This is a genomic window from Streptomyces sp. NPDC047917 (genome assembly GCF_043204345.1).
GTDB lineage: Bacteria > Actinomycetota > Actinomycetes > Streptomycetales > Streptomycetaceae > Streptomyces > Streptomyces sanglieri.
In genome coordinates this window covers 230413-316698 of sequence record NZ_JBIDCA010000001.1, presented here as the reverse complement: position 1 = coordinate 316698, position 86286 = coordinate 230413, and the positions used below count along the sequence as shown (strand labels likewise).

The following is an 86286-nucleotide window of genomic DNA, read 5'->3' as shown; positions in this document are numbered from 1 at the left end:
CGCGCCGCCGCGCGCGGGGGGGGGTGTGTGTGCTTCTCCGCCCCCCTGGGCGGGTTCGCCTGGTTCTTCTCGGGGGGGGCGGGTTGGGGCGGGGGGGGGGGGGGGGTGGGGGGGGGGGCCCCCCCCCCCCGCCCCGCCCTTTGCTCTTTCTCGGTGTCGGCTTCATTCCTGGGTGGATACGATGCGTTCTGGTATGGCACATCCGGCTTGACCGCCTCGGCAGGGAGGGTCATGCGATCAGTGAGCCGCAGCCGGCTGATGACAGTCGGGCTGGGCCTGGGGGCGGTCGGCGGGTTCGTCGGCAGCCTGCTCCTCGAACGGAGTGCACTGACCGTCGTACGCGATGCGGCGGGCGAAGGAAGCGAGGAACAGCCTTCATGGGGCGTCGGCTCGTACCGCTCACACTGGACAACCTTTCCGATCTCCCCAGACGATGCCGTGCCTGTGTCTTCTGGGAGCTTGATCCGGTCAGTGGGGAAGCTGCGGTAAAGGCGGGGACGCCCGGACTGGAGAAGGAGGCCTGGATCTCGGCCGTTCTCCTGGAGTGGGGGTCGTGCGGCCGGGTCGTCTATGTCGACGATGTGCCGGTGGGCTATGTGCTCTACGCCCCGCCCGCCTATGTGCCGCGTTCGACCGCGTTCCCCACCAGCCCCGTCTCCTCCGACGCCGTACAGCTGATTACTGCCTGGATCATGCCGGGCTACCAAGGGCAGGGGCTGGGCCGAGTGATGGTGCAGACCGTCGCCAAGGATCTGCTGCGCCGGGGATTCAAGGCGATCGAGGCGTTCGGTGACGCCCGGTGGAAGGAGCCGGCCTGTGTGCTTCCCGCAGATCATCTGCTGGCGGTCGGCTTCAAGACCGTACGGCCGCATCCTGTCCATCCGAGGCTGAGACTGGAACTGCGTACGACGCTGTCCTGGAAGGAAGACGTTGAGCTGGCACTGGACCGGCTGCTGGGCGCGGTGCAGAAGGAGCCGGCACTCAGGCCGCTGTGATCCGGGATCGCGGGACGCTCGGGGAACCATGACGATCCGAGAGCCCTTGGCAACGTGAAACGGGTCCATCCCCCGAGGGACGGACCCGTTTCACGTGAAACATCGGCGTGCGGTGTGCCTAGCCAAGGAAGGCCTCAAGGTCGCGGACGATCGCGGCCTTCGGCTTGGCGCCGACGATGGTCTTCGCGACCTCGCCGCCCTGGTAGACGTTCAGGGTCGGGATGGACATGACGCCGTACTTGGCGGCCGTGCCCGGGTTCTCGTCGATGTTGAGCTTGACGACCTCGATCTGGTCGCCGTGCTCGGCGGCGATGGCCTCCAGGGACGGGGCGATCTGGCGGCACGGACCGCACCAGGCTGCCCAGAAGTCCACCAGTACGGGCTTCTCGCTCTTCAGGACGACCTCGTCGAAGGAGTCGTCGGTCACGTTCTTCAGGGCGCCGGCCACGGCGGCCTCCTTAACTTCTTGGGGTGTGTGGGGTGAGAGTCGTGAGTCAGACGGTGGCCGCAGCGGCCTTCTCGTCATCGGCGAGTGCGGCCAGGAAGCGCTCCGCGTCGAGAGCGGCCGAGCAGCCCGTGCCGGCGGCCGTGATGGCCTGCCGGTAGGTGTGGTCGACGACGTCACCGGCACCGAAGACACCGGTCAGGTTGGTCCGGGTCGAGGGGGCGTCGACCTTGAGGTAGCCCTCTTCGTCGAGGTCGAGCTGGCCCTTGAAGAGCTCGGTGCGCGGGTCGTGGCCCACCGCGATGAACAGGCCGGTTACCGCGAGCTCGGACGTCTCGCCGGTCTTGGTGTTCCGCAGGGTCAGACCGGACAGCTTCTGCTCGCCGTGTACTCCGGCAACCTCGCTGTCCCAGGCGAACTTGATCTTCGGGTCGGCGAAGGCCCGCTCCTGCATGGCCTTGGAGGCACGCAGCGTGTCCCGGCGGTGGACGATGGTGACCGACTTGGCGAAGCGGGAAAGGAAGGTCGCCTCCTCCATCGCGGTGTCGCCACCGCCGACCACGGCGATGTCCTGGTCCTTGAAGAAGAAGCCGTCGCAGGTGGCGCACCAGGAGACGCCGCGTCCGGAAAGGGCGTCCTCGTTGGGCAGGCCGAGCTTGCGGTGCTGGGAGCCGGTCGTCACGATGACGGCCTTGGCGCGGTGCACCGTACCGGCCGTGTCCGTGACCGTCTTGATGTCTCCGGTGAGGTCCACGGAGACGACGTCGTCAGGGACGAGTTCGGCGCCGAAGCGCTCGGCCTGGGCGCGCATGTTGTCCATGAGCTCGGGGCCCATGATCCCGTCCTGGAAGCCCGGGAAGTTCTCCACGTCGGTGGTGTTCATCAGCGCGCCACCGGCGGTGACGGCGCCCTCGAACACCAGCGGCTTCAGCGAGGCGCGTGCGGTGTAAAGGGCGGCCGTGTAGCCCGCAGGGCCGGAGCCGATGATGATCACATTACGGACGTCGCTCACGGGTTTCTTCCTCGTCTCTGCAGACTGCCTACTGTCCACGCCTACTGGGGCCGGTTCAACGACTCTCACCCCACCCAACGGATCCTACGGGGCATGCATTCCCCGACGTGCCGAGGCAAGCTTCCGGGGGATTCTCAGTGGCGCGGGTAGGTACGGGTCAGCAGGAGTTCACCCTTGCCCGCGGGCTCCGCCTGGACGCAGGCCGCATCGACGACGTACGCCTGCACCTGTGCAGCATCGGACGGGTGCGGGAGAACGACGAGGAAGACATTCGTGCCTTCGTAGGTGCCCTCCTCCACGGCGAGGGCGGCAGTATCACGTCCGGTGCCCTGCTCCACGCAGGGCGGGACGGGCACGGTGGGCGCGCGCAGCGGAGTCTGGGGCGAATCAGATCCGGCGGAAGCGGACTTGGGCGTCGAATGCGCCCCGGTGGACGGAGACTGCTCCTCGGCCCCCACACCGTCCGCCGACTTCGACGGCTTCGAGCTGGTGCTCAGAAGAAGCGCGTGTACCCGGCCCTCAAGTGTGGACTCCGAGAACGCCCCTCCACCGCTCTCCTCGGCGCTGGAACTACGGTCCGCTGCCTTGAGGCTCCCGGAGTTCTCGGACGACTGGAGGTTCTGCAGCAGGAAGACGCTCAGGCCGACCACGGCCGCGCCGAAAGCGGCCCCGAGCACGGCTGTGCGACGGCGGCGTCGGAGCGGCCGGCGGCCGGGTCCGGTGGCCGCCCGGGGGCGTCCTGCGGGACGGTCCGAGGGGTTGGGTTCCGGGTTCGGCTTCTCCGCTGCGGGCGGCTCTGTTTCACGTGAAACATGCAGCGAGTCGGATGGCGGCGTGGCGTCGAGAGCCGCTTCAGCGGCGAGTGCGACGTCGATGCGGTCCACGATGTCGTCCGGCATGTGCTGCGGCATCGGCACGGTGCCGAGCAGTTCGCGGATCTCCATGAGAGAGGCATGGACCTCACCGCAGAGTTCGCAGCCGTCCACATGGTCGCGTACCTCTGCTGCCCGTGATGGTGGGAGCAGTTCCTCCGTCAGGTCGGAGATCTCCGTGACATCCGGATGCTGGGTCGTGTCGGCCGTTGACGTCATGTGCGCCCACCTCCGCCCTTCACTGAAGCGGGATCGCTTGTGGTGGCCGCATCTCTCGGCCCCGATGCCGGTGGGACGGATGTATGCGGCGTCCGGTTCCTTGTGGCCGACTCGTCGGCCCCCGCGACCTCGCTGCGCAGATGAGTGAGCAGCGGCGCCAGCCGGGCCCGCCCCCGAGCGCAGCGGCTCTTCACGGTGCCTGTCGGTACATCGAGGATGCGTGCTGCCTCGGCCACGGGGTAGCCCTGCATGTCCACGAGGACGAGCGCGGCCCGCTGCTCGGCAGGCAGTGTGGCGAGCGCGGCGAGGAGTTCGCGGTGCAGGTCCTGACGCTCGGCCGGTGCTTCCGCGGATTCGTGCGGTTCCAGGAGCTGCTCGAACCGTTCGGTGTCATTGATCGGCGCGGTCCTGCGGCTGGCAGCCTTGCGGACCCGGTCGAGGCAAGCGTTGACCGTGATGCGGTGCAGCCAGGTGGTGACAGCGGACTGACCACGGAAGGTGTGGGCTGCTCGGAAGGCGGAGACAAGGGCGTCCTGGACGGCGTCTGCGGCTTCCTCGCGGTCCCCCAGGGTCCGTATCGCCACGGCCCACAGCCGGTCGCGGTGGCGCCGTACGAGCTCACCGAAAGCGTCCGGTTCACCGGCCACATGGCGAGCGAGGAGTTCTGAGTCGCTAGAGTCGGGTTCTAAGGATTCAGCAACCACGCGATACCCCTAAATGCCTAAAAGTAGCCTTGCCCTCGGGCTTTCGCGGAGTGGGTCGTCCAAGGCTTGAGCAGGAACGCGGTAAGTGCCCCTGATCGGAAAACTCCCTGGTCAGGTGGGCACGGCCAAGTAACCCCCCGGTGGCGGGTGTTGTCGGGCGGCTGCCGGGACGAGGGGACGCCGTGGCCGAGGGCCTTGAGCCGACGGACGAGGTCGCGGCTCTTGTGACCCGGGTCGAGGTTGTAGGTGTGGAAGTCGGTGCCGATATCGAGGCTGAACAATACCAATGACTGCCGGCAGGCACGTTCTCGCCGGAGCCGACGGCCCGGGTGGTCGCCGAGTGCGGCCGTTCTGGCCCGCGCACTCGGCTGCTGACGCCGCAGGCGGTGGTCTGTTTCGCGCTGGCGATGTGACTGTTCGCGGCTCCGGCGGTGGTGAGGTGCCGCCGGAGCGCGGTGTTCTTGTCCCGCAGTTTGTCAGCAGGAAATGTGGGAGCGGATCCCGGGCAGAGGTCGTCCCGGATGTACCGGCGGTCGCCTACCCGCACCGCGTCGGGCAGGGCCCGGCAGGCTGCCTTGCCGTAGGCCCTTGAGCCGACGCGGTGGACGACCTCGACGCCGGGAAGAAGATCGTCGGCAGGAAGCGGGGGCATCCTCACCGACACGATCGGCTTCGTGGAGAACGCGCGGCATCGGTGAAAGGGGGCGAGTGCGATGACTCGCGAGCCGGTGGTCAGCCCATGAATTTAACTTCGGTGATGGATTGTTTGTAGCCGGCTCCGCTGTAGCGATCGGCAGCCGACTTCGGCATGTCGGTAAGCCATACGAGTACGAACCGGGTCTTTACCGGCTTCTTCGTCTGCAGTTTCGCTTCTGTGCCGACCGTCTCGGTCGTTGCGATTTTCGTCATCGACGACAGAGGCGTTGACGAGTTGAGTGAGTCGGTCGCGTAGAGCGAGGCGGTGGTGTGATCGCCACCGAATTGCAGGCCTACGGAGGCTGACGAAATGGACTGAGCGGAATCGAGTTCATACACGATGCCGACGCCCTCTTTGAAGGGAGCCAGCTTGGGGCCGCCTATGAAGCTCTTGGACCGCCAGTACGTAGAGCTGTCGCCGTCGTACGTCAGGTGGACGTCGTCGGGATGCTGTGCTTTTCCATCCGGGAAATACTCGACCGCGTCCTTGACCGTGAGCAGTTGGCCCGTGGGCTCCTTCTTGCCGGCGTCACCGTTTTTCGGGTCGGTCTGCGTGCTGCCGGGGTCACTCGATTCGTTGTTGAGCAGTGTCTCGGCCAGTTGCCAGCTACCGAGGCCCAGGGCTGCGATCAGCAATGCGGAAACGGCCCATTTGAGGGCCTTGCCGGTGCGGCTCTGGAGCGGCGCCGGGGGTACGACCATCACGGGCTTGGCCACGGGTGCGCCGGGACGGGCGGGCGGGCGCCCGTAGGAACCCTGCTGATAGGTCGTGCGCTGATACTCGGGCGGCGCCGTGAAGGCGGGCTCCGGAGGACGGATGCGGGGCATCGCGGCAACGGCTCTGGCCAGCTCGTCCGGCGTCGTGCACGGCTGCTCCTGCCGGGAGGCAGTCGCGCCGTCATTGGCGAGGGCGCGCATGGCGAGCTCGGAAAGGCCGCGGTGGACGCCCGCGCGCACCTGATCGGGGGCGATCAGCCCCACACCCTTGGGCAGCCCGGCCAGGCCGTACGCGTCGCTCTCGTACGGCCAGCGCTGGGTCAGAGCGGCGTACAGCAGAGCGCCGATGGCCTCGGTGTCCGCACGCTGGGGGCTGTCGGCGGTGATGCCCCGCAGGGCGGCGTTCACCGCGAGGCCGCGGATCCGGTACTGCCCGGTCGAGCTCCGCAGCACCGCCCCCGGGGTGAGCCTCAGATGCGCGAGGCCCTCCCGGTGGGCCGCCGCCATGGCCTGGGAGACCTGGCTGACGAGCTGGTACGCGTCGTGCGCTTCCATCGGCCCCGAGGCCAGCAGGGAGGTGAGCTCGGTGGCGTCGGGGAGCCATTCGTGGACGACGTAGACGAGGTCGTCCTCCTCCACCGCGTCGAGGACCTGCACGAAGCGCGGGTCACCGAGCAGCGCGGAGGAGCGGGCCGCGGCCAGCACGGAGCGGGCACGCGGGTGGTCGGCCGGAAGGAGATGGACGCCTACCGCGCGGCGCAGCTTCTCGTCGACGGCGCGCCAGCTGCTGAAGCCGTCCAGACGGGTGACGCACTCCTCCAGCCGGTAGCGTCTGGCAAGTTTGTGCCCACTGTGCAGGTCAGGGGTCGGCAGGGTGACCTCGGAACCGATGCGTTCACCATCCGTGTCCTGCGGCTTCTCGCCCTTGGTGTCCTGAGCTTCTGCCGTCCCGTCGGTCGTGGCCTCGTCCGCCTTGGCGGTCAGCGGCTCATCGCCGCTGTTGTCGGCCACGTCGACGGCAGCCGTGCTACGTTCCGCCACCGTCGTTCCTGCCTCCCCATCCGTTGCGCGATGCCAGCCAGCTCTGCACAGTCACGCCAATTGTGCCCACACTCCGGCGCTATGCACGACACGCAAGGGGTGGTGATGGTTGTGCGGTGGTTGATTCTCAGCGACCGAGTCGTCCTCGGACCATGCCGACCATGCCGTTGATCTCCTCGATCCGCATCCGCTTGGCGGCGACGAAAAAGACGCCGAGCAGTACGGCTCCGCCGCAGATCAGAGCGGCGAGCGAGCCGAAGGCACCCTCGCCGAGACCCAGGAGAACGGCAAAGCCCACACCGCCGCCGAGTACCGCTGCCGGGGTCGCGGCCAGGCACAGCCGGGCGTACGTACGCACGACGTGGGAGCCGTCCAGATCCCCGCCCAGGCGGTTGCGCAGCCGCCGCCAGGCGATGCCCACGCCGACGGCGTAGGCGAGCCCGTACGAGGCGGCCATCCCGACCACGGCCCACCGGGCGGGCAGAACCACGTAGCAGAGGGCCGAGGCGGCCGCGTTGACCGCGGCGACGATGACCGTGTTGTAGAAGGGCGTGCGGGTGTCCTCGTACGCGTAGAAGCCGCGCAGCACGACGTACTGAACGGAGTACGGGATCAGACCGAGTGCGAAGGCCATGAGGATGAAGCCCATGGAGCGGGCGGCCTCGGTGCCGGCGGAGGCGTACAGCAGGGTGCACATCGGCAGTCCGAGGGCGAGGAAGGCGAAGGCCACCGGCACGATCGCGACAGCCGAGTTCCGCAACCCCTGGGAGATGTCGTCACGGACGGCGCCCGGGTCGTCGTCGTGGGCGGCGCGGGAGATGCGCGGCAGCAGGGCCGCCATGACGGAAACGGTGATGATCGCCTGCGGCATGCCCCAGATGAGCTGGGCGTTGGAGTAGGCGAGGAAGCCGGTGCCGTCCTTGCCGGACAGCTTGCCCGCCGATGTCGCGAGCTGAGTGACGACAATCACACCTGCCTGGTTGGCGAGGACGAACAGGACGGTCCACTTGGCCAGCTTGACCGTCTTGCCGAGCCCGTGTCCCTTCCAGTCGAAGCGCGGCCGGAAACGGAACCCGGCCTCGCGCAGGTACGGGACCATCGCCAGGGCCTGGACGACGAGACCGAGCAGCGTGCCGATACCGAGCAGCCGGACGCCTTCCGGCGGAATGGTCTGGACGCCCATCTGGGACTCGGCGGACGTTCCGTAGACCCAGATGAACATGCCGAACGTGAAGATCATGACGATGTTGTTGAGGACCGGGGTCCACATCATCGCGCCGAACTTTCCGCGGGCGTTGAGGATCTGGCCCATGACGACATGCACGCCCATGAAGAAGATGGTCGGCAGGCAGTACCGGGCGAAGGTCACGGCGACGCTGTTGGCGGCCGCGTCATTGGCGATCGTCGGCGACATCATGTGGATCAGCCACGGAGAGGCGAAGACCGCGAGTGCGACGATCACGCCGAGTGCGACCATGACGAGCGTGAGGAGCCGGTTGGCGTAGGCCTCGCCGCCGTCCTCGTCGTCCTTCATGGATCGGACGAGCTGAGGAACGAAGACCGAGTTCAGGCCGCCGCCCACGGTGAGGATGTAGATCATCGTGGGCAGGGTGTACGCGATGGTGAAGCTGTCGCCGAGCAGCGCCGCACCGAGCGCGGCGGTCATGACGAGGGTGCGCACGAAGCCGGTGAGGCGGGACACGAGCGTGCCGGCCGCCATCAGCGCGCTGGACTTCAGTATTCCGGCGGCCCGGCCGCCGGACTTGGGCGGGGCGGGCGCCGGGGCGGGCTCGGGCTCCGCGGGGACGGGGGCCGACCCTGCCGGGCCCTCCTGGTCCCGGAAGAGGTGGGCGAAGGCGTCCGGCTGCTCGTCGTCCCGGGACGCCTGGCTGACGAGGTCGTCCACCCCGACGAACTGGGTGGTCGCCGGATCGTCGCCGTACGGCAGGTGCCGCGATGGACCACCGGGCTCGGGCGGCGGAGTCTGCGCCCAGATACGCGGATCCGGCGGGTACTGGGCCGCGGGCGGCTGCTGGTAGAGGGGCTGGGGCTGCTGGTAGGTGCCCGGAGACGGCGGCGGGTGCGCGGCCCGGTCGTACAGCGCCTCGGTCACCGGGTCCTGGACGGACAGGTCCTGGGCTCGGTAGGGATCGTGGTCGTAGGCGTCCTGCAGGTACGGATCGGGCATCGGCGGGACCTGGCCAGGTCCCGGGGGCCCGCCGGAAGACCCGGCTCCGCCCGCACCCTGACCGCGGTCACCGTCGTACGGCGCGTTCATCGAAACCCCACCTCATCGTCCCCGGCCGACCGGCCACGACAGACATCGCTCAACGTTCCACTTTCTCACCCGAGTCCGACGGCTCCCCGCTTTCCGGACCGGTGTCCGGAGTCGGGTCACTCGGCTGCTCGGGTTCGCCGCCGTCTTCGCCGGTCGGGCCGCCCGCGCCGCCCGCGTTGGCACGCTTGCGATGGGTGTACATCCTGATGCCCGCGAGAACCAGGAGCAGCAGGCCGCCGGCGATGACCAGCAGTACGGTCGGGGTGAGCTCGGAGACCTTCACGGTGAAGGTCATCGCTCCGCCGTACGGTGTGCCGTCCTCGGTGTAGAGCTGCGCCGTCATCTGCACCTGGCCGTTGACGTTGGCAGCCGCGTCGAACTTCACGGACTGGCTGTGGCCGGCACCGATCCGGATCGGCTGCTCCGCCACGGCCCCGCCGTCGTTCAGCTTGAGGCGGGTCGCATTCTCCGACTTCAGCCGGAGAACGAGATGGTCCACGCCCTGCAGCAGCCTGTTCTGCACGGTCACCGGGATCGTGGCACTGCGGCCGGACAGGGTGACGTCCGACTTCGAGATGAGCTGGACCTCGCCGACGAGGTCCTGCAGATAGCCGCGGACCGAGTCCCGGTACTGCTGGGCCTCCAGCGGCCTGCCGCGCCATGACGTCGACATGGAACGGTTGAGCGCGTTGCCGAAGGGGGTCACCACCCGCTCGGGGCGGGCGAGGATGACCTGGAAGCTGTTCAGCGACACCTGGGTGGACTTGATGTCCTGGAAGGCCTGGGTGGGCAGCTCCTGGCTGCGGAGCTTCCTCGGGTACTGGGAGGCCCCCGGGACGCTGGTCGTCGCGTCCGCGTCGGGCTTCGCCCCGGCCGCGTCCACCAGTCCGAGGGGCTGTGTCCAGCGCCCGTCGTCGAGTCCGTGCAGGGCGCGGGCCATCGACTGGGCCTGGGCCACGGTGGGCATCCGCTGCGGTGCGACGACGATGCTCCGCTCGGTGTCCGTGTCCTGTTCGGTCAGGGCGAGCGTCAGGGCGAGGAACTTCTGCACGGCGAGGGTGGACTTCCCCGCCTTCGACATGTCGCCCTGGAAGGCCGTGGAGAGCCGGGCATCGGCGACGACCGCGGTGGTTCCGCCGCCGATCGGCCGGGCAGCGGTCGGTGTGTACGTCAGTCCACCGGTCTCCTGGAGGCTGTCGCTGCGGGCGATCACCTTGTGGGCCCCGGCCGAGGTGGCGACATCGACGACCGACGGGTCGATCGCCCCGTCGACGGGCCACGCGAAGTCGGTCGACGGCTTCACATGGAGGATCGTCTGTACCGTCGTCCCGGCCACTTCGGTGGCGGTCTGAAGGTGGCTGAGGGTGCCGGAGACGTTCTTGCCCCGGTGTGCGATGGACGCCAGGTCGGGGTCGGCGAACGGCAGCGCGACGACCTTCCCGTCCGTCACCGCGGCTTCGAGCGCGGTGAGCCACTGTTTGGCGACGGCCTGGTTCTTGCCCGCGACAGTGGTGTCGCCGGACTTGACGCGGTAGTTCCCCGCCATCGCGTCGACACTGGCCAGCAGGTCCGGGTCGATCACCCAGGTCACGGGCAGTCGGCTGCCCAGCGATACCAGCTGTTCGAGCCGTCCGCCCGGAGCCAGCTCGGCGGCCAGGTCGTCATCCGCGAACACGGGCGTCTGCTGATCGTCGGTGCCCGTCTCGGCGGTGACATGGGCCGGCGCGATGAGCGGCCAGAGGTAGGTGACCTTCGTCCGGGAGTCGCGCTCCTCCTCCTGCCAGGGCAGGAAGGTGCGCTCGATGCCCAGCACCTGGTCGTACTGGACCCGGGAGGTCTGTCCCGTCAGCGAGACGCCGAGCTGGTAGACGCCGTCGTCGCCGAGCTCCAGCTTGCCGACCGGGACGGAGAGCGTGAAGTCCTGGCTGATCCCGGAGGGCAGCTTCGCGAACTTCACCGTGTACTTGCCGCCGATCGGAGCGGGGTCGCTGCCGAGCACATACCCGGTGCGCCTGGCGGCGGTGTCGATCTCCGTCCTGCTGTCGAGCTTCGGGCCCACCCGCAGGTCGACCACGGCCTGCGTGATCGCTTCCTTGCCCCGGTTGGTCACGGTGCCCGAGACGGTCAGGGTGTCCCCCTTGACCGGCGCGCTCGGAGCCAGGGTGTTCAGGGCCACGTCCACGGTTTCGGACCCGGTGGGCGCCTTGCCGGTCCCGCCGGCCTGCGCCGCAGGTGCGGCCGGACCGGCCAGCAGCGCCGCGACGAGCGGCGCCCCGATGATCAGGGCGGCTGTGCGCCGCAGCCACCGGCGGGCAGGAGAGGGACCGATCCCCTGGATGTCTGCCGCCTCGGCCACGCGCTACCCGTCCCTCGTCGTCGTCAGCTGGTGTCGATGGTTGTCGGTTCTTGCGTCCACGCATGGTAACGATCTGCGCGGGTGCCAAGTGCTGGGGAGTTCGCTACATGATCGGAAGAGTCTTGCAGGGCGGGCCGAAACCAGGGCGACCGGGCCGGTCCGGGCACGTACCCTTTTCTGTTGTGTCGAACGCCAATGAAGACAGCTCCCGTGCCCTGACCCAGGTGCAGCACCGCGCAGTCAGCGAACTGCTGCGGGTGTCCCCGGTCGCCGACGACCTCGCTCGCCGTTTCCAGGACGCCGGGTTCAGTCTCGCGCTGGTCGGAGGTTCGGTCCGGGACGCACTTCTCGGCAGGCTCGGGAACGACCTGGACTTCACGACCGACGCCCGTCCCGAGGCCGTACTGAAGATCGTCCGGCCGTGGGCGGACTCGGTGTGGGAGGTCGGGATCGCCTTCGGCACGGTGGGCGCACAGAAGGACGGCTACCAGATCGAGGTCACCACCTACAGGTCGGAGGCGTACGACAGGACCTCGCGGAAACCCGAGGTGTCCTACGGCGACTCCATCGAGGAAGACCTGGTCCGTCGTGACTTCACGGTCAACGCGATGGCCGTCGCGCTTCCGCAGAAGGAGTTCGTCGACCCGCACGGAGGCCTGGAAGACCTGGCGGAGCGCGTTCTGCGCACCCCCGGAACGCCCGAGGAATCCTTCTCGGACGATCCGCTGCGGATGCTGCGCGCCGCACGCTTCGCGGCCCAGCTGGACTTCGACGTCGCTCCCGACGTGGTCGCCGCGATGACGGAGATGGCCGGGCGCATCGAGATCGTCTCCGCCGAGCGGGTCAGGGAGGAGCTCAACAAGCTGCTGCTCTCCACGCACCCCCGCAAGGGCCTGGCGCTGCTCGTCGACACGGGACTGGCGCAGCAGGTGCTGCCGGAGCTCCCCGCACTGCGGCTGGAAAGTGACGAGCATCACCGTCACAAGGATGTCTACGAGCATTCGCTGACTGTTCTGGAGCAGGCCATCGATCTGGAGCAGAACGGCCCGGATCTGGTCCTGCGCCTCGCCGCGCTCCTCCACGACATCGGGAAGCCGAGGACGCGACGCTTCGAGAAGGACGGGCGCGTCTCGTTCCATCACCATGAAGTGGTGGGGGCGAAGATGGTCAAGAAGCGGATGACCGAGCTCAAGTACTCCAACGACATGGTCAAGGACGTCTCGAAGCTGGTGGAGCTGCATCTGCGCTTCCACGGATACGGCGACGGGGAGTGGACGGACTCCGCGGTCCGTCGCTATGTGCGGGACGCCGGCCCCCTGCTGGAGCGGCTGCACAAGCTGACCCGCTCGGACTGCACCACGCGGAACAAGCGCAAGGCCGCCGCCCTCTCGCGGACCTATGACGGGCTGGAGGAGCGCATCGCGCAGTTGCAGGAGCAGGAGGAGCTGGATGCCATCCGCCCCGACCTGGACGGCAACGAGATCATGAAGACCCTGGGTGTCGGCCCCGGGCCGGTGATCGGCAAGGCGTACGCGTTCCTGCTGGAGCTGCGCCTGGAGCACGGCCCGATGGAGCATGACGCGGCTGTCGAGAAGCTCAAGGAGTGGTGGGCCGCTCAGGGCTGAGCCCGATCCTGCGGAAGCGCCGGCCATGTTTCACGTGAAACATGGCCGGCCTCCGGTGCCGCACTCCGACAGGCCGAGGGGTCGTTGTTTCACGTGAAACAACGACCCCTCGCTGACGCTAGACAGCTTCTCCGACGCGGCTCCACCGGAACATCAGCACCGCGACGATCGTGTAGAGGGCGGCCACCCCGACCACGACCACGGTCGATCGCCCGTCAGGGGGCAGCATCAGGGCGGCGACTGCGGCGGCTCCCACGAAGGCGACGTTGAACAGCACGTCGTAGAGGGAGAACACCCGGCCGCGGAAGGAGTCCTCCACCGAGGTCTGCACCACCGTGTCGGTCGCGATCTTCGCCCCCTGCGTGGCCAGCCCGAGGACGAACGCCGCGACCAGCATGGGGGCGGGGACGAACCACAGCCCAAGTGCGGGTTCGAGGACGGCTGCCCCTGCCGCGCACACCGTCAGCCATCGCAGTCGGCCGAGCCGGCCCGTGGCCCAGGGCGTCAGTACGGCCGCCGTGAAGAATCCCGCACCGGAGACCCCCACGGCCAGCCCCAGAAGCGCCAGGCCTTCGGATTCGCTGTCGGTCCAGGCGTACCGGCACAGCATCAGCACCATGACGGTCAGCGCTCCGTAGCAGAAGCGCATCACGGTCATGGCGGCCAGCGCCCGGGTGGCCTGCTTCCGCTGTGCCAGATGGCGCAACCCGTCGTACAGGCCCCGCGCGGTGGCGGTCAGGGCTTCCCGCAGCCCGGTCCGGTGTCCGTCCCGGTCCGGTCCGAGGAGCCCTGTGGCAAGAGACAGGGAAGCCAGCGCCGACGTGAGGTAGAGCACCGCCCCCAGCAGCACCACCACGGCATCGGAGTCCGCGACCAGCAGTCTCACGGCGAAGGCGAGGCCACCGCCCGCCGTGGCCGCGAGCGTCCCGGCGGTCGGCGAGATCGAGTTGGCCAGCACCAGCCGGTCGCTGTCGACGACGCGCGGCAGCGCGGCCGAGAGCCCGGCCAGTACGAAGCGGTTGACCGCGGTGACGCACAGCGCCGAGGCGTAGAAGAGCCAGTCGGGTGCGGAGCCGAGGATGAGGAGCGCCGTGCAGCAGGCGAGCGCGGCACGCAGCAGGTTTCCGTACACAAAGACCTGACGGCGCGGCCAGCGGTCCAGCAGGACACCGGCGAAGGGGCCGATGAGCGAGTACGGCAGCAGCAGTACCGCCATAGCGGAGGCGATGGCACCCGCCGAAGCCTGCTTCTCCGGCGAGAAGACGACATGAGCCGCCAGCGCCACCTGGAAGACACCGTCGGCCGACTGGGAGAGGAGTCGTACGGCCAGCAGACGACGGAAGTTCCGAAGGCGCAGAAGAACGCGCAGATCACCCACGACGGCCATGTGATCAAGAGTCACATACGTTGAGGGTCCCCGGGCAGATGCCCGGGGACCCTCAACAGCACGGAACGGGATGAGCGTTGCCGCTCGGCACCCGGCCGTGTGGACGTGCCGTGTCCGGCTGCGTCAGTTGGAGACCTCGCCGCGGATGAACTTCTCGACGTTCTCGCGGGCCTCGTCGTCGAAGTACTGGACCGGCGGGGACTTCATGAAGTAGGACGACGCGGAGAGGATCGGACCACCGATGCCGCGGTCCTGGGCGATCTTCGCGGCGCGGACGGCGTCGATGATGACACCGGCGGAGTTCGGGGAGTCCCAGACCTCCAGCTTGTACTCCAGGTTCAGCGGAACGTCACCGAAGGCACGGCCCTCAAGGCGCACATAGGCCCACTTGCGGTCGTCCAGCCAGGCCACGTAGTCCGACGGGCCGATGTGGACGTTGTCCGCACCGAGCTCGCGGTCCCGGATCTGGGAGGTGACGGCCTGAGTCTTGGAGATCTTCTTGGACTCCAGACGCTCACGCTCAAGCATGTTCTTGAAGTCCATGTTGCCGCCGACGTTCAGCTGCATCGTGCGGTCCAGGATGACACCCCGGTCCTCGAAGAGCTTCGCCATCACGCGGTGCGTGATGGTGGCGCCGACCTGCGACTTGATGTCGTCGCCGACGATCGGGACACCGGCCTCGGTGAACTTGTCCGCCCACTCCTTGGTGCCGGCGATGAAGACCGGGAGAGCGTTGACGAACGCGACCTTGGCGTCGATGGCGCACTGCGCGTAGAACTTCGCAGCGACCTCGGAGCCGACGGGCAGGTAGCAGACGAGGACGTCGACCTTGCGGTCCTTGAGGACCTGGACGATGTCGACCGGGGCCTCGGTCGACTCCTCGATGGTCTGGCGGTAGTACTTGCCGAGACCGTCGTGGGTGTGGCCGCGCTGGACGGTGACGCCGGCGTTCGGCACGTCGCAGAGCTTGATGGTGTTGTTCTCGCTGGCACCGATGGCGTCAGCGAGGTCGAGACCGACCTTCTTCGCGTCGACGTCGAAGGCGGCGACGAACTCGACGTCCCGCACGTGGTAGTCGCCGAACTGGACGTGCATCAGACCGGGCACCTTGCCGGCCGGATCGGCGTCCTTGTAGTACTCGACGCCCTGGACCAGCGAGGCGGCGCAGTTGCCCACGCCGACGATGGCTACGCGAACCGAACCCATTCCGGTTGCTCCCTGTGTGTTTTGGATGTTCCCGATGAAGGCCCCGCGGATCTGCGGGGACCTCACTTTGCGGTGTCGTCGGACGGATCCGGCGGGGTGTCACCCCGGCGCCGGGGCAGGCCGTCCGTCTCTCCTGCGGTGTTCTGCTGAGCTTCGCTCCCGGGCGAGGATCGTCGCTGATCCCGTCCCGACCGCTCGCTCTCGATGAGCTCGTTCAGCCAGCGCACTTCGCGCTCCACGGACTCCATGCCGTGTCGCTGCAGCTCAAGTGTGTAGTCGTCGAGGCGCTCACGGGTGCGGGCCAGCGAGGCCCGCATCTTCTCCAGCCGCTCCTCCAGCCGGCTGCGCCGGCCTTCCAGCACCCGCATCCGCACCTCGTGCTCCGTCTGCCCGAAGAAGGCGAAGCGGGCTGCGAAGTGCTCGTCCTCCCAGGAGTCGGGGCCGGTGTGCGAGAGCAGCTCCTCGAAGTGCTCCTTACCTTCCGCCGTCAGCCGGTAGACGATCTTGGCGCGGCGCCCGGCCAGTGAGGAGGCGGGGGCGACCGCACGGCCGGTGGTGGGCGGCTGGGCGACCGGGGCCGCCCCCGGCTCCTCGATCAACCAGCCGTTGGCGACCAGCGTCTTGAGGCAGGGATAGAGGGTGCCGTAACTGAAGGCGCGGAAGATCCCCAACGAGGTGTTGAGACGTTTGCGCAGCTCGTAGCCGTGCATCGGGGACTCACGGAGCAGGCCGAGAACGGCGAATTCGAGGATGCCGGAGCGTCTGCTCAACTTCGCCTCCTCCGTCTCCGCGTGGGTCCGAGTGCTCCTGCTGGAGCCCGGTGCCGGGCCGATGTACCGAGCTGATGTATCGACTCGATACATCACGACGATAGATCGGTCGCCGCGATGCGACAAGAGGGGCCATCGTGAACGGCGTCACATCGTGAATTCGTAGGCACCGACTTGCGTTGTTTGGGGTGAAGTTCGGCGCTAGGAGGGTTTTGACCGTGCGTAGTCTGTGCGGCATGCAGACCACCGGGAACCGCGTGACGCACCCGCGCGTCAGTCTTCGCGGACCAGCCGGACGCATGACGGACGAGCCCGTCGCAAGGCTTGTCCGTAATTCGGGGGGACCGGATCTCAACTGCCGCTTCCAGGCGCTCTCGCCTGCCCGAGGAGTAGTCGTTCGATGAGCGAGCACCGTCGCAAAACGCCGGAACCACAAGGTGGTGGGCGTGCAGCGGCCAGACGAGCCGCCCAGCAGTCCTCAGGACGCCGCGCCGCCCCGTCACGTGGAGTAACTTCCGAGTCACCTTCCGGTTCGCACGGCGGTGACAGCCCGTACGGCGGCCGCGCCGAGGCCAGACGTGCCGCCCAGCGGGGCGGCGGGAGCCGTCGCGCCGAGGGTGGCGGAGCGGGCCGCGGGGGCGGGGGCCGTCGCCGCGGTGGCGGCGACGGCGGGCACGAAGGACCGGGTCGCGGGCGGGGCCGGGGCTCCCAGCGCCCTGCCAAGAAACGCTTCATCGACTACCCGCGCGCCGGCAAGTACGGCTTCCGGCGCTGGGTCCCGTCGTGGAAGCTGGTCTCCAGCCTCTGCATCGGCTTCCTCGGCCTGCTCATGGGCGTCGCCGGTATCGCGTACGCGATGGTCGAGAAGCCCAAGGTGAACGAAGCCGCGGAGGCGCAGAACAACGTCTACCTCTGGGACGACGGCACGCAGATGATCGCCACGGGCGGTGCGGTCAACCGCCAGATCATCGACTTCGAGCAGATTCCCGAAGCGATGCGTAACGCCGTCATCTCGGCCGAGAACAAGTCCTTCGACCATGACCGGGGCATCGACCCCATGGGTATCGCGCGAGCCCTGTTCAACATGGCGACAGGAGGCGAGACGCAGGGTGGTTCGACGATCACCCAGCAGTACGTGAAGAACTCGCGTCTGTCCCAGGAGCAGACCCTGAGCCGGAAGTTCCAGGAACTCTTCATCACGCTCAAGGTCAGCAACGACATGAAGAAGAACGAGATCATGGCGGGCTACCTCAACGTCTCGTACTACGGGCGAGGCGCTTCGGGGATCCAGGCTGCGGCCCGTACGTACTACGGCAAGGACGCCGTCGACCTGGACCCGAGCGAGTGCGCGTTCCTGGCCACGCTGCTCAAGGGCGCGTCCTACTACGACCCGGCGGGTGCCACCGACGTCGACCCCGTGCAGGCGACGGAGAAGCTGAACACCGAACGGGCCAAGAAGCGCTGGAAGTGGATCCTCGACGAAGAGGTGAAGGACAAGCGCCTCTCACCGACGGAGCGCGCCAAGTACACCGAGTTCCCGATGCCCGATCCGCCGAAGAAGAACGCCCAGCTGGCGGGCCAGACCGGATACCTGGTCGAACTCGCCAGGCAGTACTTCCTCAGCAACAACGACCAGGGCATCACGGCGGAGAAGCTGGCCCTGGGTGGCTACCAGATCCGCACCACCTTCAACAAGAAGAAGGTCAAGGAGCTCAACTCCGCGGTCAAGAAGGTCTACGACAGCAAGATCAAGCCGAAGGAACGTCCGAAGACGGACACCCACGTCCAGTTCGGCGGCGGCTCGGTCGATCCCAAGACCGGGGCCATCGTGGCGATCTACGGCGGCCAGGACGCGACCAAGCACTTCACCAACAACGCCAACCCCACCGGTGCCCAGGTCGGTTCGACCTTCAAGCCGTTCGTGCTGGCGGCGGCGATGGAGTACGGCAAGCGGAACCCGGCGCTCTCGGAGGACCAGGGCCTGTCCGAGCGTACGAAGGTGTCACCGCTCAGCATCTACAACGCCGACGACAAGCTGAAGATCAAGAAGTACAACGGCGAGGTCTGGACCGACGAGAACGGCAAGGAGTGGCTGCAGGCCAACGACGGCCATGAGTCGAAGGGCAACATCACCCTTCGCGAGGCGATGCAGTGGTCCGCCAACTCCCCGTACGTGCAGCTCGGCATGGACGTCGGCACCGACAAGGTGAAGGACATCGCCATAGCCGCGGGGCTCAAGGACGACGAACAGATGGCGGACTCGCACGTGCCGTCGTTCTCCATCGGTACGTCCTCGCCCAGCGCGATCCGGATGGCCGGCGCGTACGCTACCTTCGCGGCCAGCGGCCAGCAGCGTGAGCCCTTCTCGGTCTCCGAGGCGAAGTACGACGGCAAGACCGTCTACCGGCACAAGGATGTCGCCAAGCGCGCCTTCGACGCCGCGATCGCCGACAACGTCACCGACGTCCTGAAGAACGTCGTCGAAAAGGGCACCGGTACTCCCGCGCAGATTCCCGGCCGGGACGTGGCGGGCAAGACGGGTACGACGGACGACAACAAGTCGGCCTGGTTCGTCGGCTACACGCCGCAGCTGTCCACGGCCATCAGCATGTACCGGCTCGACGACGACGCGACCAACAAGGACCGTAAGTTCGAGAAGATGTACGGCACGGGTGGCGAGCGGACGATCCACGGTGCGTCGTTCCCCGCCCAGATCTGGCACGACTACATGGTGGGCGCGCTGAAGGGGAAGCCGGTCCTGAGTTTCCCGGAGCCCGGCCCGATCGGTGACAAGGTCTACGGCGGTGGTGCGCAGAGCCCCACGCCGACGCCCACGGCGCCGGACACCCCCTCGCCGTCCATGACGGTGAGCGAGTCGCCCTCGGAGACTCTGCCCCCGCCGTCGCCGGACCCCACCCAGACCTGCGGCACGTGGGACTGGGACTGCCAGCACAACAACGGCGGGACCAACGCCGGTGCGAACGGCGGAGACACCGGTGGTGGCCCCGATCCGTCGACGACCCCCGATCCGCCGACCGGCGGGAACGGGAACGGCAACGGGAACGGCGGCGGGAACGGTAACGGCGGAAACGGCGGGAACGGCGACGGCGGATTCTTCGGCGGGCCGGCCGGATAGCGCCCGCGCGGCCTTTGGGCCGACCCGGTCATGAGGGCCGCCGCACCACACGGTGCGGCGGCCCTCGTCGTTTCCTCAGCGCCGTACGGCAGGATGAGCGGCATGCCAAGCGCAGAAGACACGAGTGTGCAGCAGCACGAGGAACAGTCGGTCGTACGGCCCACGCATCAGGACGAGGTCGCCGCGGCCGGCAGTGAGCTGATCGGCGGGCGGTCGGGGCGCTGGACGCGGCTCGGCAGCACGGCCCTCACGCCGGTGGGTGCCATCGCGCTGGTGGCCCTCGGGATGTTCGCGCTGGGCATGGTGCAGAAGCTGCCCTGCTACAACTGGGCCTGGTTCAGGGGCGCGGGCTCGCAGTACACGCATGCCTGCTACTCGGACATTCCGCACCTTTTTGCCGCCCGTGGATTCTCCGACGGCCTGGTGCCGTACTTCGACCGGCTGCCCGGCGACATGCAGTTCCTGGAGTACCCCGTCCTGACGGGTGTGTTCATGCAGGTCGCCGCCTGGCTGACGCCGGGCGGATCCATCCAGCACCAGGAGCAGATGTACTGGATGGTCAACGCGGGCATGCTGATGATCTGCGCCGTGATCATCGCCGTCTGTGTCGCCCGTACGCACCGGCTCCGCCCCTGGGACGGGCTGCTGGTCGCCCTCGCGCCGGCCTTCGCGCTCACCGCGACGATCAACTGGGACCTGCTGGCCGTCGCGCTGACGGCCGCGGCGATGCTCATGTGGTCCCGGGGGCGGACGCTGGCGTTCGGCGTCCTCATCGGGCTCGCCACGGCCGCCAAGCTCTATCCCGTGTTCCTGCTGGGGCCGGTGTTCGTCCTGTGCTGGCGGGCGGGCAAGTGGCGGGAGTTCGGCAGGGCGACGCTCGGGGCGGCGGTGTCGTGGCTGGTGGTGAATCTGCCGGTGATGGCCTTCGCGCCCGAGGGGTGGAAGAAGTTCTACACGTTCAGCGAGGAGCGGGGCATCGACTTCGGCTCCTTCTGGCTGATCATCACCCAGCGCACCGGTGAGAGCATCGAGGTCCCGACCGTCAACACGGTCTCGACGCTGACGACGGTCCTGCTGTGCGCGGCGATCGGCGCGCTCACCCTGATGGCACCGCGCAGGCCGCGCTTCGCGCAGCTCGCCTTCCTCGTCGTCGCGGCGTTCATCCTCGTCAACAAGGTCTACTCGCCGCAGTACGTGCTGTGGCTGATCCCCCTGGCCGTACTGGCCCGGCCGCGCTGGCGCGACTTCCTGATCTGGCAGGCGTGCGAGGTCATGTACTTCCTGGGGATCTGGATGTACCTCGCGTACACGACGAGCGGGGACAAGCACCAGGGGCTGCCCACCGAGGGGTACCAGCTGGCGATCGTCCTGCATCTGCTCGGCACGCTGTACCTCTGCGCCGTGGTCGTGCGGGACGTCCTCAAGCCGGAGCGGGACGTCGTACGGCGCGACGGGTCGGACGATCCGTCCGGCGGGGTGCTCGACGGGGCCCCGGATGTGTTCGTGCTGGGGCGGGCGGCGCATCCGGAGCGGCATGCCCACCCGGCGGTGGAAGGACCGCGGGTGGAATGGGGAGCGGCGAGCGGACCGGTCGCAGACTGAAGCCGGGCCCCTCCCGGTGGGAGGGGCCCGGCTCAGGGCCGGCCGTACCGGCCGGTCAGCGGTCGTACTACCGGTCGACGAGGCGGTCGAACTGGGTGGTCGTGTGGCGCAGATGGGCGACCAGCTCGTCGCCGACCTTCGGCTCCTGGGCGTCCGACGGGACGAACAGGATCGACACCTGCATGTGCGGCGGCTCGGCGAACCAGCGCTGCTTGCCCGCCCAGACGAATGGCGACAGGTTGCGGTTGACGGTGGCCAGGCCCGCGCGGGCGACTCCCTTGGCCCGCGGCATCACGCCGTGCAGGGCCTTCGGGGCCTCCAGGCCCACGCCGTGCGACGTACCGCCGGCGACGACGACCAGCCAGCCGTCCGAGGCGGCCTTCTGCTGGCGGTAGCCGAAGCGATCGCCCTTGGCCACACGGGTGACGTCCAGGACGGCACCCCGGTACTCCGTCGCCTCGTGGTCGCCGAGCCAGAGCCGGGTGCCGATGCGGGCGCGGAAACGGGTCTGCGGGAACTGCTGCTGGAGCCGGCCCAGCTCCTCGGCGCGCAGATGGCTGACGAACATGGTGTGCAACGGCAGCCGGGCCGCGCGCAGCCGGTCCATCCAGCCGATGACCTCCTCGACCGCGTCGGAGCCGTCCGTGCGGTCCAGCGGCAGGTGCAGGGCGAAGCCTTCGAGCCGTACGTCCTCGATGGCGGCGTGCAGCTGTCCGAGCTCCTCCTCCTTGACGCCGTGGCGCTTCATCGAGCTCATGCACTCGATGACGACCCGCGCGCCCACCAGGGCGTGCACGCCGTCCACGGAGGAAACCGACCGGATCACACGGTCGGGCAGCGGCACCGGCTCCTCGCCCCGGCGGAACGGGGTGAGGACCAGAAGATCGCCGCTGAACCAGTCCTTGATGCGGGCCGCCTCGTAGGTGGTCCCGACGGCGAGCATGTCGGAGCCGAAGCGGATTGCCTCGTCGGCCAGCCGCTCGTGGCCGAAGCCGTATCCATTGCCCTTGCAGACCGGCACGAGGCCGGGGAACTGGTCGAGGACGGATTTCTGGTGCGCCCGCCAGCGCGCGGTGTCGACGTAGAGGGAGAGCGCCATGGCCGGTCCGGAACCCTTCTGGTGGCTGCTGTGTGGGAGGTGTGTGTAGCCGAAGCCCCCATTGAAACCAATGAAGCCGGTTTCGTCAGCGGGGCGACGCGTAACAGACGACGCGTGACAGTGGTGCGACGCGCGCGGTGCGACGCGGGTCAGCGGCGCGACATGTAGATGTCGAGCGCCTTGTGCAGCAGCTTGTTGAGCGGGAAGTCCCACTCGCCGAGGTACTCGGCCGCCTGGCCGCCGGTGCCCACCTTGAACTGGATCAGACCGAAGAGGTGGTCGGTCTCGTCCAGCGAGTCGGAGATCCCGCGCAGGTCGTAGACGGTGGCGCCCATGGCGTACGCGTCGCGCAGCATCCGCCACTGCATCGCGTTCGAGGGCCGGACCTCGCGCTTGTGGTTGGCGGAGGCGCCGTAGGAGTACCAGACGTGCCCGCCGACGATCAGCATGGTCGCGGCCGCGACGTTCTCGCCCTCGTGCCGGGCGAAGTACAGCCGCATCCGGTTCGGGTCCTCGTTGTTGAGGGCCGTCCACATGCGCTGGAAGTAGCCCAGCGGACGCGGCCGGAAGTGGTCGCGCTCCGCCGTGATCTCGTAGAGACGCTGCCACTCGGCGAGGTCGGCGTAGCTGCCCTGCACGACCTCGACGCCGGCCTTCTCGGCCTTCTTGATGTTGCGTCGCCACAGCTGGTTGAAGCCCTTGTGGACGTCTTCGAGCGACCGGTTGGCCAGCGGCACCTGGAAGACGTAGCGGGGCTGTACGTCACCGAATCCGGCGCCGCCGTCCTCGCCCTGCTGCCAGCCCATCTTCCGCAGCCGGTCCGCCACTTCGAAGGCACGCGGCTCGATGTGGGTGGCCTCGACGTCGCGCAGGCGCTTCACTTCCGGGTCCTGGATGCCCGACTTGATGGCGGCCGCGTCCCAGCGGCGGATGATGACGGGCGGGCCCATCTTCACGGAGAAGGCGCCCTGCTGCTTGAGGTGCGCCAGCATCGGCCGCAGCCAGTCGTCCAGATTGGGGGCGTACCAGTTGATGACCGGGCCCTCGGGCAGATAGGCGAGGTACCGCTTGATCTTCGGCAGCTGCCGGTAGAGCACCAGGCCGGCGCCGACGAGCTGTCCGTTCCCGTCGAACCAGCCGAGGCTCTCCGAGCGCCACTCGGCCTTCACATCTGCCCATGCCGGGACCTGCATGTGACTCGCCGCGGGCAGATTCTGGATGTATGCCAGATGCTGCTCTCGGCTGATGGTCCTCAGGGTCAGGCTCATGCGGGGCGCTCCTCGGCAGGTGTGTCCCCATCGGTCAGGGGCTCCGGCTCTCGCGCCGAAGCCTACTGTGGCCGACGAGTACGCCGTCTGGCCCTATGGCCTTGCCGCTCCGCCGCCGTCGCGACCCGGGGTGCCGGGTCCTTTCCTACGGGGAACGGCGCGGAGACCCCGTGAGGTTCCCGCGCCGTTCCGCTTGTCCGGTTGTGACTGCTGTGTCTGTCGCGATTCAGCCCACCAAGCCGCCGAAGAGGCCGCCGTGGGCCATGCCCAGGAAGAAGCCGATCGCGGCCGCGCCCATGCCGATGATCAGCGGGAACCGTTCACGGGTGGTCACCGAGACGTACTGCCCGTACGCACCCGTGAGGATCCCGATGAGTCCGGCCCACGAACTGATCAGATGCAGGTTGTGGAACATCGCCGTCACGAAGGCGAGCACACCGAGGATCAGCGTCACCGCCACCAGGGTCTCCTGGAGCGGATGGGTCTTGCCGTCCGTGGCGAGTAGGGAAACGGGGGGACGGGGTCGTATTGCCTGTGCCATGGAGTACCTCCTGGCCGAATGGGGCGCGTGGTGGCGCCGCTCACACCGATGTGTCCAGATTGCGTCTCCTGACCACCGGATTTCAACCGGAAGCCGTCGAGCGGGTACTCTGTACGGTCTGCACCGGTGTCTGCCCAGGCCAGCACGGCAGCCCCTCTCCATGGAGGGCGTTGTCAGTGGCGGCTGTTTTACTCGGAGACACCGATGCTCACGCATCACGACCCTCCTGCCACGGAACGACCGTGGCCGCTGAGTCCAAAGGAGGTGGGTTCCACATGCGTCACTACGAGGTGATGGTCATCCTCGACCCCGATCTCGAGGAGCGCGCTGTCTCCCCGCTGATCGAGAACTTCCTCTCCGTCGTCCGTGAGGGCAACGGAAAGGTCGAGAAGGTCGACACCTGGGGCCGTCGTCGTCTCGCTTACGAGATCAAGAAGAAGCCCGAGGGCATCTACTCGGTCATCGACCTGCAGGCCGAGCCTGCGGTCGTCAAGGAGCTCGACCGCCAGATGAACCTGAACGAGTCGGTCCTCCGGACCAAGGTCCTCCGTCCCGAGTCCCACTGAGCATCTAGCTCAGTGGTCATCGGGTTCGAGTAGCAGCAAGCAGCCAGAAGCAATCCCCGCCGAGAGGTTCACCCATGGCAGGCGAGACCGTCATCACGGTCGTCGGCAATCTCGTCGACGACCCCGAGCTGCGCTTCACCCCGTCCGGTGCGGCGGTCGCGAAGTTCCGTGTCGCGTCCACTCCCCGCATCTTCGACCGGCAGACCAATGAGTGGAAGGACGGCGAAGGCCTGTTCCTCACCTGCTCGGTCTGGCGGCAGGCGGCGGAGAACGTCGCCGAGTCGCTCCAGCGAGGCATGCGCGTTGTCGTGCAGGGCCGGCTGAAGCAGCGGTCGTACGAGGACCGCGAGGGCGTCAAGCGCACGGTCTACGAGCTGGATGTCGAGGAAGTCGGCCCCAGCCTGAAGAACGCCACGGCCAAGGTCACCAAGACCACCGGTCGTGGTGGTCAGGGCGGCCAGGGTGGATACGGCGGTGGCCAGCAGGGCGGCGGCAACTGGGGCGGCGGTCCCGGTGGCGGTGGCCAGCAGGGTGGCGGCGGCGCTCCCGCCGACGACCCGTGGGCCACTGGCGCGCCGTCCGGCGGTCAGCAGGGCGGGGGCCAGCAGGGCGGCGGAGGCGGCTGGGGCGGAAGCTCCGGCGGTTCCGGCGGCTCTGGCGGCGGCTACTCGGACGAGCCTCCCTTCTAGGGCAGCTCGTACCCCCACTTCTTGATCACACAGGAGAAACACCATGGCGAAGCCGCCTGTGCGCAAGCCTAAGAAGAAGGTCTGCGCGTTCTGCAAGGACAAGACCCAGTACGTGGACTACAAGGACACGAACATGCTGCGGAAGTTCATTTCCGACCGCGGCAAGATCCGTGCCCGCCGCGTCACCGGCAACTGCACGCAGCACCAGCGTGACGTCGCCACGGCAGTCAAGAACAGCCGTGAGATGGCGCTGCTGCCCTACACGTCCACCGCGCGATAAGGGAAGGGTGACCGAATCATGAAGATCATCCTCACCCACGAGGTCTCCGGCCTCGGTGCTGCGGGCGACGTCGTCGACGTCAAGGACGGGTACGCCCGTAACTACCTGGTTCCGCGTGGCTTCGCCATCCGCTGGACCAAGGGTGGCGAGAAGGACGTGGCGCAGATCCGCCGCGCCCGCAAGATCCACGAGATCGCCACGATCGAGCAGGCCAACGAGATCAAGACCAAGCTCGAGGCCGTGAAGGTCCGTCTGGCCGTTCGCTCCGGCGACGCCGGCCGTCTCTTCGGCTCCGTGACCCCGGCCGACATCGCCTCGGCGATCAAGGCCGCCGGTGGCCCCGACGTCGACAAGCGTCGCGTCGAGCTCGGCTCGCCGATCAAGACGCTCGGCGGACACCAGGTGTCCGTGCGTCTGCACCCCGAGGTCGCTGCGAACCTCGGCGTCGAGGTCGTTGCTGCCTAAGGGCACAGCTCACCTGAGCAGTTGAAGGGCCGCACCCCGCGGGGTGCGGCCCTTCTCCATGGGCTTCGTCGTAGGTTGCGCCGTGTCTTCCGGCGGCTCTGAGCTTCTTTCGGCGGCGCCGAGCGGCGGTGAGTGGTGTCGACCGGCCCCTCGGTTCCCCTGTTTCACGTGAAACAGGAACGCGGCTGGTGGCTCAGCGGGTGGCCCCGGTGACTATCCACTTGCCGGAGCGGGTGCGCAGCCAGAGCGTCACCAAGCGGACGGTCATCATCAGGGCCATCGCCCACCACAGCGTCGTCAGGCCGCCACCGATCACCGGCACCAGCAGGGCGACCGGGGCGAAGACCGCGAGCGTGACGAGCATGGCCCAGGCCAGGTACCGCCCATCGCCTGCGCCCATCAGTACTCCGTCCAGGACGAATACCACTCCTGCGATCGGCTGGGACAGTGCCACCACCAGCAGAGCCGGGAGCAGGGTGTCCTGTACGGCCTGGTCGCTGGTGAACAAGGGCACGAACAGCGGTCGGGCGAGGACGATCAGTGCTCCGAACACCACCCCGGAGACGATGCCCCACTGGACCATACGACGGCATGCCTCGCGCGCGCCCTCGGCATCGTCGGCCCCCAGGTAGCGGCCGATGATCGCCTGACCGGCGATGGCGATGGCATCGAGAGCGAAAGCCATCAGGCTCCAGAGCGAGAGGATGATCTGGTGCGCGGCGATTTCGGTGTCGCCGAGGCGGGCGGCAACGGCCGTGGCAATCATCAGTACCGCGCGGAGCGACAGCGTACGGACCAGCAGTGGCACACCGGCCCGGGCGCTGGTCCTGATACCTGCGGCATCGGGACGCAGTGAGGCGCCGTGCCGCCTGGCTCCCCGTACCACCACGATCAGATAGGCGACGGCCATCGAGACCTGTGCGATCACGGTGCCCCAGGCCGATCCGGCGATCCCGAGGCCGGCGCCGTAGACCAGTCCCGCGTTGAGGGCTCCGTTGGCGGCGAAGCCTCCGATGGCGACGTAGAGCGGGGTCCTGGTGTCCTGCAGGCCGCGGAGAACACCGGTCGCTGCCAGCACCACGAGCATCGCCGGGATACCGAGGCTGGAGATCCGCAGATAGGTGATCGCGTAGGGGGCGGCCGTGTCGGAGGCGCCGAAGACATCCACAAGCCAGGGGGCCGTGGGGAGGGTGACGGCGATGACGGCGATGCCCAGCAGGATCGCCAGCCAGATGCCGTCCATGCCCTGCCGGATCGCGGAGGCCAGATCGCCCGCTCCGACCCGCCGTGCCACTGCCGCGGTGGTGGCATAGGCAAGGAAGACGAAGATGCTGACAGCGGTGGTCAGCAGAGCGGCGGCGACGGCCAGGCCGGCCAGTTGCGGCGTACCGAGATGGCCGACGATGGCGCTGTCGACCATGACGAAGAGCGGCTCGGCGACGAGTGCGCCGAAGGCGGGTACGGCGAGCGAGATGATCTCGCGGTCGTGCCGTCGACGACTGGGTGGCGGGGGCGCCGGGGCCTGGATCATGGGGGCCAATCTAATCTTCCACAGGTAATAGATGCAATGGCTTATTAGCCCTTACATTTGCCTGCGCTCGGCGTTCTCTCGTGGGTCGTTTGTCGTGATCTTGTGCTGACTCGGAAAGTTTTTCTCCCCCACAGGCCGTGGATGGGGAAAGGCCAGGTCAGCGCGGTGATGATGTGGGTGTTATGAGTTTGTCCACAGTGCTGTCCCCCGCTCCGTGCACAGGATCCGCAGAGTTCTCCACAGCATCTGGTCGGTCGTCCACATGCCCTGTGGATAACCAGATTGGCTGACGGTGCCGAGCGGCCTACCGTGGACCGGCGCCCGCACCCCGTTCCGGACCCGGAACCACTCAGAACTCGACTCCCCAGAACCGGAGTCGGGCGTCTTGTTTGTCGGTGCTGTGCCGTAAGAAAGAGTGGCATGGCGAGGTCCGCGGAGCGGACGGGAGGAGGTGGCCCGGTGAGCATTCCCGAGCCTTTGGACGACCCCTGGGCCGAGGCCGGTCCCAGCGACCGTCTGCCCGTTTCCCGGCAGCGCCGCGGTGAGGGCAGGGACCGCGGCGAGCAGCACGAACGCGGCAGGGAGAGCGGCGGCTGGGAGGGCGGATCACCCGGTTTCGAGCGGGTTCCGCCCCAGGACCTCGATGCCGAGCAGTCGGTCCTCGGCGGCATGCTCCTGTCCAAGGACGCCATCGCCGATGTCGTGGAGATCATCAAGGGCCACGACTTCTACCGCCCCGCGCACGAGACCGTCTACCAGGCGATCCTCGACCTCTACGCCAAGGGCGAGCCTGCCGACCCGATCACGGTGGCGGCCGAACTGGTCAAACGCGGCGAGATCACCAAGGTGGGCGGGGCGCCGTATCTGCACACCCTGGTCCAGTCCGTACCGACCGCGGCCAACGCCTCGTACTACGCGGAGATCGTCCATGAGCGGGCGGTCCTGCGGCGGCTCGTCGAGGCCGGCACGAAGATCACGCAGATGGGATACGCGGCGGACGGCGATGTCGACGACATCGTGAACTCGGCGCAGGCCGAGATCTACGCGGTCACCGAGCAGCGCACCAGCGAGGACTACCTGCCGCTCGGCGACATCATGGAGGGCGCGCTCGACGAGATCGAGGCGATCGGTTCGCGCAGCGGTGAGATGACCGGGGTGCCGACCGGCTTCACCGACCTCGATGCCCTGACGAACGGCCTGCACCCGGGCCAGATGGTCGTCATCGCCGCCCGCCCCGCCATGGGTAAGTCCACACTGGCTCTCGACTTCGCGCGGGCCTGTTCGATCAAGAGCAATCTGCCCAGCGTGATCTTCTCCCTCGAAATGGGACGCAACGAGATCGCGATGCGTCTGCTCTCCGCCGAGGCCCGGGTGGCCCTGCACCACATGCGCTCCGGCACCATGACGGACGAGGACTGGACGCGGCTGGCCCGCCGGATGCCCGATGTCTCGGCCGCCCCGCTCTACATCGACGACTCACCGAACCTCTCGATGATGGAGATCCGGGCGAAGTGCCGGCGTCTCAAGCAGCGCAACGACCTCAAGCTCGTGGTCATCGACTATCTGCAGCTGATGCAGTCCGGTGGCTCAAAGCGAGCCGAGAGCCGCCAGCAGGAAGTCTCGGACATGTCCCGAAACCTCAAGCTGCTGGCCAAGGAGCTTCAGCTTCCGGTCATCGCGCTCTCTCAGCTGAACCGTGGTCCCGAGCAACGCACGGACAAGAAGCCGATGGTCTCCGACCTGCGTGAATCCGGGTCCATCGAGCAGGACGCCGACATGGTGATCCTGCTGCACCGCGAGGACGCGTACGAGAAGGAGTCCCCCCGCGCCGGCGAGGCCGACCTGATCGTGGCCAAGCACCGAAACGGTCCGACGGCAACGATCACGGTGGCCTTCCAGGGCCACTACTCGCGCTTCGTGGACATGGCGCAGACCTGATCGGTGCTTGCTACAGGTCTCCGGATCCCGTGGCCACTTTCCATCGGCGACGGCCGCTGCGTGGCCAACAGGACACGGTGGTACCAGGGAGCAGCAGCACTGCTCGGTCACGGGCCCTGCCCCGACGCCACGTGCTTACCGGACTGCTGGCCGCGCTGGTGGTGTCCAGTCTGGTTGCGGCGTTGGCCACCTCCTACTGGGTGCTCCTCCTCGCGCGGCTGCTGACCGCGCTCGCCCAGGCGCTGTTCTGGGCCGTGATGGGGCCCGTCGCGGTGGGCCTGTTCGCGTCCGAGGTCCGTGGACGTGTGGTCGGAGCGCTGTCCGTCGCCGGTTCGCTCGCCCTCGTGCTCGGCGTTCCCGGCGGGACCTGGCTGGGCCGACACAACGGCTGGCCGTTGTGTCGCCCTGCAGGCGGCGCTGGGACTCGTCTCTCTGATGACGATCGCCGTCCTGCTGCCGACCTCGCGGCTGGAGGAAGAGCCTGCCGCCTACGGGATCAGTCCCGACGCCCGCCGGTTCGGGATCGTGCTGGCGGCCGGCACCTTGTCCGCCGCCGGGGCATTCGCCGGCTACACCTACATCGTGAAGTTCCTGGGCGACGTGAGCGGGTTCTCCCCGAGCGCGGTCAGCGCCCTGTTCGTGGTTTTCGGTGTGTCGTGTCTCGCCGGGGTGAGCATCACCGGGGTGCTGCTGGACCGCTTTCCGCAGGCGACGCTGACCACCGCCGTGGTGACGCAGGCGGTGGGCATGCTCGGTCTCTCCACGGTCGGCAGCGATCCAGTGGCTGCGGTGGTGTTCCTGGTGATGACGGGTGGTGCACTCGGGCCGGTGTTCATGACCACCCAGAACGCGATGCTGCATTGCGCGCCGGGCCGCACGGATCTCGCACTCGCGGCCAACTCCGGTCTCTACAACGCCGGCATCGCGGCGGGCGCCGCGCTCGGCGGACTGATCCTGCCACTGGCCGACGTGCGGGGCACCTTCCTCGTCGGCGGGCTGCTGACCGCCGCGGCCTGCGTTGTGCTGCTCGGCGGCCAGCTGCTGCGTTCGGGACTGGAGTCCGTCGAGCAGATCCACCGCCAGTAGGCGTCCGGTAGCTTTCCGTCTGTCGAGAAAGTGACACGCACCGTGGGCGTCCGGCCATTCGCCGGCCGGGGGCGGGGGACATGGGCGTCCTCGATGCCACAGGGGCGATCGGCGATGCCGGGTTTGCTTCGTGCTCAGCCGGAACAGCGTTCGTCGCCACGGTCCGCACCGCGCTCACCGGCAAGTACGCCGACATGGCCGGACTGCCCAGGAGCGTCCTCGGCCTCGCCGCCGGACCTCCTGCCGCCGGTGGGTGGCAGCAGGTCCGCGGGCGGGTGTCCCACCAGGGCGCGAACCGCTGTTCCGACCTGGTCAGGGCCTCGGCCGACGCCCAAAAGGCTCCTGAACCGCCTGATGACCTGGAGCAGGGGTATGTCGTTGGTCGGGTGTGAGGTGTGCCCGGCCGTCCGGGCTGCCGTCGAAGCAGGAAGGAACACCGTGCCCGTCGCCCGCACAGTCCCTCTCCACCGGGTAAATGCCCCGGTGCCGGGGCCACCCCGGCTCATCGAACTACCGAACGGCACCCCGGTCTGGCTCGTCACCCGGTACGACGACGTGCACCAGGTCCTCTCCGATCCCCGCTTCGAACGCGCACCGGTCCATGCCCCCGATACGCCTCCGATCGTCGACAGCCCCAGCCTGCTGGACAGCCGCGACTCCATCGGACGGCAGGACGGCGACGCGCATCTGCGCCTCCGGCGTGCTGTTGGCCGGGCCTTCACTCCGCGCGCGGTCGAGCACATGCGGCCGTGGGTGGCCGGCGTCGTCGACCAGCTCCTCGACGGCCTCGTCGTACAGGGGCCGCCCGCCGACCTCGTCACCGACTACGCCCTGCCCCTGCCCTGCAGGGTCATCCACCGTCTGCTGGCCGTGGACGACGTTCCCATCGAGCAGCTGTTCCACTGGGCCGAACACGCCTTTGCCGGAGCGACCGCGACGCCGGAAGAGGGTGACCGCGCCCGGTGCGAACTGACCGACTTCACCACCGCGCTGATCGCCGAACGGCGCAAAGATCCCGGCGACGACCTGGTCAGCTCGGTCGTCCGCGCCACCGACCATGAGGGCGGTATTTCCGAGGCCACGCTGGTCAACCTGATCTCCACCATGATCGTCGGCGGTCACGACACCACCATGACCATGCTCAGCAACTCTCTGCTCTACCTGCTGACCGAGCAGGACAAGGCCTGGGCACGACTCGGCTCCGACGAACAGGCCGCCGAGGTACTCACCGAGCGGCTGCTCCACCTGATCCCTCTCGGCGACCGCGAGGAACGTCCCGGTCATGTCCTCGCCGCCACCACGGACATCCTGCTCGGCGGCGTGATGATCCGCACCGGCGATTTCGTCACGACCGACCATGTCGCCGCCAACCGCGACCCGGCGGCCTTCCCGGGCGACCCTCACGACCACGACAATCTGTTCACCCCCTTGCCGAAGCCCTCCCTCGCCTTCGGCGCGGGCCGCCACTACTGCCTGGGCACCTGGCTCGCCCGCGCCGAACTCCAGCTCGCCCTCCACCGCCTCGCCACCCGTCTGCCCTCCCTGCGCCTCACCATCACCGCCGACGACCTCGTATGGCGGCACGGCACCGTCACACGCAGCCCCCTCCACCTGCCCGCGACCTGGTGACGGCGACCGATGAGGTTTCCCGCAACGATGCAGCGGCCTCGTCCGTACGGTGAATGCGATGACCGCTGCCGGTGCAGGGACCACCGTCGCTTCCTCGGGCAGGGGCAGCACCTGCCCACTACGGGCCACGGGAACTCGGGCGACCACAGATCTCATGTAGGCCGCGAACCATGAGCGGCCGCCCTCGGGTGCAGGCCGGTGGCTTCGGCCTGCACCCGAGGAAATGACCCGCACTCCGAGACGAACCCGCCATGACATTTCGTGAGGAAGCTTCAAGAACCACAGGTCAGAGCGATCGTCCTGGACGCGGATCGCGAGTTTCCGCAGCCTGCCCAGGGCTCCGGGCGGAGTCCCGGGGAAATGGGCTCGCCTCCATCTGGTTCTGCGGGTAGTTGTTTGAGCATGACCTACTCAGTCGAACAGTTGCTTCCGGCGACGCAGCGTGCCCTGCTGCATCGCATCGCCACCGCTCAGTCGGAGGGCCGGACACCCTCGCTCGTAGCCGCGGTGCGGAGGCAGGGGCAGATCGTCTGGAGCGGTGCCCGCAGTTGTGTGGACGGGCACGCCCCGGACGGCGACACGCAGTTCAGGATCGGCTCCCTGACCAAGACCTTCACCTCGGTGCTGGTGCTGCGCCTGCGTGACGAGGGGCTGCTGGACCTGGAGGATCCGCTGGAGAAGCATCTGCCGGGCACCGGAGTCGGCGATGTGACGATCCACCAACTGCTGGGGCACAGTGCGGGACTCGGTGCCGAGTCGCCCGCGCCCTGGTGGGAGCGGACCCCGGGCACACTGCGGCCCGAGTTGGCCGACGTGCTCGGCGCGCAGACGCGGATGCACAGTCCCGGGCACCGTCACCACTACTCGAACCCCGGCTACACGCTGCTGGGCGCACTAGTCGAGAAGGTGCGCGGGGTGAGCTGGGCGGAGGCGCTCCGGAACGAGATCCTGGAACCGCTCGGCATGCACCGCACCGGCCCCCAGGCGCAGGCACCACACGCGGGCGGCTGGGCCGTGCATCCCTGGGCCGATGTCATGCTGCCCGAGCCGGCCGAGGATCTCGGACTGATGGCCCCGGCAGGTCAGCTCTGGTCCACGACCGATGACCTCCTGCGCTTCGCGTCCTTCCTGGCCGAGGGTGACGACCGGGTGCTCCGGGCCGCCTCCGTGGAGCAGATGCGTGAACCGTCCGCGCCGGGTGAGCCCGGTGACTGGCAGTTCAATTACGGTCTGGGCCTCCAGGTGGTACGGAGCGGCGACCGCACGCTGATCGGCCACACAGGCTCGCTGCCCGGATTCCTGGCCGCCCTGTGGGTCAGCGTCGAGGACGATGTGGCGGCCGTCGTACTCACCAACACGACGGCGGGACTGATGGTCGGTGGTGTCGCAGCCGACCTCGTGGACATCGTGGCCGAGGCCGAGCCCCGCATTCCGGAGCCCTGGCGCCTGCTGCCGGAGGTGGATGCCGAACTGCTCGCGCTGACCGGTCCCTGGTACTGGGGCACGCGTGCGAATGTTCTGCGGATTGCCCCGGACGGTGGGCTGGAGCTTGGCCCCCTGCAAGGCGCCGGCCGAGGTGCCCGGTTCACCGCTCGGCCGGATGGCACCTGGACCGGTCTCGACGGCTACTACGCGGGGGAGACGCTGCGCGTGGTCCGTAACAGCGACGGCAGCGTGAACCACCTGGACCTGGGGTCCTTCGTCTTCACGCGGGAGCCGTACGACCCGGCGGCAGCCGTTCCTGGTGGCGTGGACGAGGGCGGCTGGCGGGGTCTGTGAGATCGGGCTTCGTGTTTCACGTGAAACGGTGGAGCGCGGGTCGACCCAGGCCATCAACTCCCGTTCCAGCGCGGTACGGAAGCGTGGAGTGACCAGGTACTGACCCACCCATTGCGAATGCCGGGATGCTTCCGCCCCGATCGCGGCAGGAGCATCCCGGCCGATGTCCGACAGCCTGATGAAGAAGGCGTTTCGCATGAAGACTCGCCGGGTCGGCGAGACATCCCCGTAGAGAGCCGCGTCGGCCACGAAGACCGGGGAGGTCCGCACGGACGCCCCCGGATTCGGGCTGCGGTCAGAGGGCGAGCTTGAAGCCCACATGGCTGGCGGTGAAGCCGAGCCGCTCGTAGAAGCGATGGGCATCGGTCCGGGTCACATCGGACGTCAGCTGCACCAACTGGCAGCCCTGGCGACGGGATTCGTCCACGGCCCACTCGATCAGCAGGGTGCCGAGGCCGCTGCCGCGCTCGTCGGCGTGGATGCGTACGCCCTCGATGACCGAGCGGGTCGAGCCGCGCCTGGAGAGCCCGGGAATCACCGTCAGTTGCAGAGTGCCGACGACGCGGCCCTCGCGCACGGCAACCATCAGGTGCTGGTTCGGGTCGTCCGCCAGGCGCTGGAACGCGGTGTGGTACGGGGTGAGATCGTCCGGCGACTCACGCCGGGCGCCCAGCGGATCGTCGGCGAGCATGGCAACGATCACCGGGATGTCGGTGAGGGCGGCAGGGCGTATCTCCAGATCACTCATGATCCGCAGGTTACGCAGACCGGCCGGGCGGCGCGCGGGTCAGGCCCGACCGGGCGGGTCCGAGGCCGGGCGGCTCACACGACCGGCACAGGGACCTTCAGCGCTTCGACGGCCTCGACCAGCGGGGCCAGTTCGGGGCTCTTCGCGGCTTCGTCCAGCGCGGCACGCAGCGCGCTGTCGTTGGTCGGCCGGGCTTCGTGGAGCAGGGTCAGGCCGGCCTCGGTGACATCGGTGTAGATGCCGCGGCGATCGGTGTCGCAGAGATACCGCGTCAGCAGTCCGCGGTCCTCAAGGCGGGTGACCAGGCGAGTGGTGGCGCTCTGGCTGAGCACGACCGCGTCCGCGACCTGCTTCATCTGGAGATGCCCACCGGGACCATTGTGCTGCCTGCTCAGAACGCCGAGCAGGGAGTACTCCCGCACGCTGAGTCCGTGCCCGGACTGCAGTGCCCGCTCGATACGGGCCTCGATCTTTCCGTGGAGCAAGGAGAGAGCGCACCAGCCCTGGGAGAGGGCGGTGGGTGCGGGGTCTGTCGCTGTCATGAGGTCTTTCCTCCGTGTCGGAGTCGCTTGCCTCCAGGATAGGCGACTGCCGCAATAGTCAGCACTTGCAATTAAACGGCGCCTGCAATTATTGTGTACGTCCATAAGGTGCAGGCGCAATCTTCAGGGAAGGTGAAACCCATGCCGCTGGCGCTTCTGGCCCTCGCCATCGGGGCTTTCGGTATCGGGACCACCGAGTTCGTGATCATGGGGTTGCTCCCAGAGGTGGCCGCGGACTTCCAGGTCTCGATCCCCACCGCGGGATTCCTCGTCACGGGATACGCCCTCGGCGTCGTCCTCGGTGCCCCGCTGATGACGGCCCTCGGTACCCGGATCACCCGCAAACGCATGCTGGTACTGCTCATGGGGCTGTTCGTCGTGGGCAACGTCGTCTCCGCGGTCGCCCCGGTCTTCGGTGTGATGCTCGTCGGCCGGGTGATCGCCTCGCTCGCCCACGGTGCCTTCTTCGGCATCGGAACGGTCGTCGCGGCGGACCTGGTCGCTCCCCGGAAGAGGGCCGGCGCGATCGCCATGATGTTCACCGGCCTCACCGTGGCCAATGTCGTCGGCGTACCGCTGGGCACCTACATCGGGCAGAGCGTCGGCTGGCGCACCACGTTCTTCGTCGTCGCCGCGATCGGCGTCGTCGGACTTCTCGGTGTTGCCAGGCTCGTCCCCGAACAGCCGCGGAACGAAGCCGTGCGGCTCCGCGACGAACTGGCCGCGTTCCGCAACGTGCAGGTCCTGCTCGCCATGGGGATGACCGTGCTGGGCTTCGGCGGAGTCTTCGCCGCGATCACCTACATCACTCCGATGATGACCGAGGTCGCCGGCTACTCCACGTCGTCCGTCACCTGGCTGCTGGTCCTTCTCGGACTGGGCATGGTGGGCGGCAATCTGATCGGCGGGAAGTTCGCCGACCGCCGTCTGATGCCCCTGCTGTACGTGTCGCTGGGCGCCCTCGCCGTGGTTCTTGCCCTGTTCACCCTGACCGCGCACAACAAGATCACCGCAGCGGTGACCATCGTGCTGATCGGTGGCCTGGGCTTCGCGACCGTACCGCCGTTGCAGAAGAGGGTGCTGGACCAGGCGGCAGGTGCCCCGACCCTTGCCTCCGCGGCCAACATCGGCGCCTTCAACCTCGGCAACGCGCTCTCGGCGTGGCTCGGTGGCATCGTCATCGCGGCCGGCCTCGGCTACACCGCGCCCAACTGGGTCGGCGCAGCACTGGCTGTCTCCGCCCTGGCCCTCGCGATCGTCTCCGGCGCGCTGGAACGCCGCACGGCCACGCCCAGCCGGCTCGTCGCCAGGCACAGCCCCGAGCCGGTCCTGACCTCCGTGTCCCGGAACTGACCTCGCTCCCAGAGCGACACGCAGCGCCTCGCCTCACCGCACCGCACAGAACCGCACCGGGCGCACCGCACCGCGCAGAACCCCACTGCGCAGAACCCCACCGCACAGAGCTTCGTCGCACCACAGCGCACCAAGGAGTCACCCCATGAGCACCACCACTGCCGCCGTACTCTGCCCACCGCTCTCGACCGGCCGTCGCTCTTCATCGCCGGTGGCGTTCCGGTGCACCGCGGTGGCCGCCTCATAGGCGCCATCGGTGTCGGCGGAGGCGCCCCCGACCAGGATCACGTCTTCGCGACGGCCGCAGTACGGTCGCTCGCCTGAAGTGCTCGCGTCGGCGGTCAGCCCATCGCCACGGTCAGCGGGGCGTAGCGACGGGTCCAGTCACCGGGCAGGTCCGAGGCTCCACGGGACATCACCGCGGTCGTGGAGCCGGATCGCAGGCCGCATTCCTCGAACCAGTCGAGCAGTTCGGTATGGCGTGCGTCGATGTCCGCGCGCAGCGGCCGATCCGTCGCCTCCGCGAGCGAGGAGACGAGTGCCCGGGCCGTGGCGGTGTCGCGCGCGACCAGAGGGCCGACCGCATACGTCCGGTCGCTCGGCCAGGCGGCCGCGTAGCCGATGAGACGTCCTGCGTCCTGCGCCACGCGGATGTGGTCGGCGAACGCGGGCAGCCGGGCGAGGACATGGGTCCGGTCGGCGCCGAAGACATCCGCGTCCAGCCGGACCATGGCCTGCAGGTCCTCCGCCGTGGCCGGGCGGACGGTCGCGGCCGGGGGCCTGCCGTCGGCCGGCCGGAAGAAGCCGGTGACCCGTTGGGCGTGACCCACGACCGAGAAGCCGAGCTGTTCGTAGAGCGGCTGCCCCGCGGTTGTCGCGTAGAGACTGAGCGGAGTGTCCCCGGCCTCGGCGAGCACACGGTGCATCAGCTGCCGTGCGACTCCCTGCCGTGCATAGCGCTCCGCGACGAGCACCATGCCGATGGCGGCCAGCCGGGGGCCGTAGGAGGTCACCACGCAGCCGGCCATCAGGCCCTTGCCCTCGGGGTCGTCCACGCCGTAGCCGGCTCCGGCCGCGAGGAGCAGGCCCCATCTGTGCTCATCGCGTGGCCAGCCACGGTCTTCGCTGAGATCGGCGCAGGCGACCAGGTCGCCCGGGGTGAGGCGCCGGACCGGCAGTTCGGTGATCGGAAGGGGCAGTGAGCTGGACATGAAGGTCAGGCTGTACGACCCGATGTTCGCTCGTCCACCCCTTTACCGACTCCGGACGAACGACGCAGCCGACGGCCACGCCGGGTCGGCCCCCAGGGTTTCAGTACCGATATCGCGGTGACGAAGAGGTACGTCGCCGTCGCCACCGACGGTGCGACCACCAGATCGATATCGACGGCCCCCCGTGCCGCGGCTTCGTCGATGCCGGGCCGCAGGGAGAAGATGGACAGCGCCACGGTGATCAGGGTGAGCCAGAACTTCGTCAAGACCCACCGGTGCCTGGCCAGCCCCCACGGCGTGCGGAGCGCCAGGACGAGGCCGCTGATCAGTGAGAACAGGGCGATCGGCACGATCAGCCAGTCCCCGAAGATCTTCATGGCGCGGGTGGCGGCCTGCGCGGTGGAGGGGTCCCCGGTGGAGAAGGCCGCGATTCCGAGCGTAAGCAGTCCGACGGTCAGTCCCAGCCAGCTCACGGATACCGCGACATGCGCCACCAGGAGGCTTCGGCGGGCGGAGCGTTTGAGTGGTTTCACGTGAAACACGGTGCCGGGAGCGAGGCGATCGGGCGTCTGACGGCGGGAGTAATCGCGCGTACTAGCCTCGGCGTACGGCACGCGCTCCTCTGCGGGCTTCCCTGCCGGGCGAGTTTCTGTTCTGCCCGGTGCTGATGCGCTCATGGGCGCCAGTCATCGGTTCACGACCCGCCCGTGTCCGTCGCAAGGCATGCTGGGCCGGGGAATCGGGGACGGTGGCCGTACGACGGCCGTCAGCGGGGCCAGACCGCGTTCGCGGGCAAAGGGGACCACGGGCCGTGCTGGTGCGTAAGGCGACCACGAGACGTACGAGGCGAGGCACAGTATGGATGCTCCGGCCACCGGGTGGACCGAAGACGGAACGGGCAGATCCGCCGACGCGATCCTGATCCATCGCACCCTGACCGAGATCTCGCCCGTCGCGGACCAGGCGACCTCGTACTTCTACGCGCTGCTCTTCGTGCGTCACCCGGAGCTGAGGGAGCTGTTCCCGGTCGCGATGGACGTCCAGCGCGACCGGCTCCTCCGGGCGATTCTCACTGCGGCAGATCGGCTGGACGATCCGCGGGCACTGGCCGAGTACCTCGGCGGACTGGGGCGGGGCCATCGCAAGTACGGCACACGGCCCGTGCACTATCCCGCGGTGGGGGAGGCGCTCATGGGCGCACTGAGCCGCTACGCGACCACCACCTGGGACGGGGAGACAGAAGCTGCGTGGGTGCGCGCCTACACCGCGATATCGCAGATCATGATCGACGCAGCCGCCGAGGACGAACAGTGGTCTCCTGCCTGGTGGCACGCGGAGATCGTGTCCCACGATCTCCGGACCCGGGACATAGCGGTGCTCACGCTCCGCCCCGACCAGGCCTACCCCTTTCTCGCCGGCCAGTACACGGCCGTCGAGACCCCGTGGTGGCCCCGGAACTGGCGGCACTACTCCTTCGCCTCAGCGCCCCGCCCCGACGGCCTGCTCACCTTCCACATCAAGGCGGTTCCGGCCGGCTGGGTCTCCAACGCCCTGGTGCACCGGGCCCGGCCAGGGGACATCCTGCGCCTCGGCCCTCCCACGGGCTCGATGACGGTCGACCACTCCACCCACAACGGTCTGCTCTGCCTGGGCGGAGGCACAGGCATCGCACCGATCAAGGCGCTCGTCGAGGACGTCGCGGAGCACGGCGACCGGCGCCCGGTGGAGGTCTTCTACGGGGCACGCAGCGATCACGACCTGTACGACATCGACACGATGATGCGGCTCCAGAGCACCTATCCCTGGCTCGCGGTCCGGCCGGTGGTCTCCACGGGCCGGGGAACGGGAGGAGGCCTGAGAGGACTGCTGCCCGAAGCGGTGCGGGAGTGCGGCCCGTGGCCCGAGTACGAGGCCTATCTCTCGGGCCCGCCCGGCATGATCCGCAGCGGGGTGGACGCGCTCCGGGGCATTGGAATGCCTGCCGAGCGCATCCGGCACGATTTCTTCGACGGACTGGCCACGACCGGCCCCGCCTGACCACGGCGCAGGCCACCACGGCGCAGGCGGCCACCACCACGGCAGAGGCGATCACCCCGGAACCGCGGCCGCCACCGCAGCCCCGGACCGCCACCGGCCCCGGACGACCAGCTCGGGACCACCGGCCCCGGACCACCAGCGACGGTCAGCCCAGATCGGGCGCGTGCATCGCGCGTACGCCCTCGATATTGCCGTCCAGATAGTGCCGCAGCGACAGTGGTACGAGGTGGACGGCGGCGATTCCCATCCGGCTGAACGGCACCCGCACGACGTCGTACTCCCCACAGGGATCGTCGATCTCCGGGCCGTGCCGCCGGGACAGGTCCATCGAATCCAGCCGGCAGACGAAGAAGTGCTGGACCTTCACGCCCTTCACCCCGCCGCCCTCGATGTGCTCCACGGTGTCCACGAAGCAGGGCACCACATCGGTGATCTTGGCGCCGAGTTCCTCGTCCAGTTCGCGGTGCAGGGCTTCGACGACGGTCGCGTCCTCGGGTTCGACCCCGCCGCCGGGCGTGAGCCAGTAGGGATCCACTCCGGGCTTGGTGCGCTTGATGAGGATCAGGTCATTGCCGTCGAGCAGGATGGCGCGTGCGGTGCGCTTGACCACGGGACGTTCGGTCATGGCAAGAGAGTGGCCCGCAGAACCGGTTCTGAAACACCGGACCGGTGCTGGGCGGCCCCGCGCTCACCAGTCGGCGGCAGCACGCAGCAGCCACTCGTGCGCCCGCGCGATGTGGGGCAGCGCGAGTGTGCCGGCGCGCACCGCCAGGAAGTAGGTGCGCAGCGGCGGAACCGGAGGATCGAGGAGGGCCACTACCTCGCCCCGCTCCAGCGCCCTCTCGCACAGATAGCGTGGCAGCACGGCGAGTCCGGCGCCCGCCGCGGTGCACTCCAGGACCGCCCGGAGATCGGGCACGACGACCGTTCCCGAGAGTGCGGGCCGGCTCTCGAAGACGGCGGCCCAGTAGCGGGAGACGAGCGGCAGGCTCTCATGGACCTCCACGACCGGCAGCTGCTCCAGCACCACGGGCCCTTTGTGCCGCAGCGCCCCTGGGCCGAGGCGCCCGGCCCAGCGTGGCGCGGCGACCAGTACATGCTCCTCGTCGCAGAGCGCGGTCGCGGCAAGCAGACCACCGCGCGGACGGGCCGTCGCGATGGCCAGGTCGTGGTGTCCGGCGGCCAGCCCCTCCAGCGCCTCCTCGGCACTGGTGAAGAAGGAGCTGCGCAGGGCCAGGCCCTGCGCGACGAGCGGGGTGAGCGCGGGCAGGGCGCGCATCGATGTGAACTCGGGCGGTCCGGCCAGATGCAGCGTCCGTACGCCCGACTCCTCGTCGAGCTCCGCCTCGGCGATCTCGATCAGCGCGTCCAGATGGGGCGCCGCCCGGTGCGCGAGTTCGTCGCCGGTGGTCGTCGGGGTCACACCGCGGGCCCTGCGCAGGAAGAGCGGGCGGCCCAGCTGCCGCTCCAGGGTCCGGATCTGGGAGGTGACCGCGGGCTGGGAGAGGCCGAGCAGGGCAGCGGCCCTGGTGAAGGAACCGGCCCGGTGCACCATGACGAACGTGCGCAGCAGGGTCAGGTCCATGCCCTGTCCCTCCCAGCCTCGTGACGCTTCGGGCCCGTACAGCTATAAATATGTCGATAGGTCGCTGTCGCTACTGTGATTGGACACTGACGGAGAGTCAACTAGCCTTGTCCGGGCGGTTCTTCGTAGGAGAACCGGGGTGGTCCGAGCCACGAGGGGGGAGGCTCGGACCACCCGTACCACCGGTCGGTCAGCGCTCGCCCATTGCCGCGTCGAGTGCCCGTTCCACATCCGCGACCAGGTCGTCGGGGCTTTCCGCGCCGACCGAGAAGCGGATGAAGCCCTCGGGCACCGCGTCACCGCCCCAGCGTGCCCGGCGCTCGGCGGTGGAACGTACACCGCCGAAGCTCGTCGCGTCGTCGACCAGCCGCAGCTCGGTCAGGAAGCGCTCGGCCCGTTCGCGGTCGGGCAGCACGAACGACACCACGGAGCCGAAGCGCCGCATCTGCCGCACGGCCTTGGGGTACGAAGGGTCGGAGGGCAGTCCGGGGTAGCGCAGCCCGGTCACCTCCGGCCGCCTGCCGAGCGCCTCCGCGAGCGTCAGGGCGGTGGCGCACTGCCGGTCGATCCGCAGCTCCAGCGTGGCCAGCGACCGGTGCGCGAGCCAGGCCTCCATGGGACCGGGGATGGCTCCGACCACCTTGCGCCAGCGCCGCACCCCCGCCGCCAGCTCCGGATCGCGACAGGTCACGTGACCGAGCAGGATGTCCCCGTGCCCGGTCATGCCCTTGGTGTCACTGGCGACCGAGAAGTCGGCCCCCAGCTCCAGCGGACGCTGGCCGAGCGGTGTGGCGAGGGTGTTGTCGACGGCCACCAGCGCGCCCGCCGAATGCGCCGCCTCGACGAGCCGGCGCACGTCGCAGACATCGAGCCCCGGGTTGGACGGGGTCTCGATCCACAGCAGCTTGGCGCCTTCGAGCACGGCCAGCTGGGCATCGTCGCCGGTCGGCGCGGTCCGCACCTCGACGCCGTACGTCTCCAACTGCTCGCGCACCAGTGGCAGGGCCTGATAGCCGTCGTCGGGCAGCACGACCACGTCGCCGGTGCGTACCTGGGACAGCAGCACGGCCGAGATCGCCGCCATTCCGGAGGCGAAGACCGTGGTCTCGACGGGCTCCCCCGGTGCCTCCAGCTCACCGATGGCCCGTTCCAGATGGGTCCAGGTCGGGTTGGTGTCCCGGCCGTAGGTGTACGGACCGGTCGGCTCACCGGAGAGATGGAAGTGTGCGGCGAAGACCGGCCCGGGCAGGGTGGGCTCGAACTGCTCCGGTTCGGGCAGCCCGGCCCGTACCGCCCGGGTTCCGTCACCCATGGTGTTCATACCGCTTCCTCGCTTCTCTTCCCGGTGCTTCTCTCTCCGGTGTGCCACCGGCCTGAACTGCACTGTCTCAAAAGGCGTCGGATCAGTCCTCGTCGGGCAGGATCACGTTCAGTGCCCACGACACGATGGAGATGATCAGGCCGCCGAGCACGGCGGTCCAGAAGCCCTCGACATGGAAACTCAGGTCGAACAGACCGGCCAGCCAGGAGGTCAGCAGCAGCATGAGCGCGTTGACCACGAGCGTGATCAGCCCGAGCGTGAGGATGAAGAGCGGCAGGGTCAGCAGCTTCACGACCGGCTTGACCACGAAGTTCACCAGGCCGAAGAGCAGGGCCACCACGATCAGCGTGAGTGCCTTGCGCCCGGTGCTGCCACCGGTCAGCGTGATGTCCTGGATGAGCCAGATGGCCACGGCCAGCGCACCCGCGTTGGCGATCGTCTTGACTACGAAATTCTTCATGTGTCTGATCGTGGCAGACCTGATCGGTGGCGGACACCGGCAGTACAGAGGCAAGGGGCGGACAGGCCATGAAGGCATTCAGACTGGACGAGCTGGAGGCGGAACGGGCCGCCAACGACGGCGCGTATCTGCAGTTCGTGAAGGAACGGCACATGTCCGTCGGCCTGTACGCACTGGACGCCGGTGAGCTCGACCCGCAGCAGCCGCACAATCAGGACGAGGTCTACCTCGTCGTCAGCGGCCGCGCCTCCATCACGGTCGGCATGGAGACCACACAGGTGGGCAGAGGGAGCGTGGTGTACGTACCGGCCGGTGTCGCCCACAAGTTCCACCACATCACCGAGGACCTGCGGGTGATGGTGGTCTTCTCTCCCCCGGAGAGCTGAGCGGATCCGCCGGAGGGCAGGGGTCCGGTCTCAGGGATCCCTCAGGGGTCGATCAGGGGACTTCAAGGGCCGCGAGCCCCCCACCGGCCCCCTCCGCGCCTCTAGCATCGAGGCAGGAACTCATGGAGACGAGGTAAGGACGATGGCCGTGCGGGAGATGTTCGCGGGGATGCCCTGGTGGGTGAAGTGGATCGCGGTGCCGGTCATCGCGATCGTCGTGTTCGGAGGCCTGATCGCCAGCGTGATCGGGTTCGTGATCGGGCTGCTCTTCAAGGTCCTGATCTTCGTGATCCTGGTCGGCGGGCTCATCTTCGTCGTACGCAAGTTCATGTCGTCGTCCTCGTCGCGCGGTGACTGGTAGGACGATCGGAAGCCGGCCGGGGCATTAGCCCAGCTGAGCTAAGCGAAAGACGAAACGACTCCCCTCGCGGACCCGGCGGATAAGGTGGCAGTTCGCTGCCACCACCTGGGAATTAACAGTCCGTCACCACGCTGACCAGTGGTTTGTACGGCGTTCGGCATCCGGACCCCAGCCATGCGGCAGCCCGTGGGGGCGGCCCCCACAGGCGGGCTGACCACCCGTCACCATGCCTGGGGGTGACTGTTGACCACGGCATCGAGCACTGCTGCCCCGACGCTGATCGGCTCGGTACAGCGAGCGCTGAGGCTGCTGGAGGCCGTGGTGGCCCATCGCGACGGGGCGCCCGCGAAACAACTGGCCAGGGAAGCGGGCCTTCCTCTTCCCACGGCCTACCACCTGCTGCGCACCCTGACGCACGAGGGATATCTGCGCCGGGAGAACGGCGTCTTCCTCATCGGGACCGCGGCGGAACGCCTGGTCGGCGCAAGGGCGTTGCGGAACCGTCGCGGCGGGATGGCCGAGTCGCTGGGCCGCTGGCGCGACATGATCGGCGCACCCGTGTACTGCGCCGTCTACCGCGAGGGTGAGATCGAACTCATCGCGGTCGCGGACACCCCCGCCATCCCCGCCGTCGACGAGTGGGTGTCCTTCCGGGAGACCGGTCATGCCCACGCGATCGGCCAGTGCCTGCTGAGCCAACTCGACGAGAAGGCCCGCGAGGACCACCTCGACCGTCACCCTGTGCGTCCACTGACCCGTTATTCGGTGAAGGACCGGGCGACGCTCCTTGAGCGGCTGCGGTCGCTGGAGCGGACGGAACCTGTCGTCGAGCGCCAGGAGTACGCCCTCGGAACGGTCTGCGCGGCCATCCCGATCACGGCCGGGTTCACCGCTGCCGCGATGGCGATTTCGGTACCCCTGGAGCAGGAGAGTCGGTTGCTCCCCGCAGTCGAACAACTACGTGGCGAAGTGGCCAACCTCTTGCGTTCGTTCGTGTTCTCTATCAGTATCTGAAAAATCACTCCTTGTGATCTGCTATCGCGTGCACCACGATGGCGTCAATAGGGCCACGGGGGATCATTCCTGGCCAGATTCATCTACTGCGGGGTTGAACGATGCGCGAGTCGGTTCAAGCTGAGGTCATGATGAGCTTCCTCGTCTCCGAGGAGCTCTCTTTCCGGATCCCGGTGGAGCTCCGGTACGAGGTCTGCGATCCGTATGCGATCCGGATGACCTTCCATCTGCCCGGTGACGCCCCCGTCACCTGGGCATTCGGTCGTGAGCTGCTGCTCGACGGCCTCAACAGCCCCAGTGGCGACGGCGATGTACACATCGGCCCCACTGAGCCCGAGGGGTTGTCCGACGTACATATCCGGCTCCAGGTCGGCGAGGACCGGGCTCTCTTCAGGGCCGGTACGGCCCCACTTGTGGCGTTTCTCGACCGGACCGACAAGCTTGTGCCACTCGGGCAGGAGTGCACGCTGGGTGACTTCGAGGGCAATCTCGAAGACGCTCTGGGCCGGATTCTCGCCGAGGAACAGAACGCCGGCTGAGCACAACGGCGCCGCCGACCGGCTTGCCGGTCGAACACGGCACCTGCCGAATGGGTGAATTACTCACCTGTGGAGACGCTCAGGTCTTCGTCCTGCGACGACGGCCCCTCCCGGTCCGTACGGGTGCCGAAGCTCCGGCTTCCGCGCCGAGCCCTGTGCGGTCCGCGGAGACGACCAGCGCGGCGAGCACCGTCGTCACCGGCACCGAGGCGACCAGTCCGATCGATCCGACCAGCGTTCGTACTATCTCCTCCGCCACCAGCTCGCTGTTGGCCACCGTCCCCACGCTGCTCTGCGCGACGGAGAACAGCAGCAGCAACGGCAGTGCCGCGCCCGCGTAGGCGAGCACCAGCGTATTGACGACCGAGGCGATGTGGTCGCGCCCGATCCTGATCCCCGCCCGGTAGAGCCCCCGCACACCCAACGTCGGGTTCGCCTGGTGGAGTTCCCAGACCGCCGATGTCTGGGTCACGGTCACATCGTCGAGGACCCCGAGCGAACCGATGATGACACCGGCCAGAAGCAGACCGCTCATGTCGATGTGCGGGTACAGGCCATGGATGAGGCCGGTGTTGTCGTCGGTGTTGCCGGTCAGGCTCGCCCAGCCGATGAAGAGCGATCCGAGCAGCCCGATCAGCAGCAACGAGATCAGCGTGCCGATCACCGCGACCGAGGTACGGGCGGTCAGGCCGTGGCACATGTAGAGCGCGATCAGCATGATCGCGCCGGCCCCGACCACCGCGACGAGCAGCGGATTCGAGCCCTGGAGAATGGCCGGGAGGATGAACAGGGTCAGCACGGCGAACGAGACCGCGAGCGCGACCAGCGCCATCACCCCGCGCATGCGTCCCACCGCGACCACGACCAGGGCGAAGATCCCGGCCAGCAGGGCCATCGGGAACTTCCGGTTCACATCCGTCACCGAGTACTGCAGATCACGGGGCGCGTCGGGGGCGTACGCCACGACCACGCCCTGACCGTCGCGCAGCTGACGCGGTGTGTCGGGCTGGATGATCTCGATGAACGTCCGGCCCTTGTCATGACCGGTCGTCACCTCGATCCTGGCCTTCTTGCACAGCCCCTGCCCGCTTTCCGACGGAGGCGTGGTGCCTCCGTCGATGGGCGTCCGGGCCGCGTTCACCTCCTTGCAGTCCACCTTGACGATGTTCACCACCTTTCCCTGCTGGGTCTGCCGGTCGAATCCGACGCCGGTCCGTTCGTGCGGCGGTGCACCCCCCGGCCAGAGGGCCACCAGACCGACGACGACGGCGGTGGCGAACGGGATCAGTACGGCCGCGATGACTTTGCGCAGGTGCGTGGAGACGGGTGCGGCAGGGCCATGGCTGTGCGAGTGGCCGTGCTGATGGCTCTGTGGTTCGTGGTCGATTCGGGGGGACGTCACCGGCCGATCATCGCAAGAAGGGACGGGCCCACTGTTCAGCAGGCGGGACGGGGCGCTAGCGTGGAGGAACCTTTGCACACGCGGGAGCTCGGAGCACCGGGCTGAGAGGGCGCTGATCTCCGTACGTCCGTACGGGACAGGCTGCGCCGACCGCCGAACCTGTTACCGGGTAATGCCGGCGTAGGGAGTAGGTCTCATGACCACATCGGACGCACGCACGCCTGCCTCGAACCAGAGCGACGAGGCCGGGAAGTCCACCGGCTGGCACAAGGGGTACGTCCGGGGCTCGCGCCCGGACCTCCAGGTGCCGGTCCGTCAGGTGCACCTCACCAACGGCAAGGACGTGACGCTGTACGACACGTCGGGTCCGTACACCGATCCCACCGTCGAGACCGATGTCCGTCGCGGGCTCGCACCGCTGCGGGAGAACTGGATCATCGCCCGCGGCGACACCGAGGAGTACCCGGGCCGCCCCGCCCGCCCCGAGGACGACGGGCTCAAGCACACCTCGCCGCGTGGCGGGCTGCGCAACCTCGACGCGGTCTTCCCCGGCCGACCGCGGCTGCCGCGCCGCAGCCGGGACGGACAGCCGGTGACCCAGCTCGCGTACGCCCGCCGGGGCGAGATCACCCCGGAGATGGAGTACGTGGCCATCCGGGAGAACGTCGAGCCCGAGGTGGTGCGCGAGGAGATCGCGGCCGGCCGGGCCGTGCTGCCCGCCAACGTCAACCACCCGGAGATTGAGCCGATGATCATCGGCAAGCGGTTCCTGGTGAAGGTCAATGCCAACATCGGCAACTCCGCGGTGACGTCCTCCATCGAGGAGGAGGTGGAAAAAATGACGTGGGCGACGCGTTGGGGCGCCGACACCGTCATGGATCTGTCCACCGGCCGCAACATTCACACCACCCGTGAGTGGGTTCTGCGCAATTCCCCGGTGCCGATCGGCACCGTCCCGCTCTACCAGGCACTGGAGAAGGTCGACGGCCGGGCGGAGGAGCTGACCTGGGAGATCTACAAGGACACGGTCATCGAGCAGGCCGAGCAGGGCGTCGACTACATGACCGTCCACGCCGGCGTGCGCCTGCCGTACGTACCGATGACCGCCCGCCGCAAGACCGGAATCGTCTCGCGCGGCGGCTCGATCATGGCGGCTTGGTGCCTCGCGCACCACAAGGAGTCGTTCCTGTACGAGCACTTCGAGGAGCTCTGCGAGATCCTCGCGACCTACGACGTGACGTACTCACTGGGCGACGGGCTGCGTCCCGGCTCGATCGCCGACGCCAATGACGCGGCGCAGTTCGCCGAACTGCGCACGCTCGGCGAGCTGAACTCGGTCGCCAAGCGGTTCGGTGTGCAGACCATGATCGAGGGTCCGGGCCACGTCCCGATGCACAAGATCAAGGAGAACATCGACCTCCAGCAGGAGATCTGCGAGGAGGCGCCGTTCTACACGCTCGGCCCGCTGACCACCGATGTCGCGCCGGCGTACGACCACATCACCTCCGGCATCGGCGCGGCGATGATCGCGTGGTGGGGTACGGCGATGCTCTGCTACGTCACGCCGAAGGAGCACCTGGGCCTGCCCAACCGGGACGATGTGAAGACCGGCGTCATCACCTACAAGATCGCGGCGCACGCGGCGGACCTCGCCAAGGGGCACCCCGGGGCACAGGACTGGGACGACGCGCTCTCCGACGCCCGGTTCGAGTTCCGCTGGGAGGACCAGTTCAACCTGGCCCTCGACCCGGACACCGCACGGGAGTTCCACGACGAGACGCTGCCGGCCGAGCCGGCGAAGACGGCGCACTTCTGTTCCATGTGCGGTCCGAAGTTCTGTTCGATGAAGATCAGCAGGAGCATCACAGAGCAGTTCGGCGGCGACGCCGGCTCGACGCCCGAAGAGATCGAGGCCGGGATGCTGGAGAAGTCGAAGGAGTTCGCGGCAGCAGGCAACCGTGTGTACCTGCCGCTCGCGGAGACGGGCGGCAGGACGGCCGACTGACCCGGCCGCCTCAGCGGAGGGGGGCCCGCCAGGCCACCAGTCCCGGCCGGCCCGCCTCCGCGAAACCCACCGCGAACGGCTTGTCGCCGTCGTCCGTCACCAGGTGGATGCTGCACTCCGTCACGCTGTCGCCCGGCGGTATCGTCCGGGCGACCCAGTCGGACGGACAGCCGGGGATCTTCGTGTCGAGGACGAAGGGGGTCTTACCCCGTATCTGTCGACCGCCCTCGGTGAGCAGGCGGACGCGGTCGGCCTGGTTGGTGTAGAGGTCTTTCGGACCGGTGTTGGTGTAGGTGACCGACACGTAGTACGGGACGCCGTGCCGCTCGCTCTCGTTGAGGTCGAGGTCCAGGCCCGCGAGGTCGCCCGCGCTGCCCCGGCGTACGGAGACCAGCGTGGCGGGCAGTTCGAGGACGCCGTCCTCGCGGGCGTCCCACCGGACGCGGACGATGTCGCCCGGCTCCGCCAGCCCGGCGGACGCCGCCTTGAGGCCGCCCTCGACGGGCCAGATGGCGACCGCTCCGCCCTCGTCGAGGTAGCCGTCGGCGTGGTGCGTCAGCGACAGCACGCCGACGCCCTCGGGCAGCGCGTAGGTCACGCAGGTGTTGTACGAGTCGTCGGGCGCCAGCGAGTTCGGCGCGGCGTCGGCGCAGGGCAGGTCGACCCCGCCCGGCCTGCCGCCGCTGACGTGGACCTTTTCCCCGCTTGCCCAGTCGGTGCCGTTCAGTGTGAAGTCGCTGTCGACCATGTAGGCAGCGGGGATCCTCTCCCGACCGGTGTTGGTGACCTCGAAGGTGAGGTAGTGGGGGACCGTGCCCTTCAGCTCCTTGTCCACGCGCGCCCCCCGCATGTCCTCCTCCGAGCCCCGGACCAGGCTCTTGACCGTGAGCCTGACCTCGTACGACCGGTGGTCGGTGTCCGTGTGGACGACGTCCCGTGCACCTGTCCGCACCGGCAGGTCCGTCCAGGACGCAGGCCTCTTCTCGGCTCGCTCCACGGCCCCGCCCGCACCTTGTTCCCCTGTGCACCCGGCGAGGAGGGGTATCGCCGCCGCGCCCATGGCGGCCTTCTTGACGTAGCTGGACAGGCGCATGGACCTTCCTTGCCGCACGATGATCCGGATCCGCCGGAGGACTGACGCATAGTAGGACGTCACACCGGAGAGGGAGGCGCCGGGCCAGTGCTGTCCGCCCTTCTGCTCGATGAAGATCTCCCAGGGCATCCGGCGCGAGCACGGCGGTCCGCAGTCGGAGATCGAGGCGGGTACGGCGGAGAAGTCCAAGGAGTTCGCGGCGACCGGATCCGGCTGCCGGCCGCGGACCGGTCCGGACACGTCGCCGCCCCGGAGGCTCGCGCTTCCGGGGCGGCGACCGGGCACCGGTCGGGTCAGTCCGGTTCGTGCTCGGGACCGCCGAAGTCGGGGCTGGTGAAGTCCGGTGAGGTGAACGTCGGCCGGGGGCCTGCCGACGGGCCGTTGTCCGGGCTGGAGAAGTCCGGCGGGCTGTAGCCGATCTTCGGGATGCGGTTCGCGGAGCGGACCGGGGTGCGCGAGGCGGGAGCGGCGTCGGGATCGGCGAGCGCGTCCCGCAGGAACGGCAGGATGCCGCGTTCCAGCAGGGCGTGACGCCAAGCCTCCCTGGCCCGCGCCACGTCCTCCGGGAGCTCCTCCTCGTCGTCCTCGACGGGCTGGGCCGCCGATCCGTTGCGCAGTGCCGTGATGAGCAGCCCGACGGCGGCGACCAGGATCGCGGCGGCCGTGACCGCGGCGAAGAACCAGCCCGCCGAGACCATGGTGGAGGCGAAGGACGGCGCCGGGTCGAGCAGCCTCAGCAGATAGCCGGCCAGCAGGAATATGAACGCCGCGGTACCGGCGAGCACCGGTGCCAGGACCGTGACGACGGCTCCTATGCCGGCGCCCGACTGATGCGAACGGCCCGTTCCCGGGCCGGGGCTCGCCTCCTCGTCCGTCCCGTCGGCGGGGCCGCGGAGTTCCTCGCGGGCCTCCACGTAGTGCTTGTACTCGGTGGCGGCCGTCGCGGTGATCAGCTCGGTGGCGTCCAGTGCCATGGTGCGAAGCTGCACGGCATTGAGCCGTTCGCCGACCGCGGCCAGATCCGGCCGTTCATGGGCATGACGCAGTGCGTCGTCGAGGATCCGCTCGTACTCGGGTCGGTCCTCGGCCAGCAGGTGCGGAGCGCTGTTCATGTGCATCCCCCGATGCTCCGTCGGGCCTGAGTGCCCGCTGAACGCGAGCAGTTGGGCGGAAACGGAGGAGAGCCTGCTACTGATACGCCGATGGTAGAGCGCCCACGGCACGGGGTGACAGGGGGTTTCCGTAAATAGGCCCAGCGGTCGGCGTGGTCAGGTCGTGGGACCGTCTTCCCGGAAGTGCGTCAGTCATGCAGAGGCAGTTGGACGACCAGTAGCTTTCCGGCCATGGTCACTCCGCCGTCCATGGCGATGGCGAGCCCGTCCGCGTACACGTGCGGACCCTCGACCACGGGGCCGGAACCGTCCTCGCCGTCCTCCGAGCCGACCTCGCCCAGGAGGTACGGAATGGGGCTGTGACCATGGACGATGCGCTGTCCGCCGTAGGCCGCCATCAGTTCCCGGACGGCCTGCGGACCCGACTCGTCGCGGAAGGCGAACCGCTTGGTGAGCTTCCGGAAGAGGTCCCAGCACTCATCGGCGTCGTTGCGCGTGAGAATGGCGTGCACGGTGTCGTTGACGTCCTCGATCGTGCTGCCGTATTCGAGGTACGCCGTCGTGTCGGAGTGCATCAGCAGATGCCCGTCCTCCTCGACGACCGCGTCGAGCCGGGACATCCACTGGAGGTGGACGTCCTGGAGGCGCTCCATGTCGTTCTTCTGGCCGCCGTTGAGCAGCCAGGCCGCCTGGAAGGTGGCGGTGCCCGCACCGGAGTTGACCGGGGTGTCGTTGAAGCGCTTGGCGCCGAGGAGCAGCAGCTCGTGATTGCCCATCAGGGCCTTGCAGTAGCCGCCGGCGGCCGCTGCCTCGGCGGACAGGCGCATCACGAGGTCGATGACTCCGATGCCGTCCGGGCCCCGGTCGGTGAAGTCGCCGAGGAACCAGAGCCGGGCGTTGCCCGCCGACCACTTGCCCTCGGCGTCGATGAGGCCCTGCTCGGCGAGGGCGGCGTGGAGCTCGTCCAGATAGCCGTGGACGTCACCGACGACATACAGCGGCCCACGGCCCTGCTCCGGGGCGGGGAGCGGGTCGGGGACCGTCGGGACCTCCACGGTGTCACCGCGGTTGATCACCGGAAGATCGCGCGCGGTGGGCGTGTACCCGTCCGGCGGCACGTCGCCGGGGACGGCGTTGCCCGGGTGCGCCGAAGGCGGCGGCACCGGGCTCTGGGCATAGGGCGGTACGCGGAAGTCGCGCAACGTCGCCGTCCGCACCACGGGTTCCTGACCGGCCCCCTGTGTCATCGACCCCTCCACCACCGTCGCGCCGCCGTACACCTGACGGGCCCTGCTGGTCGGGGCGGTCCGCGGTGTCGTGCGCCCATCATAGGAATGCGGATCGTGCTCTGTGACGCACCAGGGGTGGTGAATCCGGACGCACGTCGGGTTCACCGGCCGTTTGGTCCGAAATCTACTGATCAATCCCCTGCCGGAGAGCGGGGCGCGCTGACCGTCGTGCGGGGTGGACGGCGTTGCGAGGAGGTCCGCACGATGAGTTCGGTCGGTATGACCTGCTCCACCGGTCCGTCGTGGTCCACGCCCTCGATGGCGTCGATCAGGAGCTGGACGACCGCGGTGCCGATCCTGCGCGGCTTGAGCGAGAGGGTGGTGATGGGGGGCTCGGTCGTCGCGTACACGGTGGACTCGCTGCAACAGACCAGCAGCAGGTCCTCGGGGACGCGCAGGCCGTACCGACGGGCCGCCGCCAGCAGATCGGTCCCGTTGGGATCGAAGAGCCCGTAGACGGCGTCGGGGCGGTCGGGGCGGGCGAGCAGCCGGTCGGCGGCGACCGCGCCCGCGCAGGGGTCGTGGGCTGGGTAGGACTCGTACACCGGGTCCTGGCCCACGCGCTCGCACCAGTGGAGGTACGCGGTGGTGGAGAGGCGGGTGTACGTGTCGGTGGTGGTGCCGGTGAGCAGGCCGATGCGGCGTGCCCCGGCGGCGGCGAGATGGTCGAGCAGGTCGAGCACGGCGGCCCGGTGGTCGTTGTCGACCCAGGCGGTGACCGGGAGCGTTCCGGCCGGGCGTCCGTCCGAGACGACGGGCAGCCCCTGGCGCACCAGCTCCGTGACGACCGGGTCCTGGTCGGACGGGTCGATCACGACGGTGCCGTCGAGGGCGACGTTCGACCAGACGTCGTGGCGCGAGGTGGCGGGCAGGATGACGAGGGCGTAACCGCGGGCGAGCGCGGCGGAGGTGGCGGCTCTGGCCATTTCCGCGAAGTACGCGAATTCGGTGAAGGTGAAGGGTTCGTCCCCGTAGGTCGTCACGGTCAGGCCGATCAGGCCGGACTTGCCGGTACGGAGGGTTCGGGCCGCGGCGGAAGGGCGGTAGCCCAGGCGCTCTGCGACCTCGCGGACATGGCGGCGGGTGGCGTCCGGGAGCCTGCCCTTGCCGTTGAGCGCGTCGGAGACGGTCGTGATGGAGACCCCTGCGGCGGCGGCCACGTCCCGGATTCCCGCTCGTCCTTGCCGGCCGCCGCGCCGGGGTGTGTCCGTCCGGCTCACCTGGTGCTTCCCTGCTGCTGTCATGGCGAGCCGATAGTAGGGCTCGGAGGGGTGGTTGGCCTGGTCGCATATTCACTCGTTGACAGGCACGTTTTTGCATGATCATCAAAGGCCAAATGCCTTGCAAACCAAGGGTGTTGGAGGGCTTGACCGTAGTGTGTCATGCATCGAACCCGATGGGCCTACTAAATGGTCGATGTCTCGAAGAGGTCTCATCTCACCTCTTCGAGGGACGCGCGCCACGGAGTGAGCCACCGGCGCGCGCCGGACCGAAGGGCGCTCCCCCCATTCCTGGTCGCACCGGACGATTGGGCGCTCCGGCCATTCGCAGCGGCGCTCAATCCTCATAAGGTGAGCAGTATTGATGTGTACAGACGATCGAGGAGGACCTGCGGTGAGCGAGACGAGCCCCAAGCTGCGTGCCGAGCTGGACGGCGTCCCCGCCTATGTACCGGGCAAGCCGGCTGCCGCCGGTGGACCGGTCGCGTTCAAGCTGTCCTCCAACGAGAATCCGTATCCGCCGCTGCCCGGGGTGATGGAGACCGCCCTGGCGGCGGCCGCGAACTTCAACCGCTACCCGGACATGGCCTGCACCGGTCTGATGAACGAGCTGGCCGACCGTTTCGGTGTGCCCCTCTCGCACCTCGCCACCGGAACCGGCTCGGTCGGTGTGGCACAGCAGCTGCTCCAGGCGACGTCGGGACCGGGCGACGAGGTCATCTACGCCTGGCGCTCCTTCGAGGCGTACCCGATCATCACGCAGGTCAGCGGCGCGACCTCGGTGAAGGTGCCGCTGACCGGCGGTGAGGTGCACGACCTCGACGCGATGGCGGACGCGATCACGGACCGCACCCGGATGATCTTCGTCTGCAACCCGAACAACCCGACCGGCACCGTGGTGCGCCGGGCCGAGCTGGAGCGGTTCCTGGACCGGGTGCCGGGCGATGTGCTGGTGGTGCTCGACGAGGCGTACCGGGAGTTCATCCGCGACGCCGAGGTGCCGGACGGCATCGAGATCTACCGGGACCGGCCCAATGTGGCGGTGCTGCGGACCTTCTCCAAGGCGTACGGTCTGGCGGGTCTGCGGGTCGGTTTCGCGGTGGCCCACGAGCCGGTGGCGGCCGCGCTGCGCAAGACGGCGGTGCCGTTCGGGGTCAGTCAGCTCGCCCAGGACGCGGCGGTCGCCTCACTGCGTGCCGAGGACGAACTCCTGGGGCGGGTGGGTTCCTTGGTGTCCGAGCGCGAGCGGGTGCAGCGGGCGCTGGCCGGCCAGGGGTGGACCGTGCCGGAGTCCCAGGCGAACTTCGTCTGGATCCGGCTCGGGGACCGTACCGGCGACTTCGCCGCGGCCTGTGAGCGGGCCGGAGTGGTGGTCAGGCCGTTCGCGGGCGAGGGCGTGCGGGTTTCGATCGGGGAGGACGAGGCGAACGACCTGTTCCTGAAGGTGGCCGAGTCGTACCGCAGGGAGCTGTAGAGCGACCGCGCAGACCGCCTGCGTGACGAAGGGCCCGGGCCCCGCACCTCGTTCGTCGAGGCGCGGGGCCTTTTGCCGGTCCGGGCCCTCCCGCTCCTGGGACCGGGGCGTCTGGTTCGGGTGGATTGATCGGAACGTCCCGAGAGGGGTACCCCGCCCGAACGTCCCGAAAGTCTGTGCGCCATAATGCTTGTGAATGTGAACGCGTTCACAAGCGTGTCCTATTTCCTCCCATGATTAGTCGGATTTAAAGGGCAAACTGCCGCTGTGACTACGGCGACGTAAGGAGAAGACGACGTGGAGCTAGCTCTGGCGCCGGAAACCCTGGCGCGATGGCAGTTCGGTATCACCACCGTCTATCACTTCCTGTTCGTCCCCCTGACGATCTCGCTCGCCGCGCTCACCGCCGGCCTGCAGACCGCCTGGGTCCGGACGAACAACGAGAAGTACCTCAGGGCGACGAAGTTCTGGGGCAAACTCTTCCTGATCAACATCGCCATGGGCGTCGTCACCGGCATCGTCCAGGAGTTCCAGTTCGGCATGAACTGGTCCGACTACTCGCGGTTCGTCGGCGACATCTTCGGCGCTCCACTCGCGTTCGAAGCACTGATCGCGTTCTTCTTCGAGTCCACGTTCATCGGGCTGTGGATCTTCGGCTGGGACAAGCTGCCGAAGAAGATCCACCTCGCCTGCATCTGGATGGTCTCCATCGGGACGATCCTGTCCGCCTACTTCATCCTGGCGGCCAACTCCTGGATGCAGCATCCGGTCGGCTACCGGATCAACAAGGAGCGCGGCCGGGCCGAGCTCACCGACTTCTGGCACGTGCTCACCCAGAACACCGCGCTCGCCCAGTTCTTCCACACCATCACTGCGGCCTTCCTGGTCGGCGGCGCGTTCATGGTCGGCATCGCCGCCTTCCACCTGGCGCGCAAGAAGCACATCCCGGTGATGCGGACCTCGCTGCGGCTCGGACTGATCACCGTGGTGATCGCCGGACTTCTCACCGCCATCAGCGGCGACCAGCTCGGCAAGGTCATGTTCAAGCAGCAGCCGATGAAGATGGCCGCCGCCGAGGCGCTCTGGGAGGGGCAGGACTCGGCACCCTTCTCGATCTTCGCGGTCGGCGACGTGGCCAAGGGCCACAACACCGTGGAGATCTCCATCCCGGGGATACTGTCCTTCCTCGCGGACGACAGTTTCACCTCGTACGTCCCCGGCATCAACGACATCAACAAGGCCGAACAGGAGAAGTTCGGTCCGGGTGACTACCGCCCCAACATCCCGGTCGCGTTCTGGAGCTTCCGCTGGATGATCGGATTCGGGATGGCGTCCTTCGCCCTCGGCATCCTCGGACTGTGGCTGACCCGGAAGAAGTTCATGCTGCCGCCGGGGCTGCGGACCGGTGAGGACGAAGTGCCGCACCTGGTCCTCTTCAAGAACAAGGCACTCAGCCCGAAGCTCGCCAGGTGCTACTGGATCGTCGCGCTCTGGACCCTGCTCTTCCCGCTGATCGCCAACTCCTGGGGCTGGATCTTCACCGAGATGGGCCGCCAGCCCTGGGTCGTCTACGGAGTCCTCCAGACCCGCGACGCGGTCTCCCCCGGCGTCTCGCAGGGCGAGGTGCTCACCTCGATGATCGGCTTCACCCTGCTCTACGCCGTGCTCGCGGTCGTCGAGGTCAAGCTGCTCGTGAAGTACATCAAGGCAGGTCCGCCGGAGCTGACCGAGGCCGACCTCAACCCGCCCACCAGGATCGGCGGCGACCATGACGACGCCGACCGGCCGATGGCCTTCTCCTACTGAGAGCAGAGGAGCTGAGAGATGGAACTCCACGACGTCTGGTTCGTGCTCATCGCCGTCCTCTGGACCGGCTACTTCTTCCTGGAGGGATTCGACTTCGGGATCGGCGTCCTCACCAAGCTGCTGGCCCGCGACCGCAAGGAACGACGGGTCCTGATCAACACGATCGGGCCCGTCTGGGACGGCAACGAGGTGTGGCTGCTCTCCGCGGGCGGTGCGACCTTCGCCGCCTTCCCCGAGTGGTACGCCACCCTGTTCTCCGGCTTCTACCTGCCACTGCTGATCATCCTGGTCTGCCTGATCGTGCGCGGGGTCGCCTTCGAGTACCGGGCCAAGCGGTCCGGTGAGAAGTGGCAGACCAACTGGGAACACGCCATCTTCTGGACCTCGTTGATCCCGGCCGTGCTCTGGGGCGTGGCCTTCGGGAACATCGTGCGCGGCGTGAAGATCGACGCCGACATGGAGTACGTGGGCAACTTCTGGGACCTGCTCAACCCGTACGCCATTCTCGGCGGACTGGTCACGCTCTTCCTCTTCACCTTCCACGGCGCCGTGTTCGCGGGGCTCAAGACGGTCGGGGACATCCGGGAGCGGGCGGGCAGGCTGGCGCTGAAGCTGGGGATCGTCACCGCGGTGCTCGCGCTCGGCTTCCTGATCTGGACCCAGCTCGACAACGGTGACGGCTGGAGCCTGCTGGCGATGATCGTCGCCGCGGTGGCGCTGGTCGCCGCGGTCGCCCTGATCGCGGTGGGACGCGAGGGATGGTCGTTCGCGTTCTCCGGTGTGACCGTCGCGGCCGTGGTCGCGATGCTGTTCCTGACGCTCTTCCCGAACGTCATGCCGTCCTCGCTGGACGACGCCTGGAGCCTCACGGTCACCAACGCCTCGTCCACCCCGTACACGCTGAAGATCATGACCTGGTGCGCCGGGATCGCCACCCCCGTCGTCCTGCTGTACCAGGGCTGGACGTACTGGGTGTTCCGCAAGCGCATCGGTACGCAGCACATCGCCGAAGCGCACTGAACGCAGCTGGGGCCCGACCGGCGGATCACGGCCGGGGTCGCGAAGCCGACCCCGGTCCGCCGGGCGGACCCCGGTCCGACGACCGAGATCGCTAGGGGCTGTTTCACGTGAAACCGATCGACCCGCGTCTGCTCCGCCACGCCCGCGCCACCCGCCTCTTCCTGGCAGCCGTGGTGGTGCTCGGAGTTGTCGGGGCGGCGCTGGTCATCGCCCAGGCCATGCTCATCGCCGAAGTGGTGGTGGGCGGGTTCGAGGACGGGCTTACGGTTTCCGGGCTGCGGACCCCGCTGATCCTGCTCGCCGCGGTCGCGCTCGGCCGGGGCCTGGTCGCCTGGCTGACCGAACTGGCCGCGTACCGGGCCAGCGCGGCGGTCAAGTCCGAACTCCGCGGCCGGCTGCTGGAGCGGGCCGCATCGCTCGGGCCCGGCTGGCTGAGCGGTCAGCGCACCGGCTCCCTGGTGGCGCTCGCCACCCGGGGCGTCGACGCGCTCGACGACTACTTCGCACGCTATCTGCCGCAGCTCGGACTCGCGGTGGTCGTGCCGGTGGCGGTCCTGGCCAGGATCGTCACCGAGGACTGGGTCTCGGCGGCGATCATCGTGGTCACGCTGCCGCTCATCCCGCTCTTCATGATCCTTATCGGCTGGGCCACCCAGTCGCGGATGGACCGCCAGTGGCGGCTGCTGTCCCGGCTCTCCGGACACTTCCTCGACGTGGTCGCCGGGCTGCCGACGCTGAAGGTCTTCGGTCGTGCCAAGGCGCAGGCCGAGTCCATCCGTACGATCACCTCGCAGTACCGCCGGGCCACGCTGCGCACCCTGCGGATCGCGTTCCTGTCGTCCTTCGCCCTGGAACTGCTGGCGACGCTGTCGGTGGCCCTGGTGGCCGTCACCATCGGCATGCGGCTGGTGCACGGCGAACTCGACCTCTACACCGGCCTGGTGGTGCTGATCCTGGCGCCCGAGGCCTATCTGCCGATCCGCCAGGTCGGTGCGCAGTACCACGCGGCCGCCGAGGGACTCTCCGCCGCCGAGGAGATCTTCGCGGTCCTGGAGACCGAGCCACGGCAGGCCGGCACGGCGGACGTACCCGCTTCGCTCCGGCTGGAGCTGGAAGGGGTGACCGTACGGCACCGGGGCCGTACCGAACCTTCGCTGAGCGAGGCCTCATTGGTGGTGGACGAGGGGGAGACCGTGGCCCTGGTCGGCCCCAGCGGCGTCGGGAAGTCCACCCTGCTGGATGTCGTCCTCGGCTTCACGGCGCCCGACGAGGGGCGGGTACGGATCGGCGGCGCCGATCTGGCGACGCTCGCCCCCGAGCAGTGGCGGGAGCGGATCGCCTGGGTACCGCAGCGCCCGTACCTCTTCGCGGGCACCATCGCGGAGAACGTACGTCTCGCCCGGCCGGACGCCGACGACCGCGCCGTGACGGCCGCACTGCGGGACGCCGGGGCGCACGATTTCGTGGCCGAACTGCCGGACGGAGCACGGACACTCATCGGCGAGGACGGCGCGGGCCTCTCCGCCGGACAGCGTCAGCGGCTCGCCCTGGCGCGGGCCTTCCTCGCCGACCGCCCACTGCTGCTGCTCGACGAACCGACCGCGAGCCTGGACGGCGAGACGGAGGAAGCGATCGTCGAGGCGGTACGGCGGCTGGCCGTGGGCCGGACCGTGCTGCTGGTCGTGCACCGCCCGGCGCTGCTCTCGGTGGCCGACCGGGTCGTGACCCTGCACCCGGACGCGACCGCGCGGCCGGCCGGGGCCGAGCCGTCCGCAGCCGTACCGCGGCCGACGGGCGCACCCTCCGCCCCCACCGGAGCGACGCCGGAACCCGAAGTGCTGCGGGAGACCGCGGCCCGCTCCGGACGAGTCCTGGCGCGGGTCAGGGAGGCCGCCGGGGCACAGCGCGGCCGGCTGGCGCTCGCACTGCTGCTGGGCAGCCTCGCGCTCGGCTCGGCCGTCGGGCTGATGGCCGTCTCCGGCTGGCTGATCTCCCGCGCCTCCGAACAGCCCCCGGTGCTCTATCTGATGGTCGCGGTGACCGCGACCCGCGCCTTCGGGCTTGGGCGGGCCGTCTTCCGCTACGCCGAGCGCCTGGTGTCGCACGACGCGGTGCTCAAGATGCTCGCCGAACTGCGCGTCGCGGTCTACCAGGGGCTGGAGCGCGTCGCGCCCGCCGGACTCCGCCGCACCCGGCGCGGGGACCTGCTGTCCCGGCTCGTCGCCGATGTCGACGCCCTGCAGGACTACTGGCTGCGCTGGCTGCTGCCCGCCGCGACCGCCGTGGTCGTCGGCACGGCGGCCGCCGGGTTCGTCGGCTGGCTGCTGCCGGCGGCCGGCGCGGTGCTGGCCGCCGGGCTGCTGCTGGCCGGGGTGGGAGTGCCGCTGGTCAGCAACGCCTGCTCCCGCCACACGGAACGCCGGCTGGCCCCCGCACGCGCCGATCTGGCCACCCGGATCACGGACCTGCTCGGCGGGACCGCGGAACTCACCGTCGCGGGTGCCCTGCCCGCCCGTGCGGAACGCACCCGGGAAGCCGACGGTGTGCTGACCCGGATCGCCGCCCGCGCGGCGACCGCCACCGCGCTCGGCGGCGGCCTCATCGCCCTGGTCGCCGGTCTCACCGTCGTCGCCACCGCACTCGTCGCCCTCCCCGCCGTGCACGACGGCCGGCTCGCGGGCGTGGAACTCGCGGTGGTGGTGCTCACCCCGCTGGCCGCCTTCGAGGCCGTGACGGGGCTGCCGCTCGCGGTGCAGTACCGCCGCAGGGTCGAGCAGAGCGCGGAGCGCGTCTTCGAGGTGCTGGACGCGCCGCTGCCCGTGCACGAGCCCGAGAGCCCGGCCGAGGCGCCCGAGTCGCCCTTCCCGCTGGAGGTACGGGGACTGTCCGCGCGGTACGCCGGAGCGGCGCGGGACGCCCTCGACGGCATCGACCTGACGCTGACGGCCGGCCGGCGGATCGCCGTCGTCGGGCCCTCCGGCTCCGGCAAGACCACCCTCGCCCAGGTCCTGGTCCGCTTCCTGGACGCACGGGCCGGGACGTACCGGATCGGCGGTGTCGAGGCCGATGCCCTGGAGGGCGACACGGTCCGGCGGTTCGTCGGGCTGTGCGCCCAGGACGCCCATGTCTTCGACAGTTCCATCCGGGAGAACCTGCGGCCTGCCCGGACCGGCGCGACGGACGGGGAACTGCGCGACGCGCTCGGCCGGGCACGGCTGCTCGACTGGGTCGACGCCCTGCCGGACGGGCTCGACACCCTCGTCGGCGAACACGGCGCACGCCTCTCCGGTGGCCAGCGCCAACGCCTCGCCCTGGCCAGGGCGATCCTCGCCGACTTCCCCGTACTCGTCCTGGACGAACCCGCCGAACATCTCGACCTGGCGACCGCGGACGCCCTGACCGCGGACCTGCTGGCCGCCACCGAGGGACGCACGACCGTCCTGATCACCCATCGCCTGCAAGGGCTCGAAGCCGTCGACGAGGTGCTGGTGCTCGACGGGGGCCGGGTCGTGCAGCGTGGCCCGTACGCCGATCTCGCCACCGGAGAAGGCCCCCTGCGCCGGATGCTGGAACGCGAACGCGAGACCACGACGCGGGTACCCGAGCGGGCGGCCGGAGAGGCTGTCGGCGTGCCCGCGTGATCCGGGCGGACCCGACAGCCGACTTTCCTCCCCAATCGGTACTAACTACTCTCGGGGTATGCCGGAGCAGGACCCGAAGGACTCACTCGAAGCGGCTACCCAGGCGACCCGCAGCCTGCAGGGCCTGTCCACCGAAATCACCGCCCGCATCCCGCAGCTGCTGGAGGCCATGCGCTCCGTCGGCGCGGGCCTGGAACTGCACTCCACCCTCGACCGGATCTGCGAGACGGCCGCCGAACTCGCCCACTCCCGCTACGCCGCCATCGGCGTCGTCGACGAGGAGGGCGAGGGGCTCTCCGACTTCGTCACCTACGGCGTGCCGGACGAGGTGGCGGACGAGATCGGTCGCCGCCCCGACGGGCACCGGGGGCTGCTGGGCGCGCTGATCCACGACCCGGTCCCGGTGCGGCTCGCCGATCTGACGGCCGATCCGAGGTTCGCCGGCTTCCCGCCCGGCCATCCCCCGATGCGGACCTTCCTCGGCGTCCCGATCCGGGTGCAGGGGGAGATCTTCGGAAACCTCTACCTGGCCGAGAAGGACGACGACGGCGAGTTCAACGACTACGACCTGCACATGGTGCGGGTGCTCGCCACCGAGGCCGGGATCGCCATCGGCAACGCCCGGCTGTACGAGGCGGCACGCCAGCGCGAGCGGTGGATCGACGGATCGGTGGCCGTGACCACCGCACTGCTCTCCGGCGGGGATGCCGACGACGCGCTCTCCGTCGTCGCCGAACAGGCCCGCCGCCTCGCCGACTCCGCCGCCGGGATCGTGCTGCTGCCCACCGGGGACGGCGGACTGGAGATCGTCGCCGTCTCCTCGGACGACCCCGCCTCCTCGCTGGGGGTGATCATCGGGCCCGAGAGCGCGGTGGCGGCGAAACTGCTGGGCGGCGAGGCGGTCTTCGTGGACGACTCGGCCACCGATGCCCGCATGGTCACCAGGCTGGCCCCTCGGTACGGTCCGAGCATGCTGCTGCCCCTGCACAGCGGCGGGCGGGTGCTCGGCGCGCTCGCCACTCCCCGAGCCCGGGGCGGCCGGCCGTTCACGGAGACCGAGCGGACCCTCGCCACCCAGTTCGCCTCGCAGGCGGCGCTCGCGCTGATGATGGCCGAGGCGCAGCGGGACCGGGAGCGGCTGGCGGTCTACGAGGACCGGGACCGGATCGCCCGTGATCTGCACGATCTGGTCATCCAGCGGCTGTTCGCCACCGGGATGATGCTGGAGAGCGCCCAGCGCCGGTCGGTGGTGCCCGAGGTGCAGACCGGGATCGGCCGGGCGGTCGACGAACTGGACGTGACCATTCAGGAGATCCGCACCGCGATCTTCGCGCTCCAGCAGGAACCCGCGGAGGCGCCGTCCGGGCTGCGCACCCGGGTCCTGCGCGAGATCAACATGGCGGCGGTCCCGTTGGGCTTCAAGCCCTCGCACCGCTTCCTCGGCCCGGTCGACGCGCTGGTCGGCGAGCTCACCGGGAAGAACCTGATCGCGGCCTTGCGGGAGGCACTGTCCAATGCCTTCCGGCACTCCGAGGCGTCGTTGATCGACGTGGTCGTCGACGCGACCGCCACGCTGCCCGACGGGAGGGACGCGGTGCGGCTCTCGGTCGCCGACGACGGGGTGGGCATCCCCGAGGGCGGCCGGCGCAGCGGACTGCGGAACCTGGCCCGCCGGGCGGAGTCGCTCGGCGGCGCGAGCTGGTTCGGTCCCGGGATCGGGGAGGACGGGGGCGGTACGACCGTGGTGTGGGAGGCGCCTCTCTGAGGCGTTCCCCGGGGCGGCCGCGCCGAGGCCTTTCCGCGGGGCGGCCGTTCTGGAAGGACTCGCCCGGGCAGGACCCCTCGCGGAGCGCGGCGTACGCCCTCGGGGCTCAGCGCCCGGTGCCGGAGGACCGGCGCTCGGCGATGATCCGCTCGATGACGACCGCGACACCGTCCTCGCCGTTGGTGGTGGTCCGGCCGGAGGCGGCGGCGAGTGCGGCCGGGTGGGCGTTGCCCATCGCGTACGAGGTGCCCGCCCAGCTCAGCATCTCCACGTCGTTGGGCATGTCCCCGAAGGCGACGACCTCGGCGGGCGAGATGCCGCGCTCGGCGCAGCAGAGCTCCAGCGTGCTGGCCTTGGAGACCCCCGGGCCGCTGATCTCCAGCAGCGCCGTGGGGCTGGACCGGGTGATCGAGGCCCGGTCGCCGGCCGTCGTACGGGCCAGGGAGAGGAAGTCGTCCGGGGAGAGCTCGGCGTGGTGGGCGAGGAGCTTCAGCACGGGGACACCGGTGCCGGGAGACTCCTCGTGCAGCAGTTTCTCGGCGACGGCGACCGTGGCGCCCGGGTCCCGGTGGAACGGCGGGTAGTCCGGTTCGTAGTGGATGCCGGTGGCCAGTTCGACGGCGAACGTGGTGCCCGGGGCTGCGGCGCGCAGCGAGCGGACGACATCGAGGGCGATGGGGCGCTCCAGCGGCCGGACCTCGACCAGCTTGCCGCCGGCGTGCAGATCGGCGACCGCCGCGCCGTTGGCGCAGATCGCCAGGCCGTGGCCGTGCACATGGGCGCTGACGACATCCATCCAGCGGGCCGGGCGTCCGGTGACGAAGAAGACCTCGATACCGGCCTCCTCGGCAGCGGCCAGCGCGGCGACGGTGCGGTCGGAGACCGTCTTGTCGTCGCGGAGCAGGGTGCCGTCCAGGTCGGTGGCGATCAGCCGGACAGCGGCAGGCGGAGGCGAGTCGGTAGCTGAGGTCACCCGTCCATTCTCGCGTACGGGGGTGCACGGTCGTGCGGAGGGGCGCGCATCTGAGGATGCGCGCCCCTGACCAGGGGAACATGCCCTGTGCATATGCCACCGGTCCCGATGGCGGGTGGATCAGCGGCGGAGCTGGTCCAGGGCCTCGGTGGCGATGCGTTCGAAGACCTTCTCGTCCGTCGCGAAGTCGGAGTCGGGGATCGGGTCGTGGACGACGATCTCGGTGATGCCGAGCGCGAAGTGGGTACCGGCGAAGTCCACGAAGGCGTCGAGGGACTGGAGCGGGTCACCCGGGGTGAACCCGGTCAGAAGGATCTTGTCCAGCTCGGCGGCATCGCGGCCGATGGACTCGCAGGCGGCGCTCACCCTGGCGACCTGTCCGCGAACGGCCTCCACGGACTGCTCCGGGGTACCCGTCCCGAACAGCTTCGGGTCGCCCGTGGTGACCCAGGCCTGCCCGTACCGGGCGGCGAGCCTCATCCCGCGCGGGCCGGTGGCGGCCACCGCGAACGGCAGCCGGGGCCGCTGCACACAACCGGGGATGTTCCGCGCCTCGTTCGCCGAGTAGAACGTGCCCTCGTAGGTCACCGAGGGCTCGCGCAGCAGCTGGTCGAGCAGCGGCACGAACTCCTCGAAGTGGTCGGCCCGTTCGCGCGGCGTCCACGGTTCCTCGCCGCTCCGGCGCAGCGTCGTGGCGTCGAAGCCGTCGCCGCCGGCGCCGATACCGAGGGTGATGCGCCCGTCGGAGACGTCGTCGAGCGTGATGAGGTCCTTGGCGAGGGTGACGGGGTGCCGGAAGTTGGGGGAGGTGACGAGGGTGCCCAGGCGGAGGCGGTCGGTGACGGTGGCTGCGGCGGTGAGGGTCGGGACCGCGCCGAACCAGGGGCCGTCACGGAAGCTCCGCCAGGCCAGGTGGTCGTAGGTGTAGGCGGCGTGGAACCCCAGTTCCTCGGCACGCTGCCAGACCTTCCGGCCCTCGCTCCAGCGGTGGATCGGCAGAATCACAGTGCTCAGACGCATGGCTACGACCATACGGGGCCAGAAGCGGATGATCCCGTTTCCGTGTGGACGCCGCCTTGGCGCTGCCGGAGGGCCGAGCCTTCGGCCAGCCGCCGCGGTCAGCCGCGGAACCGCAGGAACTCGGGCGGTACGGAGGCGGTGAGCCAGACGCCGTTGGCGCTGACGTGGAAGGTGTGGCCGGCGCGGTGCATCGCGCCCGCGTCCACGGACAGGACGACGGGCCGGCCCCGCCGGGCACCGACCCTGGTCGCCGTCCCGCGGTCGGGCGAGAGGTGGACGTGCGTGCGGTTCATGGGCCGCAGGCCCTCGCTCCGGATCGAGTCCAGCGCGTGGCCCACCGTGCCGTGGTAGAGGTACGCGGGCGGTTCGGCCGGCGGCAGATCGAGATCCACCGGGACGGTATGGCCCTGGCTCGCGCGGATCCGGTCGTTCTCGACGGCGAAGCGCCGCTTGTCGTTGACGGCGACGACGTGGTCCAGCTCGGCCCGGGTGAGGGGGACGTTGTTGCGGGCCATCGCGTGCAGCAGCGTGTCGATCGGCACCCAGCCGTTCGCATCGAGTGTGATGCCGATCCGTTCCGGCTGGTGGCGCAGATGCTTCGAGAGGTATTTGGACACCTTTACGGTGCGTCTTTCGTCCATACCGTCAGGGTGCCGGTGATGGTCTTGTCGGCGCATCCGGGTTTCGCGCACGATGTGCCGAAGCAATTCTCGGCCGTGCTGTGAAATTTTCGTCCACAGGTTTGATCCACAGTCAACTTGAGTTATCCACAGGCTATTTGACGATTCTGTGGACAAGTCAAAGAGTAATCAACCACTTTGGTCAATTTGACCTGTATGTACGGTGAGTGGAGCAATTGAGTCCAATATCCTTGATTGCACCTCGCGTTCTGTGGACGCCGCGATGAACGCGGAGACGTTCTCCGGCCCAACCAGCTGCTGTACGGCGCGGATCGTCCCGGGCGGCAGGTCCACCAGGTGCGGGGCGACCGCGGCGGAATCCGATTCGAGCGGCGTGTCCGCACCCAGGTGATGATGCAGATGACGCGTCGCGAACGTCCGCATCGCACGGGCGAGTTCGGCATCGACCGTCTGCTGGGCGAGCGGACGCAGTCTGCGCACCATGGCGGCCGCCTCGGCCGCGTCCGCGTCGGTCGGCGGACGGTGGCCGAGATAGCGGGCGAAGACGTGCTCGGTGGTGAACTCCAGGAAGCGCGAGGCGATCTGTTCGACCCGGCCGCGAAGTTCCCTCAGATGTCCGGAGATCGCGCTGAGCGGCACGCCGGCCGCGTACAACTCCACGGCCACCGCAAGCTCTTGCGGACTCGGTACGAGGAACTCGTCGTCCCGGCCCGCGATGGGTTCGAGCACGCCGAGGTCCACCGCTTCGGCGACCGCCTCGTCGTCCGGGGTGCCGCCGAACCTTCGGTTCAGCTCGTCCCGGGTGATCCGGTCGGCCCGTTCGTCCGTCCAGGGACCGTGCACCTCGGCCACCAGCCCGAGCACCCCGCCCAGACCGCGGCCGGTGTCCCAGGCGTCCAGGAGCTCCTTGATACTGGCCAGTGTGTAACCGCGGTCCAGCAGATCGGCGATCTGCCGGAGCCGGGCGAGATGGGTGTCCCGGTACACATTGGCCCGGCCGCGCCGCTCCGGTGTCGGCAGCAGACCGCGGTCCTGGTAGGCGCGGATCGTGCGGACCGTGGCCCCGCTCGCGTGCGCCAGGTCCTCGATCCGGTACTCGGCGGCGGACTTCCGTTCCGCCGCCGACTGCCCGGGGCCGCTCACAGCGGCGGCTTCAGCCGGGCGATCCCGCGCAGCGCGCCGGGACTGAACCGGGACAGGAGGCGGGCGCCGCGGGCCTCCGGGGTGACCGGCACGACGGCCTGGTTGCGCACCACCGCCTTCAGGATCGCGTCGGCCACCCGCTCCGGCGGGTAGTTGCGGAGCCCGTACAGACGGCCGGTCCGCTTCCGCAGGCGCTTCTCCTCCGCGGCGTCGGCCCCGGCGAAGTGTGTCGTCGCGGTGATGTTCGTGTTGACGATGCCGGGGCAGATGGCGCTGACCCCGATCGACCGATCGGCGAACTCGGCCCGCAGACATTCGCTGAGCATCAGCACGGCCGCCTTGGAGGTGCTGTACGCGGGCAGCGCCCGGGACGGCTGATAGGCGGCGGCTGATGCCGTGTTGACGATGTGACCGCCCTGGCCGCGCTCGGCCATCTGACTGCCGAAGATCCGGCAGCCGTGGATGACGCCCCACAGATTGACGTCGAGGACGTTCTTCCAGTCCTCGCTCGTGGTGTCCAGGAAGGAGCCGGACAGGCCGATCCCGGCGTTGTTGACCAGGACGTCGACGATTCCGTACTCGGCGGCGACCTTCTCGGCGAGCTTCTCCATCGCCTGCTCGTCGCTGACGTCGACCTCTTCGCCCCAGGCGGCCGGAGCTCCTATGAGCCGGGCCATCTCGGCCGTTCTGGCGGCGCCCTCCGCGTCCCGGTCCACGGCCACCACCCGGGCGCCCGCCTCGGCGAACGCGAAGGCGGTGGCCCGGCCGATGCCGCCGGCCGCGCCCGTCACCAGAACCAGCCGGCCGCCGAACCTGTCCGCGTACGCCCCGGTCGGCGCGGTGTCCTGCACCGGACGGCCGCTTTCCTCGGCGGCCTCGTTGGCGGCGACGAACTCACTGATCCAGGAGGCGAGCTGGTCCGGCCTGGTGCGCGGCACCCAGTGTTTGCCTTCGAGAGTGCGGCGTACCAACTGCGGTGCCCACAGCTCAAGCTGGTCGTACAGCTTCTCCGAGAGGAAGACGTCACCGGTCGGGGTGATCAGCTGGACCGGCACATGGGCGAAGGCGTCGGTGCGCGGCCGGCTCAGCCGGGCGCGGACGTTGTCGCGGTAGAGCCAGGCGCCGTGCGCGGCGTCGTCGGGCAGCGAGGACGTCGGATAGTCGCCCGCCGGGACCTTCTCCAGCCGTTCGAGCATCCGCGGCCACCGCTTGCCGAGCGGGCCGCGCCAGGCCAGCTCCGGCAGGACCGGCGTATGCAGCATGTAGACGTACCAGGACTTGGCGCCCTGACCGAGCAGCTGGCCGACCCGGCGCGGGGTGGGCCGGGCCATCCGCTGCTTGATCCAGTGCCCGAAGTGGTCCAGGGAAGGGCCGGACATCGAGGTGAACGAGGCGATCCGTCCCTCGGTCCGCTTGACCGTGGCGAACTCCCAGGACTGCACCGACCCCCAGTCGTGCCCGACCAGATGCACCGGCCGGTCGGGGCTCACCGCGTCGGCGACGGCCAGGAAGTCATCGGTGAGCTTCTCCAGGGTGAAGCCGCCGCGCAGCGGCTTCGGGGCCGTGGACCGGCCGTGCCCGCGCACGTCGTACAGCACGACATGCCACTGGCCGGCCAGCTGCTTCGCCACCTCCGTCCAGACTTCCTTGCTGTCCGGATAGCCGTGCACCAGGACGACCGTGGGCCGTGCCTCGTCGCCCAACTCGGCGACGCACAGCTCGATTCCGCCCGTACGCACCCGGCGCTCGCGCGCCCCCGGCAGGTCTCGCAGACTCATGCCGCCACCCTTTCCTCGGCCCAGCGCCGCACATGCGGCAGATCGTCGTCCAGCCAGAAGGCGCTCTGCTCGGGGTCCTTGGAGTCGGTGACCACCAGGATCTCCTCGAACTTGGCGCCCGTGCCGCGGAATCCGAGATGCGGCTCCACCGCCCACAGCCCGGGCTGCGGGGGATGGTCGGAGAACCGGTAAGGACTCCACAGCGGCGACCAGCCGTCCCGGTGCCCGTGCAGCGCGTCGCTCATCAGCCCCTTGAGGGACTGGGTGCCGAAGCCGAACAACTGCGGGGACCAGCGGCGCTCGGCGACGCGGTCGACCTTGTGGGCCATCACGCCGAAGGGATAGGAGCGGTGGCGGTTGGCGTACCCCTGCTTGATCATCAGGCGTTCGACGTTCTCGTATATCTCCCGCAGTGAACGCCGCTCGCGCACCTCGCGCAGTATCAGCGCGCGGTGGGCCTCAAGATCGGCCAGCAGCTTGTCGTGCAGGGGGTTGAGCCCGAGACAGCCGGAGTAGCCGATGTCGGCCGTGAAGCCCTTGTACACCGGGGCCAGGTCGAGGATGAACGGCATCCCCGGCTCCAGCTTCCGGTTGGTCGGGAAGAACTGCAGGGGCACCTTGAAGCCGGCGAACGCCGTGCGGTCCCCGAACCAGGCGAAGGGGAGGTGGAACCAGTCCCGCACCCCGCGCTCACGCAGCCAGTCACGCTGCATGCGGGCCGCCTCACGCTCGGTCACGCCCGGCTTGAGCCGGCCCGCGACCGCCTCCGCGCAGGCGTACGCAAGGCTCTGGACTTCTCTGAACCCCCGCAGCTCCGGGGCCTTTTCGTCCTTCACCGCCGAGTTCATGCCACCGTCCGTTCCCTGCCGTGTGCGGTACGTGCCCGTAACGTGACACTGATGAATGTGACAATGTCCGGCGACTACGTCAAGAGGTGTGCGGAGACCTGTGGACAACTCGGCCGGGCCCACCCCGCAGACCACCCGCCGACATCTGCCGGGCCCACCCCGCAGGCCACCCGCCGACATCTGCCGGGCCATCCCGCAGGCCACCCGCCGACATCTGCCGGGCCCACCCCGCAGGCCACCCGCCGACATCTGCCGGGCCCACCCCGCAGGCCACCCGCCGACATCTGCCGGGCCATCCCGCAGGCCACCCGCCTATACCTGCCGGGCCACCCCGCAGGCCATCCGCCGACCACCCGCCGGGCTGCCCTCCTGGTCACCCGCCGACACCTGCCGGCTGCCGTCCCGGCCACCTGCCGGGGCTCCCTCCCGGCGCCCCCGGCCGGCGCCTCATCCCTCGTGGTGGCCCCCTACGGGTCCGTACATCTGGAGTCGGAGGCCGATCCAGCCGCCAGGGCTGACGACTGATGTGGCCCGCGCCACTACCTTCGGACTGTGACTGTGATCGCGACCGAAAGCCTGAGCAAGCGGTTCCCCCGGGTGACCGCGCTTGACCGGCTCTCCTTGGACATCGGCCCCGGTGTGACCGGCCTGGTGGGTTCCAACGGAGCCGGCAAGTCCACATTGATCAAGATCCTGCTGGGTCTGTCCCCCGCCACCGAAGGCCGGGCCGCGGTGCTCGGGCTCGACGTCGCCACCAGTGGCGCCGCCATCCGGGAACGGGTCGGCTACATGCCCGAGCACGACTGCCTGCCACCGGACGTCTCGGCCACCGAGTTCGTCGTCCACATGGCACGGATGTCCGGGCTGCCGCCGACGGCAGCGCGCGAGCGCACCGCCGACACGCTCCGGCACGTGGGTCTGTACGAGGAGCGCTACCGCCCCATCGGCGGCTACTCGACCGGCATGAAGCAGCGGGTGAAGCTGGCGCAGGCGCTGGTCCACGACCCGCAGCTGGTCCTGCTCGACGAGCCGACCAACGGCCTCGACCCGGTCGGCCGCGACGAGATGCTCGGACTGATCCGCCGTGTCCACACCGACTTCGGCATCTCGGTCCTGGTCACCTCCCACCTCCTGGGCGAGCTGGAACGCACCTGCGACCACGTCGTCGTCATCGACGGCGGCACGCTGCTGCGTTCCAGCTCCACCAGCGACTTCACCCAGACCACCGCGACCCTCGCGGTCGAGGTCACCGACAGCGACACCCACCCGGACGGCACCGACGCGCTGCGCCAGGTCCTCACCCGGGCCGGCGTGAAGTTCATCGGCCAGGACGGTCTCGACACGCAGGGGCTGCCCGGCGCGGGCCACATCCTGCTGGTCGAGGCGGTCGGCGAGGAGACGTACGACATCGTGCGCGACAGCGTCGCCGGGCTCGGACTCGGTCTCGTACGGATGGAGCAGCGGCGCCACCACATCGCCGAGGTCTTCCGTACCGAAGAGGCCCCCGAGGCCACCGGACCCGTACAGCAGCCCGCCGTGCAGCAGTCCGCCGTACAGCAGAAGGGGAGCGGTCACGATGAGCACTGAGACCGGGACCGTGGCCGGGGGCGACACCTCCCGCATCCACAACATCGGATACCGCTCCTACGACGGCCCGCGGCTGGGCCGTGGCTATGCGCGGCGATCGCTCTACTCGCAGTCCCTGCGCGGGACGTTCGGACTCGGCCGTTCCGCCAAGTCCAAGGTGCTGCCGATGCTGCTCTTCGGCGTGATGTGCATGGTCTCGGCGATCATCGTCGCCGTCGCCATCGCCACTCCGGGGGCGACGGCCCTGCCGATCAAGTACACCGCGTTCGCGATCTATCTCCAGGCCGTGATCGGCCTCTTCCTCGCCGCGCAGGCACCGCAGTCGGTCTCCAGGGACCTGCGTTTCAAGAGTGTGCCGCTGTACTTCTCGCGGCCGATCGAACGGGTCGACTACGTCGTGGCCAAGCTGGCCGCCATGGCCTCCGCGCTCCTCATTCTCACCGGCACGCCGCTGCTCGTCCTCTATGTGGGCGCGCTCCTCGGGAAGTTCGACTTCGCCGACCAGACCAAGGGATTCGGGCAGGGGCTGGTCTCGGTGGCACTGCTCTCCGTGCTCTTCTCCGCGCTGGGCCTCGTGATGGCCGCGCTGACACCGCGTCGCGGCTTCGGCGTCGCCGCGGTGATCGCCGTGCTGACCATCACCTACGGCGCGGTCTCCACGGTCCAGGCCATCGCCTGGCAGACCGGCTCCGAAGGGGCCGTCGAGTGGCTGGGGCTCTTCTCCCCCATCACGCTGATCGGCGGCGTGCAGAGCGCGTTCCTCGGGGCCGACTCGGCCTTCCCCGGCAGCGCGGTCCCGGGAACCGGAGCCGGCGTGGTCTATCTGATCGTTGTTCTCGCGCTCGTCGCCGGCTCGTACGCCGTACTGATGCGCCGCTACCGGAGGGTCGGGCTGTGACCACCATCGAGATCGACCACACCTCGCGCTGGTTCGGCAATGTGGTCGCCGTCAACGACGTGAGCATGACGGTGGGACCGGGCGTCACCGGGCTGCTCGGGCCCAATGGCGCGGGGAAGTCCACGCTGATCAACATGATGGCCGGTTTCCTCGCCCCGTCGACGGGCACGGTCACGCTGGACGGCAGGCCGATCTGGCGGAACGAGGCCGTGTACCGGGACATCGGGATCGTGCCGGAGCGGGAAGCCATGTACGACTTCCTGACCGGCCGCGAGTTCGTCGTCGCCAACGCGGAGCTCCAGGGACTGGGCGACGCGGAGGCGCAGCGGGCGCTGGCCACGGTCGAGATGGAGTATGCGCAGGACCGCAGGATCTCGACGTACAGCAAGGGCATGCGCCAGCGCGTGAAGATGGCGTCCGCCCTGGTCCACGAGCCCTCGGTGCTGCTGCTCGACGAGCCGTTCAACGGCATGGACCCGCGTCAGCGGATGCAGCTGATGGAACTGCTGCGACGGATGGGGGCACAGGGCCGCACGGTGCTCTTCTCCTCCCACATCCTCGAAGAGGTCGAGCAGCTCGCCTCGCACATCGAGGTGATCGTGGCCGGGCGGCACGCGGCCTCCGGCGACTTCCGCAAGATCCGCCGGCTGATGACGGACCGCCCGCACCGCTATCTCGTACGCTCCAGCGACGACCGCGCTCTCGCCGCCGCGCTGATCGCCGACCCGTCGACGGCCGGCATCGAGGTGGACCGGGGGGAGCAGGCGCTGCTCATCCAGGCGGTCGACTTCGGACGGTTCACCGAGCTGCTGCCGAAGGTCGCGCGTGAGCACGGCATTCGTCTGCTGACCGTTTCGCCGTCCGACGAGTCCCTCGAATCGGTCTTTTCCTATCTCGTAGCGGCCTGAGTAGTGGCCTGAAAGGAGCTGTGAATCGTCATGTACGACCCCACAGTCGCCCGGCTCACCTACCGGGCCCTGCTCGGCCGGCGCCGGGCCGCCATCCTGTTCGTCCTGCCGGTACTGCTGGTGGTCATCGCCGTCGCGGTGAGGACGTTCGCCGGGTCCGATGACCAGGTGGCCTCGGACGTGCTCAGCGGTTTCGCCATCGCCACGATGGTGCCGCTGATCGGTGTGATCGCCGGAACCGGGGCCATCGGCCCCGAGATCGACGACGGATCCATCGTCTACCTGCTGTCCAAGCCGGTGAAGCGGCCGACGATCATCTTCACCAAGCTGATCGTGGCCATCGCCGTGACGATGGTCTTCTCCGCGCTGCCCACGCTGATCGCGGGCCTGATCCTCAACGGCAACGGCCAGCAGATCGCGGTGGCCTACACCATCGCGGCGCTGGTCGCCTCGATCGCGTACAGCGCGCTGTTCCTGCTGCTGGGCACCGTCAGCCGGCACGCGGTCGTCTTCGGCCTCGTCTACGCGCTGGTGTGGGAAGCCCTGTTCGGCTCGCTGGTACCGGGGGCGCGCACTCTCAGCGTCCAGCAGTGGTCCCTCGCGGTCGCCGAGAAGGTCGGGGGTTCGGGCGCCATCACCTCCGACGTCGGACTGACCACCGCGACGGTCCTGCTGGCGGCGGTCACCGTGGTGGCCACCTGGTACGCGGGCCAGAAGCTGCGCACGCTGAAGCTGGCCGGCGAGGAGTGACTCGCCCCGCTCGTCCCGTCAACCCTCGCCTTCCGGGCGGGGGTTGACGCATTTCGGACAGTAGTACGCGTAACTGTACGGTTATCGGTTCGTTGAGCAGGCCGCGTGGAGGCAACTGGAATCCGTGGCGTCGTGGCTTTCGTGAAACAGGGAGTGCCGATGCCGGCGAGGCAGAGCCCGCCGGGTCGGTCATGGAGTGAGTGGCAACCGTGAGCGTCCTCCGCCCCTCAGGCCCGGGACAGGGCTGCCCGTCGACGGTTTCGCGAATCGTCGTTCCCTGACCGGAAGGCATGTTCATGCCCACAGAAGTCGCCCTGCTTGAATCACGCGCGCTGCGCGTGGAGCAGATGGAGCGCGTCGATGTCCTCGACAAGGTCAAGAGCCTTGTCATGCTCCCGGACGGAATTCACCTTCGCACAGAGGATGTGGCTCGGTACTTCGAAGTATCCACAACCGCCGTCAGAAGGCTCACCGACCGCCATCAGGACGAGCTGATGGAGAACGGGATGCGTGTACTGCGCGGCGCTGACCTGCGCTCCTTCCATAGCGACATGATGTCGCTATGGGCTGGGGAGGCGCCGGAAAGTTATCCACAGGCGGCGACCCAGCTCAGGGTCTGCACCCGCAGGACCGTCCTCAACGTCGCCATGCTTCTTCGCGACAGCGACATCGCCCGATGCGTCCGTACGTATCTGCTCGACGCCGAGCAGGACCTGCGGGCGGGCTACGCCTCGCTCGAACACCGCGTCACCCGGGTGGAGAGCTGCCTGGCCGGAGTCGGTACCGCGCTCCAGGAGCTCGGGCCCGTCCTCAACCGGATGTCGCACCGGCTCGACAGCCTCGACCGGAGGCTGGACGTCACCCATCAGGTCGTCGGCGCCATGAGTGTGCGGCTGGGGCACATGTCCGAGGACATCGTCCGTATCGACGGCAGGATGGATGAACTCGCCCGCAGTCTGAGGGATCTGAACCGGCGCGACAGCAAGCAGCGCTGATCCGGCAGCAGTTCGCGCCCCCTCGGCCCCGCCCGGAAACGGGTGGCGTCGAAGGGCCGTACCCGGCACAGTGGTTGGTACGGCACACGGCGCTACGAACGGCACATGCCGACATGGGAACCACGCGCGGTCGGAGCAGTACGCGCGGTCAGAAGAGCACCGCGCCGGCACGCACTCTGCGCCGGCACGCACGTCACAGGCCGGGAGAGGAGCGCGACGATGACCGGGAGTCCGAGTCCGTCGAGTTCCCCGCAGGGCGGACCCGAGCCGGCACCGGAGTAGTCACCTACGACTCCGCCGCGCCGCTCGGAGCAGAACGCCCGGGGCGGCCCTGTCTGCGCATCGCGCGGCCGCCCACCCGGAGGATTGGCCGAGTGGTAAGGCAGCGGCTTGCTAAGCCGTCGTCGGGGCCGTGAACCCCGCGCGCGTTCGATCCGCGCATCCTCCGCCGCAGCAGAGCCGACAGGGCCACGTGCGCTTCACCCGCACACGTGGCCCTGTTCCTACGAAGTCCTGCGAGTCCCTGCGAGTCCCCGCGAGTCGCTACGAGGACGTCTGAAGCAGCCGTTCCAGGACCACGGCGATACCGTCGTCCTCGTTGGACGTGGTGATCTCCTGCGCCACGGCCTTCAGATCCGCGTGCGCGTTGGCCATCGCCACGCCCCGCCGCGCCCAGGCGAACATCGGGATGTCGTTGGGCATGTCGCCGAAGGCCAGGGTGTCCGCGGCCTTCACCCCCAGCCGGCGCGCGGCCAGCGAGAGCCCGGTCGCCTTGCTCAGGCCCAGCGGCAGGATCTCCACCACTCCCGGACCGGCCATGACCACGTCGACGAGATTGCCGACGGCCGCGCGCGCGGCCGTCGCCAGGGCGTCGTCGTCCAGATCCGGATGCTGTATGTAGACCTTGTTCAGCGGCGCGGACCACAGCTCGGCCGGGTCCTTCACGAAGACCGCCGGAAGCGGGCCTTCCTGTACCCGGTAACCGGGGCCGACCATCACCTCGCCGTCGAGCCCGTCACGGCTCGCCGCCAGGGCCAGCGGACCGACCTCGGCCTCGACCTTGGACAGCGCGAGCCCGGCGAGCTGCCGGTCCAGCGTCAGCGAGGTCAGCAGCTTGCGCTCGCCCGCGTGGTAGACCTGCGCGCCCTGGCCGCAGACGGCGAGCCCTTCGTAGCCCAGGTCGTCCAGGATGTGGCGGGTCCAGGGGACCGCGCGGCCGGTGACGATGATGTGCGCGGCACCGGCCGCGGTGACCGCGGCCAGTGCCTCACGGGTGCGCCCGGAGACCGTGTCGTCGTCACGCAGCAGCGTGCCGTCGAGATCGGTCGCGACGAGCTTGTACGGGAAGGTCACTTGGCGACCGGCTCCAGGACCTCGCGCCCGCCCAGGTACGGCCGGAGCACCTCGGGCACCCGTACCGAACCGTCGGCCAGCTGGTGGTTCTCCAGGATCGCCACGATCGTGCGCGGTACGGCGCAGAGCGTGCCGTTCAGCGTGGACAGCGGCTGGAGGACCTTCTTGCCGTCGCGGGTGTCGCGCATCCGGACGGACAGGCGGCGGGCCTGGAAGCCGTTGCAGTTCGACGCGGACGTCAGCTCGCGGTACTTGCCCTGCGTCGGGATCCACGCCTCGCAGTCGAACTTCCGGGAGGCCGAGGCGCCCAGGTCGCCGGTGGCGACGTCGATCACCTGGAAGGGCAGCTCAAGGGCGGTGAGCCACTGCTTCTCCCAGTCCAGGAGCCTGCGGTGCTCCGCCTCGGCGTCCGCCGGGTCGACGTACGAGAACATCTCGACCTTGTCGAACTGGTGCACCCGGAAGATGCCCCGGGTGTCCTTGCCGTACGTACCGGCCTCGCGGCGGTAGCACGGCGAGAAGCCCGCGTAGCGCAGCGGCAGCTTCTCGGCGTCGATGATCTCGTCCATGTGGTACGCGGCGAGCGGGACCTCGGAGGTGCCGACCAGGTAGTAGTCGTCCTTCTCCAGGTGGTACACGTTCTCCGCGGCCTGGCCGAGGAATCCGGTGCCCTCCATGGCGCGCGGACGGACCAGCGCCGGCGTCAGCATCGGGATGAAGCCGGCCTCGGTGGCCTGCGCGATCGCCGCGTTGACGAGGGCGAGCTCCAGCAGCGCGCCGACGCCCGTCAGGTAGTAGAAGCGCGAACCGGAGACCTTGGCACCGCGCTCCATGTCGATGGCGCCGAGCTTCTCGCCGAGCTCCAGGTGGTCCTTGGCCTCGAAGCCCTCGGCACCGAAGTCACGGATCGTGCCGTGCGTCTCCAGTACGACGAAGTCTTCCTCGCCGCCGACCGGCACGTCCTCGTGGACGATGTTGCCGATCTGGAGCATCAGGTTCTTGGCCTCGGCGTCGGCCTCGTCCTGTGCCGCGTCGGCGGCCTTGACGTCGGCCTTCAGCTGCTCGGCCTTCTTGAGCAGCTCGGCGCGCTCGTCGGGCGAGGCCTTCGGGATGAGTTTGCCGAGCGCTTTCTGCTCGGAGCGGAGTTCGTCGAAGCGGACACCGGACGACCTGCGCCGCTCGTCGGCGGAGAGAAGGGCGTCGACGAGTTCGACGTCCTCTCCACGGGCGCGCTGGGAGGCGCGAACACGGTCGGGGTCCTCACGGAGCAGGCGAAGGTCAATCACCCCTCCAGGCTACCGGCCTGTACTTGCACAGCTCGAACCGATATTGCCGAGCGCGGCACTTTGCCCTAATTGCCTGAATTGGTAATGCTGGAGGAGATTGTGCGGCCGAGGTCGATCCCGACCGTCAATAAAAAGAGCCTACCCCCCTAAATGGGGCAGAAGGCTTCACTCGTCTTGACGTATCACCCTTGCCTGGAAGGGTAGTTGCTCGTTGCTTGTCCACAGGTTCCCGAACTTCCCAGAGTTATCCACAGCCTGTGAGGAAGGTCTGTGGATGCCGGAGGAGGGCATTCCGAAAGTCGCGTGATGACTCGCGGATTTCCCGTTCAAACCCACTTCAGACGCTCGTTCGGGTGGGAATTACCCCTCTTGGGGAGTTGATCAACGGAATTGAGGCAACGCGGGGTGGCGTGGGCGGCCTTCCGGTCTGTGGATGCATCTGGGTCGACTGGAGTGATATGTCGACCATGTCGCATTGGAGTGTCGACTTGTCCCCAGGTCGAGAACCGCTCCTGTGGATAACTCTGTGGATACAGAAAATCGGCGGATAGCACCGGTCCGGCGGATGGCACCGGTCCGGCAGAGAACACCGGTCCGGGGTCGCTGCGTACCGCGACCCCGGCACTGATGCCTTCCCGCTCCGCGGGAAGAAACCCCGTCGGCCCTGTCAGTCCCTCAGCCCTGTCAGTCCCTCGGTCCCGTCAGCCCCGGCCGTCCAGGTTTCTGGCCAGCCAGTCGGAGGCCTCGGTGAACTCCGTGTCCGACGTCCCCGCCCGCAGCGGCCGTACGTCCTGCACCGCCACACCGGCCCTCGGGTACGAGCCCAGGAACCGCACCTTCGGGCAGATCCGCTTCAGCCCCATCAGCGCCTCGCCGACCCGGCGGTCCGCGATGTGTCCCTCGGCGTCCACCGCGAAGCAGTAGTTCCCGATGCCCGCGCCCGTCGGCCGTGACTGGATCAGCATCAGGTTCACCCCGCGCACCGCGAACTCCTGGAGCAGTTCGAGCAGCGCGCCGGGGTGGTCCTCGCCCAGCCAGATGACCACCGATGTCTTGTCCGCGCCCGTCGGCGCCGCCGGCCGGGCCGGGCGGCCCACCAGCACGAAGCGGGTCTGCGCGTTCTCCGCGTCATGGATCTCGGTCACCAGCGGCTCCAGGCCGTAGGTCGCCGCCGCGAACTCACCGGCGAAGGCGGCGTCGTACCGGCCCTCCTGCACCAGCCGGGCGCCGTCCGCGTTGGACGCCGCCGACTCCCACACGGCGTCCGGGAGGTGGGCGGCCATCCAGTTGCGCACCTGCGGCTGGGCGGCCGGGTGCGCGGTGACCGACTTGATGTCGGACAGCTTGGTACCCGGCCGCACCAGCAGGGCGAAGGTGATGGAGAGCAGCACCTCGCGGTAGATCATCAGCGGTTCGCCGGTGGTCAGTTCGTCGAGCGTCGCGGTGATGCCGCCCTCGACGGAGTTCTCGATCGGTACGAGGGCTGCCGCGGCGGCCCCGTTGCGTACCGCGTCCAGAGCCGCGGGTACGGAGACCATCGGGACGAGTTCGCGGGTGGCGGCTTCCGGGAGCGTACGGAGGGCGACCTCGGTGAAGGTGCCTTCGGGGCCGAGATATGCGTAGCGCGTGGCGGACATACCGCCACCCTAATGCGCCCCGGTGGCTCAGGACTCCAGCAGCCGCTGCCCCACGTATTCGCCCTCCGCCGCACCGCCTGGCACCGCGAACAGACCGCTCGCCTCATGTCTGATGAACGGTGACAGGGCATCGCCCCGGTCCAGCTTCCGCTGCACCGGAACGAACCCGCGCAGCGGATCCGCCTGCCAGCAGATGAACAGCAGACCGGCGTCCGGAGTGCCGTCCGCCGAGATGCCGTCGTGGTACGAGAAGGGGCGCCGCAGCATGGCCGCACCGCTGTTCTTCTCCGGAGTGGAGATCCGGGCGTGGGCGTTGTCCGGGATCAGGAGTCTGCCATCGGCGCCGGCCCTGTCGAGGTCCATCGCGGTGGTCTCGGTGCCGCCGCTCAGCGGAGCGCCGTCCTTCTTCCGGCGTCCTATGACCTGCTCCTGGCGCTCCTGAGGGAGCTTCTCCCAGTCGTCGAGCAGCATTCTGATCCGGCGCACGACCGCGTACGAGCCGCCCGCGAGCCAGTCGTACGCGGCATCGGACGATCCGTCCTGGGCACCCGCGGCGCCCGACGCCCCCGACGCGTCCCGGCTGTCCGGGACGAAGATGCGGCGATCGAAGTCGCTCTCGGCCGGCTTCGGGTTGTTGGTGCCGTCGACCTGGCCCATCAGATTGCGGGCGGTCATCGGCGCGGCCGTGGCACCGGGGGAGCGATTGAAGCCGTTCATCTGCCAGCGGACCCTGGCGGCCGGGGCGGCCTCCTTCTGTACGGCGCGCAGCGCGTGGAAGGCGACCAGTGCGTCGTCCGCGCCGATCTGGACCCAGAGGTCACCGTTGGAGCGCGCGGCGTCGAGGCGGTCGGAGGAGAAGGGCGGCAGCGGGTCGAGCCCCGGTGGGCGGCGGTCGGTCAGGCCCGTGCGTTCGAAGAAGGTCCGGCCGAAGCCGAAGGTGACGGTCAGCGAGGACGGCCCGGCGTCCAGCGCGATCCCGGTGTCGTGGTCCGGGCCGTCCGCCGCGCCGCTCCCGGCGGGCTCGCCCGCCATCAGCCGCCCGGCCGTCGCCGACCACCGGCGCATCAGCGCGGCGGCCTCCTTCCGGCCGGCCCCGGGCACCAGGTCGAAGGCCACGAGATGGCCGCACGCCTGAAGCGCAGTGGTGATCCCCGGTTGATGTTTCCCGTGAAACATCACCTGGGTGGAGCCGACCGCCGTCAGTGCGGTGGGTTCGTCGGGCCGGGTCGCGGCATAGCCGGTGGCACCGCCCGCCGCGCCCAGCACCAGCCCGGCCGCGCCGGCCGCACCCGCGCTGCCGATCAGCCGGCGCCGGGTGATGCCGGCGACGGCGTTCCCGGTCTCGTTGCCGTGGGGGGCGGCGCCCCCGCCGACCGCGGCGAGGGTGTCGCCCCCGCCGCCCGCCCGGGTCTTCTTGCTGTTGTTCGCGCTCACGATCCCGCTCAACCGATCTTCATGTTCTTGTCGATGGTCGTCTGATCGATGTCCGACGTACGCACGGTCAAGGCGACCTTCCAGTTGCCGGCCATCGGGATCTGGACGCCGTCGGCGGTCCAGTGGCCCTCGGTCAGCCGGGCGGGGACGACGGGGAGCGGGCCGATGTCCTTGGACTCCAGGGTGAAGGCGACCTTCACCTCGGGAACGTCCATGGGCTTTCCGTCGCTGCCGTCGACCCAGAGGTGGAGCTCATTGGCGCCGGTACGGGCGGGGGTGATCTCCATGCGCACCGTTCCCCGGCCGTTCTCGCCGCCGGTGTCGAAGGGCAGCTTCATCTCGACCGGGCCGCCGGCTGCCGGGGCGCTCGCCGAGGTCGATGCGCGGGCCGCCTCTTCCTCGGTGCGCGCCGGTTCGGTGGAGGTCAGCACGGTCGTCACCGCCAGCAGTGCCACGGCGACCCCCACTTCCGCCAGCACCGATCGACGCAGCCCGGACCGCTCGGGGTCGGCGTCGCGGATCCGCTTCTTCTCGGCGGTGGCCACGGCGGCCTGCTGCCGGGCGAGCTGGGCCGCCCGTGCGGGGTCCTCGGCCGTGGCCCCGGAGGTGTCCGGAACCTCGGCGCTCTTGGACGTCTCCGTCGTCGAGGTCCCGGCCGGAGTGGTCTCCTCGTCCCGGACCTCCGCCGACGCGGCGCCCCCGCCCGCGATCAGGCGGGCCGTCCACCGCCGCGAGAACCAGGCGATCCCGATCAGGACGGCGACGAGCCCCACCTTCACGAGCAGCAGCTGTCCGTATCCGGTGCCGGTGAGCGCGGACCAGGTGCCGACCTGGCGCCAGGACTGGTAGATCCCGGTCGCGGCGAGCACGATGACGCTGCCGAACGCGATGCCGGAGAAGCGCCGTACCGCCGCCGCGTCGATGCCGGGGGCCCGGTACAGCGCGACCAGCAGGGTGGTGAGACCGCCGAGCCAGGCGGCCACGGCCAGCAGGTGCAGCACGTCGACCGGCATGGCGATGCCGGGCTGGATTCCGGTCGAGGCATGCTCGGCGAGCGCCCACGTACCGGCGATACCGGCGGCGATCACCGTGCCGCCGATGGCCAGCCCGAAAGTGAGGTCCTTCTTCTCGCGCTCGTCCTCGCGCTTGGCGTAGGCGCCGAAGAGCACGGCGATGAAGAGTGCGGAGGCGCCGAGCAGCAGCAGCCGGGAGACGAGCGCGGCGCCGGGCTTGGTGTCGAGCACGGCCTTCAGCCCGTCGAGGTCGAAGGCGTCCGCGAGCTTCCCGGACCCGGTGTACGGACTGCGCAGCAGCAGCATCGCCAGGGTGGCGACGGTGAGGGTCATCCAGCCGCGTACGACCAGGCGTTGCAGCGGACGGGCGCCCGCGCCGCGCTGCCAGCAGGCCAGCACGAAGGCGGAGCCGCCGGCCAGCAGGATGAAACCGGCGTACGCGGCGTAGCGCGCGATGTCGTAGAGGGCGCCGACGAGGCCACCCCCGGCCTGGTCCGTCGGGAGCGCCACGGTGGTCTTCGAGGGGGCTCCGACGGAGAAGGTGAAGGCGCCGGACACGGGGTGGCTGTCCGCGGACACGGCCTGCCAGGCGACGGTGTACGTACCGTCGGGCAGTCCGGCGTGGAGCGAGACCCCGTACTTCACGGTGGAGCCGCTCTGCAGATCACGCGGTGCGGCGCCGGTGTCGGCGCGCTTGCCGTCGGGGTCGAGGATCCGGATGGAGTCGTCGCCGAGGGCGACCTGCTCGGAGAAGGTGAGCGTGACCTCCTTGGGGGCGGTGGCGACCACCGCCCCGTCCTGCGGATCGCTCCCGGTCAGTGCGGCATGCGCGGACGCCGGGCCCGCGCCTCCCAGCAACAGCGCGAACACCGTGCCGACGAGGGCGGCGAGGAGCGCGGCCGCGGCGAGTGGACGGCGTATCGCGGGAGCCGAGGGGGTCGGTCCGAAGTGCGGGGCGGTGGTGGCTGTCATGACGAGTCAGTCCCTCACTGCTTCTTCGGGTTGTGGGTGGTCTCCATCACGGGCAGGTCGACCTCGATCGGGTCGGCCTTCTCGAAGTGCAGCTGCACGGACACCTTCTCGCCCTGCTTGGGCCGCTGCTTGAGCTTCATGAACATGATGTGGTTGCCGCCGCGTTCCAGATCCAGCTCGCCGCCCGCGGGCACGTCGAAGGACGTCACCATGCGCATCGTCTGGTTCTTCGTCTCGTGGATCGTGACGTTGTCGGAGATGGAGCTGGTGACGGAGGTGAGCCGGTCGGACGCGCCGCCGCTGTTCTTCACGACGAGGAAGCCAGCCGCCATGTCGCTGACCGGCTGCGGCATGAACGCGCCGGTCACCTTCAGCTCGGGCCTGTCGTCCGAGGACGAGCAGCCCGCCAGCGTCAGCCCCGCGGTGAGGGCGACGACGCCGGCGAGGGCGGTGCGGCGGTTCACGGGGTCTCCCCCTTGATGATCTTGGGGAGGTCCTTGGTGTAGTCGTCGGGCGAGGTGTCCTCGCTGTAGACGAGGTAGCCCTGGTCGGTCTTCGGGGAGAACGCGATGACCTGGGACCCGTGCATCGAGACGACCGTGCCGTCCTTCTCCTTCTTCGGCGCGTCGATGCCGATGCCGATCTGGCGCGCGCCCGCCTGGATGGTCGGGAAGTCGCCGGTGAGACCGGTGAAGGAGGGGTCCTGCTGCTTGAGCCAGCTGCCCAGCGAGGACGGGGTGTCCCGCTCGGGGTCGGTGGTCACGAAGACGACCTGGAGCTTCTCCTGGTCGGCCTTGGGCAGCGACTTCTTGGCGATGGCGATGTTGCTCATGATGAGCGGACAGACGTCGGGGCAGTTGGTGTAGCCGAAGTAGATCAGCGTCGGCTTGCCCTTGGTCTGCTCGCGCAGGTCGTACTTCTTGCCGTGGGTGTCGGTGAGCACCAGATCCGGCTTGGTGAACGGTTGGTCCAGAGCGGTCGCGGCCTTGGTCTTCGGCTGGACCGACACATCGGCGATGGGCTTCTTGGCGCTGTCTTCGCTGCTGCCGCAGGCGGACAGGGTGAGCGCGGCCGCGGCGACGAACGCCGCGACCAGCACCGTTTTCTTGGGCATGGAGCTCTGATTCCTGGTGGTCGGTGGGACGGGTGGTGCTGTGGATCAGGCGGTGCGGCGGCGGCCGGCGAGGACGCCGAAGGCGACCCCGGCGATGCCGATGACGATGCCGACGATGCCGAGGACACGGGCCGTGGTGTCGCTCGTGGACGAGTCCGAGGCGGCCGTCGTCTGCTTGTCCGCGGCCTCGGCACCGGAGCCGGAGCCCTTGGCGTCGTCGGCGGCACCGTGCCCACCCGTGGCCGGTGCGGTCAGGGCGAGGACCGGCGCGGGGCTCTCCGGCTCCTCGGCGCCCTTCTTCTGCTCCTCGATCCAGCGGACGACTTCCTTGTTGTCGTACGTCTGGATGGCCTTGAACACGAGCTGGTCGGCGTCCTCCGGGAGCTGGCCGATGGAGAGCGGGAACTGCTGGAAGTCGCCGGGGCGGATGCCGCGCTCGTCCTTGTCCCCCGTGGCGGTCCAGGTGACCTTGGAGACGGCCTCGTTGATCTTCTGGCCGTGCATCTCCAGCGGCTTGGCCAGCTTGCTCTTGGTGACCTCGATGTTCCAGCCCGGCACGGCCTGCGGCATGACGGAGGCCAGCGGGTGGTCGGTCGGGAAGTTGACCTCGACCTTGGTCGTCGAGGCGTTGTCGCGCTCGTTGGGGACCTTGAAGTTGACGGTGGCGTAACCGCCCTTGGCGGCCTCGCCCTGCGGCTGCACGCTGACATGCGCGGAGGCCGTACCGGCGAGGATCAGGACGGTGGACGCGGCGACGCCGCCGGCGAGGGCGATGCGGGAAACGTTCATGGCAGGTATCACTCCACGGAAGCACGAGGGAAAGTGGTCCGGCGCGCGGGTGTGCGCCGACATCACGACACCTCTCCCCTCCGAACGGCGGGCATGCGCCGACCGGGTACGGAACAGAGCGGTCCGTGCGCCGGGTGGAGGTGTCGCGTCAGGCTGCGAGTGCGTACGCGAGTGGCGGACCGCGCCTGATCACCAGGTGCTGCAAGGGATCCCCGGTGGCGGGCGCCGGGGCGTCGACCGCCGTACGGAGCGTGCGCGGCCCGGTCGTCGGGCCGCCGGGGAGGCCGGCGCGCAGGGCACCGACCAGAGCGAGCGCGGCGCGCAGCGCGCGCAGCCGGGCTCCGGCGGCGATCTGCTGGGCGCCGTGCGCGGAGAGCCGGACCAGCCGGAACAGGGCGATCTCCCCGCGCCGCAGCAGCCAGCCGGTGGCCACCGCGGCCAGCAGGTGACCGAGGACCATGGGCAGGTCGGGCAGCAGCGCGGCGAGCGCGGCCGGATCCGTGCCGGACGCGGCGGCCACGTGCTGGTGGGCGCCGCCCGACACCGAAGCCGGGTCGATGCCCGCGGTGGTGACGATGCGGTGTGCCTCGGCGGCGCTCAGCTGCGCCGGACCGGCCCCGCACACCAGGCTCGCCGCGAACCGGATCAACGGGTCGTCGCCCGCCGCGGCCTTCGCCGGGGTGCCGTGCGCACCCAGGCCGAACAGGACGTGCAGGGCGATCTGCCCGCCCGCCAGCGCGGCGGCGATGGACGGCAGTGAACGCTCGCGTCCGGCGAGCGGTGCCACCACCGCGGCCATCCCCAGGAATCCGGCGAGCAGGGTCCACCAGGGGACGGGCGCACAGGAGGCCAGGGCGTGACCTGCCGCGGACAGCGCGACACAGACCGCGGCGAACACCGCGGTCCTCAGGAGCCGCAGACCGGCTCCGGCGCGTGCGACCGGCATAGACATGGCCGGGTCATCATCGCACCGAGCCCCCGGCTTCGGTACGGCAGGTCCGGAAGGTCGCCCGCGCGGGTGTGCGCCGGGCATACACGGGTGTACGGAGAGCTGGTATCCGCCGAATGAGCGGTCTCACATCCGGTCCGCGCTTACGAACGGTGCCGCGCGGCAATAGGTATCGGTATGTCGAGCCGCAGCCAGGAGGCTGGAGCATGAGCATCTGGTGGTCCCTCCATTTGCGGCGCGAGGCTGCGAGCGTTCCACTCGCCCGCCGCTTCCTGCTGGGCACCATGGAGACCGCGGGTGTGGACCCGGACATCTCCTTCGATCTGTCGCTCGCGCTCAGCGAGGCCTGTGCGAACGCCGTCGAGCACGGCGGTGACCACGGGGACCAGGAGGACCGGGGCGACCGGTTCGGCACCCGGGACCCGTGGGACGTGTGGGACGAGCTGCCCGGCGCCGCCTCGGCGCAGTACCGGGTCACCGCCTACCTGGACGGCGAGAAGTGCCGCATCGAGGTCGCCGATTCGGGCCCCGGCTTCCCGGCCCGGAGCAACCTCCGCGACTCCGCGGAGCGGTACGAGGACCAGCAGTGGTACGAGCCCCGGCAGTACCCGCCGCTCAGCGCCGAGGACGGGCGGGGACTGTGTCTGATCGAGCAGCTCGCCGACCATGTGCACTTCCGCAACCGCCCCGGCCGCGGTGCCGTCGTCAGCTTCGACAAGGTCCTGAAATGGCGGAAGGACGCCCTGCTCATGGTGTCCTGAGCAGAGCGTCCTGCGACGCGTGGTGATCAGCCCTTGAGCCGGGCCATCCACGCCTCGACCTCGTCGGACCGGCGCGGCAGCTTGTCGGAGAGGTTCCGGTTGCCGTCCTCGGTCACGAGGA

General features: G+C 69.2%; 73 protein-coding genes, 1 tRNA gene, 2 pseudogenes and 1 riboswitch (1 of these 77 only partly in view). Of the genes and pseudogenes, 33 read left to right on the top strand and 43 right to left on the bottom strand.

Annotated features, from left to right (window positions below; translation table 11 throughout):
* The first annotated feature begins 377 nt into the window (after window positions 1–377).
* Window positions 378–995, top strand: a complete 618-nt coding sequence (locus ACGF8B_RS01345; protein WP_392733683.1) for a GNAT family N-acetyltransferase — start codon at window positions 378–380, stop codon at window positions 993–995.
* 118 nt (window positions 996–1113) lie between these two features.
* Here the strand turns inward: ACGF8B_RS01345 and trxA are convergent, their stop codons facing one another.
* From trxA to ACGF8B_RS01310, 7 genes are all read right to left on the bottom strand, one after another.
* The gene (gene trxA / locus ACGF8B_RS01340; RefSeq protein ID WP_392733681.1) at window positions 1114–1443 is read right to left on the bottom strand and encodes a thioredoxin; all 330 of its coding nucleotides are present in this window, start codon (window positions 1441–1443) and stop codon (window positions 1114–1116) included.
* Window positions 1444–1489: 46 nt separating this feature from the next.
* Window positions 1490–2452 (bottom strand): thioredoxin-disulfide reductase, encoded by a 963-nt coding sequence (trxB, locus tag ACGF8B_RS01335; protein ID WP_259930175.1) that lies wholly within the window; start codon window positions 2450–2452, stop codon window positions 1490–1492.
* Between the two features lie 134 nt (window positions 2453–2586).
* Entirely contained in the window at window positions 2587–3543 is a 957-nt protein-coding gene (locus ACGF8B_RS01330) for a hypothetical protein (protein WP_392733679.1), read from the bottom strand.
* On the bottom strand, window positions 3540–4247 hold the full coding sequence (gene sigM, locus ACGF8B_RS01325; protein WP_392733678.1) for an RNA polymerase sigma factor SigM: 708 nt from the start codon (window positions 4245–4247) through the stop codon (window positions 3540–3542). The genes ACGF8B_RS01330 and sigM overlap by 4 nt, the downstream gene beginning before the upstream one ends.
* Before the next feature lie 732 nt (window positions 4248–4979).
* A complete protein-coding gene (locus ACGF8B_RS01320) occupies window positions 4980–6701 on the bottom strand; it encodes a serine/threonine protein kinase (RefSeq protein WP_392733676.1) in 1722 nt (573 codons plus the stop codon).
* Window positions 6702–6828: 127 nt separating this feature from the next.
* Window positions 6829–8979, bottom strand: a complete 2151-nt coding sequence (gene murJ / locus ACGF8B_RS01315; RefSeq protein WP_392733674.1) for a murein biosynthesis integral membrane protein MurJ — start codon at window positions 8977–8979, stop codon at window positions 6829–6831.
* A 49-nt stretch (window positions 8980–9028) separates the two neighbouring features.
* Window positions 9029–11335 (bottom strand): DUF6049 family protein, encoded by a 2307-nt coding sequence (locus tag ACGF8B_RS01310; protein ID WP_392733672.1) that lies wholly within the window; start codon window positions 11333–11335, stop codon window positions 9029–9031.
* 182 nt (window positions 11336–11517) lie between these two features.
* Here ACGF8B_RS01310 and ACGF8B_RS01305 point away from each other — a divergent pair, with 182 nt between their 5' ends.
* Entirely contained in the window at window positions 11518–12960 is a 1443-nt protein-coding gene (locus ACGF8B_RS01305) for a CCA tRNA nucleotidyltransferase (protein ID WP_392733671.1), read from the top strand.
* A gap of 118 nt (window positions 12961–13078) precedes the next feature.
* Here the strand turns inward: ACGF8B_RS01305 and ACGF8B_RS01300 are convergent, their stop codons facing one another.
* The 3 genes from ACGF8B_RS01300 to ACGF8B_RS01290 all read right to left on the bottom strand — a co-directional run bounded on the left by ACGF8B_RS01300 (window position 13079) and on the right by ACGF8B_RS01290 (window position 16323).
* Window positions 13079–14347: an MFS transporter gene (locus ACGF8B_RS01300; protein WP_392733669.1), complete on the bottom strand. Its 1269-nt coding sequence runs from the start codon at window positions 14345–14347 to the stop codon at window positions 13079–13081.
* Window positions 14348–14470: 123 nt separating this feature from the next.
* Window positions 14471–15553, bottom strand: coding sequence for an inositol-3-phosphate synthase (locus tag ACGF8B_RS01295; RefSeq protein ID WP_392733667.1), 1083 nt, complete (start codon window positions 15551–15553; stop codon window positions 14471–14473).
* Window positions 15554–15615: 62 nt separating this feature from the next.
* On the bottom strand, window positions 15616–16323 hold the full coding sequence (locus ACGF8B_RS01290) for a helix-turn-helix transcriptional regulator (RefSeq protein WP_392733665.1): 708 nt from the start codon (window positions 16321–16323) through the stop codon (window positions 15616–15618).
* A gap of 400 nt (window positions 16324–16723) precedes the next feature.
* Between ACGF8B_RS01290 and ACGF8B_RS01285 the strand changes: the two genes are divergently transcribed.
* Window positions 16724–19459, top strand: coding sequence for a transglycosylase domain-containing protein (locus ACGF8B_RS01285; RefSeq protein ID WP_392733664.1), 2736 nt, complete (start codon window positions 16724–16726; stop codon window positions 19457–19459).
* Window positions 19460–19561: 102 nt separating this feature from the next.
* Window positions 19562–21061: a glycosyltransferase family 87 protein gene (locus tag ACGF8B_RS01280; RefSeq protein WP_392733663.1), complete on the top strand. Its 1500-nt coding sequence runs from the start codon at window positions 19562–19564 to the stop codon at window positions 21059–21061.
* 67 nt (window positions 21062–21128) lie between these two features.
* Here the strand turns inward: ACGF8B_RS01280 and ACGF8B_RS01275 are convergent, their stop codons facing one another.
* The 3 genes from ACGF8B_RS01275 to ACGF8B_RS01265 form a co-directional block, all read right to left on the bottom strand.
* Window positions 21129–22160, bottom strand: coding sequence for an alanine racemase (locus tag ACGF8B_RS01275; RefSeq protein ID WP_124719891.1), 1032 nt, complete (start codon window positions 22158–22160; stop codon window positions 21129–21131).
* Window positions 22161–22309: 149 nt separating this feature from the next.
* Window positions 22310–23428, bottom strand: coding sequence for a peptidoglycan bridge formation glycyltransferase FemA/FemB family protein (locus ACGF8B_RS01270; protein WP_124719892.1), 1119 nt, complete (start codon window positions 23426–23428; stop codon window positions 22310–22312).
* 226 nt (window positions 23429–23654) lie between these two features.
* The gene (locus ACGF8B_RS01265) at window positions 23655–23969 is read right to left on the bottom strand and encodes a hypothetical protein (protein WP_392733662.1); all 315 of its coding nucleotides are present in this window, start codon (window positions 23967–23969) and stop codon (window positions 23655–23657) included.
* A 275-nt stretch (window positions 23970–24244) separates the two neighbouring features.
* Here ACGF8B_RS01265 and rpsF point away from each other — a divergent pair, with 275 nt between their 5' ends.
* The 4 genes from rpsF (at window position 24245) to rplI (ending at window position 25969) form a co-directional block, all read left to right on the top strand.
* Window positions 24245–24535, top strand: coding sequence for a 30S ribosomal protein S6 (gene rpsF / locus ACGF8B_RS01260; protein ID WP_072487610.1), 291 nt, complete (start codon window positions 24245–24247; stop codon window positions 24533–24535).
* 74 nt (window positions 24536–24609) lie between these two features.
* Window positions 24610–25224: a single-stranded DNA-binding protein gene (locus ACGF8B_RS01255; RefSeq protein ID WP_124719894.1), complete on the top strand. Its 615-nt coding sequence runs from the start codon at window positions 24610–24612 to the stop codon at window positions 25222–25224.
* 43 nt (window positions 25225–25267) lie between these two features.
* Complete coding sequence (rpsR, locus tag ACGF8B_RS01250; protein WP_003967857.1) at window positions 25268–25504, top strand: 30S ribosomal protein S18; 237 nt, start codon at window positions 25268–25270, stop codon at window positions 25502–25504.
* 18 nt (window positions 25505–25522) lie between these two features.
* Entirely contained in the window at window positions 25523–25969 is a 447-nt protein-coding gene (gene rplI, locus ACGF8B_RS01245) for a 50S ribosomal protein L9 (RefSeq protein ID WP_392733660.1), read from the top strand.
* A gap of 193 nt (window positions 25970–26162) precedes the next feature.
* On the opposite strand, the gene ACGF8B_RS01240 is transcribed toward rplI, so the two are convergent.
* A complete protein-coding gene (locus ACGF8B_RS01240; RefSeq protein WP_392733658.1) occupies window positions 26163–27500 on the bottom strand; it encodes an MATE family efflux transporter in 1338 nt (445 codons plus the stop codon).
* Window positions 27501–27959: 459 nt separating this feature from the next.
* On the opposite strand from ACGF8B_RS01240, the gene dnaB reads away from it, so the two are divergent.
* The 5 genes and pseudogenes from dnaB (at window position 27960) to ACGF8B_RS01215 (ending at window position 33932) form a co-directional block, all read left to right on the top strand.
* Window positions 27960–29438: a replicative DNA helicase gene (dnaB, locus tag ACGF8B_RS01235; protein WP_392733656.1), complete on the top strand. Its 1479-nt coding sequence runs from the start codon at window positions 27960–27962 to the stop codon at window positions 29436–29438.
* Window positions 29439–29545: 107 nt separating this feature from the next.
* Window positions 29546–30524: pseudogene (locus tag ACGF8B_RS01230) on the top strand (MFS transporter); the annotation flags it as partial.
* Window positions 30525–30604: 80 nt separating this feature from the next.
* The gene (locus tag ACGF8B_RS01225; RefSeq protein ID WP_392733654.1) at window positions 30605–30916 is read left to right on the top strand and encodes a hypothetical protein; all 312 of its coding nucleotides are present in this window, start codon (window positions 30605–30607) and stop codon (window positions 30914–30916) included.
* A 91-nt stretch (window positions 30917–31007) separates the two neighbouring features.
* Window positions 31008–32153 (top strand): cytochrome P450, encoded by a 1146-nt coding sequence (locus tag ACGF8B_RS01220; RefSeq protein ID WP_392733652.1) that lies wholly within the window; start codon window positions 31008–31010, stop codon window positions 32151–32153.
* Window positions 32154–32555: 402 nt separating this feature from the next.
* Complete coding sequence (locus tag ACGF8B_RS01215; protein ID WP_392733651.1) at window positions 32556–33932, top strand: serine hydrolase domain-containing protein; 1377 nt, start codon at window positions 32556–32558, stop codon at window positions 33930–33932.
* A gap of 295 nt (window positions 33933–34227) precedes the next feature.
* On the opposite strand, the gene ACGF8B_RS01210 is transcribed toward ACGF8B_RS01215, so the two are convergent.
* Entirely contained in the window at window positions 34228–34680 is a 453-nt protein-coding gene (locus ACGF8B_RS01210) for a GNAT family N-acetyltransferase (protein WP_392733649.1), read from the bottom strand.
* A 74-nt stretch (window positions 34681–34754) separates the two neighbouring features.
* On the bottom strand, window positions 34755–35222 hold the full coding sequence (locus tag ACGF8B_RS01205) for a MarR family winged helix-turn-helix transcriptional regulator (RefSeq protein WP_392733647.1): 468 nt from the start codon (window positions 35220–35222) through the stop codon (window positions 34755–34757).
* Between the two features lie 141 nt (window positions 35223–35363).
* Here ACGF8B_RS01205 and ACGF8B_RS01200 point away from each other — a divergent pair, with 141 nt between their 5' ends.
* Complete coding sequence (locus ACGF8B_RS01200) at window positions 35364–36575, top strand: MFS transporter (protein WP_392733645.1); 1212 nt, start codon at window positions 35364–35366, stop codon at window positions 36573–36575.
* 168 nt (window positions 36576–36743) lie between these two features.
* Window positions 36744–36899: pseudogene (locus tag ACGF8B_RS01195) on the top strand (heme-binding protein); the annotation flags it as partial.
* A gap of 17 nt (window positions 36900–36916) precedes the next feature.
* On the opposite strand, the gene ACGF8B_RS01190 reads toward ACGF8B_RS01195, so the two are convergent.
* Window positions 36917–37786, bottom strand: coding sequence for a GNAT family N-acetyltransferase (locus ACGF8B_RS01190; RefSeq protein ID WP_392733643.1), 870 nt, complete (start codon window positions 37784–37786; stop codon window positions 36917–36919).
* Between the two features lie 5 nt (window positions 37787–37791).
* Window positions 37792–38319: a DUF2269 domain-containing protein gene (locus ACGF8B_RS01185; RefSeq protein WP_392733641.1), complete on the bottom strand. Its 528-nt coding sequence runs from the start codon at window positions 38317–38319 to the stop codon at window positions 37792–37794.
* A 325-nt stretch (window positions 38320–38644) separates the two neighbouring features.
* Here ACGF8B_RS01185 and ACGF8B_RS01180 point away from each other — a divergent pair, with 325 nt between their 5' ends.
* Window positions 38645–39823 carry a globin domain-containing protein gene (locus tag ACGF8B_RS01180; RefSeq protein ID WP_392733640.1) on the top strand — a complete coding sequence of 393 codons (1179 nt, stop codon included), beginning with the start codon at window positions 38645–38647 and terminating at the stop codon, window positions 39821–39823.
* A gap of 145 nt (window positions 39824–39968) precedes the next feature.
* Here ACGF8B_RS01180 and ACGF8B_RS01175 read toward each other — a convergent pair whose 3' ends face one another.
* The 4 genes from ACGF8B_RS01175 to ACGF8B_RS01160 all read right to left on the bottom strand — a co-directional run bounded on the left by ACGF8B_RS01175 (window position 39969) and on the right by ACGF8B_RS01160 (window position 43189).
* Window positions 39969–40448: an NUDIX hydrolase gene (locus ACGF8B_RS01175; RefSeq protein WP_342280276.1), complete on the bottom strand. Its 480-nt coding sequence runs from the start codon at window positions 40446–40448 to the stop codon at window positions 39969–39971.
* Between the two features lie 63 nt (window positions 40449–40511).
* Window positions 40512–41408, bottom strand: coding sequence for a LysR family transcriptional regulator (locus ACGF8B_RS01170; RefSeq protein WP_392733638.1), 897 nt, complete (start codon window positions 41406–41408; stop codon window positions 40512–40514).
* 190 nt (window positions 41409–41598) lie between these two features.
* Window positions 41599–42729: a cystathionine gamma-lyase gene (locus tag ACGF8B_RS01165; RefSeq protein ID WP_392733636.1), complete on the bottom strand. Its 1131-nt coding sequence runs from the start codon at window positions 42727–42729 to the stop codon at window positions 41599–41601.
* An 82-nt stretch (window positions 42730–42811) separates the two neighbouring features.
* Window positions 42812–43189 (bottom strand): phage holin family protein, encoded by a 378-nt coding sequence (locus tag ACGF8B_RS01160; protein ID WP_124719910.1) that lies wholly within the window; start codon window positions 43187–43189, stop codon window positions 42812–42814.
* A 68-nt stretch (window positions 43190–43257) separates the two neighbouring features.
* Between ACGF8B_RS01160 and ACGF8B_RS01155 the strand changes: the two genes are divergently transcribed.
* From ACGF8B_RS01155 to ACGF8B_RS01140, 4 genes are all read left to right on the top strand, one after another.
* A complete protein-coding gene (locus ACGF8B_RS01155; protein WP_266914450.1) occupies window positions 43258–43575 on the top strand; it encodes a cupin domain-containing protein in 318 nt (105 codons plus the stop codon).
* A gap of 148 nt (window positions 43576–43723) precedes the next feature.
* Window positions 43724–43936: a DUF5326 family protein gene (locus tag ACGF8B_RS01150; protein ID WP_342280287.1), complete on the top strand. Its 213-nt coding sequence runs from the start codon at window positions 43724–43726 to the stop codon at window positions 43934–43936.
* Window positions 43937–44179: 243 nt separating this feature from the next.
* Window positions 44180–44950, top strand: a complete 771-nt coding sequence (locus ACGF8B_RS01145; protein ID WP_392733633.1) for an IclR family transcriptional regulator — start codon at window positions 44180–44182, stop codon at window positions 44948–44950.
* 101 nt (window positions 44951–45051) lie between these two features.
* Window positions 45052–45489, top strand: coding sequence for an SsgA family sporulation/cell division regulator (locus ACGF8B_RS01140; protein ID WP_072488197.1), 438 nt, complete (start codon window positions 45052–45054; stop codon window positions 45487–45489).
* Between the two features lie 79 nt (window positions 45490–45568).
* On the opposite strand, the gene ACGF8B_RS01135 is transcribed toward ACGF8B_RS01140, so the two are convergent.
* Window positions 45569–46891: a YibE/F family protein gene (locus tag ACGF8B_RS01135; protein WP_392733631.1), complete on the bottom strand. Its 1323-nt coding sequence runs from the start codon at window positions 46889–46891 to the stop codon at window positions 45569–45571.
* 70 nt (window positions 46892–46961) lie between these two features.
* Window positions 46962–47095: riboswitch (TPP riboswitch) on the top strand.
* On the opposite strand from ACGF8B_RS01135, the gene thiC reads away from it, so the two are divergent.
* On the top strand, window positions 47088–48896 hold the full coding sequence (thiC, locus tag ACGF8B_RS01130) for a phosphomethylpyrimidine synthase ThiC (RefSeq protein WP_392733629.1): 1809 nt from the start codon (window positions 47088–47090) through the stop codon (window positions 48894–48896). (Overlaps the previous riboswitch by 8 nt.)
* A gap of 10 nt (window positions 48897–48906) precedes the next feature.
* On the opposite strand, the gene ACGF8B_RS01125 is transcribed toward thiC, so the two are convergent.
* The 4 genes from ACGF8B_RS01125 to ACGF8B_RS01110 form a co-directional block, all read right to left on the bottom strand.
* Window positions 48907–50229, bottom strand: coding sequence for a hypothetical protein (locus ACGF8B_RS01125; protein ID WP_392733627.1), 1323 nt, complete (start codon window positions 50227–50229; stop codon window positions 48907–48909).
* A 53-nt stretch (window positions 50230–50282) separates the two neighbouring features.
* The gene (locus ACGF8B_RS01120; protein WP_392733625.1) at window positions 50283–51107 is read right to left on the bottom strand and encodes a hypothetical protein; all 825 of its coding nucleotides are present in this window, start codon (window positions 51105–51107) and stop codon (window positions 50283–50285) included.
* Between the two features lie 182 nt (window positions 51108–51289).
* On the bottom strand, window positions 51290–52363 hold the full coding sequence (locus ACGF8B_RS01115) for a metallophosphoesterase (RefSeq protein WP_392734438.1): 1074 nt from the start codon (window positions 52361–52363) through the stop codon (window positions 51290–51292).
* A 158-nt stretch (window positions 52364–52521) separates the two neighbouring features.
* Window positions 52522–53634 carry a LacI family DNA-binding transcriptional regulator gene (locus ACGF8B_RS01110; protein WP_124719917.1) on the bottom strand — a complete coding sequence of 371 codons (1113 nt, stop codon included), beginning with the start codon at window positions 53632–53634 and terminating at the stop codon, window positions 52522–52524.
* A 370-nt stretch (window positions 53635–54004) separates the two neighbouring features.
* Between ACGF8B_RS01110 and hisC the strand changes: the two genes are divergently transcribed.
* The 5 genes from hisC to ACGF8B_RS01085 all read left to right on the top strand — a co-directional run bounded on the left by hisC (window position 54005) and on the right by ACGF8B_RS01085 (window position 63316).
* Window positions 54005–55084, top strand: coding sequence for a histidinol-phosphate transaminase (gene hisC / locus ACGF8B_RS01105; RefSeq protein WP_392733622.1), 1080 nt, complete (start codon window positions 54005–54007; stop codon window positions 55082–55084).
* 297 nt (window positions 55085–55381) lie between these two features.
* Window positions 55382–56890, top strand: a complete 1509-nt coding sequence (locus ACGF8B_RS01100) for a cytochrome ubiquinol oxidase subunit I (RefSeq protein ID WP_342283266.1) — start codon at window positions 55382–55384, stop codon at window positions 56888–56890.
* An 18-nt stretch (window positions 56891–56908) separates the two neighbouring features.
* On the top strand, window positions 56909–57910 hold the full coding sequence (cydB, locus tag ACGF8B_RS01095; protein ID WP_317860230.1) for a cytochrome d ubiquinol oxidase subunit II: 1002 nt from the start codon (window positions 56909–56911) through the stop codon (window positions 57908–57910).
* A gap of 107 nt (window positions 57911–58017) precedes the next feature.
* Window positions 58018–61551: a thiol reductant ABC exporter subunit CydD gene (cydD, locus tag ACGF8B_RS01090; RefSeq protein WP_392733619.1), complete on the top strand. Its 3534-nt coding sequence runs from the start codon at window positions 58018–58020 to the stop codon at window positions 61549–61551.
* A 58-nt stretch (window positions 61552–61609) separates the two neighbouring features.
* The gene (locus ACGF8B_RS01085) at window positions 61610–63316 is read left to right on the top strand and encodes a GAF domain-containing sensor histidine kinase (RefSeq protein WP_392733617.1); all 1707 of its coding nucleotides are present in this window, start codon (window positions 61610–61612) and stop codon (window positions 63314–63316) included.
* Window positions 63317–63422: 106 nt separating this feature from the next.
* On the opposite strand, the gene ACGF8B_RS01080 is transcribed toward ACGF8B_RS01085, so the two are convergent.
* The 6 genes from ACGF8B_RS01080 to ACGF8B_RS01055 all read right to left on the bottom strand — a co-directional run bounded on the left by ACGF8B_RS01080 (window position 63423) and on the right by ACGF8B_RS01055 (window position 69719).
* On the bottom strand, window positions 63423–64289 hold the full coding sequence (locus ACGF8B_RS01080; protein ID WP_392733615.1) for a Cof-type HAD-IIB family hydrolase: 867 nt from the start codon (window positions 64287–64289) through the stop codon (window positions 63423–63425).
* 120 nt (window positions 64290–64409) lie between these two features.
* On the bottom strand, window positions 64410–65321 hold the full coding sequence (locus tag ACGF8B_RS01075) for an LLM class flavin-dependent oxidoreductase (RefSeq protein ID WP_392733614.1): 912 nt from the start codon (window positions 65319–65321) through the stop codon (window positions 64410–64412).
* Window positions 65322–65407: 86 nt separating this feature from the next.
* Window positions 65408–65950, bottom strand: a complete 543-nt coding sequence (locus ACGF8B_RS01070) for an RNA 2'-phosphotransferase (RefSeq protein ID WP_392733612.1) — start codon at window positions 65948–65950, stop codon at window positions 65408–65410.
* 168 nt (window positions 65951–66118) lie between these two features.
* The gene (locus ACGF8B_RS01065) at window positions 66119–67093 is read right to left on the bottom strand and encodes a MerR family transcriptional regulator (RefSeq protein WP_392733610.1); all 975 of its coding nucleotides are present in this window, start codon (window positions 67091–67093) and stop codon (window positions 66119–66121) included.
* Window positions 67090–68871, bottom strand: a complete 1782-nt coding sequence (locus ACGF8B_RS01060; RefSeq protein ID WP_392733608.1) for an SDR family oxidoreductase — start codon at window positions 68869–68871, stop codon at window positions 67090–67092. The genes ACGF8B_RS01065 and ACGF8B_RS01060 overlap by 4 nt, the downstream gene beginning before the upstream one ends.
* On the bottom strand, window positions 68868–69719 hold the full coding sequence (locus ACGF8B_RS01055; protein WP_392733606.1) for a M24 family metallopeptidase: 852 nt from the start codon (window positions 69717–69719) through the stop codon (window positions 68868–68870). The genes ACGF8B_RS01060 and ACGF8B_RS01055 overlap by 4 nt, the downstream gene beginning before the upstream one ends.
* A gap of 597 nt (window positions 69720–70316) precedes the next feature.
* Between ACGF8B_RS01055 and ACGF8B_RS01050 the strand changes: the two genes are divergently transcribed.
* From ACGF8B_RS01050 to ACGF8B_RS01025, 6 genes are all read left to right on the top strand, one after another.
* The gene (locus ACGF8B_RS01050) at window positions 70317–71306 is read left to right on the top strand and encodes an ABC transporter ATP-binding protein (RefSeq protein ID WP_392734437.1); all 990 of its coding nucleotides are present in this window, start codon (window positions 70317–70319) and stop codon (window positions 71304–71306) included.
* Window positions 71296–72204: an ABC transporter permease gene (locus ACGF8B_RS01045; protein ID WP_392733604.1), complete on the top strand. Its 909-nt coding sequence runs from the start codon at window positions 71296–71298 to the stop codon at window positions 72202–72204. Before ACGF8B_RS01050 ends, ACGF8B_RS01045 begins: the two co-directional genes overlap by 11 nt.
* Window positions 72201–73112, top strand: coding sequence for an ABC transporter ATP-binding protein (locus ACGF8B_RS01040; RefSeq protein ID WP_342283276.1), 912 nt, complete (start codon window positions 72201–72203; stop codon window positions 73110–73112). The genes ACGF8B_RS01045 and ACGF8B_RS01040 overlap by 4 nt, the downstream gene beginning before the upstream one ends.
* Window positions 73113–73142: 30 nt before the next feature.
* Entirely contained in the window at window positions 73143–73862 is a 720-nt protein-coding gene (locus ACGF8B_RS01035; protein WP_124719945.1) for an ABC transporter permease, read from the top strand.
* Window positions 73863–74158: 296 nt separating this feature from the next.
* Window positions 74159–74857 carry a hypothetical protein gene (locus tag ACGF8B_RS01030; protein ID WP_392733601.1) on the top strand — a complete coding sequence of 233 codons (699 nt, stop codon included), beginning with the start codon at window positions 74159–74161 and terminating at the stop codon, window positions 74855–74857.
* Between the two features lie 360 nt (window positions 74858–75217).
* Window positions 75218–75305: transfer RNA gene (locus tag ACGF8B_RS01025), tRNA-Ser, on the top strand.
* 95 nt (window positions 75306–75400) lie between these two features.
* Here ACGF8B_RS01025 and ACGF8B_RS01020 read toward each other — a convergent pair.
* The 9 genes from ACGF8B_RS01020 to ACGF8B_RS00980 all read right to left on the bottom strand — a co-directional run bounded on the left by ACGF8B_RS01020 (window position 75401) and on the right by ACGF8B_RS00980 (window position 85407).
* Entirely contained in the window at window positions 75401–76210 is an 810-nt protein-coding gene (locus tag ACGF8B_RS01020) for an HAD family hydrolase (RefSeq protein WP_392733599.1), read from the bottom strand.
* A complete protein-coding gene (gene serS, locus ACGF8B_RS01015; protein ID WP_392733597.1) occupies window positions 76207–77496 on the bottom strand; it encodes a serine--tRNA ligase in 1290 nt (429 codons plus the stop codon). The genes ACGF8B_RS01020 and serS overlap by 4 nt, the downstream gene beginning before the upstream one ends.
* Before the next feature lie 701 nt (window positions 77497–78197).
* Window positions 78198–79133, bottom strand: a complete 936-nt coding sequence (pheA, locus tag ACGF8B_RS01010) for a prephenate dehydratase (RefSeq protein WP_392733595.1) — start codon at window positions 79131–79133, stop codon at window positions 78198–78200.
* Between the two features lie 27 nt (window positions 79134–79160).
* The gene (gene efeB, locus ACGF8B_RS01005) at window positions 79161–80453 is read right to left on the bottom strand and encodes an iron uptake transporter deferrochelatase/peroxidase subunit (RefSeq protein ID WP_392734435.1); all 1293 of its coding nucleotides are present in this window, start codon (window positions 80451–80453) and stop codon (window positions 79161–79163) included.
* 122 nt (window positions 80454–80575) lie between these two features.
* Window positions 80576–82552, bottom strand: coding sequence for a copper resistance CopC/CopD family protein (locus ACGF8B_RS01000; RefSeq protein ID WP_392733593.1), 1977 nt, complete (start codon window positions 82550–82552; stop codon window positions 80576–80578).
* Window positions 82553–82566: 14 nt separating this feature from the next.
* The gene (locus ACGF8B_RS00995) at window positions 82567–83016 is read right to left on the bottom strand and encodes a copper chaperone PCu(A)C (protein ID WP_392733590.1); all 450 of its coding nucleotides are present in this window, start codon (window positions 83014–83016) and stop codon (window positions 82567–82569) included.
* Complete coding sequence (locus ACGF8B_RS00990; protein WP_392733588.1) at window positions 83013–83666, bottom strand: SCO family protein; 654 nt, start codon at window positions 83664–83666, stop codon at window positions 83013–83015. Before ACGF8B_RS00990 ends, ACGF8B_RS00995 begins: the two co-directional genes overlap by 4 nt.
* A 45-nt stretch (window positions 83667–83711) precedes the next feature.
* Window positions 83712–84455, bottom strand: coding sequence for a YcnI family protein (locus ACGF8B_RS00985; protein WP_392733586.1), 744 nt, complete (start codon window positions 84453–84455; stop codon window positions 83712–83714).
* Window positions 84456–84603: 148 nt separating this feature from the next.
* Window positions 84604–85407 (bottom strand): hypothetical protein, encoded by an 804-nt coding sequence (locus tag ACGF8B_RS00980; RefSeq protein WP_392733584.1) that lies wholly within the window; start codon window positions 85405–85407, stop codon window positions 84604–84606.
* 203 nt (window positions 85408–85610) lie between these two features.
* Between ACGF8B_RS00980 and ACGF8B_RS00975 the strand changes: the two genes are divergently transcribed.
* Window positions 85611–86165, top strand: coding sequence for an ATP-binding protein (locus tag ACGF8B_RS00975; RefSeq protein WP_392733582.1), 555 nt, complete (start codon window positions 85611–85613; stop codon window positions 86163–86165).
* A gap of 26 nt (window positions 86166–86191) precedes the next feature.
* On the opposite strand, the gene ACGF8B_RS00970 is transcribed toward ACGF8B_RS00975, so the two are convergent.
* Window positions 86192–86286, bottom strand: partial view of an aminopeptidase P family protein gene (locus ACGF8B_RS00970; protein WP_392733580.1) — the 3' end only. Its footprint extends 1369 nt past the window's final position; the window shows 95 of its 1464 coding nt (coding positions 1370–1464); its start codon lies beyond the right edge, outside the window — the gene reads right to left on this strand; its stop codon occupies window positions 86192–86194.

Bases quoted from the DNA above. Each gene is read 5' to 3' on its own strand.
- pheA (WP_392733595.1), bottom strand. From the start codon at position 79,133: ATGTCCGCCACGCGCTACGCATATCTCGGCCCCGAAGGCACCTTCACC.
- ACGF8B_RS01330 (WP_392733679.1), bottom strand. From the start codon at position 3,543: ATGACGTCAACGGCCGACACGACCCAGCATCCGGATGTCACGGAGATC.
- ACGF8B_RS01140 (WP_072488197.1), top strand. From the start codon at position 45,052: ATGCGCGAGTCGGTTCAAGCTGAGGTCATGATGAGCTTCCTCGTCTCC.
- ACGF8B_RS01255 (WP_124719894.1), top strand. From the start codon at position 24,610: ATGGCAGGCGAGACCGTCATCACGGTCGTCGGCAATCTCGTCGACGAC.
- ACGF8B_RS01175 (WP_342280276.1), bottom strand. From the start codon at position 40,448: ATGACCGAACGTCCCGTGGTCAAGCGCACCGCACGCGCCATCCTGCTC.
- ACGF8B_RS01270 (WP_124719892.1), bottom strand. From the start codon at position 23,428: ATGAGCCTGACCCTGAGGACCATCAGCCGAGAGCAGCATCTGGCATAC.
- cydB (WP_317860230.1), top strand. From the start codon at position 56,909: ATGGAACTCCACGACGTCTGGTTCGTGCTCATCGCCGTCCTCTGGACC.
- rpsR (WP_003967857.1), top strand. From the start codon at position 25,268: ATGGCGAAGCCGCCTGTGCGCAAGCCTAAGAAGAAGGTCTGCGCGTTC.
- ACGF8B_RS01205 (WP_392733647.1), bottom strand. From the start codon at position 35,222: ATGACAGCGACAGACCCCGCACCCACCGCCCTCTCCCAGGGCTGGTGC.
- ACGF8B_RS01295 (WP_392733667.1), bottom strand. From the start codon at position 15,553: ATGGGTTCGGTTCGCGTAGCCATCGTCGGCGTGGGCAACTGCGCCGCC.
- ACGF8B_RS01240 (WP_392733658.1), bottom strand. From the start codon at position 27,500: ATGATCCAGGCCCCGGCGCCCCCGCCACCCAGTCGTCGACGGCACGAC.
- ACGF8B_RS01280 (WP_392733663.1), top strand. From the start codon at position 19,562: ATGCCAAGCGCAGAAGACACGAGTGTGCAGCAGCACGAGGAACAGTCG.
- ACGF8B_RS00980 (WP_392733584.1), bottom strand. From the start codon at position 85,407: ATGTCTATGCCGGTCGCACGCGCCGGAGCCGGTCTGCGGCTCCTGAGG.
- ACGF8B_RS01070 (WP_392733612.1), bottom strand. From the start codon at position 65,950: ATGGACGAAAGACGCACCGTAAAGGTGTCCAAATACCTCTCGAAGCAT.
- rplI (WP_392733660.1), top strand. From the start codon at position 25,523: ATGAAGATCATCCTCACCCACGAGGTCTCCGGCCTCGGTGCTGCGGGC.
- rpsF (WP_072487610.1), top strand. From the start codon at position 24,245: ATGCGTCACTACGAGGTGATGGTCATCCTCGACCCCGATCTCGAGGAG.
- ACGF8B_RS01155 (WP_266914450.1), top strand. From the start codon at position 43,258: ATGAAGGCATTCAGACTGGACGAGCTGGAGGCGGAACGGGCCGCCAAC.
- ACGF8B_RS01055 (WP_392733606.1), bottom strand. From the start codon at position 69,719: ATGAACTCGGCGGTGAAGGACGAAAAGGCCCCGGAGCTGCGGGGGTTC.
- ACGF8B_RS01215 (WP_392733651.1), top strand. From the start codon at position 32,556: ATGACCTACTCAGTCGAACAGTTGCTTCCGGCGACGCAGCGTGCCCTG.
- ACGF8B_RS01345 (WP_392733683.1), top strand. From the start codon at position 378: ATGGGGCGTCGGCTCGTACCGCTCACACTGGACAACCTTTCCGATCTC.
- ACGF8B_RS01165 (WP_392733636.1), bottom strand. From the start codon at position 42,729: ATGAACACCATGGGTGACGGAACCCGGGCGGTACGGGCCGGGCTGCCC.
- ACGF8B_RS01265 (WP_392733662.1), bottom strand. From the start codon at position 23,969: ATGGCACAGGCAATACGACCCCGTCCCCCCGTTTCCCTACTCGCCACG.
- ACGF8B_RS01160 (WP_124719910.1), bottom strand. From the start codon at position 43,189: ATGAAGAATTTCGTAGTCAAGACGATCGCCAACGCGGGTGCGCTGGCC.
- thiC (WP_392733629.1), top strand. From the start codon at position 47,088: ATGACCACATCGGACGCACGCACGCCTGCCTCGAACCAGAGCGACGAG.
- ACGF8B_RS01210 (WP_392733649.1), bottom strand. From the start codon at position 34,680: ATGAGTGATCTGGAGATACGCCCTGCCGCCCTCACCGACATCCCGGTG.
- ACGF8B_RS01170 (WP_392733638.1), bottom strand. From the start codon at position 41,408: ATGGACCTGACCCTGCTGCGCACGTTCGTCATGGTGCACCGGGCCGGT.
- ACGF8B_RS01200 (WP_392733645.1), top strand. From the start codon at position 35,364: ATGCCGCTGGCGCTTCTGGCCCTCGCCATCGGGGCTTTCGGTATCGGG.
- ACGF8B_RS01285 (WP_392733664.1), top strand. From the start codon at position 16,724: ATGAGCGAGCACCGTCGCAAAACGCCGGAACCACAAGGTGGTGGGCGT.
- ACGF8B_RS00975 (WP_392733582.1), top strand. From the start codon at position 85,611: ATGAGCATCTGGTGGTCCCTCCATTTGCGGCGCGAGGCTGCGAGCGTT.
- ACGF8B_RS00990 (WP_392733588.1), bottom strand. From the start codon at position 83,666: ATGCCCAAGAAAACGGTGCTGGTCGCGGCGTTCGTCGCCGCGGCCGCG.
- ACGF8B_RS01180 (WP_392733640.1), top strand. From the start codon at position 38,645: ATGGATGCTCCGGCCACCGGGTGGACCGAAGACGGAACGGGCAGATCC.
- ACGF8B_RS00985 (WP_392733586.1), bottom strand. From the start codon at position 84,455: ATGAACGTTTCCCGCATCGCCCTCGCCGGCGGCGTCGCCGCGTCCACC.
- ACGF8B_RS01300 (WP_392733669.1), bottom strand. From the start codon at position 14,347: ATGGCCGTCGTGGGTGATCTGCGCGTTCTTCTGCGCCTTCGGAACTTC.
- ACGF8B_RS01085 (WP_392733617.1), top strand. From the start codon at position 61,610: ATGCCGGAGCAGGACCCGAAGGACTCACTCGAAGCGGCTACCCAGGCG.
- ACGF8B_RS01035 (WP_124719945.1), top strand. From the start codon at position 73,143: ATGTACGACCCCACAGTCGCCCGGCTCACCTACCGGGCCCTGCTCGGC.
- ACGF8B_RS01275 (WP_124719891.1), bottom strand. From the start codon at position 22,160: ATGGCGCTCTCCCTCTACGTCGACACCGCGCGCTGGCGGGCGCACCAG.
- ACGF8B_RS01000 (WP_392733593.1), bottom strand. From the start codon at position 82,552: ATGACAGCCACCACCGCCCCGCACTTCGGACCGACCCCCTCGGCTCCC.
- ACGF8B_RS01225 (WP_392733654.1), top strand. From the start codon at position 30,605: ATGGGCGTCCTCGATGCCACAGGGGCGATCGGCGATGCCGGGTTTGCT.
- ACGF8B_RS01190 (WP_392733643.1), bottom strand. From the start codon at position 37,786: ATGTCCAGCTCACTGCCCCTTCCGATCACCGAACTGCCGGTCCGGCGC.
- ACGF8B_RS01030 (WP_392733601.1), top strand. From the start codon at position 74,159: ATGCCCACAGAAGTCGCCCTGCTTGAATCACGCGCGCTGCGCGTGGAG.
- ACGF8B_RS01110 (WP_124719917.1), bottom strand. From the start codon at position 53,634: ATGACAGCAGCAGGGAAGCACCAGGTGAGCCGGACGGACACACCCCGG.
- ACGF8B_RS01045 (WP_392733604.1), top strand. From the start codon at position 71,296: ATGAGCACTGAGACCGGGACCGTGGCCGGGGGCGACACCTCCCGCATC.
- ACGF8B_RS01120 (WP_392733625.1), bottom strand. From the start codon at position 51,107: ATGCACATGAACAGCGCTCCGCACCTGCTGGCCGAGGACCGACCCGAG.
- ACGF8B_RS01075 (WP_392733614.1), bottom strand. From the start codon at position 65,321: ATGGTCGTAGCCATGCGTCTGAGCACTGTGATTCTGCCGATCCACCGC.
- murJ (WP_392733674.1), bottom strand. From the start codon at position 8,979: ATGAACGCGCCGTACGACGGTGACCGCGGTCAGGGTGCGGGCGGAGCC.
- ACGF8B_RS01060 (WP_392733608.1), bottom strand. From the start codon at position 68,871: ATGAGTCTGCGAGACCTGCCGGGGGCGCGCGAGCGCCGGGTGCGTACG.